This window comes from Bacillus sp. BC05(2025) (assembly GCF_056725905.1).
Map to the genome: position 1 here is coordinate 227399 of NZ_JBWYRA010000003.1, position 115343 is coordinate 342741.

Below are 115343 nucleotides of genomic sequence, written 5' to 3' on the forward strand. Positions count from 1 at the left end.
GAAAGTACTTCGAACGCGTAGGGCGGTACGAGGAATACATATGAAGATTGGACAAAAAAAGCGAGACGTAATTGTAAACGTAGCACCGGTCATTGTGGATGGAATATTAAAAGGAAGCGTTGGTGTAATTCGTGACGTATCAGAAATTCAAAAGTTAACAAATGAATTGAATCGAGCAAGGCAAATTATTCGAACGTTAGAAGCGAAATATTCATTTGATGACATTGTCGGAAATTCAGATGAAACAACGGCTGCTATTGAGCAGGCGAAACTGGGGGCGAATACACCAGCAACAGTATTGCTACGCGGGGAGTCAGGGACAGGTAAAGAATTGTTTGCACATGCTATCCATAATGGAAGTAATCGAAAATATAATAAGTTCGTTCGTGTAAACTGTGCAGCTATTTCGGAGACGTTGTTAGAAAGTGAATTATTTGGTTATGAGGAAGGGGCGTTTTCTGGCGCGAAAAGAGGGGGGAAACGTGGATTCTTTGAGGAAGCGAATAACGGTAGTATCTTTTTAGATGAAATAGGGGAACTATCTGCAAATACACAAGCAAAACTCCTTCGCGTTTTGCAAGAAAAAGAGATTGTAAAAGTTGGTGGAACGAAAGCGATCCCTATTAATGTGCGGGTAATTGCAGCAACACACGTGAATTTAGAAAAGGCCATTCTAGAAGGAGAGTTTAGGGAGGATTTATATTATCGATTAAATAAAATTCCAATCCAAATTCCATCTCTTCGTCAGCGGAAAGGTGATATACCAGCGATTGCAGAAAGATTAATTCAAAAAATTAATCAGGATTATGGCCGGAATATAGAGGGGCTCACCGATTCGGCTATTTCGTATTTACAATCATATGAATGGCCAGGGAATGTGAGGGAACTTGAAAATATTTTGGGGAGAGCTATTATCTTTATGAATTATAACGAGACTTATATTGATGTAAACCATTTACCTCCATTACATAACGAAGAGCAAGTGGAGTCAAAGCAAGCTCATTTATTACCTGAGTTAGAAAAAAAGCCACTTGAACATTTAGTGACGGAGTTTGAAGGGAATATCATTCATGAATATTTAGAGAGATTTGGTGGAAATAAAACACAAACGGCAAGAGCGTTAGGAATTTCGGTTCGAAATTTATATTACAAGCTAGAAAAGTATGAGTGTGCAAAAAATAGCATGCAATAAATTGCGTACCGTGCAATTTGTTGCATGGTATACAAAAAGCGACAAAATAAGACAGAATCTTTTGTTATTTTCCGAAGTATTGATTTTACTGCATTTTGAATGCGTTTTCATTATTGGTAAGACCACTTTTAAAAGTTGGCACGGTATTTGCTTTATAAAAAGACGAGGGACGACGGAAAGGGTTGATTACAAAATATGAAGTTAGAACACTTAATTGATCAAGCGGCAGGCCAGCCTAAAAAAACTGTGGCTGTAGCAGTAGCTGAAGATCATGAAGTAATTGAAGCTGTAGCAAAAGCAATTACATTACAGCTAGCTCAATTTCGTCTATATGGAAACCAAGAAAAAATAATGGGGATGTTACAAGAACATAGTTTACAAACTTCAGAACATATCGAAGTGATTGCAGCACAGTCAAGTGCTGAGGCTGCAGAACTTTCTGTGAAAGCTGTAAGAAATGGCGAAGCAGATGTGCTCATGAAGGGAAACATCCCAACAGCAAATATTTTGAAAGCTGTATTAAATAAAGAGTGGGGACTTCGTAAAGGTAGCGTACTTTCACACGTTGCAGCATTTGAAGTTCCAAATTACGATCGTCTCATTTTTGTTACAGATGCAGCGATGAACATTGCACCTGATGTAACACAGAAAGCTGCTATTATACAGAATACTGTAGAAGTTGCCCGGGCAATAGGAATTGATTTGCCAAAGGTAGCACCAATTGCAGCAGTAGAGGTTGTGAATCCTTCGATGCAAGCGACAATTGATGCAGCGATGTTAACTCAAATGAATCGCCGCGGACAAATTAAAAATTGTGTCGTTGATGGACCACTTGCTTTAGATAATGCAGTATCACAAATTGCAGCAGAACATAAAGGCATAGTAAGTGATGTAGCAGGTAAGGCAGACATTTTACTCGTCCCAACGATTGAAGCTGGAAATGTGCTATATAAATCACTCGTATACTTTGCGGATGCAAAAGTAGGAGCAATGATTGCTGGCGCAAAAGCACCGATTGTTTTAACATCTCGTGCTGATTCAGCAGAAACAAAAGTATATTCATTAGCATTGGCAGTTGCGACTGCTTCAAAATAAACCAAATAGGGTAAAACAATTAGGGGGAAACGACAATGACATTAGAAATCTTCGAATACTTAGAAAAATATGATTATGAGCAAGTAGTATTTTGTCAAGATAAAGAATCTGGTTTAAAAGCAATCATTGCAATTCATGATACAACACTTGGACCAGCTCTTGGTGGAACAAGAATGTGGACATATGATTCTGAAGAAGCGGCGATTGAAGATGCATTGCGTCTTGCAAAAGGGATGACATACAAAAACGCAGCAGCTGGTTTAAACTTAGGTGGTGCGAAAACAGTAATTATCGGTGATCCACGTAAAGATAAGAGCGAAGCGATGTTCCGTGCATTAGGACGTTACATTCAAGGACTAAACGGACGTTACATCACAGCTGAGGATGTTGGTACAACAGTAGATGATATGGATATTATCCACGAAGAAACTGACTTTGTAACAGGTATTTCACCATCATTCGGTTCTTCTGGTAACCCATCTCCAGTAACTGCATACGGTGTGTATCGTGGTATGAAAGCTGCTGCGAAAGAGGCTTTCGGTACTGATAATTTAGAAGGAAAAGTAATTGCTGTTCAAGGTGTTGGTAACGTAGCATATCACCTATGCAAACATTTACACGCTGAAGGAGCAAAACTAATCGTTACAGATATTAATAAAGAAGCTGTACAACGTGCAGTAGAAGAATTCGGTGCAACAGCAGTTGAGCCAAATGAAATTTACGGTGTTGAATGTGATATTTACGCACCATGTGCATTAGGCGCAACAGTTAATGACGAAACTATCCCACAACTTAAAGCAAAAGTAATCGCTGGTTCTGCAAATAACCAATTAAAAGAAGATCGTCACGGCGACATCATTCATGAAATGGGTATCGTATACGCACCAGATTATGTAATTAATGCAGGTGGCGTAATTAACGTAGCAGACGAGTTATATGGATACAATAGAGAACGTGCATTAAAACGCGTTGAGTCAATTTATGACACAATTGCAAAAGTAATCGAAATTTCAAAACGCGATGGCATTGCAACTTATGTAGCAGCTGATCGTCTAGCTGAAGAGCGCATTGCAAGCTTGAAAAACTCTCGTAGCACATACTTACGCAACGGTCACGACATTATTAGCCGTCGCTAATCATTCATATATTACTTTTACAAAAGGTGTGGTTACCTCTTATGAGGTTTCCACCTCCTTTTGAATTTATTAGTGGAGGTAGCAACAGTGTCTTTAAATCGAATTCTTGTTATTAATCCGGGTAGTACATCCACAAAAATCGGTGTTTTTGATAATGAAAGACCCGTTTTAGAAGAAACTATTCGTCATGACGAAGAACAGATTGGAAAATATAAGCGAATTATTGACCAATATGAGTTCCGTAAAGAAACGATCTTAGAAGTTCTACATTCTCACGGTATTAACATTTCAAAGTTAAACGCAGTTTGTGGACGCGGGGGATTACTTCGTCCAATCGAAGGCGGAACATACACAGTAAACGATGCAATGTTAGAAGATTTAAAAAATGGGTTTAGCGGTCATCACGCTTCAAACCTTGGGGGCATTTTAGCATATGAAATTGCTTCTGGATTAAATATTCCGGCATTTATTGTAGACCCTGTCGTTGTAGATGAAATGGAGCCAATTGCTCGTATAAGTGGTATCGCTGGTATGGAACGGAAAAGTATTTTCCATGCATTAAACCAAAAAGCAGTTGCTCGTAAAGTAGCTGAAGAATTAAACCACAAATATGAGGATTTAAATTTATTAGTTACACATATGGGCGGCGGTATTACAGTTGGTGCTCATAAAAAAGGAAAAGTTATCGATGTGAATAATGGTTTAAATGGAGAAGGACCATTTAGCCCAGAACGTGCGGGTACAGTACCAGTAGGACAATTAGTTGAAATGTGCTTCTCGGGTGAGTATTACCGAGACGAAATGGTCAAAAAACTTGTTGGACAAGGTGGACTTGTAAGTCTTATCGGTACAAATGATGCGATTAAAGTAGAACAAATGGTTGAAAAAGGTGATCCTGAAGCAACCCTAATTTATAAGGCAATGGCGTATCAAGTTGCAAAAGAGATTGGCGGAGCTAGCGCTGTACTTCACGGGAAAATCGATGCAATCGTATTAACTGGTGGACTTGCTTACAGTAAAATTCTTGTTGATGAAATAAAAGAACGAGTAGACTGGATTGCAGATGTTATCGTACATCCAGGAGAAGATGAATTACAAGCATTAGCAGAAGGAGCACTTCGTGTACTGCGTGAAGAAGAAGCTCCAAAAGAATATATTGTACGTGAAAAAGAAACGGTAGCTAGGGGTTGAGATAATGGCAAAAGAATATGATTTAGTCATCGTTGGCGGCGGTACTGGTGGATATGTTGCTGCAATTCGTGCATCACAACTAGGTTTAAAAACTGCACTTGTTGAAAAAGAAAATCTTGGTGGTACTTGTTTACACAAAGGATGTATTCCTAGTAAAGCCCTTTTACGTAGTGCGGAAGTATACGCAACTGCTAAAAAAAGCGAAGAGTTCGGGGTTATTGCAAGTAATGTAGAACTAAACTTTGCGAAAGTACAAGAGCGTAAAGAGAAGATTGTAACGCAACTTCATAAAGGTGTTCAACACTTAATGAAACAAGGTAAAATTGATGTGTTTGAAGGTATTGGCCGTATTCTTGGCCCATCTATTTTCTCTCCGATGCCAGGGACAATTTCAGTTGAACTTGCAAGTGGAGAAGAGAATGAAATGTTAATTCCGAAAAATGTACTTATTGCAACAGGTTCTCGTCCAAATTCATTACCAGGTTTAGAATTAGACGGAGAGTATGTAATGTCTTCGGATCATGCTCTAAAAATGGAAACGCTTCCTAGTTCGATTATTATCGTTGGTGGCGGTGTAATCGGTATTGAGTGGGCATCTATGCTTGCTGACTTTGGTGTAGAAGTTACAGTCTTAGAGTATGCGAAAACAATACTACCACTAGAAGATCAAGACGTTTCAAAAGAGATGCAACGTCTATTCAAGAAAAAAGGTATTAAAGTGGTAACTGGTGCAAAAGTATTACCAGAAACATTGGTAAAAGATAATGGAGTAACAATCCAAGCTGAACATAACGGTGAAAATAAAGAATTTAAAGCAGAAAAAATGCTTGTATCTGTAGGACGACAAGCCAATACGCAAAATATTGGTTTAGAGAATACGGATATCGTTGTGGAAAAAGGATACATTCAAACAAATGAGTTTTATCAAACGAAAGAATCTCATATTTACGCAATCGGTGATGTAATCGGCGGTTTACAGCTTGCTCACGTTGCTTCTCATGAAGGAATTGTTGCAGTAGAGCATATTGCTGGTAAAGAAGTTACACCAATTGATTATTCTATGGTATCAAAATGCGTATATAGCAGTCCGGAAGTTGCTTCTGTCGGTTTAACAGAACAAGAAGCGAAAGAAAAAGGCTATAAGTTAAAAGTAGGTAAGTTCTCATTCCGTGCAATCGGAAAAGCGCTTGTATACGGCGAATCAGATGGTTTCGTAAAACTTGTAGTTGATGAAGAAACAAATGACATTCTTGGTGTTCATATGATTGGACCACATGTAACAGATATGATTTCTGAAGCTGGTCTTGCAAGAGTACTTGATGCAACACCTTGGGAAGTAGCACATACAATTCATCCGCATCCATCATTATCTGAGGCGATTGGTGAAGCAGCGTTAGCTGTAGATGGAAAAGCGTTACACGCATAAAAATGTGGATTTAGGAGGTTATGAAAAATGGCAGAAGTAAAAGAAAAGCGCCATGAAGAGCTTGGCTTAAGTGATGAGCAAGTATTAGAAATGTTCCGTACGATGTTACTTGCACGTAAAATCGACGAACGTATGTGGTTATTAAACCGTGCTGGTAAAATTCCATTCGTAATTTCTTGTCAAGGACAAGAGGCAGCACAAGTTGGAGCAGCATTCGCTCTTGATAGAGAGAAAGATTATGCATTACCATACTACCGTGATATGGGTGTTGTACTAGCGTTTGGTATGACAGCGAAAGAGCTTATGCTATCTGGTTTCGCGAAAGCTGGAGATCCAAACTCTGGTGGTCGTCAAATGCCTGGTCACTTTGGTCAAAAGAAAAATCGTATTGTGACAGGTTCATCTCCAGTAACAACGCAAGTACCACATGCAGTTGGTATTGCATTAGCTGGAAAAATGGAAAAGAAAGATTTAGTAACGTTTGTTACATTCGGAGAAGGCTCTTCTAACCAAGGGGATTTCCATGAAGGTGCAAACTTTGCTGGCGTACACAAGTTACCTGTTATTTTCATGTGTGAAAATAATAAATACGCAATCTCTATTCCAGTTGAAAAACAATTAGCATGTAAAAATGTATCAGACCGTGCAATTGGATACGGTATGCCTGGATATACAGTAGACGGAAATGATCCGCTTGCAGTATATAAAGCTGTAAAAGAAGCGGCAGACCGTGGCCGCCGTGGTGAAGGTCCAACATTAATTGAAACAGTATCATATCGTTTAACAGCACATTCAAGTGACGATGATGATCGTGTTTATCGTGATAAAGAAGAAGTAGAAGAAGCGAAGAAAAATGATTCGATCATAACATTTGCTGCTTATTTAAAAGAGGTTGGCGTGTTAACTGAGGAATCTGAAAAACAAATGTTAGACGAAATTATGCATATCGTAAACGAAGCAACAGAATATGCAGAAAATGCTCCGTATGCAGCACCTGAAGATGCATTGAAGCACGTATACGCAGAATAGGGGGGAACGTTTCATGGCTGTAATGTCTTATATTGATGCTATTACATTAGCAATGCGCGAGGAAATGGAACGCGATGAGAAAGTATTCGTTTTAGGTGAAGATGTTGGTAAAAAAGGTGGCGTATTTAAAGCGACACACGGATTATATGATCAATTTGGTGAAGATCGTGCGCTAGATACACCACTTGCAGAATCTGCAATCGCTGGGGTAGCAATTGGTGCAGCAATGTACGGAATGCGTCCAATCGCTGAAATGCAGTTTGCTGATTTCATCATGCCAGCAGTAAACCAAATTGTTTCTGAGGCAGCAAAAATTCGTTACCGTTCTAATAATGATTGGACTTGTCCAATTACAGTTCGTGCGCCATTTGGTGGCGGTGTTCACGGTGCATTGTATCATTCACAATCTGTAGAAGCGATGTTTGCAAACCAACCTGGTTTAAAAATTGTTATCCCTTCTACACCATATGATGCAAAAGGCTTACTAAAAGCTGCAATTCGTGATGAAGATCCAGTATTATTCTTTGAGCATAAACGTGCATATCGCTTAATTAAAGGTGAAGTGCCAGAAGATGATTACGTATTACCAATCGGAAAAGCAGATGTAAAACGTGAAGGTGATGATATTACTGTTATCACATACGGATTATGTGTTCACTTTGCTCTTCAAGCGGCTGAAAAGTTAGCACAGGACGGCATCTCTGCACACATTCTTGATTTACGTACTGTATATCCATTAGATAAAGAAGCAATCATTGAAGCAGCTTCTAAAACAGGTAAAGTTCTTCTTGTAACAGAAGACAATAAAGAAGGAAGTATTATGAGTGAAGTGGCAGCAATTATTGCTGAAAACTGTCTGTTTGATTTAGATGCGCCAATCGCACGTCTTGCAGGTCCAGACGTACCAGCAATGCCATATGCACCAACAATGGAAAAATTCTTTATGGTAAATCCAGATAAAGTTGAAAAAGCAATGCGTGAGCTTGCGGAATTTTAATCGGGGGGACTATACATGGCTGTAGAAAATATTACAATGCCTCAGCTCGGGGAGAGCGTTACAGAGGGTACAATTAGTAAATGGCTCGTGAATGTTGGCGATCACGTAAACAAGTATGATCCGCTTGCAGAAGTAATGACTGATAAAGTAAATGCTGAAGTACCATCTTCTTTCACTGGTATTGTGAAAGAGTTAATCGCTGATGAAGGTGATACGTTAGCTGTAGGTGAAGTAGTTTGTGTGATTCAAGTAGAAGGCGCAGATGAAGTAGCAGCAACAGCTGTTGAGGAAAAAACAAAAGAAGAACCAAAGGCAGAAGTAGCTACGCCTGAAAAAGCACCGAAAGCAAAACAACTAACTGATGGAAAACCTCGTTTTTCACCAGCTGTGTTAAAACTTGCGGGTGAGCATAACGTTGATTTAGATCTAGTGGAAGGTACGGGAGCAAATGGCCGTATCACTCGTAAAGATATTTTAAAGCTAGTGGAATCTGGAAACATTCCGCAAGCAGGTGCAAAAAAAGAGGAAGCGGTAGCGGCAGTAGTAGAAGCGAGTCCAGAAGCACCAAAAGCAGCGCCAGTAGCACAAAAGGTAGAAGCTGCGAAACCAGTTTCTGTACCAACAATGCCTGGCGATATCGAAATTCCAGTAACAGGTGTGCGTAAAGCAATCGCAGCGAACATGTTACGTAGCAAACACGAAGCACCGCACGCTTGGATGATGATTGAAGTAGATGTGACAAACCTTGTGTCATACCGTAATTCAATTAAAGGTGATTTCAAAAAGCGTGAAGGCTTTAACTTAACGTTCTTTGCTTTCTTCGTAAAAGCAGTAGCACAAGCGTTAAAAGAGTATCCTCAAATTAATTCAATGTGGGCTGGCGATAAAATCGTTCAGAAGAAAGATATTAACCTTTCTATCGCTGTTGCAACAGAGGACGAACTCTTTGTACCAGTAATTAAACACGCAGACGAGAAGACAATTAAAGGCATCGCTCGTGAAATTACAGAACTTGCAGGAAAAGTACGTACGAAATCGTTAAAAGCGGACGAAATGCAAGGCGGAACATTTACAATTAATAACACAGGATCATTCGGTTCTGTTCAATCTATGGGTATTATTAATTACCCACAAGCGGCTATTTTACAAGTTGAATCAATTGTAAAACGTCCAGTAATTATGGATAATGGCATGTTTGGTGCTCGTGACATGGTTAACTTATGTTTATCACTTGATCACCGTGTACTAGATGGCTTAATTTGTGGTAAGTTCTTAGGACGTGTAAAAGAAATTTTAGAAAATACGTCAGAAAATAATACATCTGTATATTAATAAAAAGCTCGCTTATGCGAGCTTTTTATCATCCTATTTCTTCATCTACATCCTACTATATGTATAATACCTTTCCAAGTAATCTTACAATGAACGATTATGTATTAGGAATTTATGAAAATACATTGCTGATATATGGTATATGGATATAAAATAAGAAAAGAATAATTTTTTTGGCAAATCTTACTGATGAAACTGTAGTATAATATATTGTATTGTATGAAAAAGAGAGTTATTCTATATAAGTGTTTTATAGATAATGTGTAATCAGTCGTCAAAACATGAAGAATGTTGACTCCTGGTTTTTTATTTTGCTGTAACAATGTTTCAGGAGGATGTCATGAAAAGAAGTACCGAGTTTCTAAAAAGTTTAGATGTAAAATTAATATTAATTTTGTTAGCATTATGTGTTACGAGTATAGCTGCTATATATAGCAGTCAGCAAACTGGTCAATATGGAGAGGCAAACTTTGCGATGAAACAAGGTTTGAACTACATAATTGGGGTTGTATTGTTATTGCTTGTTGCAAGCATTGACTTAGATCAACTACAAAAATTGTCTTGGCCGCTTTATATCGTTGGATTTGCTTCACTTATTCTTTTGAAAATACTACCGGTTTCCACTTTCACGCCTGAAAAATTAGGTGCAAAAAGATGGTTTGTATTTCCGTTACTTGGACAAATTCAACCATCTGAGTTTTTCAAAATTTCATTGCTTCTCGTGGTAGCAAGTATAGCAGTGAAACATAATGCACAGTATATGGCAAGGACATTCCAAACGGACTTAAAATTAGTAGGTAAAATTGTACTAGTATCCCTCCCGCCTATTGCTGTTGTATATAGCCAACCGGATACAGGGATGGTGTTCTTATATGCTGCTGCAATTGCATGTATTTTATTTATGTCAGGTATTCAGAAGAAATTGATAGCGTTATGTACAGTTATTCCAGTCACCATATTATCTGCGTTAATATTTATTTACGTAAGGTATGAGGATTTCTTCTTTAATAAGTTAGTTACGCTACTAAAACCGCACCAACAATCACGTATTTTAGGTTGGTTAGATCCATTTGAACATACAGATCAAGGTTATCAAACACAGCAATCGATTTTAGCTGTAGGTAGTGGCGGTATGGAAGGGAAAGGGTTTGGCGAAGGGAACGTCTATATCCCTGAGAAACATACTGACTTTATTTTCGCTACAATTGCCGAAGAAGGTGGATTTATCGTAGCAGCGTTAGTTGTATTCTTGTTCCTATTACTACTATATAGAACAATTATTATCGGTTATTCTGCTGATAATCTATTCGGTACATTATTATGTGCTGGATCGATTGGGATATTAACGGTTCAAATATTCCAAAACATCGGTATGATCGTTGGATTAATGCCTGTAAAAGGGATTGCATTACCGTTCTTATCATATGGGGGAAGTTCGTTGTTCTCGAATATGATTATGATGGGTCTTATATTATCCGTACGAAAAACGTATAAAAAGTATATGTTTTCTGTTAAGTAAGAAAAGCTGATTCGTTAAAAAACGAATCAGCTTTTTTACATATATGCTCTTAAACGTTGCAAACTAAAACAAAGTAGCAGTTTGAGACGGGTAAGGGGTGCAAGGTGATGCATATGCATATTTTTGAAGGGGCAAGGCATCTTTCTAATAGTGAATGGGTTATTCGGGCTATTATAGCATACATATTTTTAATATTAGTTGCGAAAGCAATGGGACAAAGGTCCATCGCACAACTTCGTTTTTTAGATGTTGTATTAGTATTATTGCTTGGCGGGAATATTTCTAACGCATTATCTGATGAAAAAGTAGGATTACTCGGCTCAATGATTACAACGCTCATACTCGTTGTACTTCACATTATAAGCTCAGTCTTAATGTTGAAATGGGATAGATGGAGGCGCTTTTTAGAGCCAGCACCTATTATTCTTATACACAATGGTTCCATTGATTTTAGCAATTTGAAAAAAGCGAGAATTACGGTGGAATATTTATTTTCGGAACTTCGTATGCGAAATGTGAGCGACATTCAAAAGATTAAATTAGCATTATGGGAAGCGAACGGTGTCGTTTCTATATTTCAGTATCCAGAACATGAAGCAGTTTCGCGGCTTGATCTGAAAGTGGCGGGAAAAAAATCTCCAGTTTCTTTTGTATTAGTAAAGGATGGGAGCATTCAGAAAGATGTTCTTGCTTTATTAGGGAAAACAGAAGAATGGGCGAGAGAATTTCTAGAGAAAAACGCAGAAGTTGAATCCATTCTGTTAGCTACAGTAGATGAAGCACATAAAATAAATATTTTGTTAAAAAAATGAAAAATATACGCATTTTGTCGTTTCATACATATGATACAATAGTGTGGACAACGAAAAAGGAGGGATACGATGGGATATGTAGAAGAATTACGAAAAATAGTTGGTCATCGCCCTTTAATTTTAGTTGGTGCTGTTGTACTCGTTATAAATGAAAATGGATATGTATTATTACAACAAAGAACAGAGCCTTACGGAAAATGGGGGCTGCCTGGCGGATTAATGGAGCTTAGTGAATCACCAGAAGAAACGGCTTGCCGTGAAGTATACGAAGAAACAGGGATAAAAGTGAAGAACCTACAATTAATCAACGTATTTTCTGGAGCGAATTATTTTACAAAATTAGCAAACGGCGATGAATTTCAATCTGTAACGACCGCTTATTATACGGATGAATACGATGGAGATTTTGTTATGAATAAAGAAGAAGCGGTTCAGCTTAAATTCTTCCCGCTAACAGAACTACCTGACTATATTGTGGGATCGCATAAAAAAATGATTGTTGAATATATGAAAATTATGGAAAAAAAGATATAATAATAGTGAAAGAAATACAAAAACACAGTTCTGGTTGGTAGTCCAGACGCATGATTTCATGTTAGTAACCTTCCCCTCCGGGATGTCCCGTATTTCTAATTTTATAAAGGAGGGGCTGTCAATGGAGTTGACAGTATATCATGATGGCCAATTTTTTGTTGGGATCATTACATGTAAAGAAAAAGGAAAATTGTATGGAGCAAGGTATATTTTTGGAACAGAGCCGTCAGACGAAGAAATACTTATATTTGTAAATGGTCCAATGTTAGCGTATTTTCAGCACTTTGCAAAATGTGGCGTAGAAGTGAAAGAAAAAACGCGTCCCAAAAATATAAAGCGTATCATACGACAAGTAGCAAAAGAAGTAAATGTAAACCGTTTTACTAAGGCACAAGAGGCAATTAGCTTATCCTATGAACTGCATAAACAAGAAAAGAAAGTGCAATCTAAGCAGAAGCGTGAAGCTGAAAAACAAAGAAGACGTTTAATCAAAGTAAAAAAAGCAAAGCAAAAACATCGTGGTCATTAAGAAAAGGTGTTAGAGCCCTGCTCTAACACCTTTTCTATGCTGAAATACAAGTAAACTTACTTGTATTTCATAAACATTAACTGGTAAGATACAAATAGGTAGTTTTAGAGGAGGGAAAAGATTGATTAATTTTAACTTTTTTATGAATGATGTTGTCCGCCAAGCGCGTGAAGAGATTGTCTCTGCTGGATATACAGAATTAACGACGCCAGAAGCAGTAGAAGAAGCGTTTAAAAGAAATGGAACAACACTTGTAATGGTAAACTCTGTATGTGGTTGTGCAGGCGGTATTGCTCGTCCTGCTGCTGCGCATTCCGTACATTATGATAAACGACCTAACCATCTTGTAACGGTGTTTGCAGGTCAAGATAAAGAAGCGACAGCAAGAGCTCGTGAATATTTCGAAGGGTACCCACCATCTTCTCCATCATTTGCTTTATTAAAAGATGGAAAAATTGTAACGATGGTAGAGCGTCATGAAATTGAAGGTCATGAACCGATGCAAGTTATTGCAAAACTACAATCTTACTTCGAAGAGAATTGTGAAGAACTATAAATATAAGCGAAAAGGCGGTACGTCCACTTAATTGTGGACATACCGCCTTTTTTTATTTAGCGTCAAGTTTTATGGAGTATGCATATCCTTTGTGTTTTATGCAATGTTTTATACATGGATAATGGTGTTTTTATTGTTATTTTATTTATTTTTATTTTATATATTGCATAAAAATAAAAGTGCTGATACAATACAAACATCGAATAAATATTCTATTAAACTTTTAAATATACATCATTAGGGGGGAGAAAGATGAAGAAGTTATTATCAATATCGTTTGCACTTATTTTAATTGTAAGTATGTTCAGTGCTTGTAGTAATGGGGAAGAAAAGGCTACTGGGAAAAATAAGAAAGTACTGGTTATGGGGACTTCAGCAGATTATAAACCATATGAATACGTAGAAGCTTCAAAAAGTGATGAAATTATCGGCTTTGATGTTGATGTTGCTAAATATATCGGAAAAGAACTTGGTTATGAAGTGAAAGTGAAAGATATGGATTTTGGTGGTTTATTAGCATCTCTTAGCTCGGAAAAAGTTGATTTCGTAATGGCAGGTATGACGCCGACTGCAGAGCGTAAAAATAATGTTGATTTCACAGATATTTATTTCGTTGCGAAAAATATGGTCGTTTCTAAAAAGGATTCTAACATTAAATCTGTAGAGGATTTAAAAGGGAAAAAAGTAGGGGTACAAACAGGATCTATTCAAGAAGAGAAAGCGGCAGAATTTAAAAAACAAGTAGATTTCAAAGTTGAGGGACGTGACCGTATACCAGAAATTGTACAAGAAATTAAAGCAGGTCGTTTTGACGCCGCAATTATAGAAGATACAGTTGCTAAAAATTATGTAGAGAAAATGAAAGATTTACAAGGAATTGAAATTCAAGAAGCGCCAGAAGAAGTTGGAGCAGCAATTGCCCTTCCGAAAAACAGTGACAAAACAGCTGAATTTAATAAAGTAATTAAAAAAATGCAAGAAAATGGAGAAATGGATAAATTAGTGAAGAAATGGTTTGGCAGCGAAAAATAAGCTGCCTTTCACTTTTCTGTGAGGGGAATGAAAAGAATGAACTTAGATTTTTCGGCGATTACGCCTTCAATACCATATATATTAAAAGGATTAGAAGTTACTTTGAAGATTGTAGCAGTATCAGCGCTAGTAGGGTTTATTTTAGGAATGCTATTAGCACTTTGCAAAATTGCTAGAATACGAGCATTAAATATAGCGGCAGATCTTTATACATCAATTTTCCGTGGTACACCACTTGTATTGCAATTAATGATTATTTATTTCGGTGTCCCGCAAATAATTGGTTATGAAATACCGGCATTCGTAGCGGCTGTATTAGCATTTAGTTTGAATTCAGGTGCATATATGTCAGAAGTAATCCGTGCGGGCATTCAAGCGGTTGATAAAGGACAAACAGAAGCAGCGATGGCTTTAGGAGTTCCTTATGGGAAAATGATGCGAAATATCATTTTCCCTCAAGCATTAAAAAACATATTACCAGCGCTTGTGAACGAGTTTGCAACACTTACGAAAGAATCGGCTGTAGTAACAGTAATAGGAGCGACGGATTTAATGCGCCGTGCTTACATCGTAGGTGGCGAGACGTTTAAATATCTTGAACCATTACTTTTTGTTGGACTGATTTATTATATGTTAGTCATTATTCTTACATTAGTCGGGAAGGCAATTGAAGGGAGAATGAAGAAAAGTGATTAAAATTGAAAACCTTCATAAATCATTTGGAAAAAACGAAGTATTAAAAGGAATTACAACAACGATTGAAAAAGGGGAAGTAGTAGCAATTATTGGACCGTCTGGATCAGGGAAATCAACATTTTTACGTTGTATGAATGTGTTAGAAGCGCCGACAAATGGTCACATTTGGATTGGAACGGAAGAAGTAACGAATCCGAAAACGAATATTATGCACGTTCGTGAAAATGTCGGAATGGTATTTCAACATTTTCACCTATTTCCTCATATGACTGTATTAGAAAATATTACGTATGCTCCTATTCATGTAAAAGGAGTAACGAAACAAGAAGCTGAAAAGAAAGCCGAGAAACTTTTAGAGAAGGTCGGTTTATTAGATAAAAAAGATACGTATCCGAATCGCCTTTCGGGCGGACAGAAGCAACGTGTAGCAATTGCGAGAGCGTTAGCGATGGAACCAGAAGTGATGTTATTCGATGAACCAACCTCAGCACTAGATCCAGAGATGGTGAAAGAAGTATTAGAAGTTATGAAATCATTAGTTACGACAGGAATGACAATGGCGATTGTTACACATGAAATGGGATTCGCGAAAGAAGTAGCTGATCGTGTTCTCTTTTTAGACGGTGGAAAGCTTGTAGAAGATAGTGCGCCAGCAGAATTTTTTGCAGCACCGAAAAGTGAACGTGCGCAACAATTTTTACAAAAAATATTGTAATATGTAACGGTTACGTGAATAATAAGTAGAAAAGGATGACATTGTGTCATCCTTTTTTTATACTAGCTGTAAATACGTTTATACATATAGGAGCAATGCTATGTTCAAAATTGGATACCGTACAGTAAAAACAGCAATAGGGACAGGTGCAGCAGTTTTTATTGCTCAGTTATTAGGGTTAGAATTTTATAGTTCAGCGGGTATTTTAGTTATATTATGTGTACAAAATACGAAACGTAAATCACTTCAAGTATCGTTACATCGTTTTTTAGCTTGTGTATTATCAATGGTATTCGCGTTTTGTATTTTTGAAACAATTGGATATACACCGCTAGCAATTAGCGTATTATTACTTACATTTATTCCGACTGCAGTAATGCTTAAAATTCAAGAAGGTATTGTCACGAGCTCGGTTATTGTGATGCATCTATATTCATTGAAACAAATTACATGGCTTATTGTTGGAAATGAAATTGCCATATTAACGATAGGGATTAGTGTCGCTTTATTAGTGAATATGTATATGCCAAGTAGTGAAAATAAGCTAAAAGAGTATCAGGATAAAATAGAAAAAAATTTTAAAACGATTTTGTTTGAAATGGTCGTGTATTTACGAAACCGAGAAAGTAGTTGGAGCGGGGCAGAACTTATTGAAACTGAAAATATGCTAAATGAAGCAAGGGATTTATCGTTTAAGAAGCTTGAGAATGCATTTATGCGAGAAGATGATTATTACTATCGCTATTTCAATATGCGCATGCAACAATTCGAAATTTTAGAGCGAATGATTCCGTTAGCAGCTTCTTTATCATGGACATACGAACAAGCTGACATGATTGCGGATGTGGTTGAAAACATTGGAAATGCCATTAGTCCTGAGAGTACTGGGGTTATCTCCTTAAGACAGCTTCAAGAAATGAGAGAATTATTTAGGGACATGCCACTGCCAGTTACACGCGAAGAATTTGAGATACGTGCGAAACTTGTTCAACTTGTATATGAAATGGAACAATATTTACTCATTAAAAGTCGTTTTAAGGGAAAGAATAATATAAAAGAACTTATATAGAAGGTAGGAATTATTTATGCCGTATCTTCTCTCTTTCATATTATGTCTTTCTTTATCACCTATTTGGCCTCTTGGTGATAATCCACGTGCCGGGGATCCTTTTATTATTGTAAATAAAGCGACGAATAAATTAGCTTATATTGACGATGGAAAGATTCAAAAAGTTTTTCCAGTCGCGACAGGGAAAACAAATGAATTAACTCCAGAGGGAAATTTTGATATTGTCATGAAAGCAAAGGACCCATATTATATTGCGAAGAATATTCCAGGGGGATCACCGAAAAATCCACTTGGATCTAGGTGGATGGGATTTAACGCAAGAGGAACTGATGGGAGTAAGTATGGAATACATGGAACAAACCAACCGAGTTCAATTGGAAAGTATATTTCACAAGGGTGTATAAGAATGAAGAAAAATGATGTGGAATATTTATTTGATCGCATTCCAATTGGAACGAAAGTATGGATTGTAAAATCGAAAAAGTCATTTCAGCAATTGGCAAAAGAAAAAGGAGCCCTTGCATATGAAAAAGTCAACGAAAAGGTTGGCTTTTTCTATTGTAATAAGTTGTCTTGACATGTGTACATAACCATGAGTTAATGAGAGTATAGAAAGATAAAATTAGATAAAGGGGTTGCTCATATGTACTTGAATCCAAAAATTTCGTATATGCAATTTTTAATGGGATTTCTATTTGTTATTACATTCATGTTGGCAACTTTTAATATATGTTCTTATCTTGTAGCGATTGTATGTATGGCATTACTCAATCTTACTTTTGTTATTGGAGCATTTCAGCAAAAACAATATACAAGTTTTGTAATAGCACTTGTAATGTCATTTTCCTTTAGTATTGTAGCGATTGTGCTTTATATAAAATAAACCATCTCGATATCGAGATGGTTTATTTTGTTATATGTAAAAAGTAAAAAAAGGACGAACACATCGTCCTTTTTACCAAAACATACTCGCGCCAGCAAGTAATGTTGTTACAAGCATAGAAATTAGCATTACATAAACCATAACTTTTTGAGCTTTTTTATGCATCGTTATACCTCCTTGCAAATCAGTACAATATCATTGTAACGAGAAATGATATTGTGGACAAGGGGAGAGAAATGACAAAATTCGAGAAGTACGTGTAAAGTATAACAGGAAATTTGTATGTATGTAGAGAATATATAAAATGATGGAGTGTAAGTTTTTTGTTATGCAAGCTGAAGAATGGAGATACGATGATGAAAATATATGAAACAAATCGTTTACATTTAAGGGAAATTGATGAGTCGTATGCTGAAAAAGTTCTTCAATATTACGACAGAAATCGTGAATTTTTAAAAGCTTGGGAAGAGTATAGACCGGATGATTTTTTTACGTTAGATTATCAAAAGAAAAAGTTGCAAAAGGATAGAAAAGAGATCGCAGAAGGTAAAATCATCAGGCTTTGGATTTTTAAAAAGGGTGATGATACGAAAATAATTGGATGTATTTCATTTAATTTAATTGTTCGCGGAATTTATCAATCTTGTGTACTCGGCTATAAATTAGATAAGGCAGAGTTAAACAAAGGTTATACGACGGAAGCGCTTAGAAAAGCGATTCAAGTTGCTTTTGAGGAATTTCAATTACATCGTATAGAAGCACCGATTATGCCACGAAATTTAGCATCTATACAAGTCGTGACGAAGATAGGTTTTCAATATGAAGGTGTGTCTAGGAAGATGCTAATGGTTAACGGAGTGTGGGAAGATCATATGCGCTGGGTATTGTTAAATGAGTAATAGAAAGCAGATGGTTATCTAGACATATAAACCGTCTGTTTTTTGTCTTGTATTTCGAAACTTTTGCGAAATTCTGTTATAATTAATAGTGTTACATACATAATGGTAGTGCAGGAGGCGCAGTCTTATGATTAATCAAGAACGTTTAGTAAATGAATTTATGGAATTAGTACAAGTAGATTCTGAAACGAAATTTGAAGCAGAAATTTGCAAAGTATTAACAAAGAAATTCACAGATTTAGGTGTAGAGGTATTTGAAGATGACACAATGGCTGTTACTGGGCATGGTGCAGGTAACTTAATTTGTACATTACCAGCAACAAAAGATGGTGTTGATACAATTTACTTTACTTCTCATATGGATACAGTAGTTCCTGGTAATGGAATTAAGCCTTCTATTAAAGATGGATATATCGTATCAGATGGTACTACAATTTTAGGTGCGGATGATAAAGCAGGATTAGCATCCATGTTCGAAGCAATCCGTGTTTTAAAAGAGAAAAATATTCCTCACGGTAAAATTGAATTTATTATTACAGTTGGAGAAGAATCTGGTCTTGTTGGTGCAAAAGCATTAGATCGTGAGCGCATTACAGCGAAATACGGTTATGCATTAGATAGCGATGGAAAAGTTGGTGAAATCGTTGTTGCAGCTCCAACACAAGCGAAAGTGAATGCGATTATTCGCGGGAAAACAGCTCACGCTGGTGTAGCACCAGAAAAAGGTGTATCTGCAATTACGATCGCAGCGAAAGCAATTGCGAAGATGCCACTTGGACGTATTGATTCTGAAACAACTGCAAATATTGGACGTTTTGAAGGTGGTACACAAACGAATATCGTTTGCGATCACGTGCAAATCTTTGCAGAAGCGCGCTCTTTAATCAATGAAAAAATGGAAGCACAAGTTGCAAAAATGAAAGAAGCATTTGAAACAACTGCAAAAGAAATGGGCGGTCACGCAGACGTTGAAGTAAACGTTATGTACCCAGGATTTAAATTTGCTGATGGCGATCACGTTGTAGAAGTTGCAAAACGTGCAGCTGAAAAAATTGGTCGTACACCTTCTCTTCACCAAAGTGGTGGCGGAAGTGATGCAAACGTAATTGCAGGACACGGGATTCCAACAGTTAACTTAGCGGTTGGTTATGAAGAAATTCATACAACAAACGAAAAGATTCCTGTTGAAGAATTAGCGAAAACAGCAGAATTAGTTGTTGCAATTATTGAAGAAGTAGCGAAGTAATGTAATAGAAAAAGCGTGTAAATCACAAGGGATTTACACGCTTTTTATTTTGATTCGATGGCTTTTACAAGACGGATAAGCCAATACAAGAAAATCCATGGCAGTATGTCCTTTGTTATAATGCCTAGTAGACTTGGAAGAATCCCTGCTACGTTAATATCAAAAATAGGAAGTAATAAATAATTAATTAAGATGATTAATATAATAACGAGAAATGTATAATTGAGGTTACTGTTTGATTTCATAATAGATCACTCCTTTTACAAAAATATCCATATTCATATTAAGTATAGCAAAAATAAGGATAAAAAGAATAAGTAATTATTATATTGTGCATGAATTTGGTATAATAAAGGAACAAATGTTCTTTGGAGGGAGTGAGTACTATGCGAGAAATGTATCCGAAAAAGGGTCGTGTTATTTTACATGTAGATATGAATTGTTTTTTCGCATCTGTTGAAATTGCTCATGATCCATCATTACAAGGAAAGCCGTTAGCGGTTGCTGGAAATGAAAAAGAAAGAAAAGGAATTATCATAACATGTAGTTATGAGGCGAGAGAATATGGAATACGTACAACGATGCCTCTTTGGGAAGCAAAAAGGTTATGCCCGCAATTAGTTGTAAGGCATCCTAATTTTATATTATATCGTGAAGCTTCATTTCAAATGTTTCAAATCCTTTCCCGCTTTACGGAAAAAATACAACCAGTCTCTATAGATGAGGGATATTTAGATATTACAGATTGCTACGCACTCGGTTCGCCTCTTGAAATTGCAAAGATGATTCAACAAGCATTATTAACAGAGTTACAGCTACCCTGTAGCATTGGGATTGCTCCGAACCTTTTCCTAGCAAAAACAGCTTCTGATATGAAAAAGCCTCTCGGTATTACTGTGCTTCGAAAACGAGATATTCCAGAAATGATTTGGCCACTTCCAGTTGGAGCGATGCATGGAATTGGAGAAAAAACAGCTGAAAAATTAAATGATATTCATATACAAACAATTGAGCAGTTAGCAAAAGGAAATGAACATATCATTCGCGCTAAAATTGGAAAGCACGGTGTTGATTTACAAAAGCGTGCAAAAGGTGTGGATGATAGAGAAGTTGATCCGAGTCAAATGGGACAACATAAAAGTGTTGGTAACTCGATGACTTTTTCAAAGGATATGGATGAAGAGAAAGAATTACTTGATATGTTAGAACGACTATCAAAATCAGTGAGTAAAAGATTAAAAAAGCGAACTCTTGTCAGCTATAATATTCAAATTATGATTAAATATCATGATAGGCGGACAGTAACGCGGAGTAAGCAATTGAAAAATGCCATTTGGGAAGAACGAGATATTTTCCAGGCAGCCTCTCGTTTATGGAAGCAACATTGGGATGGTGATTCCGTTCGCTTACTAGGTGTTACAGCTACTGAAATAGAGTGGAAGACAGAATCGGTGAAACAATTAGATTTATTTTCATTTGAAGAAGATGCAAAAGAAGAGCCGCTACTAGCTGTCATCGATCAAATTAATAATAAATATGGAATGCCGATTTTACAACGAGGTAGTCAACTATTACGTAAGCAAGAAAAGTCTTTTCAACAAAAATTAGAAAATAAATTTATGTAGAAGGTGTCATGGAGTAGTGAATATCATGACACCTTTCATATTTAACTCGCTTCTAAATCTAAAGAAGTCTTCCAGCCAGCTCCAGTAACGCCAGATTCTAATAGCATTCTACTCACTATTTTTTCAATTAAGATAGCAGCATTTGTCTTGCAATGTAATGTAGCCTGTATACACACCTTTTGATTAGAATCTACGTCTTCACTATACAACTCTTTTAAACCGAGTCCTTCTGTACTTACCATATGCATAAGTAAAAAACGAATATGTGCTTCATTTTCTTCTGAACAAGTAAGGGAAAGTAAGTAGTTCGTTTGTTCTGGTGATTCTTCTTTTGATTTTTTATTCATAAAAAGAGCTATTGGGCGAAGGAGTATATTTGCAAGTAACACGCCGGTTGCACCTAATATAGCTGCAACGAGGAAACCGGCGCCTGTAAGAGTACCGACAGCAGCTGCACACCATAAAGTAGCTGCCGTATTTAGCCCTCTAATACTAAAACCATCGCGAATAATAACGCCACCCCCTAAAAAGCCAATGCCACTAACGACTTGAGCAGCAATGCGGGATGGGCTAGCATCATGATCAAGCATGACGGATAATAAAACAAATATACAGGCACCAAGTGATACGAGAGCATTTGTCCGTAAACCAGCCATCCTGTGTCTCCATTGTCGTTCCATTCCGATGCAAGCACCTACAATAATTGCGATACATAATCTTAATAAAATGTCATACCATACCATCATGGTCACCTCCATATATAAATATGTGTTATGTTTTTTAGAATGAGCGGGGAATACCCACTCATTCTTATTTTTACAACCAGCTATGAAACTTTTTAATATAAAGCTTTTTCAGGAATTGTGTTAAAAAAGCGTAGCCTAATAGTATTCCTACTAACCAAGGGAAGTAGTTAAGTGGCAATGCTTGTAAACCAACGGCTGCACCAAGTGGTGAGAATGGAATATAAATTCCGATTGCCATAATAAGAGCGGTTAATAAAACGACTGGTGTTGATGCAGTACTTTGAATGAACGGAATCTTCTGTGTTCTTATCATGTGAACAATTAAAGTTTGTGTTAGCAATCCAACGACAAACCAACCAGATTGGAATAATGATTGTTCGCTAGCTGTATTCGCACCGAAGACGTTCCACATAACTACATATGTGATGATATCAAATATGGAACTAATAGGACCGATGCAAATAATGAAGTTCCGTAAGTTTGCAGTATCCCATTTTCTTGGTTTTTCTAAAAACTCTTTATCCATTTTGTCCCATGGAATAGACAATTGTGAAATATCATAAAGTAAGTTTTGAATTAAAAGGTGAATGGCAAGCATAGGCAAGAAGGGGATGAAAGCACTTGCTACTAACACACTAAATACATTTCCAAAGTTAGAACTAGCTGTCATTTTAATATATTTTAAAATATTTCCGAATGTAGTGCGTCCTTCTAGAATACCAGCTTCTAATATTGTCAAACTTTTCTCAAGTAAAATTATGTCGGAAGACTCTTTTGCAATATCGGTAGCAGTATCAACAGAAATGCTAACGTCAGCTTCACGTAACGCTACGGCATCGTTAATGCCATCTCCCATATAACCTACAGTGTGTCCGTTTTCTTGTAATACTCGTATAATGCGTGATTTTTGCATTGGATTTAGTTTAGCAAATACAGTTGTTTCTTCGGCTAATTTCGCTAATGCTTTATCAGGTAAAGAATCGATTTCGTAACCAAGGACAGGTTCACCGATATTCAATCCAACTTCTTTGCAAACTTTTCTTGTCACAATTTCGTTATCACCAGTTAAAATTTTCACTTGTACACCATGTTTTTGTAATGCTTGAATGGCGGTAGCCGCAGATGGTTTCGGTGGATCTAAAAAGCTAATATATCCAGCGAGAATCATATCGTTTTCATCTTGTACCGCGTACTCTTTATCATTTATTGGTCTATCTTTTTTATAAGCTACAGCAATGACACGCATACCTTCACTATTGAATGTCTCACTTAGTTGTTTTACATTTGAGCGCATGTCATCGGTAAGAGAAACAACTTTTCCATCTACTTCAGTGTAGTTACAAATAGATAAAATTTCTTCTACTGCTCCTTTACAAACCATTGTATGTTCACCTGAAATATCTTTCACGATGACAGACATACGCCGGCGAGCAAAATCAAATGGAATTTCATCTAGTTTTTGAAAAATGGATGGATTAAACTTTTGGTTTTCTTCTGTATACTCCATAACAGCTTTATCTATTAAATTTTTCAATCCTGTTTGATAGAAACTATTTAAATAGGCAAAGTGTAATACACGATTACATGTATTACCGTTAGGATCTGAATGGTGAACAAGTACAACTTTATCTTCTGTTAAAGTTCCCGTTTTATCGGTACAAAGAATGTTCATAGCACCTAAGTTTTGAATAGAATTTAGTTGTTTTACAATTACTTTCTGTTTAGACATGTTAACGGCACCTTTTGCTAAATTAGCAGTTACAATCATTGGTAACATTTCAGGTGTGAGACCAACAGCAATTGCGATAGCGAAGAAGAAAGCCTCTTGCCAATCACCTTTTGTAAAGCCGTTAATGAGAAGTACGATAGGTGCCATAATCAGCATGAATGTAATTAAGAGCCAGCTTACTTTATTTACCCCTTTATCAAAGCTTGTTTCTATGCGCTGCTTACCGATTACCTGTTTTGCTAACGAGCCAAAATACGTATTCGTACTTGTGGAGATGACAACAGCTTTTGCGCTACCACTTACAATAGTTGTACCCATAAAACAAAGATTTTCCATATCGAGTGGATTGTAATTTTTTTTCGTATTTTTCGGTAAGATATGCTTATTCTCTGTATGATAGCAGTTTTCGTACTTTTCTACAGGAAGTGCTTCCCCAGTTAAAGAGGATTGATTCACAAATAAATCTTTAGCTGATAAAATACGCACATCAGCCGGGACGATATCACCGGCTGAAAGTGAAATAATATCGCCAGGTACAAGTTCTTCAATGGGAATTTCCGTTGTATCATTTCGCTTTAGATACATTACGTTTTTTGTTTCGTGTACAAATCCATCTATTCTAAAGACGCTTGCCGTTGTTCGAACCATAGCTTTTAACTGATCCGCAGCTTTTTGAGAACGAAATTCTTGTAAAAAGCGAACCGTTGCACTTAGTATTACCATTACAGATACAACAAGGGTTCCTTGTATGTCATCTGTGAAAAAAGAGAGTGCGCCGAGAGCTAATAAAACAAAAATAAATGGATTTTTAAATGCTAATAGAAATTGAACGTACCACGGCGATGTTTTATTATGAGCGATTTCATTCGGGCCATATAAAGAAAGTCTATGAGACGCTTCTTCTTTAGAGAGTCCATTTTCTGTTGTTTCTAAAAGTCGTAACGCTTTGTTTGCATCCTGCGTTGCGACTTCCACTAATAATTTGTTATTTGTTTTCATACAATCTTGATCGTATGAATGTTTTGTTTCTTGTCTTTGTAAATTTAACATTGATAGTTCCTCCTTTTTCATGAAGGAGGAAACAAGCTGTTACTCGACTATTTAAAATGGGGAGGAACAGTTTCTTTCCTACCTACATGATGAAATATTAACGTAAAACATATGGGTATCTGGGCCGAATCATCAATTGCCAACTGTTCCTCACCTCCGTACAATTTAGTAGTTTCCGAATATGCTATGTTTGTTTCATAGTAAGGTGCATATATACGTAAAAAGACCTTTACTCAAAACGAGTAAAGGTCTGAATTCGCAGTTAAAAGAGTCCGTAACAAATACTGTTAGTAAACATAGATAAAAACAGTTTTTGTGTATGACAAAATATGTGCACCTCTCCCTCGTTGAGTTTTAGCACTGTATAGCATAGGTACTGAAACCAGCTACGTTAAAAAAGGCCTTCATTCCGACCTTTCCTGTTGACCCATTGGCGTCTCTCGACATTTTTGGGCAGCAGCGTTTCTCTATACAGGAGCCTCACCTAACAGAGACCATATTCAATTACATGTTGAATGTTAGCACTGTAAAATTGTAGTGTCAATATCTTTTTTTGAAAAATCAAATAGGTTTATGATGGCTATATAGTAGGAAAAAAGAGGAAAAATAAATACTTTAATGACATAAAAAAAGCACTGATTGCAGTGCTTTTTTTATAGATTATGAGATTGTAGCATTTTCAAAAATAACAATTTCTGAACTGTTTGTTGTTGAAACGCGTTGAGCGTAATATGTTAAAGCTGAAGAAATATATGTTGGTAACGAATCATTTGTGTGTGTTGTTGTATATTCATGGATTAATTCTTTCAAAGTCGTCCATTCTAATTGTGCTGGGTGATCAGACACGAAAGAACTTACCCAGCGATCAAATGAAGATGAAAAATCAGTTTGTAAACGAAATGCTTCTTTCATAATAAAACGCTCCCTTAAAATGTAGTATAATCATTTTAACACAAAACACGAACAATTGCTAAGTTTTTTGAGTATAACGTTCGTGATATATAGTTGTCTAGATGATTGGTTATGTAAATTCGATTTGCCATTTGAAATAACATTCCGTAAGATGAAAGGTAGATTATATAAAGAGCTGGAGGAAAGAAAGTGGAATTTGTATTTTTAGGAACTGGTGCAGGTGTTCCTTCGAAAGGAAGGAATGTTTCAGCAATTGCTTTGCAATTGTTAGAAGAACGAGGACAGACTTGGTTATTTGATTGTGGCGAGGCGACGCAACATCAAATATTACATACATCAGTACGTCCACGCCGCATTGAAAAAATATTTATTACGCATCTACATGGTGATCATATTTTTGGATTGCCCGGTTTATTAGGAAGCCGTTCGTTTCAAGGAGGGAATACACCTTTAACCGTGTATGGACCAAAGGGAATTAAACAATTTATTGAAGTGGCATTATCAGTAAGTACGACACATGTAAAATACCCACTTGAAATTATTGAGATAACAGAAGAAGGTACTGTGTTTGAGGATAATGAATTTCATGTGGAAACGAAAAGGTTGTCACATGGTATTGAATGCTTTGGATATCGTATTATAGAGAAAGATATACAAGGCGCCCTTTTAGTCGATAAATTGCTGGAGATGGGTGTGAAACCAGGTCCACTCTTTAAACGTTTAAAAGATGGAGAAGTAGTTGAATTAGAAAATGGTACAATATTAAATGGAAAAGATTTTATCGGCCCACCTCAAAAGGGAAGAATTATTACCATTTTAGGTGATACAAGATATTGTGAAGCGAGTAGAGAGTTGGCGCAAGACGCTGATGTACTTGTTCATGAAGCAACTTTCGCAGCAGAAGATGAACAACAAGCGTATGATTATTTTCACTCCACCTCTAAACAAGCTGCGAGTATTGCACTTCAAGCAAATGCAAAACGATTAATATTGACCCATATTAGTTCTCGTTATCAAGGTGATACGTATAAGGAATTATTGAAAGAGGCAAGGGAACTATTTTCTAATACAGAAATAGCTACGGATTTAAAATCATTTCCAGTAGAAAGATAATAATGGTATAAAAAAATGGTGACGAGAGGTTGCCATTTTTTTATTTCTAAAAAAAATTAAAATAAAACTGTTATCATTTTATGCTTATATTAGATGAAACAGAAAGTTTTAATGATGGGAAGATATAGGATAAAAATACATAGTATCGATTATTTAGAAAAACTGTTATATAAGTCAGACGACATACGAGTGATACAAATAGCAAAAATGGATTTTTATTCAGAACTTTTAAAATTCATTAAAAGTAAGCGTTTTATTAAAAACAAGTTATAATGAGGGCAGATTATAATTTATCCCACTTTAATGGACAGTGAGACTCTACCTCAAAATTCGCGAATGCGAGGAATGTAGGCGAGAGATAACTGCCCGTAAAAGCACGATTGTTGTGGGTTAATAATCATTGGGAATGGACAAAACTCCCACTGATTATAGTTTCACTTGTTTATGCTATCCTTGTAAGTGGTTCTGTGTTAAACTTTGGATTGCTACCAGACTTTATTGTGGATTAGCTTATATTATTTTTAAATGAAGGTAATGCTAAGTTTCTTATTTATTATTACAACTAGTATTATTTCAGGATAGATTGTTTCACTGTTATTCAAAAACGATCCAATTCGTATAGCGAAACAAATTTGTAGTACAACTGGAAAAGCAACCGATTTGGTAGCTTAATAGAATAGTAAAAAATTTTTTCATAGAGGTTTAGGGGGAGTTATGATGAAGTATCGCTCAGTATTTGATATTATTGGTCCAGTTATGATTGGTCCATCAAGTTCACATACAGCAGGCGCAGCAAGAATGGGGCAAGTTGCTCGCCAGCTGTTTCGTCATGAACCAGAAAGAGTAAGCATTTCATTATATGGATCATTTGCAAAGACGTATCGTGGGCATGGTACAGATGTAGCGCTAATAGGTGGGATATTAGGGTTTGAAACAGATGACTTACGTATTCCAGAGGCGCTAGACATAGCAAAAGAGCGCGAAATTGAAGTGGAATTCATTGAAGAAGATGCAAATGCACCTCACCCAAATACAGCGAGAATTCGTTTGTATAAAGGTGAAGAAGAAATTGAAGTTGTTGCTTGCTCAATTGGTGGCGGTAAAATTGAAGTTGTAGAATTAAATGGATTCGATCTTCAATTATCAGGCACGAGTCCAGCACTACTTATTGTAAATAACGATCGCTTCGGTGCTATTGCAGCAGTAGCTTCAATCCTTGCGAAACACGAGATTAACATTAGTACAATGAGTGTTTCTCGTAAAGAAAAAGGAAGAAGAGCGCTTATGGTCATCGAAACAGATGAAATATTAGCAGATGAAGTGATTGAAGAAATAAAAGCGCAACAAAATATTTGTCAAGTAACTATTATGGAATAATTGCAGGGGGGACACACCATGTTTCGGAACGCAGCGGAACTAGTGGCGCAAGCTAAAGAACAAAATGTAAAAATCGCAGAAATTATGATTCAATGTGAAATGGAAACAAGAAGTATTTCACGTGAAGAAGTAATTGCTGGTATGGAAAAGAACTTAGTCGTGATGGAGCAAGCAGTAGAACGTGGTATTCGCGGTGTGAAATCACCAACTGGTTTAACTGGTGGAGATGCTGTAAAAGTCCAGGCGTATATGAAGAGTGGAAAAGGCTTATCTGGAGATACGATTTTGGACGCAGTGAGTAAAGCTGTTGCAACAAATGAAGTAAACGCAGCGATGGGAATTATTTGTGCAACACCAACAGCAGGGTCTGCTGGAACAGTGCCAGGTGTACTATTTGCACTAAGAGAAAAATTGCAGCCTACACGTGAAGAAATGATTGAATTCTTATTTACAGCGGGAGCTTTCGGTATGGTTGTTGCCAATAACGCTTGTATTTCTGGTGCAGCGGGAGGATGCCAAGCTGAAGTTGGTTCAGCAAGTGGAATGGCAGCTGCAGCTGCAGTTGAAATGGCTGGTGGAACACAAGAGCAAGCAGCTACAGCGATGGCAATTTCATTAAAGAACATGCTTGGTTTAGTATGTGATCCTGTTGCAGGACTTGTAGAAGTACCTTGCGTAAAACGTAATGCAGCAGGAGCTGCAAATGCGATGATTTCAGCTGATTTAGCATTAGCTGGTGTAACGAGTACCATCCCATGTGATGAAGTAATTGAGGCGATGTTTAGAATTGGACAAACGATGCCAGTAGCACTTCGTGAAACAGCTGAAGGTGGACTTGCAGCAACACCGACTGGTCGCCGTCTGCAAGAAGAGATTTTTGGGAAGACTAATAACTAAACAATATATATTTATAAAAAATGGAGCTCAAGTAAGATTGAGCTCCATTTTTTATTTTTCTTTTGCTAGTTGTTCTAATGTTTTCCCAAGATTATGCGATCGTTGTGTAGCCTGTGTAATACAAGAAATAAGCGCTTGTTGAAATTGGTGTTCTTGTAATACTTCAATACCTGCTTCGGTCGTTCCACCAGGAGAGGTAATTTCCTTTCGCAAAATAGACGGGTGTTTTTCACTTGCTTTTAGCATTTCAGCAGCACCAATCATCGTTTGAAGAATAAGTGACTTTGCAACATCTTCTTTTAAACCGATTTTTTTTGCAGCTTCTTCCATCGCTTCCACTACGTAATAAATATAAGCAGGCCCACTTCCAGATAATGCAGTGACAGCATGCATATCTTCTTCCTCTACAACAGAGACGAGACCGATCGTTTCAAATAAAGCGATGGCAGTTTGAATATGTTCCGCTGTTGCATGTTTTGAAGGTGAGATAGCAGTAGCTGATTTTAAAATAGCTGCAGATGTATTTGGCATGGCACGAATAATCGGAACGTCCTTTTGCAGTAGATTTCTAATTGAATGAGTAGAAACACCTGCTAATAACGAAATAATGAGCAGGTTATTATGTATGTCTTCTTTAAAAGTGGTAAGGGCTTCTGCAACATCTTTTGGCTTCATTGCTAGAAAAAGAATATTTGTATTAGTAAGTAGTTCTTTTTTATTATGTGTACCTTTGACACCGTATTTGTTATGTAGTTCCTGTAATCTTGTCTCGTTAGAACGATTACTTACAGTAATTTGTTCGCCTTTCACAACATTTGCATGTAATAAGCCACCAATAATCGCTTCAGCAATAGAGCCCGCACCGAGAAAGGAAATGTTTTGAATAGACATGATGTTCCTCCTTTAATTTTGGTTAGAAATTCTTATAAATGTACATACATTCGTTTTTTTTTAGGAAACACCTCTTTTTATCTGAAAATAATGACAAATATATAAGGAAGTTGTAAACTGAAGAAGTATTCATTTTTGAACCGGAAAGAGACAGGGGGGCTAAGCATGACGGCGATTCACCGAATGGAGATTCCTGTACCATTTGCAGTTGAAACTGTGAATGTGTTTTTAGTTGAGGGGGAGACATTAACATTAATTGATACAGGGACCAATACAGAAGAGGCAAGAAATGCGTTAGAAAGTCAATTAAGTACATTAGGATATACGATAGAAGATATTGAAACAGTAGTCATTACGCACCATCATGCGGATCATTGTGGGCTTTTAAATATATTTTCTGAGAAGACGAACATTATTGGACACCCTTGGAATGAGCCTTGGATCACACAAAATCCAGAATTTTTAAAGCGATATCATGAATTTTTTAGAGAGACAGCTTTACAATTTGGTGTTCCAGCAGCATTTTTGAAAGACGAGGCGTTGTTGACGACAAGGACACTGAAATATTCTTGTAATAGATCGTTAACGCATACTGTGAGAGAGGGAGATCGTATTGATTCAATGCCTGGTTTTACAGTGATTGAAACACCAGGTCATGCTTCCACTCATATTTCATTATATAGAGAATCTGATGGAATACTAATTGGCGGGGATGCTCTCATTAGTCATATTTCTTCGAATCCAATATTAGAACCACCATATGAGGGACAAACAGAAAGGGCACGCCCGTTATTACAATATAATCAAACGTTAAAGCGTTTAAGTGAAATGAATATTTCGCGCATTTTATCGGGACATGGAGAAGATGTTCTAAATGTGAAACAACTTATTGAAACGAGATTACAAAAGCAAGAAACACGTGCGTTTAAAGTGCTTGAGTTATTAAAGGAAAAACCAATGACAGCCTTTGAAGTATGTGTAAAACTATTTCCAGTATTATATAAGGAGCAATTGCCACTTACTATTTCAGAAACGGTTGGACAATTAGACTTTTTAGCATATAATCAACAAGTGATGATTGATGAATCTTCGCAACAATTGATTTATTATGCAAAGTAGGTGACAGCAATGACGGGACGTTTACAAAATAAAGTAATCGTCATTACAGGTGCTTCTAGTGGAATTGGGGAGCAAGTTGCAATGCAAGTTGCAGAACAAGGGGCAACGCCAGTATTAATGGCTAGAACAGAAGAGAAATTAAAAGCATTAGCAGAAAAAATTAAAGAAACTTATAATACGCCTTGCTATTATTATGTATTAGATGTAAGTGAAGAGACGGAAGTACACTCTGTTTTTTCAAAGGTATTACAGGAAGTGGGACGTATTGATATATTAGTAAACAATGCGGGATTTGGTATTTTTAAAACGTTTGAAGATGCGTCAATGGATGAAGTGAAAGATATGTTCCAAGTAAATGTATTTGGGTTAGTAGCTTGTACGAAAGCAGTACTACCTTATATGGTGAAAAGAAACGAAGGTCATATTATTAATATTGCTTCACTTGCTGGGAAAATTGCAACTCCGAAATCGAGTGCGTATGCAGCGACGAAACACGCAGTATTAGGATTTACGAATAGTTTACGCATGGAGTTATCTAGTACAAATATTTTCGTAACAGCAATTAATCCAGGTCCAATCGATACGAACTTTTTTGAAATAGCTGATCAATCCGGTACATATGTGAAAAATATGGGACGATACATGTTAAAACCAACATATGTAGCAGGGCAAATCGTAAAATCGATGCAAACGAAAAAGCGTGAAGTAAACTTACCGAAGTGGATGGGCATTGGTCCGAAGCTGTATGCTTTATTCCCAGGTTTATTTGAGCGTATTGCAGGCAAATCATTAAGTAAAAAATAGGAGATTTCCATTTGGAAATCTCCTATTTTTTATTTTCCCGTCACATAATCGTAAACGATATCCTCAACTGCCTCGTATACATCAATTTCAGTATTTGAATGAATTATCGTTTGAATATGTTTAATAAGCATTTCCTGATCCTCATTTGACATAGGATTACATTGATATTGCTGAAAACTTTTTATAATCATTTTCTCAATTAATTTCTCATTCATGTTTTTCCCCGCCTGTATGTATACATGTATTGTTTTATTGTACTTGAAGTGAAATAAAAAAACTACTATACACTATTTATGTATAAAAATTCTGCTCTGTATATTGTTTTTCTAGTAAAATTAAGTTTTTAAAGTTTATTAAATTTATAAATATTTAATTGACTCTATAAATATACAATATTATAATCATACTTAATTTAAAGAATTGATATGAGGAGGAGCATATGAAAGTCGCGATCATTGGAGCAACTGGGTATGGAGGTATTGAGTTAATTCGGTTATTAGAGCAACATCCATATTTTTCGATAGCATCTCTTCATTCTTTTTCGCAAGTTGGTGAGTGTATAACAAATGTATATCCGCATTTTCAAAATGTTCTTGTTCATACGTTACAAGAAATTGATGCAGAGGAAATAGTGAAAGAAGCAGAAATTGTATTTTTGGCAACCCCGGCAGGAGTATCAGCAGAGCTAACTCCAAAATTATTAGCAGTAGGTTTAAAAGTAATTGACCTATCTGGAGACTTTCGTATGAAAGACCCTTTTATATATGAACAGTGGTACAAAAGGACATCTGCAAAAGAAGAAGTTCTTAGTAAAGCTGTATATGGGTTAAGTGAATGGAAAAGGTCTGAGATTCAAAATGCAGATTTAATTGCAAACCCAGGATGCTTTGCTACAGCTGCATTATTAGCGGTATTGCCGTTAGTTCGTAGCGGCATAATTGAAGAAGATTCCATTATCATTGATGCGAAATCAGGAGTATCTGGAGCAGGCAAAACGCCAACGACAATGACTCATTTTCCTGAGTTATACGATAACCTGCGTATTTATAAAGTAAATGAGCATCAACACGTTCCTGAGATCGAGCAAATGCTCGCGGAGTGGAATAGGGAAACGAAGCCAATCACGTTTAGTACACATTTAATACCGATATCACGGGGGATTATGGTTACACTTTATGCGAAAGTAAAACGAGAAATGGAAATAGAACAACTTCAAAAATTATATGAAGAAACGTATACGCAATCGCCTTTCATTCGAATTCGTACGCAAGGAGAGTTTCCAAGTCCGAAAGAAGTAAGGGGCTCAAATTATTGTGATATGGGGATAGCTTATGATGAAAGAACCGGAAGAGTGACAGTCGTTTCTGTTATAGACAATATGATGAAAGGTGCGGCTGGGCAAGCGATTCAAAATGCAAATATAGTAGCGGGACTAGAAGAAACAACAGGTTTACAACATATGCCGCTTTATTTATAAGGGGGACATGATGATTAAAGTAGCGTCTATTACAAAATTAGATAATGGTTCAATTGTAACGCCAAAAGGCTTTTCGGCAATCGGTACTGCAAATGGTTTGAAAAAAGACAAAAAGGATTTAGGTGTAATCATTTGTGAAGTACCAGCATCATGTGCTGCCGTTTATACAACGAATCAAATACAAGCAGCTCCCCTGCAAGTAACGAAAGACAGTATAACAGCTGAGGGGAAATTGCAGGCAATTATCGTCAATAGTGGAAATGCAAATGCTTGTACAGGAATGAAAGGGTTACAAGATGCTTACGAGATGCGTGCATTAGGAGCGGAACATTTTGGAGTGAAAGAAAATTACGTTGCAGTTGCTTCAACAGGTGTAATTGGTGTTCCTTTACCGATGGATATCATCCGAAAGGGAATTGCAACTCTTATCCCGACGAAGGAAGAAAGTGAAGCTCATTCTTTTTCTGAAGCAATCTTAACGACGGATCTTATAACGAAAGAAACTTGCTATGAGATGATGATTGATGGGAAGAAAGTGACGATTGCTGGTGTTGCAAAAGGTTCAGGGATGATTCATCCAAATATGGCAACGATGCTAAGTTTTATTACGACAGACGCTCATATAGAGCATGACGTATTACAAACAGCATTATCACAAATCACGAATCATACATTCAATCAAATTACGGTAGATGGAGATACTTCTACGAATGATATGGTCATCGTTATGGCAAGTGGATTATCAGAAACGAAACCAATTAATATGGAACATGCAGATTGGGAAACTTTCATATTTGCTTTACAGAAGGTATGTGAAGATTTAGCGAAAAAAATCGCACAAGATGGTGAGGGCGCTACGAAGTTAATAGAAGTAAATGTGTTAGGAGCTCGAACGAATGAAGAAGCAAAGAAAATTGCAAAGCAAATAGTTGGTTCGAGTCTTGTGAAAACAGCAATACATGGTGAAGATCCAAACTGGGGGCGAATTATTAGCAGTATTGGACAAAGTGAAGTCGCGATTAACCCAAATACAATTGATATTACTCTTCAATCTATTGCAGTGCTGAAAAATAGCGAACCTCAAATGTTTTCTGAAGAGGAAATGAAAATGAAATTAAAAGAGCATGAAATTATGATTAATGTGTATTTACATTTAGGAGAAGAGACAGGATCAGCTTGGGGCTGTGACCTAAGCTATGAATATGTGAAAATAAACGCTTGTTATCGTACATAAGGAGAGGGAAGATGAGCGATTATATTGTAGTGAAATGCGGCGGTAGTATGTTGGATCAATTAAATGATGTGTTTTTTGATTGCATAAAGAAATTGCAACAGAAGTATAAAGTAGTGATTGTCCATGGCGGTGGCCCAGAAATTGATGCCCAATTAAAAGATTGTAATATCAAAGTAGAAAAAAGAGATGGATTACGAGTAACACCAAAAGAAGTTATGGATATTGTTCAAATGGTGCTATGCGGAAGTACGAATAAAAAGTTTGTAATGAAATTGCAAAGGCATAATTTACTTGCGGTAGGTTGCTCAGGGTGTGATGGCAAGTTACTTCAAGTTCAACCTGTCAGTGAGGAGATAGGGTATGTGGGAGAAGTAAGGTATGTCGAAACGGCCTTACTAAAAGGATTAATAAATATGAATTATATTCCTGTTATTGCTCCGATCGGCATAAATGATAATGAGATTTATAACATAAATGCAGATACCGCGGCAGCTGGAATTGCGGCCGCATTATCTGCAAAAGAACTCATTTTTATTACAGATGTAGATGGGGTATTACATGAAGGGAAGTTAGTAAAGAAAACCAACGAATTTGAGATTGTTAATTTTATAGAAAACGGTGTTATTACAGGTGGGATGATTCCGAAAGTACAGGCGGCACTAGCATCATTAAAAATGGGAGTGCAAAAGGTTAGTATCGTAAATGGGACGAAGGATTTTACCGAGGTTACAGGTGAGTGTATCGGAACGACGGTAACGAGGGGCGTGAGTATTGCATGACCAGTCATCTTTTTCAAACGTATGGGAGAAGAAAGGTTGAGTTTGTAAAGGGAAAAGGAACGAAAGTTATTGATAATAACAGTAAGCAATATTTAGATTTCACATCAGGAATCGGTGTATGTAATTTAGGACATTGTCATCCTACGGTTATGAAAGCTGTACAAGAGCAACTGCATGAAATATGGCATACATCTAACCTGTTTACAAACAGCTTACAAGAAGAAGTAGCGTCATTATTAACAGAAAATATAGCATTAGATTATGTGTTTTTCTGTAATAGCGGGGCAGAGGCGAATGAAGCAGCTTTGAAGTTAGCCCGTAAGCATACTGGAAAATCTCTCGTCGTAACATGCGAGCAGTCTTTTCACGGTAGAACATTCGGAACGATGAGTGCGACGGGACAAAATAAAGTGAAAGAGGGATTTGGTCCATTACTTCCATCTTTTTTACATATTCCTTTTAACGATATTAAGGCATTGGAAGAGGTAATGAATGAAGAAGTTGCGGCAGTAATGGTAGAAGTTGTTCAAGGTGAGGGAGGAGTAGTACCTGCTAATCTAGCCTTTTTGAAAGAGATTGAAACATTATGTAAGAAGTCCGGTTCCCTATTTATTATAGATGAAGTACAAACTGGAATTGGAAGAACTGGGACATTATTTGCTTACGAACAAATGGGAATACATCCTCATATCGTTACTACCGCTAAGGCACTTGGAAATGGCATTCCAGTTGGAGCAATGATTGGCCGGAAAGAACTTGGAACATCGTTTCCTGCAGGATCACACGGTTCAACGTTTGGTGGAAATTATATTGCAATGGCTGCAGCAAAAGAAGTATTGCAAATAACTAAGAAACCATCGTTTTTAAAAGAAGTAAAGGAAAAGGGCGAGTACGTATTACAGAAGTTGCAAGAGGAATTACGACATGTCGAATGTATTCAAAATATACGTGGTAAGGGGCTTATGATTGGAATTGAGTGTACGCATGAGGTTTCAAGTTTTATAGAACAGCTAGAGAAAGAAGGGCTTCTCGTATTACAAGCAGGACCTACTGTTATAAGACTATTACCACCACTTATTGTGACGAATGAAGAATTAGAACAGGCAGTATATATGATAAAAAAAGTAGTTTGTACAAAAAACGTATCAATTATATAAGGGGGAAGTTTCATGTCAACTGTACAAGTACCGAAATTAAATACGAAGGATCTTTTAACATTAGAAGAACTGACGCAAGAAGAAATTATTTCTTTAATTGAGTTCGCTATCTATTTAAAAAAGAATAAGCAGGAGCCTTTATTACAGGGCAAGATATTAGGGCTTATCTTTGATAAACATTCAACTCGTACTCGCGTATCTTTTGAAGCAGGAATGGTACAACTCGGAGGACATGGTATGTTTTTAAGTGGGAAAGAGATGCAAATTGGAAGAGGGGAGAGCGTTTCAGATACTGCGAAAGTATTATCTCATTATATTGACGGGATCATGATACGTACATTCTCACATGCGGATGTAGAAGAGCTTGCGAAAGAGTCGAGCATACCTGTAATTAACGGTTTAACGGACGATCATCATCCTTGTCAAGCATTGGCAGACTTAATGACAATATATGAAGAAAAAAATACATTTAAAGGAATAAAATTGGCTTACGTAGGTGACGGAAATAATGTATGTCATTCATTGTTGTTAGCGAGTGCGAAAGTCGGAATGCATATGACTGTTGCAACGCCTGTAGGATATGAACCGAATGAAGAGATTGTAAAAAAAGCGTTAGCGATTGCCGAGCAAACAGGAGCTGAAATTGAAATTTTGCATAACCCTGAACTAGCGGTGAATGAAGCAGATTTCATTTATACTGACGTTTGGATGAGCATGGGGCAAGAGGGCGAAGAAGAGAAATATACGTTATTTCAACCATACCAAATCAATACCGAACTTGTTAAGCATGCGAAGCAAACATATCGTTTCTTACACTGTTTACCTGCCCATCGCGAAGAGGAAGTAACAGGAGAAATTATAGATGGACCACAGTCTATCGTCTTTGAGCAAGCTGGTAATCGATTGCATGCGCAAAAAGCATTATTAGTAAGTTTATTTAAAAATGTAGAAGAGCTTTCTTAAATGATGTGCACCTCAAATTGTTAGACACGAATAACAATTTGAGGTGCACTTTTTATATTGGAATGTCATATGTATATTTAGTTAACCATTTCGATATCATTTATAATAAAAGAGAAAGTGAAATTTGTTTTTCAGAGTATGTAAGGGCATACTACATATAAAATATAGTTAAAGAGATGATGAGAGTGAAAACAACTAAGAAAACATATTCGTTTTTTCAGCGGATGTGGAGAATATTAAAGTTTCAATATTATAAGTTACTTCGATCACCAGAAGGTGCAAAGAAAGTATCGTTAGGTTTTGCGATTGGTTTTGGCTTAGAGATGTTAGTTATATATACGGCATCGCTCGTATATATAATATTTTATCCAATCGTTCGATTAGCGAAGGGATCCTTTCCTGCTGCGGTTATTGGTAATATTATTGGGAAAATATCATTTTTACCGGTATTGTTATTTCCATTTGCTTATGCGTTAGGAAAAATGATTTATCCATTTCATGTACAAAAAATACATCATGAACCCTTTACGATATCGGACTTGTTTTCAAGTCACATTTTTACGATGTTAAAGAGCTTGTTACAGAGTGAAGTGTATGTATTAATTGGAATGACGATTTTAGGAGTTGTGTTTGGTGTAGTTTCATATTTCGTGGTGCATTATTTATATGAAAAGAACCGTAAGTTACGTTTGAAGAACAGAAAGAAACGAGTGAGAGAACCACTTGTGCAAATATAAAGAGAGTCACACTCATTTTCTCCTTTGAATATGTTTAAGAAAAAGGGGGAGAGAATGAATGTATTATTACGTACCGCAAGTATATCCATATGTAAATTACTATCCGGTTTATGATATGAATAGACAATACGAATTATATCGGCAACAACAAGTACAGCAATTATCACAAATACCACAACAACAGCCTACGCAAGAACAAAAACCATATTTAACGACATGGCCATATTCAAATGTATACTACGGTAATTATTACGAATCATAAAGCTGCTTCGATTTAGAAGCAGCTTTATGCGTTCGTTTTCAAAATTAAATTTTGAATGGTTTGAAGAGAGTGAATGAGTTTTTCACGTTCTTCCTCAGATAACGTTTGGAAATTTTCCTTTAATTTGTCTAAAATGAATTGTTGATATTGATTTACTAACAATTTCCCTTCAGTTGTTAGGGAAATTAAAATGACCCGTCGATCTTTTTCGCTATAATGACGCTCTATTAATTCTTCTTGAATCAGTTTGTTTAATAGAGGTGTCATGTTGGGCCTTGAAATCGCTAGCCGCTTGCCGATTTCGGAAACTGCTAATGTGCCATTTTCATGCAGAAGTAGTAATACTTGTGTATGTGATGGCGGCATATGTCTTTGGGAAGAAAATTCTCCAGGAAGCATAAATTTGCGATAAAAAAGAGGCACTAGCGAAAGAAGATGATCAACAATACGTTCCCACTCGCGTGATTCCATATAAAGGCCCCCTTCCACTCTCATTGTAACAAAAAAGACATGTTATAAAAATAGAATTGTTTCATGGAAATTTTAATATTTGTAGGCCAACACTTTTTTTGTAAATGAATCGGCAATAATCGTATACCCTTTGTCATTCGGGTGTACTTGGTCAAAGAGTAATTCTTTCTTATCATTCGATATTAATTTGCGAATTGGTAAAACGATAGACGGTTGATTTGCTTTTGCAATGGAATAAACAGATTCATTCCAGCCATCTAAAAACATATCTGCATAACTTGCGATGGAGTCATCGAGTTGTAAAGGATTATAGAGTTCAGAAAGAATGAGTAAAGCATCCGGATTTTGATCTCGAACTGTCTTTACAATACTTTTTACATCCGCTTCAAAATGAGCCTTTTCTTTATTTAACATTTTAATACCATCTATAACACCGACATCTCGATTTAAACGAAATAAATTATTTCCGCCAATATTAATTGTAATGATATTTGCTGATCTAATTTTTTGCTTTACATCTTCTGATTGAACTTTTTTAGCGAGACGATCTGTTGTAAGGCCGTTTATCCCAAGGTTTTCTACTGTAATGGGTTTATGAATTTGTGCTTCTATTTGTTTAGAGGCTAATTCAGCAAATCCACCTTGTGTTGAACCATATCCTTTGGCGAGCGAATCACCTAGTACGAGATGATAAAAAGAATCGTTTGTTTGCTTATCAATCCAACTTGGAGTAGATGTTTTTTCTGTTTTTTCTTCGGGTTCATTTTGTTTTGTCTCATCGTTCTTTTCGAAATAAGAATAAGAAATGATTAGAAGGAGGAGACAAACAATTGTTAAGATGACTTTTTTCATAAATTCATCCTCCTTGTAATTGGTAATTGTATCATATTCAGCAGTATTAACAATGTAAGGGCATATTATATGTTTATGAAAAGTTTACAACAACTTTACAGAAAATTTGTAGAAGTATGTCAAAAAATATTGACGATATGAAAGTACATTATATATGATAATGTCAGATAAGGTGAAATTTTAATTAGTAGGGCTTTATTTCCCGATGAGTAAAATCTCACCAATCGAGCGTTTAAGAGGACTACTCATTAGCGCAGGATGAAATGAAAATCTTATCTCCAATAGAAGAAAAAAGGTATGTGATTAGAGACAGATTCATTTCATTATTTTTGGTAATTGTATAAGGGGGATTTTTTGTGAAAAAGTCAAAAAAAATGCTAGCTGGAGCAACTCTTGCTATTGGTGTTATAGCGCCGCAAGTATTGCCAGCAACAGCTCATGCGGATGAGCAAACTGGGGAGAGTACGGTTAACTTACGAATTCTAGAAACATCAGATATTCACGTTAACTTAATGAATTACGATTATTATCAAACAAAAACCGATAATAAAGTAGGTCTCGTACAAACGGCAACACTTGTTAATAAAGCACGTGAAGAAGCGAAGAACTCTGTCCTATTGGATGATGGGGATGCATTACAAGGGACACCGCTTGGAGATTATGTAGCCAATAAAATAAATGATCCGAAGAAGCCTGTGGATCCTAGTTATACACATCCATTGTATCGTTTAATGAATTTAATGAAGTATGACGTCATCTCTCTTGGGAATCATGAATTTAACTACGGTTTAGACTATTTAAACAAAGTAATTAGTAAAACAGAGTTCCCGGTTATTAACTCGAACGTCTATAAAGATGATAAAGATAATAATGAAGAGAACGATCAAAATTACTTTAAACCATATCATGTTTTTGAAAAAGAAGTAGAAGATGAATCAGGTCAAAAGCAAAAAGTGAAAATTGGCGTAATGGGATTTGTTCCACCTCAAGTTATGAACTGGGATAAAGCAAATTTAGAAGGAAAAGTGAAAGCAAAAGATATAGTTGAAACAGCGAAAAAAATGGTGCCAAAAATGAAAGCAGAAGGTGCAGATGTTATCGTTGCACTAGCACATTCCGGTGTTGATAAGAGTGGATACAACGTTGGCATGGAAAATGCGTCGTATTATTTAACAGAAGTTCCTGGTGTAGATGCAGTATTAATGGGACATTCACATACTGAAGTGAAGGATGTATTTAATGGTGTTCCAGTTGTAATGCCTGGCGTCTTTGGAAGTAACTTAGGTATTATTGATATGCAATTGAAAAAGGTAAATGGAAAATGGGAAGTACAAAAAGAGCAATCGAAGCCGCAACTTCGTCCGATTGCTGATAGTAAAGGAAACCCACTCGTACAATCTGATCAAAAATTAGTTAATGAAATTAAAGATGAGCATCAAGCGACAATTGATTATGTGAATACAGCTGTAGGAAAAACGACAGCGCCAATTAATAGTTATTTCTCATTAGTACAAGATGATCCTTCCGTACAACTTGTGACAAATGCGCAAAAATGGTATGTAGAAGAGGAATTTAAAAAACCAGAGTACGAAAAATATAAAGGAATTCCAGTTTTATCTGCAGGAGCACCATTTAAAGCAGGTGGCCGAAACGGTGCTACATATTATACGGATATTCCAGCTGGAACGTTAGCAATTAAAAACGTGGCAGATTTATATGTATATCCAAATACGCTATATGCTGTAAAAGTAAATGGGGCACAAGTGAAAGAATGGCTTGAAATGTCTGCAGGTCAGTTTAATCAAATCGATCCAAAGAAAACAGAAGAACAGCCGTTAGTAAATATAGGCTATCCTACATATAACTTCGATATTTTAGATGGCTTAAAATACGAAATTGATGTAACACAACCAGCGAAATACGATAAAGATGGAAAAGTTGTAAATGCAAATACGAATCGTATTGTAAATATGACATATGAAGGGAAGCCAGTAGCTGACAATCAAGAGTTCATCGTCGCTACAAATAACTATCGAGGAAGTAGCCAAACGTTCCCGGGTGTAAGCAAAGGGGAAGTTGTATACCAATCACAAGATGAAACGCGTCAAATCATTGTGAAGTATATGCAAGAAACACCAGTTATTGATCCAGCAGCAGATAAAAATTGGACGTTTAAACCGATTGTTGCCGATAAATTACATACAACATTCGATTCTTCACCAAATGCACAAAAGTATATAAAGAAAGATGGAAAAATATCATATGTTGGACCATCTGAAAATGAATTTGCTAAATATGCAATTGATATAACGAAGAAGAACGATGATGATAAGGAAACTGGTGGGGAGAACCCAACAACACCACCAACAGGTGAAGGAAATAATGGAGGAAATCCGACGACACCACCAACAGGTGAAGGAAATAATGGAGGAAATCCGACGACACCACCAACAGGTGAAGGGAATAACGGAGAGAACCCAACGACACCACCAACAGGTGAAGGGAATAATGTAGAAAATCCAACGACACCACCAACAGATGAAGGGAATAATGCAGAATCTGGACAAACTACAACGGATAATCAAAACGCAAAAGAAACAACAACTGTAAGCGAAAAGAAAGAAGAACGTGATTTACCGAAAACAGGTACAAGTGTTGTTTCTACAATTGGAGCAGGTTTGGCGTTTGTTGGAGCAGGATTACTTCTGTTATTTAGAAGAAAGAAAGCAAATAGATAGTCAAGAAATATAAAAAGGATTACCGATTCAGGTAATCCTTTTTAGTATATTATGAAAGTGTTACAGCTTTTTCTTTCTTCCATGAAAGGCCAAATCCAGTGAAACCAACAATAATTGTTAAGACTGGGCAAGCTAAACAGAAAATTGCGAATGGAAGGTAATCAAATGTCGGAACGCCAAGGACGTTCGATAAGAATACACCACTTACACCCCATGGTACGAGCGGATTAATAACTGTACCTGCATCTTCTAATACTCGTGATAAATTACGACGTTCTAAACCGACTTCATCGTATTTATTAGCAAATGCTTGTCCTGTTAAAACGATGGATAAGTATTGCTCACCAAGTAAGAAGTTTACACCAATTGCAGTTGAAGCAGTAGAAATAATTAAGCGTGTACTATTTTTTACGAAGCTAGAGATGATATTCATCAGCTGCGCGATAATACCCATTCCTTGTAATAATCCTCCCATACAAAGAGCTAGGAAAATAAGCGCAATCGACATCATCATACTTTGTAGACCACCGCGAGATAGTAAGCTATCAATGTCTTTAATACCAGTTTTAGAAACATAGCCGTCTTGCATAATTTTCATTAAATCAGCTAAAGAAGTGCTAGGTTTAAAAATAAAGAGAATAATAATTCCTACCACGATTCCTGCAAGTAATGTTGGAACTGCTGGAACTTTTTTAAATGCGAATAGGAACAGTAATAAAATTGGGATTAGTGTAACGATAGAAATCGTTGTATTTTTCTCTAATGTACTAATAAAGTTTGTGAAGTCAACGTCTCCGCTAGTGCCGCCTCCTAAAATGAAAAATGCGATAAAAGCAATAATGAAGGCTGGAACTGTTGTCCAAAGCATGTTACGAATGTGCTCAAATAAATCTACACCTGTTACAGCAGGAGCTAAGTTTGTTGTATCAGATAAAGGAGACATTTTATCTCCAAAGAACGCACCAGAAATAATTGCACCAGCAATTAGAGCCGGATCGTATCCGAGAGCACTACCCATGCCCATAAAGGCAAGTCCTACAGTTGCGGCAGTTGTAAAGGCACTACCGATACTCGTTCCAACAATTGCACAAACAACGAAAACAGTTGGAATGAAAATTTTAGGAGATACAAGTTGGAAGCCGTATACCATTAAAGTTGGGATTGTTCCAGCGGCGATCCAAACACTAATTAATACGCCTACAAGTAAGAAAATAAAAATAGATGGAATACCAGCTGAAATACTACTAATCATCCCTTTTTCCATCGTAGACCAATCAATTTTTTTCATAAATCCAAATGCTAATAAAAGAACGATGCCAAATAAAATTGGGATGTGTGGTGAAACTTCTAGTTGAATAACACTAAAGCCAATACAGAAAAAGATAAATACTGTTAAAAGAACAGATTCAATTTTTGAAACCATTGTTTTCCCCTCCTAAGTAATCTAAAATAGCTCTTTTTTATATAAAATTCGCCAATATTGTTTATTTCCTTCTAAAATTTAGAATTTTGTGACAAATTACCGGTAATTATTGGTTTTTCAATATGATACGGAAATGATTGGATAAAAAAACGCCCCTGCATATAATTATGCAGGGACGAAGAAATCGCGGTACCACCCTAGCTTGTGAAATGAATGTATCACAAAATAAAGGGTCGTATGATATGCGCTAATAAAATAAAAACGCCCCTGCAATATATGCAGGGACGAAAAATTCGCGGTACCACCCTAAATTGTGAAACAGTGTCGTTTCACCACTCTTTAGATATAACGGTCTATAACCGTCTTTCACTACTCCTTACGTTTCGCAAAAGAAGCTCCAGGGGGTAATTCATAATTCGCTCTGTACTGGTTCGCACCGACCACCAGCTCTCTGAAATCAGAAATCGAAATACTACTAAATCCTATCAATGCCGATTCATATGATGTTAGTTAAATTTTTATCATATATTCGTCTTACATGTCAATAAAAATATTCAATAATTTTTTAGGGACATAAAGGAGAACAATTTTAATCCTGTGAAAATGTGCGTTATAATGAATTTGAAAGGGGAGGAAAGAGTGAAGAAAAAAATAATTCTTTTTACCACTTTACTAGTCATTGGCGGAAGTGCTGGAATTTACACAGCTTTTGCAGCTGAATCAGAGCAGGCGAAGCAAAAGCAAGTACAGCAGTTAGAAATGAAGAAATCGAAAGAAGCTGAAGAGAAGAAATCGATGGAAAAAGCAGCTGAGAAACTAGGGGTTTCTAAGGAAGGGAAAACAAAAGAAGAGGTTGCGAAAGAAGTAAATACCGCAAGATTTGAGAAGCGCCATGATCTATTGATTGAACATGCAAAACAACTTGGAATTGAAACAGAAGGAAAAAAAGATGAAGAGATTATTTTAGAAATCGGAAAGATACAACATGGAAAGTAGAACAACTTATCTTATGATAAGTTGTTCTTTTTTAAGAACTACTTGATTTAAAAATAATTGACAGTCATTTAGATTTAATGTTAACTATATTTATAAACAAGTTAACATTAGGGGTGACAATTGTGACTTTTAGTAAGAGTACGACTGACAAACCATCATATACATATGAAGAGTTATCGGAGAAAAATAAAGCTTATGTATGGCATCCGTTTACACAAATGAAGGATTATTTAGAAGAAGATCCTGTCATTATTGAACGGGGAGAGGGAAGAAAGCTATACGATGTGAATGGAAATGAATATTGGGACGGTGTTTCGTCTATTTGGTTAAATGTTCATGGACATCAAGTACCGGAACTAGATGAGGCAATTCGTAAACAATTAAATAAAATTGCCCACTCTACTATGTTAGGACTTGCTAACGTTCCATCTATTTTATTAGCAGAAAAAATAATTGAAGTTGTACCAGAAGGTTTGAAGAAAGTATTTTATTCAGACTCTGGTTCTAGCGCCGTTGAAATTGCAATTAAGATGGCTTTTCAATATTGGCAGCATAAGGGGAAACCGAAGAAACAAAGATTTGTTACATTAAAAGAAGCGTATCATGGCGACACAATTGGAGCTGTTTCAGTAGGAGCAATAGACTTGTTTCACCAAGTGTATAGTTCACTTTTATTTGAGGCAATTAAAATGCCTTATCCATATACATATCGTTCTCCTTATGGAAATAATAAGGAGGGAATTGTAAAAAAACATTTAGAAGAAATGGAAGAGTTGTTGAAAGATAAACATGAAGAAATTGCGGCGATTATTGTAGAACCTTTAATGCAAGGTGCTGGCGGTATGATTACAATGCCAAAAGGATACTTAAAAGGGCTACGTAATTTATGTACAAAATATAATGTTTTATTTATTACAGATGAGGTAGCAACTGGATTTGGGCGTACTGGAAAAATGTTTGCATGTGAACATGAAAATGTAACGCCGGACATTTTAACAGCCGGGAAAGGTTTAACGGGCGGATATTTACCAGTTGCAATTACTGTAACGACAGATGAAGTTTATAATGCCTTTTTAGGAGGCTATGAAGAACAAAAAACGTTTTTCCACGGACATAGTTATACAGGGAATCCATTAGGGTGTGCGGTAGCAATTGCGAATCTAGAACTATATGAAAAAACAAATTTAATAGAAGAAGTAGCACGTAAAACAGAATATGTGGCTACGCAATTAGAGGAACTCTTTGCATATAAACATGTAGGGGATATTCGTCAGTGCGGGTTAATGGTTGGAATTGAACTTGTGAAGAATAAGGAAACGAAAGAAGAGTTTGAATGGACAGAGAGAATTGGGGTTCAAGTATGTAAACGCTCGAGAGAACTAGGCATGATCTTGCGACCGCTCGGTAATACGATTGTATTTATGCCTCCACTTGCTTCTACAATTGAGGAGATTGATGATATGTTACGTATTTTGTATAAAGCAATCTCGGATGTTACGGAGGGAGAATAATGAGTGGTTTTTTTATAACAGCAACGGATACTGAAGTGGGGAAAACAGTAGTCGCCGGTGCATTAGCAGGTGTATTTAGAGAATTGGGATATAATATCGGGGTATATAAACCGTTGCAAAGTGGACATGTTGCATCAAATCCAGAGGGAGATGCAGCAAGGCTAAAGGCATTATCAGGTGTACCGACAAAAGAAGATGAAATTTGTCCTTATTCTATTGAAGAGCCGCTTGCCCCGAGACTTGCCATGAAAAGAGCTGGAAGAGTAGTACATGTAAAAGACATTATTCATCACTATAATGAACGATTGAAAGAGTTTAATAGTTTATTTGTAGAAGGAGCAGGTGGATTAGCTGTTCCATATACAGAGGACGCTTTAGTAATTGATTTCGCAAAAGAATTACAGCTTCCACTTATTGTAGTGGCACGCCCTACATTAGGAACAGTAAATCATACAGTTTTAACGATTGCTTATGCAAAGGCACATGGTTTAACAGTAGCAGGTGTAATTTTATCTGGCTGCAAAGAATGCGAAATGGAAAGAGTGCAAGAAAATAAAGAAATGATTGAAGAGCTAAGTGGGGTACCGGTTTTAGGTTTATTACCATTCTTTGAAGGTGAGTTTACAAAAGAAGAAGTCTTGGAATCTGCTAAAGAATATATAATGATTTCAAAATTAGAGGAGCTTATCCGAAATGAATCAAACGTGGCGCACACATCTTCAATCTAAATTGCAACAATTAAATGAGCGAGGGCAGTATCGCAGTTTGCATGTAACAGAACAAGCAGAAGAGACATGGCTTATTCGAGATGAGAAAAGGATGCTAAATTTAGCGTCAAATAATTATTTAGGATTAGCTGGTGATGAAAGGTTAAAAGAAGCTGCTATTGCATACACAAGAAAATATGGAGCTGGGGCGACGGCATCAAGGCTTGTTGTAGGAAATTATTCACTGTATGAAGAGGTTGAGAGAAGTATATGCGATTGGAAAGGCACTGAAAAAGCCTTAGTTGTAAGTAGTGGATATACCGCAAATGTTGGAGTGATTTCTTCATTAGCGAGTCGTCACGATATTGTGTTTAGTGACAAATTAAATCATGCAAGTATCGTTGATGGAATTATATTGAGCGGGGCAGAGCATAAAAGGTATCGTCATAATGATTTAAATCATCTGGAGACGTTGTTAAAAACAGCATCTCCTGAAAAGCGGAAATTGATCGTAACAGATACTGTTTTTAGTATGGATGGTGATACTGCGTATTTGAGGGAGTTAGTGGAGTTGAAAGAGAAATACGGGGCAATCATTATAGTTGATGAAGCACATGCGAGTGGAATATATGGAATCGGCGGAGCTGGATTATCTCATATAGAAGAAGATCTTGCTCAAAAAATAGATATACATATGGGGACGTTTAGTAAGGCTTTAGGGTGTTATGGTGCGTATTTGACAGGCGATGCAATTTATATAGAGTATTTACACAATATGATGAGAAGTTTTATTTTTACTACTGCATTACCGCCAGGAACATTAGGAGCGGTACAAAAAGCAATTGAAATTGTAAAAGAAGATAATGAAAGAAGAGAGAGGCTTATAGAGAATGGAGCATATTTCAGAAACCATTTACGAGAAGCTGGTTTTGATATAGGAAATAGCTCAACTCATATTGTACCGATCGTAGTCGGTTCAAATGAAACAGCTTTACGGTTTAGTAAAAGGTTGCAACAGATAGGAATTGCTGCAATTGCAATTCGTCCACCAACGGTTCCAGTTAATAGTTCACGGATCCGTTTTGCAGTTACGTCCCAACATACAATAGCTGATTTGAACTGGGCTATTCAGCATATTATACGCATTGGTAAAGAAGAGGGGTTTTTAGTATGAAAGAGCTAAAGATTATTTTTATTCCTGGGTGGGGAATGGAAGAAAATATTTGGACTTTAGTTCTGCCGTATTTTAAAGGATATTTTGTTCAATGTATCAATTGGCGTAATGTGAAAGAACAAAGTGAATTTGCAGGGCGAATAATAGATGTAGCAACGGATGAAAATGTAATTTTAGTGGGATGGTCACTAGGGGCGTTAGCGGCAGTTCAAGCTTATAAAAAGGTTAATGCAAAAGGTATCGTATTAATTGGTGGTACTGCCAAATTTACAAATACGTGCGACTATACGAGTGGATGGAATGCTTTGCATGTAGAACGGCTGAAAAAGAATTTGGCGCGAAAGAAAGAAGACACGCTCAAGCGGTTTTATGAAAATATGTTTACGAAAGATGAGCTGAAAGAGAATAAAAGGTTTGAAGATATGATAAAACACTTTAAAGGTGATTCTATTCAGTCTTTACAATTAGGTTTAGATTATTTAATAGAAACAGATGTGAGAGAAGAATTGAAAGAAATAAAAGTACCTATACTGCTTATTCATGGAGAGCAGGATGTAATATGTCCGTTGTCTGCAGCGCGTAGTATGGCTGAGAATGAGGCTGCTACGCTCAAGGTAGTAAACGAGGCTGGGCACGCATTATGTGTAACGAATTTTGAATGTTGTGTAAATGAGATAATTCAATTTGTAGAGGGGATACGACATGATCAACAAAACGTTACTACAAAAACGGTTTAATGTGGCAGCTGTATCCTACGATCAATATGCAAATGTACAAAAAAAGATGGCACATTCATTACTTTCTACATTGAATCGGCGATATAGTGTAAATGCATCGATACGTATTTTAGAACTTGGATGCGGGACAGGATATGTTACAGAGCAACTATCAAACTTATTTCCGAAAGCACATATTACAGCTATTGATTTTGCTGAAAGTATGATTGCAGTTGCGAAAACTAGACAAAATGTAAACACTGTAACATTTTACTGTGAGGATATCGAAAGACTACGACTAGAAGAAACGTATGATGTCATTATTTCAAATGCCACATTTCAATGGCTAAATGATTTAAAACAAGTGATAGGAAATTTATTTCATCATTTGTCTATAGATGGAATATTACTTTTTTCAACGTTTGGACAGGAAACATTTCAAGAATTGCATGCTTCGTTCCAGCGAGCGAAAGAGGAAAAAAATATACAAAATGAAACATCGATTGGGCAACGTTTTTATTCAAAAAATCAGTTGCGCCATATATGTGAGATAGAAACAGGGGATGTACATGTTTCTGAAACATGTTACATAGAGAGATTTACAGAAGTTAGAGAGTTTCTACATTCTATTCGTAAAGTAGGAGCGACCAATAGTAATGAAGAATCATATTGTCAAAGTCCCTCACTCTTTCGTGCGATGCTTCGTATATACGAAAGGGACTTCACGGAAAATGAAGGGATAATGGCAACGTATCATGCTTTATTTGTGCATATAACAAAAGAGGGGAAGAGATGAAATGAAACAAGTACAAACAAAAAGGGATTGGAAAAAACTTGCATACGACGTAGTAGAAGAGAAAATGATTACAAAAGAAGAGGCAATAGCGATATTAGAGGCTGACGATACAGAGATTTTAGAAATTATGAATGCAGCTTACATCATTCGCCATCATCACTTTGGTAAGAAAGTAAAATTAAATATGATTATTAATACGAAGTCTGGATTATGCCCTGAAGATTGCGGATATTGTTCACAGTCTATTATTTCAGAAGCGCCGATTGATAAATATGCATGGCTAACGCAGGAAAAGATTGTAGAAGGAGCACACGAAGCGATTCGCCGTAAAGCGGGTACATATTGTATTGTAGCATCTGGTCGTCGTCCGACGGATAAAGAGGTGAATCACGTAATTGGAGCAGTTAAGGAGATTCGTGAAACGACAGATTTAAAGATTTGTTGTTGTTTAGGTTTCTTAAACGAAGATCAAGCAGGACGTTTAGCGGAGGCGGGTGTACATCGTTATAACCACAACTTAAATACACATGCGAATAATTACGAAAGCATTTGCTCCACTCATACGTATGATGATCGTGTTGATACAGTTCAAAAAGCGAAACAAGCGGGTATTTCGCCATGCTCAGGAGCGATTTTTGGAATGGGAGAGACAATAGAAGAGCGTGCTGATATTGCATTCGAATTACAACGTATAGATGCAGATTCAATTCCATGTAATTTCCTTGTTGCTGTAAAGGGTACGCCGCTTGAAGGGCAAAAGGAGTTAACACCAGTAGAATGTTTAAAAGTGCTGGCGATGATGCGCTTTGTAAACCCAACGAAAGAAATTCGCATTTCAGGAGGGCGTGAAATTAATTTACGTTCTGTACAGCCAATCGGTTTATTTGCAGCGAACTCTATTTTTGTTGGAGACTACTTAACGACAGCTGGACAAGAACCAACTGCAGACTGGGATATGATTGAAGATTTAGGGTTTGAGATTGAGGAATGTGCATTATAAGATAGAAAAAAGCAAACTTGTAAAAGAGTTTGCTTTTTTTGTAAATAAAATGTAATAAATAATTGTGAACGCTTGGTACTATTGGATTTTGAGCGAAAAAAAGAATTTTGGTGGACGAATTTTCCAAGCCTCAATTGTACATAGTAAATATGTAATTTATATTGGGTTGGAGGATTTTACATGCACAAATATATATTAGCGATTATGACTTGTCTAATTTTACTAAAAGCGATAAGTACTGATCCAGTTAAGGCCGCCGAAAATCCTGAGCAAAAAGAGATGCAACAACGAATTGAACAACATTTTCGAACGAAAGCTGAACATTTTGGATTGAAAACAGAAGGGAAAGATTTAAAGGAAGTACGAAAAGAAATTACTATTATAGAAGAAGCGAAGAAAAGAGAGGATGCGTGGAAAACAGCACAAACGCTTCGTATACAAACAGAAGGAAAAACAATGGATGAATTAATAAAAGATGTACGGAAAAAAGTAAAGAAATAAAAAAAGAGGCCGTAGCCTCTTTTTTTATGCCCATTGTTTTGATAAGTGAGCCATTTCAATTGCAGCAACGGCGGATTCATAGCCTTTATTACCAGCTTTCGTGCCTGCGCGTTCAATCGCTTGCTCGATTGTTTCAGTCGTTAATACACCGAAAATAACGGGAATGTCTGTTTGTAATGATAAAGATGCAACACCTTTTGCCACTTCATTACAAACGTAATCGTAATGTGTTGTAGCACCACGAATGACAGTGCCTAACGTAATAACAGCATCATACTTCCCGCTATTAGCCATCTTTTTAGCGATTAAAGGAATTTCAAATGCACCAGGAACCCAAGCAACATCGATATCAGCTTCTTCTACACCGTGACGCTTTAACCCATCTAAAGCTCCGCCAAGTAACTTACTTGTAATAAACTCATTAAAACGTCCAACAACAACCCCAACTTTTAATCCTGTACCAACTAAATGACCTTCAAATACCATAATAAATCTCTCCTTTAATTATAAGTTTAGTAAATGTCCTAATTTGTTTACTTTCGTTTGTAAATACGTTTTATTCTCTTCTTTTGTTGGCATTTGTAACGGGACACGCTCAATCACTTCTAAATCGTACCCTTGTAAGCCAGCAATTTTTCGCGGGTTATTCGTTAATAATCGTAAATGTTGTAAACCTAAATCTTTTAAAATTTGAGCGCCAATACCGTAATCACGCAAATCAGCTGGGAAGCCAAGCTTTTCATTTGCTTCTACAGTATCGAAGCCTTCTTCTTGTAACTTATAGGCGCGAAGCTTATTCAGAAGTCCAATGCCTCGCCCTTCTTGTCTCATATAAAGAAGAACACCTTTTCCTTCACGCTCAATTTGAGCAAGCGCAGCATGGAGTTGTGGTCCGCAGTCACAGCGGCACGAGCCAAATACATCTCCTGTTAAGCACTCTGAATGAACGCGTACAAGTACAGGCTCTCCTGTTGAAATATCACCTTTTACGAGTGCAATATGCTCTTTCGAATCTAATGAATTAGAATAGCCAATCGCATGGAAAGTACCGAAATCTGTAGGTAATGTAATTTCCACTTCTCGCGTTACTAATGTTTCATGGTGGCGGCGATAAGCAATTAAATCTTCTATTGTAATCATTTTTATATCAAATTGTTTTGCGCACTGTAGTAAATCAGGTACGCGTGCCATCGTACCGTCCTCATTAATAATTTCACAAATGACGCCAGCTGGTTCTGCTCCGCAAAGCTGTGCTAAATCGACAGCAGCTTCTGTATGACCAGCACGGCGCAGGACACCGCCTTCTTTCGCAATTAATGGAAAGATATGTCCAGGACGATTGAAATCAGCACCTTTTGATGCAGGATTTAACAATTCTTTTATTGTAGTTGCACGTTCGTGGGCACTAATCCCAGTTGTTGTAGAAACATGATCAATGCTTACTGTAAATGCAGTATGATGCGAATCTGTATTATGAGCTACCATTGGTTCTAATTGTAGACGTTCTGCGTATCCTTCCGTAATCGGTACACAAACGAGGCCGCGCCCATGTGTAATCATAAAGTTAATTGTTTCTGGGGTAATATACTCTGCTAAAGCGATAAAGTCGCCTTCATTTTCGCGGTTTTCATCATCACATACGATAACGACTTTTCCTTGTTTTAAATCTTCTAGAGCTTCTTCAATACGATGAAACATCATGCTTCCCCCTTATAGAAATCCGTTTTCTTGTAAAAAGCTTTCGGTCATTGAATTTGTTCGTTTTACAGGTTTAGAAATAAAGCGTTCGATATATTTACCAATCATGTCGCACTCAATGTTTACGATGTCACCGGCGTTCTTTTCTCCAATAACAGATTCGCTTACTGTGTGCGGGATGAGTGAAATGGTAATGGAAGATTCGTCTATATCAAATATTGTTAAACTCGTTCCATCAATAGCAACGGAACCTTTATGCAAACAATAGCGCAGCAATTCATCAGCAATAGTTATTTTGTAATAGACGGCATTATAGTGTTGTTTTTTGCTTGAAATCGTCCCGATGCCATCGATATGCCCTGAAACGAAGTGTCCACCAAATCGTCCGTTTGCCGCCATTGCACGTTCTAAATTTACTTTGCATTGCGGTTTAAGCATGCGAAGTGATGTTGATTGCATCGTTTCAGGCATTGCGTCTACTGTGAATGAAGTTGTTGTGAAACTCGTTACAGTTAAGCAAATACCGTTCACCGCGATACTATCACCTAAGTGAACATCTGATAAAATTTTATTTGCATGGATCGTTAACTTCATCGCTTCTCCGCTTTGTTGCATGTTTGCAATCGTTCCTAATTCTTCTACAATTCCTGTAAACATTCCGTCACCTCACTTCGGGCATGCGCAACAATTTTTATATCGTCGCCAATTTGTTTCATCTCTTGAATTTTCAAGGAAAGTGCATCTTGTAATGTTGAAAAACCATTGCCGCCAAATAAAGTAGGCGCATCTTTCCCACCAATTAATTTTGGGCTTATATAAGTTACAATTTCATTGAAATTGTTTGTTTGTAAGAAGCTCGCATGGACGGTTTGCCCACCCTCAACGAAAAGAGATAGAATTTGTTTTTCGCCGAGTAGGTCTAAAACATCTTGAATTTCAATTTGCTTCGTTTTCATTTGGAATATCACTATATTTTCAGATTCATAAGAAGCTATTTTCTCTTTATTTACATCCTTACCGACAAAAATCCATGTCGGTGCTAAACCATCTGTTATGACATGAGAAGATGGTGGCGTTCGTAAATGAGTATCTAAAATAACGCGTATAGGATGTTTACCTCCGTTAGGAATTCTTGTTGTTAAATGCGGATTATCAGCTATAACTGTATTCACTCCAACGAGAATCGCATCATGTGTATGGCGGTATTGGTGAACATCAGCTCGTGCTTCTTCACCTGTAATCCACTTACTTTCACCCGTAACAGTTGCTGTTTTTCCGTCTAAGCTCATCGCTGTTTTTATTGTTACAAATGGACGTTTCGTTTTCATGTAGTGAAAAAAGTAGCGATTTAACAAAGCTGCTTCTGCTTCCAGAACACCGGTAGTTACTTCGATGCCAGCTTCCTCTAATTTTCTTTTTCCATTACCAGAAACGAGCGGGTTGCAATCAAGAGTGGCAATTACAACCCGTTTGACTCCTTTTTTGATGAGCAATTCACAGCAGGGGGGTGTTTTTCCAAAATGGCTACACGGTTCAAGTGTTACATAAACAGTAGCTCCTTTTGCTTTTTCACCAGCCATATGAAGAGCATAAACTTCTGCGTGTTCTTCACCAGCACGCAAATGAGCTCCCATACCGACGATGTTTCCATCTTTTACAACAACAGCACCAACCATAGGATTTGGACTTGTTTGTCCGGATGTTCCTTCTGCTAACTGCAGGGCAATCCTCATATATTCTTGATCTGTCATTCTCTTCACCTCTCCTGAAAAAATCAAAAAACCCCAAGGATTTTATATCCTTGGGGTTTGGGAGACGTGATTTCTAGAAATATAGTTCGAATACGAAAGTATAGGAAAGAAACCTAACGATGATTGATATTTTGGCATAAGGAAAAAACCTAGCAAAATATCGAATTTTTCAAACGCTAGTCGTATCTTTTTATTCCAGTATAGAAACATAAGTATACAAAATAAAACATATATAAAGATTCAAAATGAAACTTTAAAAATATGCATACTGAAATAAAAGTGTATTCGCTATATAAAATTACTAGAAAACATATCCTTCTCCCATCCAGACTATACTGTCGGCCCTAGAGTTTCACTAGATCCACCGTTTTCGAGTTGAAAACGGGTCACGGACTTAGAAGTTTGCACTTCATCACCGCCGGTTGGGAATTTCACCCGACCCCGAAGGATGTTGTTTGCTCAAATTATAGCACAAAAAAGAAAAAAGGCTAGTAAAAAATATTCGAATGTGAAGAATTGTGTGAAAATATATGTATGCTGGCATGAAGACAGAAGTATTAGAAATGTTGTAAGGAGAAGGGATGTAATGGAGTTGATCAAAAGAAAAAAACATGCACAAAAAAATGTGCATGTCACATGTGAAATTATTCTGCCTCTGGTGCTCTAACAACAGATTCGAATTTTCCTTTATGCGAAGCATCGCAATAAGGCATATTTTTTGATAAACCACAACGGCATAAAGAAAATGCCGGTTTTGCTGGGAATACATTCCCTTGTGAATCAACTAATTCCACGTCCCCTGTAACGCGAAAAGAGCCATTATCATTTACTTTAATTTGTACTTTAGCCAACGCTATCCCTCCTTCCCAAACGCTTAATTTCATCATATAATCAAGAGAAGTACTTGACAATATCAAATGAGCACTTTCTTTGGGAGAGAAGAGAGTGTTATAATGTTTTTTATAACTGACTAGAGTAAGGTGACGAAAGATGGATAAACAATTACGTACATTACGAAATATTGCAAATGAGCGCACGTGGGCATCATTTTTGAATGATAATCATCCATATAGTTTGTTACACTGGTCCATTGCTGGTGTAGGACAAGAGTCAAAGGATGTTTGGCTACTTCAAGATGAAGTAACATTTCAAACGACAGAATTTCCAACGTTAGATGATGCAATGCAATGGATTTCTGAAAATATGGAACAAGTTACAGACGTTTTAGCGCAATAAAAAAACAGGCTTATGCAAGCCTGTTTTTTGTTTCTTTTACAAATGAGTTTAAAAATTGATCAACGGCTGCTTCATACTCTTCTTTATTTTCATTATAAGAGCAAGCGTGTGCGCCGTGTTCTGCAATATAAAGTTGTTTATTGTTTTCCTTCGCGTCATATAGTGCTTTCGTCATATCAGCTAAAATATAATCATCATCTTTACTATGAATAAAGAGGACGGGATTGTTAATGTTTTTTATACAATCGATTGGTGAAACTTCACGAATCGTATAACCGTCACGCACTTTTAAAAAAGCATTTGCTAAAGGTAATAAAGGCCATTTAGGTAAATGGAATTCAACCTTTAAACGGTGCTGTAATTGTCCGTAGAAATCAGAAAAAGGACAATCTGCAATATAGAAATCAGCGCCATCTTCTACAAGTCCTGCATACTGAAGAAGTGTTGCAGCTCCCATTGATTCACCATGAATACCGAGTGTTATATTTGTTCCAAAACGATTTTTTAGCCAGTCAACTACAGATTTTAAATCATGTTTCTCATAGTATCCATAGCTTGTTGTTTTTCCACCAGTTTTACCATGACGACGATGATCGTAAATAACGACATTATATCCTCTGTTTAAAAATAAGTTTGCATATTTTACAGAGTTCATTTTATTTACAGTTACGCCGTGACAGAAAATCATAAATTTGTTGGAATGACCAGCAGGAATGTAATATCCGTGAAGATCATATCCGAATTGCGAAGGGATATGAATTTCTTCTTTATGAAGAGCATCAAAATCTTCTATACGAAAATGTTTTTTCGTTTCTCTTTCGAGTACTTCTTCCTCTGTTTTTTTCTTTAAGTACATCACTTTATTTGTAAAGAAAATCCCAAGGGCAGTTATCGCACCTAGTACAGTAAACAATGCTGCAAAAAAACGTTTCATACTTTACCTCATCCTCCAAATACCGTTACATGTGATACACTTATATTGTATCACAATGATAGAAAAGGGGAGAAATAGGAAATGGTGCATATACAAAAAATTACGCCAGAGATGAAAGAAACAATCAGAATGTTCATGTGTGAGAACTGGGGGAGCTCATTAATGGTTTCACGTGGGAAGGGGCATCAATTAGAAGAGTTACCAGGATTTGTTGCGCTCTCTAATGACAGAATAATCGGAATTATAACATATGAAGTGATTGGAAATACGTGCGAAATTGTATCGTTAGATAGCTTTGAAGAAAGAAAAGGAATAGGGACGAAACTTGTAGATTGTGTATTACAAATTGCAGAAGAAGAGCGGTGCGGTCGGGTGTGGCTCATTACAACAAATGATAATATGAATGCGTTACGTTTTTACCAAAAACGTAATTTTTTGATGACGAATTTATATGTGAATGCGGTTGATGAGGCGCGAAAAATAAAGAAAGAGATTCCACTTAATGGGTATGATAATATCCCAATTTTACATGAAATTCAATTAGAATATCGTTTAGTGTAATGATGTAACAATTTTCAGAAATATAAGTTATTAACCTTGACGAATATTGTAATTTAAGTTACCGTAAAATTGTAATCTATTACCATATTAAGGGGTGACGATGTGGCAACTATACGTGATGTTGCAAAATTGGCAGGTGTTTCAGTCGCAACCGTTTCACGAGTTATGAATGAAAAAGGATACGTTCATGAGGACACAGTAAAACAAGTAAAGGAAGCAATTGAGGAATTACGTTATAGGCCAAATAGTGCAGCAAAGCCATTATTTAAAGAGAATTCAACGATAATTGCATTACTTGTAGATAATCTATATGACCCATCAAACATCACTTTGCTACATTGTATGGAGGAAATAGCATATAAAGAAGGATATCAAACCATTGTTTGTAATATAGAAAATAAAGATAGATACATACATATGTTGAAGGAAAATAACGTTGCAGGTGTTATTTTGACAAAATCTGTTTTTAAAAGTATAGGAGAAATACCACTTCCGTTTGTTGTGATTAATGAAAAAAAATCCCATGCAAATTATTATGAAAGTGGCCAAAGAGCGGTGTCTTTATTAAAAGAAAAAGGTTGTCACTTTATTGCTTATTTCGGTGAGGGCGAAGATAGTGAAGAAATGGAAGAGTACATATCAGGATTTTTAGACGTTGTTTGGGAGGAAGGAATCTCTTATCGAGAAGTATGTGTACAAGGGTATACGAATAAACAGTTTATTACATTATTGCAAACTTATCCGTATATAGATGGAATTGTAACTTCAAGTGATAAGATTACTTTTGAGTTAATTCGAGCAGCAAAAAAATTAAATATCCGTATACCGGATAAATTGAGAATGATTGGACTGAACGGGAGTATAGACAGTGAATGGACAGGTCCGTCATTTATACAAATGGAAAGTTGTATCGAAGAAAATGGGAAAATAGCGATGCAACAATTAAAAGGAAAAATAAAAAAGTAAAAGGTGCGTATAAAACGCACCTTTTTATAATGTAATGGCGGCAATAAAGCCGAATATAAGTAACGGTATATTATAATGCAGAAAAGTTGGTACACATGTATCCCATATATGATGGTGTTGACCATCAGCATTTAAACCGGATGTTGGTCCAAGTGTACTATCTGATGCTGGAGACCCTGCATCGCCTAGCGCTCCAGCTGTACCGATAATTGCAATGGTGGCCATTGGACTAAATCCAAGCTGTATGCAAAGAGGTACAAAAATTGTTGTTAAAATAGGGATGGTTGAAAAAGATGAACCAATTCCCATCGTAACAAGAAGTCCAATCACAAGCATAAGAAAGGCTGCGAGTGGTTTATTATTTCCAATTATATGTGCACTTGTTTGTACAAGAGATTCAACATGTCCTGTTTTTCGAAGAACAGCACCAAATCCAGCGGCTGCAATCATAACAAAACCGATAAAGGACATCATGCGCATTCCGCTTGTTAATATTGCATCTGCTTCTTTAAGGGGTAGACTACCACTTACTGATAAGACGATAATCCCTGCTAAAGCACCGAAAATCATGGATTCTGTTGCTAATTGAACAGTTAATGTGGCAATGATAGATAATAATCCGAAAGTAATGCTACGCTTTGTATAGGGAACGATTTCATTTTCGGTAGTATGAATTTGTTCTGTTTCATACGTACGAGGCTTTCGGTATGTAATGAAAACCGCTACACATAATCCGATAATCATACCGATTGCTGGAATAGTCATTGCTTTTGGAATAAGCGCGACATCAAATGTAAGACCGCTTTGCGCAGCATTTGTTTGCAATACGTCATGATAAATTTTTCCGAACCCTGCTGGAATCCACATATAAGGAGTAATCAATCCGAATGTAATAATACATGTAACAAGTCTGCGATCCACTTTCAATTCATTTAATACTTTTAAAAGTGCTGGAATTAAGATAGGGATGAAAGCGATATGAACAGGAATCACATTTTGTGAGAAACAAGCCATCGTTAAAATGATGAATAGAATAAGTATTTTAGAATAAACTTGTTTTTTCGTGTCTTGTTCATTGCCAATCCATTTTAATGCAGTTTGAATCATGGCATCAGGAAGCCCTGTTTTGGAAAGCGAAATAGCGAAACCGCCGAGCATTGCATAACTTAAAGCGATTGGAGCGCTGTTTCCAAGACCAGTTGTAAAAGTGTTAATCGTTTCTGAAATACCGAGTCCGCCGATAATTCCGCCTGTTAAAGCTCCAACAATGATGGCGACAATGACCTGGACACGTAACAAACTAAGCAATAGCATAACTGCTACTGCGACGAGTACAGCATTCATAATAAATGTAATCTCCCCAAAATTTTATTGTGTTAAGGCAAGTAAATATAAAGCACCTTGCTATATTTATACATAGTTGCGACATATTATTATAAATTGTTTTTTATGAAATGTAAAAGAGCCTTTTATTACTAATGCTGAAAAGCTAGCTCTTGTTTAATGGATTGTAAAGATTGAGCGAATAATTTTGGTTCTTCTAAATCAGGAGAATGTGCTGAATTTGGGAACCAAATCATCTTTTTTATGGGCGCTTCTATCACATCACAATACTCCTGAACGAGTGCGTAAGGAGTTTGATAATCGTAGCGACCAGAACAAAAATAAACCGGAATAGATAAACTTGAAATAGAAGAAAAGAAATCGATTGTTAGCATTTCTTCCCATAAAACGCTAGATTTTAAATTTCCTGCGAGAAATTTGAACCAATCTAATAGCGTATATTCAGGAGAAAAGAAGCCTTTTCGTATGAAAGAAAAGGAAGATCCGTTTTGGATTGCTCCTCCGAATGTACCGAGCCATTTTCTTTGAATAATAAGGCGTCTCGTATCTAAAAATGGTGGTTTTCCTAATTTTAAAAGAGACGCTAACGCTTTTTTATGATCATGTTTTTTGGCAGAACGAATTAAATGCTGATATAGCAATTCTTCGTTTTGTTTCATATGTACAATCTGACCAATACCGATGTAAGCCTCGATATACTGTGGATATTGATGTGCTATGTTAAGCCCAATAATGCTTCCCCAAGAATGACCAGCGAGAAATAGTTTCTGTTTATTGAACTTTTTAAGTACATATTGAATTACTTCTTTTGCATCGGACACGAATTGTTCAATTGTAAAATTTGCTCCGAAATCTTTTATTGAAAAGGATTTACCTGCCCCGCGCTGATCCCAATTAATTACAATGAAGTGTTTCTCTAATTCTTTTTGAAAATGACGAATAAATCCAATTTGTGCCATGCCCGGTCCACCATGACAGCATAATAAAATAGGCTGCTCTACGTTTTGCCCGCGCATAAGGAGAGTTTGTTTTCGATTATGAATCATAACGCTTTCCATCGTAGCGATACTATTAGGAATGATTTGTTTATTTTCATTATAAAACTGAGGGGTATAGCTACGGAAAAGCATATTGAAAACCTCCTTTTCTGAAATCGTATGAATCGCACAGGCTATTCGTTTTGCATATACTGTTAGAAAATCATTGTAACATACCATACTAGTGTCATTTCAACACGGGAGGAGGGAAATTGTGACGATTGGAGAAATTATAGATTGTTTAAATAGACGTGAACCCATCGCTATTATAGCAAAACGTCTTGAAATAAGCCCGTATACATTATCGAAGAAATTAAGATTAATTGGATACGAATATGATGGAGAACAGAAGAAACGTATTTTTGTAGGAGATGGAGAAGAACCTCGTCACTTACAACTCCAAGAAGCGACAGCCCTTCAATATGAGAAAACGGATTATCAATTATTAATTTATGAACAATTACAAAGTATTTATGAGTTATTAAGAAAGAGAGAAGAAGTAATCACGCCAATTATGAGTATAAGTACAGAAAAAAAGAAACGTACTTTTTCTATTAATAAAGAAATATTAGCAAAATTAGACGTTATATCAGAATCGAAAGGAATTCAAAAATCTAAACTTGTAGAAGAGGCGTTACAACAATTTTTACAACAATATGATTTCAACAAAATATCCCATTTTGATAAATAAAGAAAAGGATACTATGTTCATTATAAGAACGAGTATCCTTTTTAGGTTTTCCTAATATTGTGAATCAAGTATAAATACGTATCCTTTATAATAAAAATTGGGATCGCATATTAAGGAAATGCTTAATTTACCTTTTGAATTCTTCCATCAATAACTGGCTGAATTGGTTCTTTTAATTGTTTTACGTAATCGACTAGCGCTTCAAAGTCGTTTGGGCCAGTTTCTGCATTCGTACCATTTTTAAATGATACAAATCCGTCACCGCCAGAAGCTAAGAAAGCATTTGCAACTACGCTATACGTTTTAGATGGAGATAATTCTTCTCCGTTTGTCAAACGTATATTTGTAACTTTTTCACCATTTGGTTTATTGGCATCCCACGTATATTGAATACCTGAAATTTGAAGCATGCGCGTCGTACCTTTTTGCCATTGCTGATTTAAAATGTCGCGAATATCTTGGCCTGTTAAATCTACTTTAATTAATTGGTTTCCAAAAGGTTGAATGCCGTATAATTCGCCCCATGTAATATCGCCAGCATCTAAGTCATTACGAATACCACCAGGATTCATAAGTGCGATTTGCGCTTGCATCGTTTGACGTTGTGCATCCGCAATTACATTCCCAAGAGTAGATTCACCAGCATCATTTTGTTTACGGTCAATAGCTGCTGTAGATTTTCCTACTACTTCATTTACAAGTGGTGCGATTTTTTCTTTATATTGATCTATTTTTTGTTTTACTTGTTTATCAGGTTCTACACCTTCATGATATGTTGTAATCACTTCAGCTTTTTTCTTTACAATATCTTTTGTTTTACGATCAATTGTTACATCTACGTCTGAGAATGCTGTTCCGTAAGAGTTCGCTTGGACAATTAGTTTATTATTTACAGTACCATTTACATACGTGTGACTATGTCCACCAAAAATAACGTCAACTTCTGAATCTGTTTCGTTTGCAATTCGAGTAAGGTCTCCGTTGGTCAAGCCAGACTCATCAGTTGTTCCGCCAACATGGGCAAGGACGACGATGGATTTAACACCGAGACGCTTTAATTGTTGCGCTGATTTATTAATTGCTTCTACCTCGTCAGTGATCTGTACATTTTTAAGCATAGTAGGCATCACGACATTTGGTGTATCAGTTGTAACTACGCCGATGAATCCTACAGGAACACCATTTACCATTTTTACAGTAAATGGTGGTAAAAATAAGCGACCAGTTGATTTATTATAGAAGTTTGCAGCGACATAAGGGAAATTTGCGCCTTTGAAATTACCTGTTTTCTCATGATATCCACCGTAAATGAGACGTTGCATTTCATTGATACCTTCATCAAATTCGTGGTTGCCGATTGTACCAACATCAAATTTTAAGTCATTTAAAAATTCAATCGTCGGTTCGTCTTGTAACAATGCTGAAACTGGTGGACTAGCTCCGACAATATCGCCAGCATGTACGAGAAGTGTATTCGGATTTTGCTTTTTACGTTCTTTTAAATAAGTAGCTAAGTAATCAGCGCCACCAGCTTCTTTGTTATTAATTTTTTTAACAGTATCTAGTTGTCCATGGAAATCATTAATACCAAGCATCTGTACGTCTATGTAGCGGTTTTGTTCAGCTGGAGTCTGGGATGGGGGAGCGGCAAATACGGTTGAAAAGGTAATGGTGCTTAAAACGGCAACAGCAGGAATGATTTTTTTCCACATAATATAATTCTCCTTTTTTATAATCTGACATCATACGACATAATTTTAATAGATTCATAGGATTATATCTATATAAAAATTTAGTTTTTTCGAAAAATTAACATATTTACAAAAGGTGAATAATAGAGTAAAGAACCTTTTTTATTGGCGCGTTCATTGTGTATCTACTATAATGGAGAAAAAAGTAAAAGGTGAGTAGTATGAAGAAAAAGAAACAAAGACAAATACAAAGACAATCGCAAGTGAATCAACCAAAGAAAGAGTCGCTTACATTAGGTGATCAATTAAATGATTCACTCATGCAGCAATTAAAGAATAAGAAGAAAGAATTACAAGTGAGAGAAGAGGAAAAAGTGGCAGCTGAACAGGAAAGAAAGCGCCAAGAACAAAAAGAACGTGAAAAGAATAAATCATTTGAAGAACTGTTAAGTGAAAGTAGCCTTACTTGGAAAGACTTTAAATAATACAAAAAATGATCAGTGAATACCACTGATCATTTTTTTTGACGAGCTTGTAAGAAAAGGGGAGTTTACATGAGGAAAATTGTAGTCGTTCCGCATGACAATCATTGGAACGAAAAATTTCAAATGGAGGCTGAAAGATTAAAAGCGGCGATGCCAGAAAAGGTGAAGGTTCATCATATTGGAAGTACGTCGGTGCCAGGATTGGCAGCGAAACCAATTATAGATATGATTATGGAAGTAGAGAGTATCGACAGAGTAGATAGTTGGAATGAACGTTTTGACGAGCTTGGCTATATCGTAAAAGGGGAGAATGGTATTTCAAGACGTCGTTATTTTATTCATGGAACGGAGGAAAAACGCTCGTATCACTTACACGTGTTTGAAAAAGGAAATCCTGAAATAGTAAGGCATTTAGCCTTTCGTGATTACATGATGGCTCATTGTGAAGAAGCTGAGGCATACGCAACTTTAAAGAGAGAATTAGCTGAAAAATATACATATGATGGCACGTTATATTCGGAAGGGAAAACTGAGTTTGTACGTAATGTTGATGAAAAAGCGAAGAAATGGAGAGAAAATAACGTGAATGAATGAGTTCACGTTATTATGTAAGGTGTATAAATTTATCCCGTAAAAGCCCGATTGGTGAGGGCTGATAATCAATGGGGGATGAACAAAACCCCTACTGATTAAAGTTTCACTTTATTATGTAAACTGTACACATGTTTTGACTTTTGGGTTGAATCTTGTTCAAATAAAGTGGTGGCTTATAAAAAAAACGTAATAATGAAAGGGAGACGACTGTGCACATTCCAACAACTACACTTCATAATGGCGTAAAAATGCCAATGATTGGTCTAGGCGTTTATAAAGCGAAAGAAGGCGACGAAGTAAAACAAGCAGTAAAAACAGCGTTAGAGGTTGGATACCGTTCGATTGATACAGCGACTGTATATGAAAATGAAAGCGGTGTCGGAGAAGCGGTTCGTGAATCAGGGATTCCGAGAGAAGACATATTTATTACAACAAAAGTTTGGAACGACGATCAAGGGTACGAGGAAACACTTGAGGCGTTTGAAAAAAGCTTAAAGAAATTACAGATGGACTATGTAGATTTATATTTAATACATTGGCCAATAAGAGGAAAGTATGTTGATACGTACCGAGCGTTAGAAAAACTGTATGAAGAAGGTAAAGTGCGAGCGATTGGTGTTTCTAATTTTCATAAACATCATTTAGAGCTGTTATTGCCAAATTGTAAGGTGAAGCCGATGGTAAACCAAGTGGAACTTCATCCGATGTTAGCACAATTTGAATTGCGTGATTTCTGCCAAGATGAGCAAATTCAAATGGAAGCATGGAGCCCATTAATGAGAGGCGGGGAAGTATTTGAGCACCCGATTATTCAGGCCATTGCGACCAAATATAATAAAACCCCTGCGCAAGTTATATTAAGATGGGATATTCAAAGCGGGGTAGTGACGATTCCTAAATCTGTTACACCATCTCGCATTAAGGAGAATTTTACTATCTTTGATTTTTCACTAACAGAAGAAGAGATGACTCAAATTAATACGTTAAATCGTAATTTACACGTAGGAACGAATCCTGATAAATATGATACGCTATAAAAAGACGCTACCATACTGGTAGCGTCTTTTTAACGATGTAAAGCGTATGTATCACATTTAGCAATTTGCTGAAGTTGCATATATTCTGCTGTTGTTAACTCTATTTGTTTACTAGACTGTACATTTTCTTGCAATTGCCCAATAGAGCTTGCGCCAGGTATAACAGCTGCAACAGTTTCGTTATGTAAGCAATATTGAATAGCTGTTCCAGTTAAGGCGTTTTCCCCAATTATTTCTTTTACATTCGTAAGCGTCGCATATAATTCATCGTAAGAATAAGAAAGGTAATCTTTTTCTTTTACTCTTTCTATTTTTCTTGCATTATTGTCAGTTAAAATTCCTTTTGCAAGTGGCCCACGAGCAATGACGCTAATTTGATGTTCATTTAGAAGTGGGAACCATTCTTCAGGGCGACGATTTAAAAGGCTATATTCCATTAGTACACTAACGATATTTGAACGTTTTGCATACTCACGGATGACATTTGGACGTATTGAAGAAATACCATATTGGCGAATGATACCTTCTTTTTTTAATTCTTCAAAGGCTTCAATTGTTTCATCTATAGGGTCTTCAATCGTCCCGCCATGAAGTTGATATAAATCAATATAATCAGTTTGAAGTCTACGTAAACTTTCTTTCACTTCAGCCTTTATGTAATTTTTAGAAGGATCCCAAGACCAGCCGTTTTTTTCTTCTGTCCATCGATTTCCAACCTTCGTTGTAAGAATAATTTGGTCTCGTTTTCCTTTTAAGGCTTTTCCAACAAATTCTTCGTTTAATCCATAATCATATAAATCCGCTGTATCAAAAAAATTGATTCCTAAATCGATTGCTTCATCGATAATACGCATAGCTTCTGTTTCAGATGTACCGAGAGACATACAGCCAAGTCCCATTTCTGTCACAAATAAATCTGAGTTTCCTAATTGACGTTTTTTCATAAGTCAACCTCCTTATCCTTATTCTTATTGTACGCAAGGGAAAAGAGGTTGACAAACGTTTACTTTTTAGTTGATGTAATCCACTCTTGTACAGTTGTATACTCTTTGCCATATTGTTTTAGCTTATGGCGAATTTGCCACGCTTTTCCGACTAAAGTGACGCGATTTGGTAAAATATAAACTTTCATTTCTATCACGCTCCTTTCAATGTGGTAAAATGTATGAGGAAAGAATAGGAAATAGAACAGGGAGATGAAGTAGTATGAGTAATCTTGCAGAGAGAACAGTAAAAACTGAACCGATTTTTGATGGTAGAGTTATAAAAGTTCGTGTTGATGATGTAGTATTACCAAATGGAGCAATGAGTAAACGTGAAATTGTAAATCACCCTGGTGCAGTTGCTATTATTGCTATTACTGATGAGGGGAAAATCGTGCTTGTTGAGCAGTATCGTAAAGCGCTTGAAAAGGCGATTATAGAAATTCCGGCGGGCAAGTTAGAACCTGGTGAAAAACCTGAGGTGACAGCAGTCCGTGAATTAGAAGAGGAAACAGGATATGTATGTGAAAATATGGAGCTTATTACTTCTTTCTATACATCTCCAGGATTTGCAGATGAAATTTTATATGTATATAAAGCGACAGGTTTGACGAAAAAAGAAAATAAAGCTGCGTTAGATGAAGATGAGTTTGTGGAATTGATGGAAGTATCGTTAGAAGAAGCGATTACCCTTATGAAAGATCTTCGTATTCATGATGCGAAGACGATGTTTGCAGTACAATATTTACAACTACAAAAATAAACACTCGCCAAAGGCGAGTGTTTTTTAATTGATTTTTGCGTATACGCGTGCATCACGTAAGCTACCATCTGGTGCTATGAAATCATTTTCCATTGTACCTTCTAGAATGAATTCTAAACGTTCTGCTAGGTTACATGCATTTGTATTTGTTGCATCAACACGAATTTCAACTCTTCTAGCACTTAGCTTATCAAAGGCAAATTGAATAGCACCTTTAATCGCTTCAGTCATATAGCCTTGTTTCGTATAAGCACTATGCAACCAGAAGTGAAGTGAAAACTTTGGAATATCCCAGTTTTCAGGCTTGAGCGTTATAGCTCCGATGAATGTACCTGATACTTTATCGTATAAGTGAAAATCAAGTGTTTCACGAAGTAAAAACTGTCCGTGAGCGTTACGAACGATTTCTTCAGCACTTTCTTCTGTTTCAGCTTTAATTGGCATCCACGGTACTAAGTCTTCTAGAGAAGCTTGGATTGCTTCGTATACTTCTGCACCATCACCTGGAAATGGCTTACGAACTTGTAAGCGTTCAGTTTGAAATAATGTTGGAAAATCTAATAATAATGGTTTCAAGAGAAATCCCTCCTATTCTCTACTTTTTAGTTTAGCAAAGTAGAGCGGAATTTCAATGTTAATTCGTCATACTTTTTTCTTTCTTTCATACATTTTTAGTAAGAGTGTGAACGGAGGGAAGAAAAATGTGGCGAAAAACTTGGCAAGACCGTGTAATGTCTCACATACAGGAAAACTCTTCATTATATATATTTAACGCTGTTTTATTATTGATGGGAGTCATATTTGGAGCGATTCTTGTAAATAGTTTACAATTAAATCAAAAACAAGATTTATCATTTTATTTACAACGTTTTTTTGGACAAGTTTCTAAAGGAGAATTTGCTATTGCAAGCGAAATGTTTCGAGAAAGTTACTTTTCACAATTAAAATACATTGGATTTATTTGGATTTTAGGGATTTCAATTATTGGATTGCCACTTATTTTTATTTTATTGTTTGTAAAAGGAGTAGTTGTCGGATTTACAGTAGGTTTTTTAGTAAGTCAGCATGGATGGAATGGATTATTATTAGCATTCGTTTCTGTATTGCCGCAAAATCTCATTATTATTCCAGTATTTCTCGTTATGACAACAATTGCTGCAAGCTTTTCCTTACGAATGATTAGGCATCAATTTATACGGAAAATAACCGAGCCGCTATTACCATTATTAATTCGTTATACATGCTTCTTTCTTATCATTGGAGCGGTGCTAGCTCTTGCTTCTAGTGTAGAAGCTTATGCATCACCAGTTTTAATGAAAGAAGTCGTTGAGGCTATTAATAAACAATAAATACTTTGTGAGAATAATTATCAATTTGTTTTTATTGTTTTTCTTTTGACAGAAGCCCTTCTTCTGATATAATGGTGTAAGAGTGGCGAGGAGGGAGTAGTACCGAATGGAAGAAAGAATTGAACGAATTAAGAAGCAATTACATGCAGCGAGCTACAAATTAACACCGCAACGTGAAGCAACAGTTCGTGTGCTGCTAGAAAATGAAGAAGATCATTTAAGCGCAGAAGATGTTTACCTCCTTGTAAAAGAAAAGTCGCCAGAGATCGGATTAGCAACCGTCTATCGAACTTTAGAACTATTATCTGAGTTAAAAGTTGTCGATAAGATTAACTTCGGAGACGGTGTTTCACGCTATGACTTACGCCAAGAAGGTGCGCAGCGTTTCCACCATCATTTGATTTGTACACAATGTGGTGCTGTACAAGAAATACAAGAAGATTTACTTGGTGAAGTGGAAAGGAAAGTAGAACATGACTGGAGCTTTAAGGTGAAGGATCATCGTTTAACATTCCATGGGATTTGTAAAAATTGTCAAGAAAATGAAACGGATGAAAAATAACCTTTTCCTATTTAACTAGGAAGAGGTTTTTTATTTGAATAAGGTATAAATTGGTGAAAGCTTGGCATATGTTGTAATAACTTATATTTTGGAGGAATTTACAATGCGCCGAGCTTTAAAATTAACTTTTGATGGGATAAAAGTATTTTTATTATTTACAAGTTGTACGATTTTGTTTTATTTCGCTATACTATGGATAAATGAAGAATATGAAAGCTATCATCGTTATGAAAAGCCAAAAGAAGAGACTGTAGAAAAAGTATCAGGGAATGAAGAGCCGGCAAAGGATGCTTTCGTAAATAGAATGATGTTTTTCTATGAAAATGGGGAGTAGTGTAGATTGGAAGATCAATTAAAAGATTTTATTCATTATATGGTTGTCGAAAAAGGGCTAGCGAAAAACACAGTAGTATCTTATGAACGTGATTTAAAAAGTTATGTAAAGTATTTGCAAAATGTAGAACAAGCAAAAAGCTTTCATGAAGTGACACGCTTGCACATTGTTAACTTTCTGCAGCACTTAAAAGAAAACGGAAAATCTTCGAAAACATTAGCACGTCATATTGCATCGATTCGTTCGTTCCACCAATTCTTACTTCGTGAACGAGCGGTAGAGCACGATCCATCCGTACATATTGAGACGCCACAAGGAGAACGGAAATTACCGAAAGTATTATCAGTCGATGAAGTAGAGGCGTTACTTCAGACACCAAAAATGACGAGTACTTTTGGGGTTCGTGATAAAGCGATGCTAGAGTTACTGTATGCGACAGGGCTTCGTGTTTCGGAATTAATTGCCTTAAATTTAGAAGATGTACATTTAACAATGGGGTTCGTTCGTTGCATAGGGAAAGGGAATAAAGAAAGAATTATTCCACTAGGAAGTTTAGCAACGGAAGCGATTCAAAAGTATATTGAAAAGGGAAGAAGAGAATTGATGGGTAAAAAAGTAGTAGATGCACTCTTTTTAAACCATCATGGGAATCGATTATCAAGACAAGGTTTTTGGAAAATTTTAAAACGATTAGCGAAAGAAGCAAATATTGAAAAAGAACTTACACCTCATACATTGCGCCATTCTTTTGCTACGCATTTATTAGAAAATGGAGCAGACTTGCGCGCTGTGCAAGAAATGCTTGGACATGCAGATATTTCAACGACACAAATTTATACGCATGTTTCAAAAACTAGATTAAAAGATGTATATAAACAGTTTCATCCGAGAGCATAGGTACTATGCTCTTTTTTCATAGATTCAAAAGGTTATAGTATTTCACAGAAACTTCACAAACATTTCGTACATTGTTTTCAGCAGAAGACTAGAATATTACAATGTATTTCCTCTATACTAAATAAGGTATGAAGGAGGAAATGATGATGAAAAAACTTATTATGACTTTATTTATCGCGATGCTAGCATTGGCTGGCTGTAATACAAACAAAGAAGAACCGAAAAAAGAACAGAAACTAGAAGCTGTAAAAGTAGCAGTTCAAACAAATCCGAAGGAAATTAAACCTGGTGAAAAAACAGAAGTACAAGCACTTGTTACACAAGGAAAAGAAAAGGTAACGGATGCTGATGATGTAAAGTTTGAAATTTGGAAAGCTGGCGACGAAAAGCATGAAATGTTAGATGGTAAGCATAAAGGAAAAGGTGTTTATGCTGTAGAGAAAACGTTTGAGACGGATGGAGTATACCACATTATCGCTCACACAAATGCACGTGAAATGCATGTTATGCCAGAAGTAAAAGTGGCTGTAGGGAATGCGAAAGTAGAAGATGCGAAAAAAGAAAATAGTGATCACGGTGCAGGACATGGCGATCATAAAAGCGATACAATGATTCACCTTATGGCTGGTGACATAAAAGCAAATGCTGAATCAACAATGAAAGTTCACTTAAAACAAAAAGAAGAAGCATTAACTGGTGCTGAAGTCCAACTTGAGATTTGGAAAGATGGTGTTGAAAAACACGAATTTATTCCAGCGAAAGAAGGGAATAAAGGAGAGTATGAAACGAAACATACTTTTAAAGAAAAAGGTTCTTACAAAGTGAAAGTTCATGTTAAAAAAGGCGAATTACATGAACATAAAGAAGAAACAGTAGAAGTAAAATAAAGTGAAACTTTAATCAGTGGGGGTTTTCTTCATCCCCCACTGATTATTAGTTGAACCAATCGGACTTTAATGGGCAGTTGATCCCCCACCTAACTTCTTTGCTTTTGCTGCATTTTGAGGTGGGGGTCTTACTGCCCATTAAAGCGGGATAAAAAGTAGCTCATTAGAGCTGCTTTTTATTTTTATCTGAAGAAATAAATCATAAAATCATTAGCACTTCTTTGTATAATGGATTACAATAGAAGTGTGAAGAAAATGAGAAATTCTACGAAAATGTATTAAAAAGAAAGCGTAAACATGTTATGATATCAGTATCAGATGTCTGACATCTGACTTAGAAAAAACTAGAAATGTTTTTGAGTCGTTTTAAAGTAAACGAAATAGGTTAGAGAATCATTTAAAGAAGTACTGTTTGACAATGAGAACGAAAGATAATTCTTATGGAGAACAGTTTCACTTTATAGCGTTTTGAACATACTACAAGAAGTAGAACTGAACTTATAGGAGGTCGCAGTTATGAATAAATATAAACGTATATTCCTAGTCGTAATGGACTCTGTTGGAATCGGTGAAGCACCAGATGCTGAACAATTTGGTGATGTAGGATCTGACACAATTGGTCACATTGCTGAACATATGAATGGGTTACAAATGCCTAACATGGTGAAATTAGGTCTTGGTAACATTCGTGAAATGAAAGGCATCTCTAAAGTAGAAAAACCACTTGGATATTATACAAAAATGCAAGAGAAATCTACTGGTAAAGATACAATGACAGGTCACTGGGAAATCATGGGTCTTTACATTGATACACCATTCCAAGTGTTCCCAGAAGGATTCCCAAAAGAATTACTTGATGAATTAGAAGAAAAAACAGGCCGTAAAATCATCGGTAATAAACCAGCTTCTGGAACTGAGATTCTTGATGAACTTGGTCAAGAACAAATGGAAACAGGTTCTTTAATCGTTTACACTTCTGCTGATAGCGTTCTGCAAATCGCAGCACACGAAGAAGTAGTGCCGCTTGATGAGTTATATAAAATTTGTAAAATTGCACGTGAATTAACATTAGACGAGAAGTACATGGTAGGCCGCGTTATCGCTCGTCCATTCGTTGGTGAGCCTGGAAACTTTACTCGTACACCGAACCGTCATGACTATGCATTAAAACCATTCGGCCGTACAGTAATGAATGAATTAAAAGATAGTGATTATGATGTGATTGCTATCGGTAAAATCTCTGACATCTATGATGGTGAAGGGGTAACTGAATCACTTCGTACGAAGTCTAATATGGATGGAATGGATAAGCTTGTAGATACATTAAATATGGACTTTACAGGTCTTAGCTTCTTAAACTTAGTTGACTTTGATGCATTATTCGGTCACCGCCGTGATCCACAAGGATACGGAGAAGCATTGCAAGAATATGATGCACGTCTTCCAGAAGTATTCGAAAAACTAAAAGAAGATGATCTATTATTAATTACAGCAGACCACGGGAATGACCCAGTTCACCACGGAACTGACCATACACGTGAATATGTACCGTTATTAGCATATAGCCCAAGCATGAAAGAAGGCGGACAAGAGTTACCACTTCGTCAAACATTTGCTGATATTGGTGCAACTGTAGCAGAAAACTTCGGTGTGAAAATGCCAGAATACGGAACAAGCTTCTTAAATGAGCTAAAGAAATAGGGGGATAAACAAATGAATCGTGAACTTATTACAAAATCAGCTTCATACTTAAAAGAGAAATTTCAAGAGACACCACAAGTAGGACTAATCCTTGGATCTGGACTGGGTGTATTAGCAGACGAAATCGAGAACGCAGTAACAGTACCTTACAGTGAAATTCCTGAATTCCCAGTATCAACTGTAGAAGGTCATGCAGGCCAACTCGTATTCGGTACACTTCAAGGTGTAACAGTAGTAGCAATGCAAGGACGTTTCCACTTCTATGAAGGATACGACATGCAAAAAGTAACATTCCCAGTTCGTGTTATGAAGGAACTAGGTGTAGAAACAGTTGTTGTAACAAATGCAGCTGGTGGTGTAAATACATCATTCGAACCAGGTGATCTTATGTTAATTTCAGATCACATTAACTTCATGGGTACAAATCCATTAATCGGACCAAATGATTCTGAAATGGGTGTGCGTTTCCCTGATATGTCTACATCATACACAGTAGAGCTTCGCGAAATGGCGAAACAAGTTGCAGCAGACTTAAATATTAAAGTACAAGAAGGTGTATACGTTGGAATGACAGGTCCTGTATATGAAACACCTGCTGAAATTCGTATGCTTCGTACACTTGGCGGAGATGCAGTTGGTATGTCAACAGTACCTGAAGTAATTGTAGCGCGTCATGCTGGTATGAAAGTACTTGGTATTTCTTGTATTTCAAATATGGCAGCTGGTATTTTAGATCAGCCACTTCACCACGATGAAGTAATCGAAACGACAGAACGTGTTAAAGCTAACTTCTTAGCATTAGTAAAAGCAATCGTAAAACAAATGAAGGGGTGACCTCACAATGAGAATGGTGGACCTAATTGCAAAAAAACGTGACGGACATGCATTAACGACAGAAGAAATTAACTTTATTGTTGAAGGATATACGAATGGTGATATTCCTGATTATCAAGTAAGTTCACTTGCAATGGCAATTTTCTTCCAAGATATGAACGATCAAGAACGTGCTGATTTAACAATGGCAATGGTAAATAGCGGTGATACAATCGACTTATCAGCTATTGAAGGAGTAAAAGTAGATAAGCACTCAACAGGTGGCGTTGGTGATACAACAACACTTGTATTAGGTCCATTAGTAGCCGCTTTAGGTGTACCCGTTGCAAAAATGTCTGGACGTGGTCTAGGACATACTGGTGGTACAATCGATAAATTAGAAGCAGTTCCAGGATTCCATGTTGAAATCGAAAATGATGAATTTATGCGTCTTGTGAATGAAAACAAAATCGCAGTTATTGGTCAAAGTGGCAACTTAACACCTGCGGATAAAAAATTGTATGCACTTCGCGATGTAACAGCAACAGTAAACTCAATTCCGCTTATTGCAAGCTCAATTATGAGTAAAAAAATTGCTGCTGGTGCAGATGCAATTGTTCTTGATGTAAAAACTGGAGCAGGTGCATTTATGAAAACAGATGAAGATGCAAAACGTTTAGCAGAAGCGATGGTGCGCATTGGTAATAACGTTGGTCGTAATACGATGGCTGTTATTTCTGATATGAGTCAACCACTTGGTGAGGCTATTGGTAACGCACTTGAAGTACAAGAAGCAATTGATACATTACAAGGTAAAGGACCAAAAGATTTAGAAGAGTTATGTTTAACGCTTGGAAGTCAAATGGTATACCTTGCTGGACAAGCTTCATCTTTAGAAGATGCACGTGAGAAATTAATTGAAGTAATGAACAACGGTAAAGCGTTAGAATCATTTAAAACATTCTTATCAGCGCAAGGCGGCGATGCATCTGTTGTTGATGATCCTTCTAAATTACCACAAGCACAGTTTAAAATTGAAGTAGAAGCGAAGGAAGACGGTTATGTATCAGAAATCGTTGCAGATGAAATCGGAACGGCAGCAATGCTTTTAGGAGCAGGACGTGCGACGAAGGAATCTGAAATTGATTTAGCAGTTGGCTTAATGCTTCGTAAAAAAGTAGGGGACAGCGTGAAAAAAGGTGAATCTCTTGTTACCATTTACGCAAACCGTGAAAATGTGGAAGATGTGAAAGCAAAAATTTATGAGAACATGAAGATCTCTAAAGAGCATGTAGATGCACCAACATTAGTGCACGGCATCGTTACTGAATAATAAAGAAAGGCCAGGGAGTATTTCTCCTTGGCTTTTTTTGCTATTTTTTGTTTATAATAATAATGGGTGAAATTATGATTAGAATTTGTGCAATAACAAAAGCAGATGAAGTATTATATGATGTTTCGTTAGAGGAAACAAAGAAAGACCATATTGTATGGTATTGGCTAGATCTATATAAGCCAACGAAAGAAGAGTATACATACATTTTGCAAGATCATTTTAAGTTCCATCCCCTTGCAATTGAAGACTGTATAGAATATGTACAGAGGCCAAAAGTTGATTTTTATGATGGATATAACTTTTTAGTTCTTCATGCATTTGGTGAGGATGGATTAGAGCCACACGAGATCGATTTATTTATAAGTGATCGTTATATTGTTTCTTTCCACTTTTCTCATAACAATGCAATCGAAAGAGTATGGAAAACACTTGGAGAAAAGAAGCGCATTAAAAATAGTCCTTTGCATGTAGCACATACTATTATCGACCAAATTGTAGATGACTATTTTGCACCTGTATATTACATTGAGGATCATTTGAATGCAATTGATGATAATTTAACGGGTGAGACAGCAGGAAGTGTGCTAGAAGAAGTATTTGATATACGTGCAGATTTATCGAAGCTAAGGCGTACAATTATTCCGATGCGTGATTTATTGTATCGTATTTTAAATTCGACTCGTTTTTACGGTATAAGTGATCATGAAATTTACTTTAAAGATATACATGATCATTTGCTTAAACTGACAGAAATGATTGAAGCAAGCCGGGAGTTAACGGCAGATATTCGAGATAGCTATTTTTCATTAAACTCGCATCATATGAATAACATTATGAAAACATTAACTGTATTCTCGACTATTTTCATGCCATTAACATTTATTGCGGGTGTATACGGAATGAACTTTACGCATATGCCTGAGCTTGGTGGACAATATAGTTATTTTATTTGTCTACTGATCATGGCGCTAATTGGCGGTGGTATGATGGCTTGGTTTTATAAAAAAGGATGGTTTAAGTAAAAAAACACCGAGGAAAATTCCTCGGTGTTTTTACTTAACCAATAGCATGTAATACGAACATGGCTAAGAATAAGCATGTAATGATATACATGGACGGTGCGACTTCTTTACGCTTTCCAAGAGCAACTTTTAAGATAGGATAAGCGATAAATCCGAACGCAATGCCATCAGCGATACTATATGTGAGCGGGATCATGACGATAATTAAGAACGCTGGAAATCCTTCTGAAAAATCGTTCAGAGGAATTTGTTGAATGCTTGTAATCATCAGGCCGCCAATAATAATTAAGATTGGTGCAATGGCACTATCAGGAATTAGTTTGACAAACGGAAGTGCGAACAGTGACGCGAAGAATAACAAACCTGTAATGATAGACGTCAGACCTGTCTTTCCGCCTGCAGTAATACCTGCGGCACTCTCTACTGTTGATACGGTAGGGCTTGTGCCAAATAGACCACATGTCATTGCTGAAATTGCATTGGCTTGGTAAGCACGTGGGAATTTACGGTCATCTTCTAATAAACCGTGCAGAAGTCCCATGTTCTCAAAAATAAGCACCATGCTTAAGGAGAATGTTGCAATCCAAAATGGTAAGGAAGAAAGTTTGCCAAATGACATAGCTCCAAACACATCGCCGTAACTCGCGAATGAGAATGAACTATTTCCGATTTGACTTGTATCAACAAGACCAAATAGCCATGCAATACCAGTTCCTATTGCAATCGTCCATAAAAAGTTTCCACGTACGTTACGAATAAATAATACAAGTGCAACGATAAGAGTAAGTAGTGTCGCAAGAACGACAGGGTTACTTAATTTACCCATTGCAACAGCCGTATTTGGATTCGAAACGACTAAACCACCTTTTTGCAATCCGATAAATGCTAAAAATAATCCGATACCGACAGTAATAGCTTCCTTTAATGACTTTGGAATCGATACTGAAAGCACGCGAGCGATTGGTGTAAACGCAGCAATTGCAAAAATAATACCAGAGATGAAGACAGCTGCTAATGCTTCCTGCCAAGATAATCCGAGCGTATGCACAGCAGTGTACGTGAAGAATGCATTTACACCCATACCAGGGACAAGAATAGCAGGTGCATTTGCCCAAAATGCCATGAGTAGACATCCGACAAATGAACTGAAAACAGTTGCTAAAATTCCAGCTTCAAGAGGAATGCCAGCATCGGATAAAATGGATGCATTTACAATCATAATATATACGATCGTGAAAAATGACGTAACTCCAGCTAAAACTTCTTGTTTTGGTGATGTTTCGTGTAAACCTAATTTAAATGTTCTTTCAAGTATTCCTTTCATGTTAAACCTTCTTTTTCATATCCCTCTCCCACCCGTGATATCTCTTTCGTAAGAGCTCACCGTCCTTTATTATATCAGAACATCATGTTTTTACAACAAGGAAAATGATAACGTTTACTTATAAATAAGATTATTTATAAATACGTAAAAATCGCTCGTATTGTTGAAATGATTTCTAATTCTCCCGATTGAATGGGAGGAGCTGCTTGTGCGTGTAAAGTAGCAAAGGACGCAACTTCTCGTGGTAATTGAGCAGATTCTTCAACGAATGAGAGTGGAACAGGATTAATGTTTAAATTGTATGTACTCGCAATAGCACGAGCTTTTTCTACCGCTTGTTGCAGAGCTTGAATGAGAGCTTGCTCGTAATATTTATTTGGATGAGATATTCGAAAACGTAAACCTTTTGCTAAGTTTGCTCCATTTGAAACGGCTATATCATATACTTCCCCTGCTTTTTGTACATTTAAAACGGTAATTTCATACAAATGTTCCACGCGGTATCCTTGTAGTAATGCTTTATCATTTACGTATTCGTACTGAGGCGTAATCGTATATGAAATGGTTTCTATATCTTTATCAGCAATACCAAGCTGTTTAAGTGCATCCAGCAATTGTTTTGATTGCACTGCATTTTCTTCTTGTGCTTGTTTCACATTTTTACTATCAGTTCGAATACCAATTGTTAATATAACGACATTTGGTTTTGCTTTGACAATGCCTTCACCTTGTACAGTAATAGTCGCTTCTTTACCAGTATTAGCTGGGCGTACGTTGTGTAAATAAGGATTCATTCCACCCTGCATTTTCCATCACCATCCTTTTTATATGTATATGTGTGAACAAAAAAGAAATTTATATGAAAAAAGTTACATAAATGAGAATGTTGAGGAAAGAAAGCATATACAACATGGGTATTTATAGATTATAATATGTGTAAATATGATAAAAAAGGGACGAGGCTAGTGAACGAAAAAAGAGAAACACTGATTTTAGAGTTATCCGGATCATTTCGAAAGATGATACGTTTATTACAAAATGATATTAATACACGTTTTGCAGAACATATGCCATACAATGAATTTTCTGTATTACGCGCGTTATTTTTAAAAAGTCCACAGATGGCTTCGCAAATTGCGAGTGAAGTAAACGTAACCTCCAGTCATATTACAGCTGTTACTGATCGTCTCGTAAGAAAAGGCTTTGTAGAAAGAAAGCGTTCGAATTCAGACCGTCGTATCGTGTACTTAGAAATTACAGAACACGGAAGAGAAGTAACTGAAAAACTTGAAGCTGTGCGTAAAGAATATTATAAAGATAAATTTAAAGGTTGGAGCGACCAAGAAATCGAAATGGTGTTAGAGCTATTTGGCCGCGTATTATAATAAATGAGGATAGGAAGCTAAAGCTTTCCTATCCTTTTTCTTTTGAATAAAAACATTTTGAAACTCCAATACTTTAATTAAAAAGAATCGGAGTGGAAAATTATGAAACGTATCTGTACGCTTTTCATTATGATGGGAAGCTTTTTCGGCTTTCATCAATTCGTAGATGCGGCTACGCCCCTTCAAGTCGTTCAAAAAGAATTACAACATATTTCAAATAAGCAACCTGTTTTATATTCAAAACTATGGATTCGTTCAATGCAGAATGCTATTTTATTTCATCATAGTGATAACATTCGGCACGAAGATACGATCAGTAACATAAAGAAGTCTTCTCTTGTAAAAGTAAAACAGCTTCCACTTCAGAAAGCATCACAATACATTCCAAGATTATCACAATATATTTCTAAGTTTGAAGCAAGGAATGTGCAAGTGTATTATGTAGCAGCTCGTTATGAAGTGAAAAAAGAAAATCCGTATCAGTTAAATGGAATGAATTATTTTATGCAAGTATTTATTCAACGAGGGGGAGAATGGAGAATTGCTGAAAGTATAGTTGCTCCGACAGATCAAATTGTCGCAAATGGTGACGGGTTTGGAATGAAGCAAGAAAAAGAGTATGGGAAAAGAAGAGAGAATGTGAAATAACCTCCTCATGAAGAGGAGGTTATTTTATTTAAAATTCCAAGAGACTTTCCATTTTAATATTTTAGGTAGGAGGAAATACGTAATGAAACTAGTCACTAAAAATCCGATGTAAAAGCTAGACAATGACTGCTCATGACTTAGTATTAAACCTCCGATGATTCCACCAAAGAAAATCGCACAAGCTAAAACTACTTTTTGTAGTTTTGGATATAATAAGTAGTTACCATTTCGCTCATTGACTGAACGGGCATATAAATATATACCGAGTGGTAATAAAATAAGGATATGTGCAATAGGTCCAATCAATGTTTTGACCGGTGGAATCTTTGTAAAGTTTGGCTCGTTATGACGCACTCCATTTTGATCAGTATAAGCGCTTTGTGGATCATAATTAAAGTAAATATTAAAATCTTCTGCTGGACTAGAAATACGTATATTTTCCATAACATCATGTATAATGCCATTGTTCTCATGAAAGTCGGCATTCGAGTGAACAGCAATGACGCCTGAAATCAGTGCTGGAAGTAATAATGGAAACATGAATAAAGCGGCAGTGAGAACTCCTTGCGATATAACATTTCCAGCGATTGTTCCTATACATAAGGCAAGTGTATAAATAGCAATTAATACAATTAACATGTATATAAAGTAACTATGAAAGGGGGAGAATACTTGATATTTATTATGAAAAGTCAACTTTTTCATAATAGCAAATAGTCCCCAGTTTAAAACGACAACAGCCGCGATATTACAGATTCCAAACAACCACTTTGTTATATAGAGGTGCGAACGTTTAAAGGGCATAGACCATAACAAGTCGCTAGTGTTATTTTGTCTTTCCCATCCAATTAACGTACAAGCTAGAACGATTAGCAAACTACCTAACAGCATGATAGAATCTAGAAGTGTTAAATCAAAACTGTAATGATATATAGCTTTCCATTTTTTATTCATATTTAGAAAATATTGCTGTTGAATAGAAGTCATATAGTATTTATATGATAAAGTACAGAAGCTGACGAGCCAAAATAACCATATAACATATTTACTTTGTTGATACGTTCTTAGCCACAGTGCTTTTTGAAACATAGGATCTCTCCTTTAAAAAACTTTATAATTTGTTAAGCGTGATAATACAACATAAGTAATGATTCCAGCGAGAAACAAACTGATATAGTAGTTAGGTAAGAAAAAAAATTGATTGATTTTATAGCCACCTAGTAATGCAAAGTAAATGGTTGTTCCCCATATCCATATTTTTAAATGTTTTTGGAAAATAAATATCTTTTGACTATTTTCATTTGGTGACCACATATATAAATATGTTCCAAGTAGTAAATAAAATATCGTATAGAAAATAGGGATTAACATCGATTTAGCCGAATAATATTGATGAGATGCTGGATCTCTTAAAGTAGTTGAATCGTTGTCCTGCTTTCGGTATTCTGGATCATAATTATAATCAATAGAAAAACGATATATTGGTGCAACTATATTTGTTTTTTGATTGAATTCATAAAGTTGTTGATCTAATTTATTACTTTTAGTATTGGTAGCATCTAAATGGTTTAGCGTAAAAGTGTACATTAGCGGAATAAATGTAAGTCCCATTAGTAGCCACGGAATACAAAAAACAACTTGGGAAACAATGCTTCCAGTAAAAGTACCGATACATAAAGCGGCTGTATAGACTGCGACATAAGAAACAATCGCATAAAGAAAGTATCGATGAAATGGACTAAAAGATTGATAATCAAAATGAATCGTTGTTTTATAAATAACATACATAAGGATCCAATTGATAAGTAACGAGACTAAAATATAAAATGAACCAAAAGCCCATTTAGATAAGAAAACATCTTTTCTTTTAAACGGCATCGTCATAAGTAGTGTATTAGATTGGCTGCTACGTTCCCATCCTATCAATAAGCAGGCTAAAGCAATGATAAGAACAGTTAACCAAAAACTATTACCTTCTCCTGAAGAAAAGGTATAAAAATAATAATACTGTTTCCCTTTTTCTTGTAATTCGTAATATTTATCGAGTTCCATCTGAGCACTTCTATAGTAGCCAAAAGGTAACAAGTAAAGCGAACTAAAGAAGAATAACAACACAGCATATTTCCCGCGCTTCCAATTCCACATCCACAACGCCTTATGAAACATACCCATCCTCCTCCAGTGTCGTAACGAAGACATCTTCAAGTGACATTGTTAATTCTTCAATAAGTATAGGTTGCTCTTTATAAAACTTCTCCAGTGTTGTAGCCACATTTCCTTCGATTAAGATTGTATATACTTTTCCTGTTTGATTTAATATTTTAATATTGCTCAAGTTTTCTAGTTTTTGAGGTAGTGAACGTTCATAAGCAACTTGTATTTTAGCAAATCGTGATTTTGCATCGTCTAGTGATGTAATAGACGAGATAGTATGGCCTTTTAATATAATAATTGTATCTGCAATTTGTTCCACCTCATCTAAATGGTGAGTTGAGATGAAAATGGTAATCTCTTTTTCTGCAACTTCTCCAACGAGAAACTGTAAAATTTGCCTTTTCACGATAGGATCAAGTCCATTTGTCGGTTCATCTAAAATGATATATTCTGCTTTTGTAGAAACAGCTAAAATGATGGCAAGCAGTGCTTTCATTCCTTTTGAATAACTACGAATTCGTTTGTTTGGTAAGTTAAAACGTTCCAACAGTTCATAGAAATATGCTTCATCAAATGCGGTATAAACTTCTTTATAAAACTTTACAATTTCTTTTACCGTATAGCCGTTCAGTATGTTAGTAGAATCCGGAACATATACAATTTTTTGCTTTATTTCAGGACACTGGTGAATGTTTGTATCTTCGTATGTAACAGTCCCTGCATCAGGGGCTAAAATGCCGACCATCGTTCGTAATAAAGTTGTTTTCCCCGCGCCGTTTCTTCCGAGTAATCCGATGATACTTCCTCTTTGTAGTGTGAAAGAAACATTGTCTAAAATTGTTTGATTATCAATTGTCTTCTTCAAGTTTGTCACTTTCAGCATCCACATTTCCTCCAATCTCTTTGTAATATGAATCTATCCAATCATGAATTTTATCTTTCGTAACACCAAGATAAGAGGCTTCTAATAGTAATTGATGAAATTGCTTTTCAACCATAGCGATTTTCCTTTCGTCTAATGTTGGGGTAATCGATTGGGATACAAATGTTCCTTTTCCTCGTAATGTTTCAATAATCCCTTGTCGTTCTAATTCTTGATACGCTTTACTCACTGTATTTGGATTTATAACGAGTAAAGAAGCGAGTTCGCGTACAGAAGGTAGTTTGTCACTTGGAGCTAACATGTTTTTCAATACGAGTTCTTTTATATTTTGAACAATTTGTTCCCATATCGGAGTGTTGCTTCTTGGATCAAGTTGAATATGCAAGAGCAATGTCTCCTTTCTGACTTGTATTAAGTGTACTACTGTATGTAATACACTTAATACAATATAGTTGACGAATGTATTTGTCAACTGAAAATAGTAGAAAAATATGGTATTAAAAAATAGTAAATTGGAAAAAATAGGTCTGATATAGAATGGAGGGTTAGTCATGAAGCGAGTTTTTGGAATACTTGTTTGTTTCATGTTATTGCTTTCTGGTACTTCAGTTAGTTTTGCACAATCTGAAAAGACGAAGCAGGAGAAAACAGAAGAAACAACGCCGAAGTTAGCGGAACAAGCGTCATCAGCAATTGTAATTGAACAAGATACAGGTAAAGTTTTGTTTGATAAAAATCCAAATGAGAAGTTACCACCTGCTAGTATGACGAAGATTATGACAATGCTATTAATTATGGAACAAGTTGAAAAAGGAAAACTAAAACTGACCGATAAAGTGAGAGCAAGTGAGCATGCAGCTTCAATGGGTGGATCACAAATCTTTTTAGAGCCTGGGGAAGAGATGACTGTAAATGAAATGCTAAAAGGTATTGCAATTGCATCTGGAAATGATGCGTCTGTTGCAGTAGCGGAGCATATCGCTGGTTCAGAAGAAGGTTTTGTAAATATGATGAACAAAAAAGCGAAAGATTTAGGACTGAAAAATACTCATTTTCAAAATCCAACAGGTCTTCCGGCTAAAGACCATTATTCCACAGCAAATGATATGGCTATAATGGCGAAAGAATTGATGAAGTACCCACTTATCCGCAAATACACAGGTAAATACGAAGACTATTTACGTGAAGATACGGATAAGAAGTTTTGGCTTGTGAATACGAACAAGTTAGTCCGTTTTTATCCTGGAGTAGATGGTGTGAAAACGGGCTTTACGACAGAAGCAAAATATTGTTTAACAGCATCGGCTGAAAAGAATGGGATGCGTATTATTTCAGTTGTTATGGGAGCACCTACATCGAAAGAACGGAACAATCAAGTAACGAAGCTTCTTGACTACGCATTTGGTCAATATATGACAAAAAAATTGTATACACGAGGCGAAAAAATTAAGACTGTCCAAGTAGGAAAAGGGAAAAAAGAAAAAGTAGATTTAGTTGCATCAGACAATGTGTCTCTTCTTATGAAAAAGGGCGAAAATATGGACAAAGTAAAGCAAGAAGTAATTGCTGAAAAGAAAGTGAAAGCGCCGATTAAAAAGGGCGATGCACTTGGTACACTTGTTATTAAAAAAGATAAAGACGTTTTACTAAAACAAACAATTGTAGCGAAAGAAGATGTTGCTGCAGCGAGCTGGTGGGAGTTATTTAAAAGAAGTTTTGGGATGTTTTCAACATCAAAATAGCGGCAAACATTTTGCCGCTTTTCTATTCGTATGTAAGTAAATAATTGCTGAATGGTTTCACTTTATGGCGAAATAGTTCTTCTTTTGTCAGTAGGAAGGATTCTTGTGTTGTATCACGAAAATCTTTATGTATGTAAATGAGTAAAGTTTGAGCATAAGGAGGAAATCGTGTGAGTCTTTCCATGCAATTAGAAGTAAAACGTGACGTCCTATGTGTGAGATTAGCGGGTGAATTAGATCATCATACTGCTGAAGAGTTGCGAACGAAAGTAACAGATATGATTGAGACACGTGGTGTTCATCATATTGTTTTGAGCCTAGAGAATTTATCCTTTATGGATAGTTCTGGTTTAGGTGTTATATTAGGCCGATATAAGCATGTAAAGGGATTAGGTGGAGAAATGGTTGTTTGTGCAATTTCACCGCCTGTTAAACGTTTATTTGAAATGTCGGGCTTATTTAAAATTGTTCGTTTAGAAGAAAGTGAAGCGCATGCGCTCGCGACGTTGGGGGTGGCATAAATGAGAAATGAAATGAACCTTCAATTTTCAGCATTAAGTCAAAATGAATCGTTCGCTCGCGTTACAGTAGCTGCTTTCATTGCGCAATTAGACCCAACGATGGAAGAACTTACGGAGATTAAAACAGTTGTGTCAGAAGCAGTTACAAATGCAATTATTCATGGGTACGAAGGAAATGCAGAAGGTGTTGTTTATATTTCTGTAATTTTGGAAGAAGCAATGGTGAAACTCACGATTCGAGATGAAGGGATTGGCATCTTTGATTTAGATGAAGCAAGGCAACCCCTTTTTACAACTAAACCTGAATTAGAGCGTTCCGGAATGGGATTTACTATCATGGAAAATTTTATGGATGAAGTAGAAGTTATTTCAAACGAATCTTTCGGGACAACAATCCATTTGACAAAATACTTATCAAATAGTAACGCTCTATGCAATTAAGGAGAATAGCCTATGGACATAGAGGTCAAAAATGAGAAGAAGAAACCTCAGTTAAAGGACCACGAGCTAAAAGCGTTAATTCAACAAAGTCAAGATGGAGATCAACAAGCGAGAGATACAATCGTTCAAAGTAATATGCGTCTCGTATGGTCGGTTGTGCAGCGTTTTCTTAATCGAGGATACGAACCGGACGATTTATTTCAAATTGGATGTATTGGGCTCTTAAAATCGGTAGATAAATTTGATTTATCTTTCGACGTGAAATTTTCAACATATGCAGTTCCAATGATTATTGGGGAAATACAGCGGTTTTTACGTGACGATGGATCGGTGAAAGTAAGTAGATCTTTAAAAGAAACAGGAAATAAAATTCGAAAGATGAGAGACGAGCTTTCGAAAGAATTCGGAAGGGCCCCAACGATTAATGAAGTAGCCGAAGCGTTAGAACTAACGCCAGAGGAAGTGGTTCTGGCGCAAGAAGCGAGTCGAGCTCCTTCATCCATACATGAAACGGTGTATGAAAACGACGGGGATCCGATTACTATTTTAGATCAAATTGCAGATCAATCTGAAACGAAATGGTTTGATAAAATTGCTTTAAAAGAAGCAATTAGAGAATTAGATGAGCGAGAACGTTTAATTGTGTATTTACGCTACTATAAAGATCAAACCCAATCAGAAGTAGCAGAACGTATAGGCATTTCGCAAGTGCAAGTTTCAAGACTTGAAAAGAAAATATTAAAACAGATGAAAGATCGAATAGATGAATAGCTATTCGATCTTTTTTTATGTCTTTAATAGGAGGAGATTGTAAACTTTCGTAAAAATTAACAGAATTTATTGATAATTTAGTAAATTTAAAATATAATCCAAGTATGAACTTGTCACAAAGGGGGAAGGAAATATGGAAACGAGGCAACAATGGGGAACGAGGGCTGGATTTATTTTCGCAGCGGTCGGCTCTGCCGTTGGATTAGGAAACATATGGCGTTTTCCTTATACAGCGTATGAAAATGGGGGAGGCGCGTTCTTTTTACCGTACTTATTCGCATTATTAACGACTGGTATTTCATTATTGGCGTTTGAATTTGCTCTTGGGCATCGTCATCGTGGTTCCGCGCCACTTACGTTCTTCCGTATTAGTCCGCGTGCTGAATTCATCGGATGGTGGCAAATGTGTGTAACGTTTATCGTTTCAACATATTATGCAGTAATTATTGCTTGGTCTATTTCGTATACGTATTTTTCAATTACTGGAGCGTGGGGGAAAGACACGCAAACATTTTTATTTAAAGAGTATTTGCATGTTGCTGATAAGCCGGGGCAGTTTGGAGGGCTCGTACCGGAAGTATTAATTCCGTTAGCTCTCGTTTGGATTATTGTACTCGGTGTAGCATTTAAAGGAGTTAAAAAAGGAATTGAAGTGGTTAACCGCATTTTCATTCCTTTACTAGTTGTTATGTTCCTTATTATCGTAGTTCGTGCAGTGACGATGGAAGGTGCAATGCAAGGATTAGATGCATTCTTTAAACCAGATTGGAGTCGTATTTTTGATGGGAAAGTATGGCTTGCTGCTTATGGTCAAATTTTCTTTAGTTTATCTTTAGCATTTGGAATTATGATTACGTATTCTAGTTATTTACCAAAAAATTCGGATACAACAAATAACGCTTTTATTACTGGTTTTGCAAACTCAGGTTTTGAATTATTAGCAGGGATTGGGGTCTTTGCAGCTCTTGGATTTATGGCAAACAATATGGGAGTACCGGTTGATAAAGTAGCAAGTGCTGGTGTAGGGCTTGCGTTCGTAGTATTCCCGCAAATTATTAATGAATTACCGATGTCACCGTTATTTGGCGTATTATTTTTCTTATCATTAACGGTTGCAGGGATTACATCTCTCATTTCACTTGCGGAAGTATGTTTTGCTGCCGTATCTGAAAAGTTTAGCTTAAGCCGCCAAAAAACAATTGGAATTATGGGGACGCTTCTCGTGCTAGTTTCTCTTGTTTTTGCAACACGTGGCGGGCTTATGTTCCTAGATGTTGTTGATTATTTCGCTAATAACTTCGGGTTAATTACAATTGCATTAGCGGAAGTAGTTACAATAGGGCTCATTTTACGCCGTTTACCAGTTTATCAAAATCACGCAAACTTCGTATCTGATATTAAGTTGGGCACGTTTTGGAGAGTAAGTTTACTCGTTATTACTCCGCTTATGTTAGGATACATGTTAATTGACGGTACAATCCAAAATATTAAAAAGAACTACGGAGATTATCCAACAGAGTTTGTCGTAACGTATGGTTGGTCAATTGCAGCAGCGTTCCTTATCGTTGCGCTAATCATTAGTCTAAAGAAATGGGATGCACAAATACATTCAGATTCTGCTAAGCTTGAAAAAGAATGGAAAGATCGGGGTGTTTCATAATGAGTGGATCAGCGATTATGATGATGGTTATTGGTATTGTAGTCATTTGGGGAGGACTCGCATTAAGTATTGCAAATTTATTTAAGAAAAAGGCATAAACTAAAAAAACATCTGTACCGAAATGGTACAGATGTTTTTTTATGAAAAAATTGTATTAGAAAAAAATTCAATAACCATACTACAACTACGAGGAAGAGTGAAGAGGTGAATGAAAATTGGAACAAACAATTTATATTAAAATGCGTAATCGATTAAAAGTTTCTCCTACATATGAAGTAAAGCTGAGTGATGTTGCTCAACTTGCAGGAGATGCTCTTGTAGTTCAGTCGTTACAGGATGAGATAGTTTACAAAATAACAGCGCATGATAAGACGCACGTTGTAATTGATGTGATGAAAATAATTGAAATTATTCAAAGGAAAGCAGCCGATATACAAATTAATTTACTCGGTTCTGGACAAACTCTTGTTGAAATTATATATGAAAAAAAGAAAGTACATCCGATTTTCTTCGGACTTGTATGGTTGTTACTTTTCATTGGAGCCGCTCTTGCGATCATTTATTTTCATGAAGATGTAAGTATGCAACAAGTACACCAACGTTTATATTACATGATTACGGGAGAATTTAAGGCGCAACCACTTTTATTTCAAATTCCATATTCGTTAGGTCTTGGGTTAGGTATGGTCTTATTTTTTAATCATGTATTTCAAAAGCGAATTAATGAAGAGCCGAGTCCGTTAGAAGTGGAGATGTTCCAATACCAGCAATCACTTGACCAATATGTAATTGTTCATGAAAACAAGGACAATATGAAACAACTTGCCGATGATTGAGTCTGGATTTGTTGTTCTAATTGGTTTAGCGGGAGGAATTGCAGTAGGTAGCGGATATGTCGCATTTTTAGCTGTACTTGGTATAATCCCTCGGCTAGCTCAATTAACGAGAAGTGGAAAGCACATTCAATATTTTGAGTGGGCAGTTATTGCAGGTACGTTAACAGGGGCTTGGTGTAGTTTGAAAAACATTACATTTCAAACATCGCAATATTGGCTTGTTATATTAGGTATATTTTGTGGCACATTTATTGGAATGCTGGCAGCAGCATTAACAGAAGTATTAAATGTTTTACCTATTTTAGCGAAACGAGTAGGAGTAGAGGGGAAGATTGTTGTTTTACTCGTTGCTCTTGTACTTGGGAAAGTAATAGGCTCGTTGTTTCACTGGATTTATTTCGTAAAGTAGGAGGCGATATATAAATGACAGGGCGAAAACTAAAGGATGATTACGTAAATAAAGTGAAGGAGTACCATCCGAAACCAAATTATTTCATAAATTGTGTGAAGGCATTTTTTGTAGGTGGACTCATTTGTACAATCGGGGAAGTATTGATGAAATTTTATATACATTATTTTCATTTCAGTGAACAAGAGGCAGGAAACCCGACGGTTGCAACTCTTGTATTAGTATCGGCGATTTTAACAGGTTGTGGTGTATATGATAAAATCGGTCAATTTGCTGGAGCTGGATCGGCCGTACCTGTTACGGGATTTGCGAATTCTATGGCGAGCGCTGCGCTAGAACATAAGAGTGAAGGCATTGTGCTAGGGATTGCTACAAACATGTTTAAGCTAGCGGGAAGCGTTATCGTTTTTGGGGTCGTTGGGGCATACGTTATTGGGTTAATAAGATATACGTTTAAAATTTTTATGTCTTAAAGGAGGGGCTAATATGAGGTTGACAGGAAAACAAACGTGGGTATTTCAAAATGATATTTATGTGAATGCAACCGGTACTGCTGTTGGTCCAAAAGAAGCTGAAGGCCCTCTTGGAAAGGATTTTGATATTTCATATGATGATTTACATTGCGGAGAGGAAAACTGGGAGCTTGCTGAACGAAGATTAATGTCAGATTCGATTCAACAAGTTTTGGAAAAAGGAAATGTCAAAACATCACAAATTGATTTCTTTTTAGCGGGTGATTTATTAAATCAAACAGTGACAGCAAATTATGTTGCGCGTAAGTGGGAGATTCCCTTTTTAGGGATGTTTAGCGCTTGTGCGACTTCGATGGAGACTTTAGCGGTCGGAGCAGCCTTTATTGACGGTGGATTTGCAAATCGTGTTTTAGCGACGGTAAGTAGTCATAATGCAACGGCTGAAAGACAGTTCCGTTATCCAACCGAGTATGGAGGACAAAAACCAGGAACAGCAAATTCGACTGTTACAGGTGCGGGATCCATATTAATTAGTAAAGAAAAAAGTGCCATTAAGATTACGGCAGCTACGATTGGAAAAGTGCAAGATTTAGGAATTGCGAATCCTTTAGATATGGGGTCGGCGATGGCGCCGGCCGCTGCTCATACAATTCAGCAACATTTTGAAGATTTGAAGAGAAGTGCCAATGATTATGATTTGATTGTTACCGGTGATTTATCAGCTATTGGGACACCAATCGCGAAACAACTGTTGCTAGAAGAAGGTTATGATATTGGGCATATATATAATGATTGCGGATTAATGATTTATGATTCCGGTCAAGAAGAAGTATTTGCCGGAGGTAGTGGTTGTGCTTGTTCAGCTGTTGTCACATATGGTTATTTATTAAGAGAGATGCAAAAAGGGAACTTACAACGAATTTTTGTTGTTGCTACTGGCGCGTTATTAAGTCCGATGATGATGCAGCAGAAAGAAACAATTCCAACGATTGCGCATGGTGTCGTATTTGAGAGAGTGAAGGGAGAGTGAATTGTGGATTTTATATATGCATTTCTTGTAGGAGGCGCTATTTGTGTCATTGGACAAATATTATTAGATTTCGCAAAGTTAACACCAGCCCATTTGATGGCTACCTTTGTAGTCATAGGAGCAGTGTTAGATGGATTCGGATTGTACGATAAGCTTATAAAGTTTGCTGGTGCTGGTGCGACAGTTCCTATTACAAGTTTTGGACATTCCCTATTACACGGAGCAATGCATGCGGCAGAAAAACACGGATATATAGGGATTGGTATAGGTATGTTTAGTTTAACGTCTGCAGGCATTTCTGCAGCGATATTATTTTCGTTTTTTGTAGCAATTATATGTAAACCGAAAGGATAAATCAAATGAGACGAAGGGTTATTTTGGTCACAGATGGAGATGAATATGCAAAGCGAACAATTGAGCTTTTAACGAAGGAATTTGGGGGAAGGTGTATTTCGGCGTCACAAAGTAATCCAACCAAATTGACAGGGAAGAAAGTTGTTGAGCTTATTATGCAAACGCCATATGACCCTGTATTTGTCATGTTTGACGACAGTGGATTTATTGGAGAAGGATCTGGTGAAAAAGCTTTAAAATATGTAGCTACGCATAAACAAATTGATGTACTTGGGATTTTGGCAGTAGCGTCTAATACACATCATTGGGAATGGGCACGCGTAGATGTAAATGTAGATCGGAATGGGAATTTAACGGAATATGGTGTTGATAAATTTGGACTTCCAGATGGTGAAATTGGCAGAATTAGCGGAGATACAATTTATTGTTTAGACGATTTGAATGTGCCTGTTATCGTTGGAATTGGTGATATTGGGAAGATGTGTGGAAACGATGAATGGGAGAGAGGATCACCAATTACGAAAAAAGCAATTCAGTTAATTTTGGAAAGGAGTGGATTCTATGACGAAGCCTAAAAAAATAGATATCCCTATTTCAACTTTCATAAGTGACAATGAAAATTATTTAAAACAAACGGTTGGATTAGGCGTTACATTTGATGTTGGTATTCGTAAATTTCAAATTTTGAATAAAGAAATTGCCGTGTTATTCGTAAATGGACTTTGTGATACAAATTATATCATTCCTATTTTAGAAGAAGCTGTGGATACAAATGAAATTCGGGATGTTGAAGAAGATACAGTAAAGCTCTTAGAGAATCGTTTAATTCATCAGCAAGTAAGTAAAGTGAAAACGATGGATGAGGTAATGGTTCAAGCACTATCAGGGCTTATTATTATATTCGTGGAAGGCGAAACAGAAGCATTTGCGATAGATGTTCGTAGTTATCCAGGGCGAACACCGACAGAGCCAGATACTGAAAAAGTAGTACGCGGTGCGAGGGATGGATTTGTTGAAAATATCGTTGTAAATACGGCATTAATTCGTAGGAGAATTCGAGATCCACGTCTTCGAAATGAAATTATTCGAGTAGGGGATAGATCACAAACGGATATTTGTATTACATATGTACAAGATGTTGCAAATCCAGATTTAGTAAAGATTATAAAACAAGAATTAAATAACATCGATGTCGATGGCATTACGATGGCGGATAAAACAGTGGAAGAATTTGTTGTAAAGCAAAGCTATAACCCATTCCCGCTTATTCGGTATACAGAAAGACCGGATGTAGCGGCAAACCATCTATTGGAAGGGCATGTGCTAGTACTAGTTGATACATCACCGAGTGCTATGATTACGCCAACAACATATTTCCATCATTTACAGCATGCAGAAGAGTTTAGACAAAATCCAGCTGTTGGGACATTTTTACGCTGGGTACGCTTTTTAGGTGTTTTATTCTCCTTGTTTTTACTACCATTTTGGTTAGTGTTTGTATTTGACCCAACTCTTTTACCAGAAAATCTTGCTTTTATTGGACCGACTAAGATGACACATTTACCAATTTTATTACAGGTGATAATGGCAGAGGTCGGACTTGAGTTTTTAAGGATGGCAGCCATTCATACTCCAACGCCGTTATCGTCTGCAGCAGGGTTGATTTCCGCCATATTAATTGGTCAAATAGCAATCGATGTAGGTTTGTTTGTACCAGAAGTTATTTTGTATGTTGCGGTTTCTATGATCGGGGCATATGCAACACCGAGTTATGAATTGGGACTCGGAAATAAGGTTGGAAAATTGTTTGTTATTATTTTGACAGGTCTCTTCCATGAGATGGGATTTGTAATTGGTATGACGATATTGATTTTATTTTTAACGTCTATAAAAAGTTTACAAACACCTTATTTATGGCCGTTTTTACCATTTGATTGGGGCGCATTAACAAAAATTCTACTCCGTCCAACGATGTCTAGTTTAAAAGTACGACCAAGTATCGTAAGACCTCAAAATGTAAAAAGACAAAAATAAACGGGAGTATACACCCGTTTATTTTTTTTAGCGAAAATTTATTGTTTTTTAACAAAAATCAAACATTTTTCATGTAAACTTAGAGTAGATATTGTGTATGGAAGGGGAAGAGGACATGATTAAATTATTTGTAAGTGATTTAGATGACACGCTCGTTTACAATGTGAATCATATGCAAAAAGAAGATGAACGTGCACTTTGTTGGTTAGCTGAAAAAGGGACAAATATTTGTTTTGCCTCTGGCCGTTTTACTCATCGAATTGATGAAGTCGTAAATAGGTTTGCATTCCCATATTACACAACGAGTTTAAATGGAGCGACGATGTTGCTGCCGGATGGAAAAATATTTTATGAATCAAGTTTTGAAGATGGCATTGCCCAGGAAATATATCGATATATTCATAAAAAGGGACTAGCAGATATTGTTTGTGCAAATGAGCAACGGTATACAAAAAGAAAGAATGAACATCATCATAATTTTGAAACGTATATGGGCGTGCATATTGCTGAGATTGAAGCATTAGAAGAGGAATTTGGTAAGACTGTACATCCTGCGAAATTGTTTGTTTTTGGGGAAGAAGAGACAATTGCAGCGTTAGATCAAGAATTACGAGATACATTTCAGAGTGAAGCGGAAGTTTTTATGTCTGGTAAACGTTATGTTGACATTATGCCAAGGGGAGTAAGTAAAGGGAATGCTTTAAGGCGACTAATGGAACATTTGCAAATTGAAGCAAATGAGGTTGCATGCATTGGAGATTCTTTCAATGATATTTCTATGTTTGAAGTAACCCCGCATTCATTTACTTTGCACCATGCTCATCCATATGTGAAGGAGAAGGCAAATCATATTGTTCGTTCAGTTGAAGAAGCTATTATGAAATTACCGTTACTTGTATAAAAAAGAAGCTCGTCAGTGACGAGCTTCTTTTTACTTGAATAACGATTTAACAAAATCAATGATACTTGAGAAGAAATCTTTCACTTTATCTAGGAAACTTTGCCCTTCTTCAGATCCTAAAAAGGCAGAAACGTGTTCTTTTGCTTTATTTAACTGACTGCCAACTTGATTCCAATCGATATTAAGATTTTTCATTTTATCAAATAGCGCAACTAAGTTATCTAACTGTTCATCCGTTAATGTAATACCAAGTTGGTCCGCAATTTTTTTTATTAATGAACGTAAATCTTCAGTCGTTTTTGGTTGCTCTTTGGCAATTTCTTCTTTGATTTTTGCAACAAGTTGAACTGCTTTTTCTTCACCAATTTTATCGCCGAGCTGGGATGTTTGCACCATTTCTTCATTGGCTACTTTTTTTACTTCCTCAGGAATTGCTTTGTTCGATGTTGTCTCATAGGCTTTCATTAAACCGGTTAAAGCAGCAGTTCCTGAAACTTTAAATGGTGCAGTAATTTGAATTTCTGCATCTTTCACACCTGCTGTAATAAGTGCGTTTGTGTACATCGCATCTGTTATTGAATTAATATTTTTTGAACGTACAATAAGGCCAGATCCTGGCTTTGTGTATGTGATCATAGAAGAGGAAATTGCTCTTGTACCAATTTGCGCTTTTGGAACAATCCCTTCTAGAAATTTATGTTCTTCCGCATTAGACACAGTAATGATTGTAGCATCTTTTGGTGCTTTCATTTCTTTTAACAGATCTTGTTTTTGTTGTTCAGACAAGTTTTCTCCTAGTGTAACAATTGATTCTCCCTCGATGATGTCTGCAAACGAAGCTGTTGGCATAATAAATACAGCTACAGCTAATAGCAGAGCTAGTAATTTCGTTTTCACGAAAAATCGCTCCCTTTCTCTTTCTAAAATTTTCGGGCAACACAGTTATTATAGTATATATTTCTTATTTGTCACCTAGCTTTTTCCACATTTCAAAAAAGAAGTATGTAGATTGTCGGATTCTTTTTGTTTCTAGTCATGAATGTGGTAATATAGTGCTGAGATAGTTGAAAGGAGACATATACATATGAAAACTTTAGGATACATATTAATGGAAAATGGTGAAAAAATCGATTTAGAATTTTTCCCAGAAGAGGCACCAAAAACAGTAGAAAACTTTAAAAAACTAGCAGAGCAAGGATTTTATGATGGTGTGACATTCCACCGCGTTATTCCTGGCTTCGTAAGCCAAGGTGGAGATCCAACAGGAACAGGTGCAGGTGGCCCAGGTTACTCTATCCCATGTGAAACTGATGGAAATCCTCATAGACACCTTGTAGGATCACTTTCTATGGCTCATGCTGGCCGTAACACAGGTGGTAGCCAATTCTTTATCGTTCATGAGCCACAACCGCATTTAGATGGTGTACATACTGTATTCGGTAAAGCAACAAGCGGTATTGAAACGGTATTAAACATGCGTCAAGGTGATGTAATGAAAGAAGTTAAAGTTTGGGAAGAATAAGTTAATGAGGAAAGAGAGCTATTGCTCTCTTTTTTGTTTTTTTGATAGGAATGGTATTTTGTTTGCAGTGCATGATACAAGTAATACTGTTATTGTAGTGAAAATATGTCGCTTATGAGAACAAAATTTTACCAAATTACATAGAATACATTAGATTACATGTTTCAATAAATATTTTTTACATTAATGTTGCTAGAATTCATTTGCTCTAAGGTGATGAATTGTGAAGTGATAATGAGCGGTGGATGTGTCTTTTCACTTTTATATAACAGCGTTTCTTCTTTTATCTACTTAGAAAAAATAGTACTGAAACATATATTTGACTTTCTTCTTTTCGCTTTGTATGATTATCAAGTTGCTTTAAGCCCTTCTCACTCTGTTGAAAATATTGTAAAATGAATGTGATATGAAAAGAGAGGTTGAGGGGATTAATAGTTTGTAACTTTTGTAAGAAGGGATAAGGGTTATGTTAATTCGTTTTAAAAAAAGTTATGAAAAGATTGCAATGGGGCTTCTTTCATTTATGCCAACAGAAAAAGATGTGAAAACATTACAATTGACTATGAAAGATTATGAAGCAAAGGATGATTGGCAATTGTATTTGTGGAAACAAAACGAAGATTTTGTTGGGATAATGGGGATTGTAAAAAAAGAAAATCAAGTTTTAGAAATTCAACATTTGAGTGTGAACCCGTCTCACCGTCATATGGGTATTGGGACGAAGATGGTTCAAGAGTTAAAGAGTAAATTTCTTGAGTTTACAATTTGCGGAAATGAGCAAACAGCAAGTTTTTGCAAAAAGTGTAAAGGGCTTGAACAAAATATACATTCGTGAAAGCAGAGATAAGTAGTTTATTATCTCTGCTTTCTTTTTTGTAATTGTTCGTTTCGTTCAGCGATGACTTCTGTTCGATCACGTAATGTGTGCTTATGTATTATAAATTCATTAGAAGTAGCATTCACGTCTTTCCAAGGGAGATTTTGTTTCTGACATAATTCCATGCAGTGCTTTTCTAATGCAGTATCTGATAATGGTAAAAATAATGGTGTAAACCCTACTTCTTTCTGTATAGATTGTAATCTATCCTTAAGTAAAGATAGAAGTTGTGCCTGATTGATTCCTAAATGTAGTAAAGGTTCATTGTTTTTTTCTAAAATCGTTATGGCGCTTTTCATCATCTTCTCTGCGCCATTCCAGTTAGAGCGTCTTTGGTGGTATAAAGAAACTGCAATTTGAATGAGACCGACTAAGTAATTGTCACGATTTCCTCTTGGTTTCGTTTTCCAATATTCTTCTAGTATTTCGTGACATTCAAAATAATCATAATCTCCGTGAAAATGAATTAAAAATTGTATGTATTCGGTAGGATACATTCTCTTCACCCCTGTTTAACGGTTATAAATACAAGTGTATCATAGAAACATGAACAATAAACGACTAGGGAGTTTTCCCTAGTCGTTATTGTTCATATTAGCAGAAGCAAGCTGCCCCTACAATAATTAGTAAAATAAACAATACAACAAGTAATGCGAACCCACCGCTAAAACCGCAATCAACGTGACCCATAGTTTTTTGACCTCCTACATTGTTCTTACTACACTGTTATCATATGAAGTCGTGGGCATGATGACATAGGCATCGGTCTATTTTTAATTAAATTTCTTAAAAAGGTTGGATAGAACATGAGTATGCTCTATACTTATGTTGTTATAGAAAAAATGTGGTGGGATGCTTTGTGCAGTATAATTTTAAAGTAGAGGCTTTTGAAGGGCCTTTAGATTTATTGTTACATTTAATACATCGTTATGAGATTGACATATATAATATTCCTGTAGCGGAAATTACAGAGCAATATTTATCTTATGTTCATACGATGAAAGAATTACAATTAGATGTTGCAAGTGAGTATTTAGTAATGGCTGCAACGTTATTACAAATTAAAAGTAAAATGTTGTTGCCGAAACATGAAGAAGATGTACTTGATAACGGTGATGACTTTATAGATGATCCTCGTCAAGAATTGATGGAGAGGTTAATTGAATATAAGAAATATAAGCAAGTTGCTACTGAGCTAAAAGAAAGAGAACAAGAAAGAGCACAGCTATATACACGTCCGCCAATTGATTTTACATCGTTGCAACAAGAAGAGGAGACGAATTTGCCTCTTGATGTTACGTTATATGATATGCTAGCGGCATTTCAAAAATTAATGCGCCGAAAAAAAGCAAAGAAACCTGTAACAACACGTATTACTCGTCAAGAAATACCAATTGAACAGCGCATGACTGATATTTTAAAGCAGTTAGAAATACAAGGTGGTCGTCAAAGTTTTTATGATTTGTTTGTTGATGATGAACGGGAAATAATGGTTGTAACATTTTTAGCGGTTCTTGAGCTTATGAAGAATCAACAAATCATAATTGAACAAGAACATAATTTTGATGAGATTTTCGTATCAAGCTATACTAAATCAGCATAGAGTTAGTATGGAAAATGAGATAGAAATATGATATCTCATGCTAGGTTTGAATGTATCGTTTGGAACAAGAGAAAAAATATTGAACCGAACGCATTGATTGTGATTCGGTTTTTTGATGTGTATTTTTATGGAGAAAATAGGAGGAAGGAGCTCGTAAAATGGATAGAACAGAACAGAAATCAATCATTGAAGGGCTTTTATTTGTTTCTGGTGATGAAGGGATTTATCCAGAACAAATAGCGAAAGTCCTTGAAATTGAAGGAAACGAAGTAATCGATATTTTAGAAGAAATGCAAAAAGAATGTGAAGGTGCACACCGCGGTTTGCAAATTGTACAGTATGCAAAAGTATATCGTTTTGCTACCAAGAAAGAACATGCGTCTTACTATCAAAAACTAATAGAGATCCCAACAGCTGCTTCACTCTCTCAGGCTGCTCTAGAAACGTTAGCGATTGTTGCATATCGCCAACCGATTACAAGAACTGAAATGGAAGAGATTAGAGGAGTAAAAACTGATAAGGCGTTACAAACGTTAGTATCACACTTACTTATAAAAGAAATGGGAAGAGCAGAAGGGCCAGGGCGTCCTATTTTATATGGAACAACGAAAGAATTTTTGGACACGTTTGGATTAAAAACATTAGATGATTTGCCTCCGCTTTCTGAAGAAAACGAACAAATGAATGAAGCGGATTTATTCTTCGGTTCTTTGCAAGAGATATCGAAATAAAAGCTTAGCATTTTGCTAAGCTTTTTTTGTATATCAATCATATACCGTGCCATACTAATTGAAAAAAGGAGACGAGTTATGAGAGGGATGCGAAGTGTTTTAATATTAGTTTCTGTTTTGTTATGCTTTTCTTTAAATAGTGCATCAGCCAAAAGGTATATGATGTCTATTCATACTGCGTCTCCTTTACATATGCAGCGGCAACATTTTGGTAAAATGAAAGTGAGTTTCTTAAAAGTAGGACAAGGTGATGCAACACTTATTACATTGCCAAATGGACAAACGATGTTAATAGATGGGGGACCTTATGAAGCTGGTGAGGTTATTATCCAAAAATTAATTGAAAAAGGGATTAATCATTTAGATGCTATCGTCAGTACTCATCCTGATATGGATCATATAGGAGGGCTCATTCCGATTGTAGAGCAAATGCCGGTATCACTTATATTAGATAGTGGAAAAACATATAGTTCTCTTACTTATCATACGTATCGAAATAATATAAAGAAAAGGGGAATCCCTTTCATTTCAGTAAAAGAGGGCCAACACATACCGCTAGATCCGCATGTTTCCATACAAGTATTAAACAACGGGAAGTCCAAAGATGAAAATAATGAATCTTCAATTGTATTAAAGATTCGGTATGGTAAGGCAGATTTTTTACTAATGGGTGATGCTGATGTGCGGACGGAAACTGAAATATTAAAGCAATTTGATGTACATGCAGATGTGTTAAAGGTAGGACATCATGGCTCATATACTTCAACAAGTGAAAGGTTTATAAAGAAGGTAGAACCGCAGTTCGCAATTCTTTCTTACGGTAGCAGAAATCCGTATGGACATCCACACCAAAGTGTTGTGAGACGGTTAAAACGACACGGTATAATGATGTATGGAACGAATAAACGTACAGTAGAAATGGAAACAGACGGTGAACATATTACAATAGGCTCTAGTGGATTAATGCCATTACTTAAGTGATTCATACGATAGATGATATTGTTCCTTTTTGGAAAAAATGAATAACATATATTATAATTACGAGAGACGTATTAAGCTTCCTTTTTGTTAAACAAAGAGGAAATTTCATTAGAATGTATAGACAACTACTCGTGCATATATTAAGATGGAATTAGGCGAATAAGGTAATAATAACAAGTAGGTATTTCATGGGAAAGGATCGATGAAAATGAAAACGCAAGTTGTCATCAATGCCAAAATTTATACAGGTCAAGAAGTAGTGGAAAACGGATTTATTCGTTACGCAGAAACAATTAAAGAAATTGGTTTGATGGCTCAATATGTATCACAAGAAAATGAAGCAGTTTTAGATGCGGCAGGGAAGATTGTGATTCCAGGTATGATTGATGTTCATATTCATGGTGGATACGATATTGATGCGATGGATGCAAATAGCGATGGGTTAGTAACTCTAGGTAAAGAAATGTTAAAAGAAGGAGTTACAACTTACTTCCCAACAACAATGACACAAGCTCCAGAAGCAATCGAAGCAGCACTACATGCTGCGAAAGAAGCGAAAGAAAAAGGAGCGCATTTCGAATACATTCACTTAGAAGGACCGTATGTTTCAAAAAAACGTGCAGGTGCACAACCACTTGAACACATTGTTCCTGCGAATATTGAACAATTTAAACAATGGCAGGAAGCGAGCGGGAATTTAATCAAATTAGTAACATATGCACCTGAAGAAGAAGGTGCGTTAGAGTTTGAGCAGTATCTTGCTGAAACTGGTGTTGTTGGCACAATGGGGCATACAGATGCGATTGATGCACAACTAAAAAATAGAAACATTACACATGCAACGCATTTATACAACCAAATGCGTGGATTACATCACCGTGAACCAGGAGTTGTTGGTCATGTGTTATTAAATCCAGATGTAATGGTTGAAGTAATTACAGATGGTATTCACATTCACCCTGATATGGTGAAATTAGCATATAAATTAAAAGGACCGAAAAAAGTAAGTGTTATTACTGACGCAATGCGTGCAAAAGGTCTTGAAGATGGATTATATGAGCTTGGCGGACAGCCCGTACATGTAAAAGATGGTAGTGCCCGATTAGAAGATGGAACGTTAGCTGGTAGTATTCTAAAAATGGATCAAGCATTCCGAAATGTAATTGAATTTACAGGCTGTTCAATCGAAGAAGCAGTACTAATGACATCAGTGAACCAAGCAGAAGAGTTTGGATTAAATAATAAAGGTGCGTTAGCGGTAGGAAAAGATGCAGACTTTGTTGTGATGAATGAAGATTTACATGTATATGATACGGTTCGTTTAGGAATTCATATGAAGGAAGGGAAGTAATGAAATGAATATTCTTGTTGTAAAAACTCCAGAAGAACTAGCAGAAGCAGGTTATAAATTAATTGAAGAAGTTGTAAAAACAAAAGAAAATCCAACATTAGGAATGGCTACAGGAAGCTCTCCATTAGGTATTTATGCAGAAATGCGAAAAAATAAACTTGATACAAGCCGTGTAACCACTGTAAACTTAGATGAGTACGTAAATTTACCACATGAAGATAAAAACAGCTATCATTATTTCATGCAAGAACAGTTGTTTGATCATCTTCCATTTAAACAAACTTATGTACCAAACGGGATGGCAAGTGATTTAGAGGAAGAGTGCAAACGTTATGAGGGCATTCTAGCTGCTAACCCAGTTGACCTACAGATTCTTGGAATCGGTGAAAACGGTCACATCGGATTTAACGAGCCAGGAACACCGTTTAATTCTCCAACAAACATTGTTGAATTAACAGAATCTACACGCCAAGCAAACCTTCGCTTCTTCGAAAAAGAAGAAGATGTGCCAACTCATGCAATTACAATGGGAATTGGAAGCATTATGAAAGCGAAACAAATTCTACTTGTTGCTATGGGTGCTAAAAAGGCAGAAGCTGTTAAAGAATTATTGCAAGGTGATTATAGTGAAGCGTGTCCTGCTACAGTTTTACAACGTCATCCGAATGTAACCGTAATCGCTGATCAAGAAGCTCTATCTTTATGCAGTGAGGCGATTGCTGATGAACATCGACAAGTATTCACCATTTCCGATCTATTATCAGATTCAAGAGTGGGTGAAACAGCTAATTGAGGACGGCGAATGGAAGCCGGGAGATAAAATCCCATCTGAGAATGAACTTTGTGATAAGTTCGAAGTGAGTCGTATGACAATCAGACAGGCGATTAATAATTTAGTGGAACAAGGTTATTTATATCGGAAACGTGGAATCGGTACGTTTGTCCAACTTCCGAAAGTGGAACAAAAGTTGCAAGGAATGACGGGATTCACAGAAGATATGATTTCTCGCGGGATGAACCCGAGTAGTCAATTACTAAGTTTCCGCCTCGTTCCAGCTACTGCGAAAATAGCAGATCGGCTGAGAATACAGGAGGGAGAGTCGGTTTATGAAGTGAGGCGTATTCGCTTAGCTGATGATGAACCGATTGCTTTTGAGACGACATATTTGTCGCCAGCTCTTGTAAAAGATATTAACGAAGAAATATTGCAACAATCTTTATATGAACATTTAGAGAAAAAACTGGGCTTTAAACTTGTTAGCGCTACTCAATCAATTGAAGCTTCAATTGCAACCGATAATGAAGCGGAACATCTGCATATTCCTAAAAAGGCGCCAGTGCTTGTAATGCGTCAATGGTCATATTCAGAAGGTGAAGTACCGTTAGAGTATGTGAAATGTATTTATCGTGGGGATCGTTATAAGTTTATTACAAACATCGCACGTAACAAATAATATATTTCAGTTTGTGAAGTACAGTAAATGTCAAATTGTTTAACATGTAAAGAAAAAATACGACTCATCCTTACAAGGAGTGAGTCGTATTTTTATTATGAGCAATTACGTGGTTAACAGCATCTTTAACTGTATTTACTACATAGTGAGCGTGTTCTTTTACTGCGTCATCAGCTTGAGACATAGCAAAACTGTGAGGAGTTAAAGAAAACATTGGAATATCATTATAAGAATCCCCTATGCAAGCAATTTCTTCTGGTTGTAATTGAAACTCTTTTAATAAAACAGAAATAGCAGAACCTTTACTAATATTAGGTGGCATTACATCTAAACATTGTTCGGCTGAAATGAAGGTACTCACTTTTCCGTGGAATTTTTCAACAATTTTTTTCTGGAGAAGTTGTAAACTTTCCTTTGTTCCGCCGACAGAGATTTTATTTGGGAAAATAGTATCATCAATTTTTTCTAATAGATGCGGTTCTTCAACGGAAGTCATCGTTACTTGTTGTTCAAGTTCATGAATAAACGGTGTTTTTTCTTCAATGTAATAATTATGCTCATCACTTACATAACGAAAATAAGGATCTTCATTTGTCATTGCTAATAAATCAGGTAGAATACTCGAATCGAATGTTGCGGATAATAGTTGCTTGTTTTCGTGCGTATATACGAAAACACCATTTACGCTAATACGATGGAAATTTGTATTTACAGCTTTCATTAAGTCTGCAATTTCATTATCAAGTCGGCCAGAAGCGAAACAAAGAATAACATTTTGCTCAGCGAGACTACGAAGTGCTACAATATCCTGTTCGTCAATTAACCCTCCGTGTTGCATCATTGTACCATCGATATCACTTACAAACATTTTAATCATGTTGTTAACCCCTTTCTATGTACAGTTGCTCTTACATTATACGCATCATCTATATACATGTCTAAAAAATGAATTTTTATGAAATGGTAGATGTTTTACATTGACGACAAAGAAGAATATTCTGTAACATAAAAGCAGGCTATTTAAGGACGAGGGTGGTGTTATATGAGTAATTATCTAGAAATTAAAAAAGTTTTAAATAATAATGTCATCATTGCTAGCCATCCTGAACACGAGGAAGTAGTAGTGATTGGTAAAGGGATTGGCTTTGGAAAAAAAGTAAAAGACGTGTTGGAGCAAGAACAAATTGAAAAAATGTTTGTTTTAAAAAATGAACGTGACCGTGAACAATACAAACTGTTAGTGCCGCATGTGAGTGAAAAATTAATTGAATTAATGAACGATATTATGTTTTATATTCAAGAAAAAGCGAAATCACCATTAAATGAACATATTCATATCGCTTTAACAGATCATATTTCTTTTGCGATTAAGCGATTAAAACAAGGACTTACCATTGATAATCCTTTTTTAGTTGAAACGAAAATGCTCTATCCAGAAGAATATGAAATTGCTGAAGGTGTTGTAGACCTTTTAAATTCTCGTTTGCAAATTACATTGCCAGAAGGAGAAATTGGTTTTATTGCACTTCATATTTATAGTTCACTTACAAATTCAGATTTATCTTCAGTTAATCAAAACTCTCGTCTCATTGCACAGCTTGTATCTTTAATTGAGACAAACTTACAAATTACATTAGACCAAGAAAGTATCCACTATTTACGCCTTATCCGTCATTTACAATATGCGATTGAACGGGTGAAAAAAGGAGAGAAAGTAGAGGAATCACAAAGTTTTGCTGATTTATTGAAGGCAGAATATCCTGTCTGTTATAATTTAGCTTGGAAGCTAGTTAAGGTCATGCAAAAAGAATTACAACTTCCTGTTTATGAAGCAGAGAGCATATATTTAACGATGCATCTGCAGCGCTTAGTAAAGGCAGAGCATGTGTAAAAAGACATATAGTTTTGTCTAAAATGAAAACGTTAAAAAAAATCATTGAATCGCTTACAATAGTTATGTATAATAACTATTGCAAAGTTATACAAATTTCGACAAACACATTAAGGTAAATAAAGAAAACGTTTGCCTTAATTATAGTGAACTTATACGTAAACCTATTTTTGACACGTGTTACTGATTCGATCAGGCATGAGTGGAGAAAAGTAAGGAATGTAAGCTAGAGAAAGGGATATACTACCCTTTGTATAGCTATCGTTCTATCTTTTTTTCCTCATGCCTTTTTGGCGTTTGTCGGAAGGTATCAATATAGATAAGAGAGGAAGGGTTTCCATGTTTAAGAAGATCTTTGGTGTTCTTCAAAAAGTCGGAAAAGCGCTTATGCTTCCAGTAGCGATTTTACCGGCAGCAGGTATTTTACTTGGATTTGGTAATGCATTTCAGAATCCACAGTTAACAAATGTTATTCCTGCTTTAAAAGCCGATTGGTTCGTAATGGTAGCAAAAATTATGGAACAATCTGGTGATATTATTTTCGCTAACCTTGCATTATTATTCGCAGTTGGGGTAGCAATTGGTTTAGCTGGTGGAGATGGAGTAGCTGGTTTAGCAGCATTCGTCGGCTACTTAATTATGAACAAAACGATGAGTGTGTTCTTAGAAGTAGACAAGCTAGTGAAAGTAACAAGTTCTGGAGCAGATCCAGTGAAAATTGGATTTACTGATCCAGCATATGCAAACGTATTAGGAATTCCAACACTACAAACGGGAGTATTTGGTGGTATTATCGTCGGTATAGTGGCGGCATATTGCTATAATAAATACTTCAATATTGAATTACCATCATACTTAGGTTTCTTCGCAGGTAAGCGTTTCGTACCGATCGCAACTGCAACATTCTCTTTAGTAGTAGGTATTATCATGTGCTTCATTTGGCCATACATTCAAGGTGGCTTAAATACGTTCTCACATCAAATGATTGATGCGAATAGAACGTTAGCAGCATTTATATTCGGTTTAATTGAACGTTCATTAATTCCATTTGGATTACATCACATTTTCTATTCACCATTCTGGTTCGAATTCGGTCAGTATACAAATGCAGCTGGCGAATTAATCCGTGGTGACCAAAAAATCTTTATGGCACAGTTAAAAGACGGTGTAGAATTAACAGCAGGTACATTTACAACTGGTAAGTATCCGTTCATGATGTTCGGTCTTCCAGCAGCAGCATTAGCAATGTACCATGAAGCACGTCCAGAAAATAAAAAATTAGCAGCTGGTATTTTAGGTTCTGCTGCATTAACATCATTCTTAACAGGTATTACAGAACCACTTGAATTTTCATTCTTATTCGTAGCACCAGTATTATTCGGAATTCACGCAGTATTCGCTGGTCTATCATTTATGACAATGCAAATTTTAGGTGTTAAAATTGGTATGACATTCTCTGGTGGTTTAATCGACTTCCTACTATTCGGTGTACTACCAGGCCGTACAGCATGGTGGTGGGTAATTGTTGTTGGTCTTGTACTAGCAGTTATTTACTACTTCGGATTCCGCTTTGCAATCCGTAAATGGGATTTAAAAACACCTGGCCGTGAAGTAGCAAATGCGAATGACGGCGCAGGAAAAACAGAAGCTGGTGAACTTCCTCGTGAAGTATTAGTAGCACTTGGTGGTAAAGAAAACATTGCCTCTTTAGACGCTTGTATTACTCGTTTACGTGTTCAAGTTAATGAACAAAAGAATGTAAACAAAGATCGCTTAAAAGAGCTTGGAGCAGCTGGTGTACTTGAAGTTGGAAATAACATTCAAGCTATTTTCGGACCGAAATCTGACACATTAAAATCACAAATTCATGATATTATGTCAGGTCGTACACCTCATGTTGAAAAAGAAGAGCCTGTAAAAGTAGAAGAAGCTCCTCAAAAAGTTGATGAAAATGAAACAATTGTTTCACCAATTGAAGGGAAAATCTTACCGATTACAGAAGTACCTGATCAAGTATTCTCAGGAAAAATGATGGGAGACGGATTTGCAATCGAGCCAACAGAAGGAACAGTAGTTTCTCCAGTTAATGGTGAAATCGTTAACGTATTCCCTACAAAGCATGCGATTGGTATTCAATCTGAAGGCGGAAAAGAAATTTTAATCCACTTCGGTATTGATACAGTAAAATTAAATGGTGAAGGTTTTGAAGCGCTTGTAGCACAAGGCGACAAAGTGAAACAAGGACAACCATTATTAAAAGTAGATCTTGCATTTGTAAAAGAAAATGCACCATCTATCATTACACCAATTGTCTTTACGAATTTACAACAAGGGCAACAAGTTGAATTGAAAAAAGATGGAAATGTTAAAAAGGGCGAAAACGCTATTATTGACATTCAGTAGGAATTTGACGCAAAATGTTTATAATTATAATAGGCGATGTGGTTGACCGAACATCGCCTATTATATACAATAGATGATGTAGTACTCACGTCTATACAACTAAAAAAAACTGTAATTTAAAGGAGATAAATTATCATGGAAAAAATCTTTAAAGTAACTAGCGACTCAGGAATTCATGCTCGTCCAGCAACTCTACTTGTAAACACTGCAAGCAAATTTGGTTCTGACATTAACTTAGAGTATAACGGAAAAAACGTTAACTTAAAATCAATCATGGGCGTTATGTCTTTAGGCATTCAACAAAACGCAGAAATTAAAATCACTGCAAATGGTGATGATGCAGCTCAAGCACTAGCAGCTATCGAAGAAACTATGAAAAACGAAGGATTAGGAGAATAATGACTCTTAACATTCAAGGGATCGCTGCATCAAGTGGGATTGCTATTGCAAAGGCTTTCAGACTTGAGAATCCTGAATTTAACATCGAAAAGAAATCAATTACAAACGAAGCTGCAGAAATTGCACGCTTAGACGCTGCGCTTGAGAAAGCAAAAACTGAATTAGAAGCTATTAAGGACCACGCTTTTGCTGAGCTAGGTGCTGACAAAGCTGCGATCTTTGAAGCACATTTATTAGTGTTAAATGATCCAGAACTAGTAAACCCAGTAAAAGATAAAGTAAATAGCGAAAAAGTAAATGCTGAATTTGCAATGGATGAAGTTGCATCAATGTTTATTTCTATGTTTGAAAACATGGATAACGAATATATGAAAGAACGCGCTGCGGACATTCGTGACGTAACAAAACGCGTTCTTGCACATTTACTAGGCATTAACTTCTCAAATCCAGGTACAATTTCTGAAGAAGTAATCATCATTGCTGAAGATTTAACACCATCTGATACAGCTCAGTTAAACCGTAAGTATGCAAAAGGTTTTACAACTGATATCGGTGGACGTACATCTCACTCTGCAATTATGGCTCGTTCTATGGAAATTCCAGCTGTTGTTGGTACGAAAGTTGTTATGGAGAAAATCCAAAACGGCGATATCGTAATCATCGATGGTTTAGATGGAGAAGTAATTGTAAATCCATCAGAAGAAACTCTTCGCTCGTTTGAAGAAAAGAAAGCGAAATTTGAAGAGCAAAAAGCTGAATGGGCAAAATTAAAAGACCAAGCTACTGTAACAAGTGATGGACATCACGTTGAGCTTGTTGCAAATATCGGAACACCAAATGATGTACAAGGTATTATCGATAATGGCGGAGAAGGCGTTGGTTTATACCGTACAGAATTCTTATACATGGGCCGTGACAATCTTCCAACAGAAGAAGAGCAGTTCGAAGCGTATAAAGCAGTTCTTGAAGGTGTAAAAGAAGGTCAACCTGTTGTTGTTCGTACACTTGACATCGGTGGAGATAAAGAGCTTCCATACTTACATTTACCAAAAGAAATGAACCCATTCTTAGGATACCGTGCAATTCGCTTATGTCTTGATGAGCAAGATGTGTTCCGTACACAACTTCGTGCATTACTTCGTGCTAGCGTATACGGTAACTTAAAAATTATGTTCCCAATGATCGCAACTCTTGATGAGTTCCGTCAAGCAAAAGCAATCTTATTAGAAGAGAAAGCGAAGCTTGAAGAAGCGGGTACAACTGTTTCTGATTCTATTGAAGTTGGTATGATGGTTGAAATCCCAGCTTCAGCAGTATTAGCAGATCAATTCGCAAAAGAAGTTGATTTCTTCTCTATCGGAACAAACGACTTAATTCAATACACAATGGCTGCAGACCGTATGAACGAACAAGTATCTTACTTATACCAACCATATAACCCATCAATTTTACGTCTTGTAAAAATGGTTATCGATGCTGCTCATAAAGAAGGCAAATGGGCTGGTATGTGTGGTGAGATGGCGGGCGATTCACTTGCTATTCCATTATTATTAGGATTAGGTTTAGATGAGTTCAGTATGAGTGCAACATCTATTCTTCCTGCAAGAACACAACTAAGCAAGTTGTCAAAAGCAGAAATGGAAACATTAGCAGAAAAAGCATTAATGATGTCAACTGCTGAAGAAGTTGTTGAACTAGTTAAAAGCATATAAGTAATAAAAAAACCTGAGTCGATTTGAAATCGGTCTCAGGTTTTTTCTATGAGAAAAGTAAATCTTATTTTCTTACTATAGAGGATAAGGAACAGAATTAGATAGCGATAGCAACGATATCAGTTGGGCATACACGTAAAATACCAGTAAAAGTATTTCGGTTTTGATTGTTCTTATCGTCTTTATTGTTATCTTTGTCGTCTTTGTTATTACGAGCTAAAGCAGAGAAAAGAGCAACGCCATTAGCGAAACCTTCAAAAATTACATTGTTGAATGTGCCGTTACCTCTAATGCTTAAAAGAGAAAGCTCTGTTCCAACTGAAATGTTAGCAAGTACGTTACATACAGCTGGTTGTTGTGGTCTAACCTCTCTCTCTTTCTCGCGATGGTCGCGATGGTCGCGATGGTCACACTCTCTTTCACGATGATGACAGTCTCTAAAGTTATCACAGCATCCAAATGATCCAAACATAATCCTCATCACCCCCTTCACACTTATAATCTATGTAAGTTCGGTAGTGAGTGACTGGACAGAGAGTGGAATTTTTTCTAGGTGATTTTCTCATTTTAAAAGACTAGCTGGGTGTTTATTACGGGATGATATTTAAAATAGGATAGATATCACAAAAAAGTGTAAGGACCACCGAAATGAATGAAATAGGTAGCCTTTACACTTTTTTGCTTTTATATAAAACGATAATATATACAGGAAGAGCTAGGAGTAGTGGTACGATGGATCTTGCAGTATGTTTTTCTGATTCTAATTGGAACGCTTCTTCTTTAGGAAATTGTAATACTGAAATGTTTGCAGCATCCCCAATAAAATATAGAAGCAGTACAGTTACTATGTAACATAAAAGTGCAATAAAGCTTCCGTATGAACTCAATGAAAATCCCTCTCTTGTTATCTATTTGTTATTATTGTATCATAATTGTAACAAAAACACACGGTTATATTTCGATGATTTAACAAGATTCGACACGAAACGCCATTTGTGTATATGGAAATAGCATAAAATTTACTGTTTTTTTATGTGTAGATGTCGAATTATACATTGTAATATTACGGATGTGTGACAGAATAAAAAAGAAACGAAGGTAATAAAATTACCTTCGTTTCTTTTTTTATTCGTATGAAAGTGTAGTAAAACCTTCACATTGATTCCAGTTTCACTTTATTATTTTGCCCATTCACTCACTTGCTCTACGCTCATTCGTGGTGCAGGATGGCCTTTCAAAGTTGATTCACCAATTGTAATAAGCATAATTGGTACGTAGCGAGATGAAACGTTGAATTCTTCTGTAAGTGCTTGTGGATTGAAGCCACCAATAGCGCAAGTATCCCAGCCAGTTGCTTTAGCAGTAAGCATAAGTTGCATTGCTGCTAAAGATGCATTTGAAAAGGCTGCATCTCTTGGGAATTGCTCACGAGCATATGCAGACTCAATATTTTTAGCTAAGCGCTCTTTTGCTTCTTCTTTCATAAATCCTTGTTCTACAATCGGACCATAAACTGGTTCAACATTTTTATAAGCTTCTAAATCACCTAAAATAGCGACTACAGCAGAAGCATCAAGAATTTGTTGTTGGTTATAAGCAATTGGATGTAATCGTTTCTGTACATCTTCACCTTGGAATACAAGGAATTTCCAGTGCTGCAAGTTCCAAGCAGAAGGTGCTTGAGCAGCTCCCTTTAAAATCTCGTGTAACTCTGTAGATGAAATTTCTTTCTCTGGGTTGAATGCACGTGTAGATGTGCGTTCATATAGGACATTAAAAAAGTTATCGTTTGTCATTATATATCCTCCAAATTACATATTAAATAATGAAAAAATATATGTAAAATATTCTACTTACATTTTGTAAGTTATCGAATTTAAGAATATAATATCTTTATTTTAATTGTCAAGTTTTAAAGCGGAAGCTAGGGCATTCATACAAACGATACAATTCCTATAATCATACACTAAAAAAGGAATTTATAGAGTGAAAAAGCGAAGATAACATTCTCAATTAGCTTGTTAACATGTATTCCTCACTCATTAAAGTTTTTAGAGAACAGCCTTTTATAAAATGTTTGTGAGGAATTCAGTAGAACAAGATATATGAAGTGAGTGAAGACTAGTGATGAACATACTACATTTTTTATTAGAGAATACGGTTTTCCAAAATGTATTACAAGATCTTCAGTTAAATGTCCTTTATATAGAAAATGGATGTACACATCAACAAACGATAGAAAATATCCATCCAAAATGTATGTTTATAGCAAATAGTTTTGAAGAAGGGGAAGTATTGTTTCAGAGGACTCAACCACATATTGTAATTATGTATGTAACAGATTTTTCTCAAATAAAATATATAAAGAATATGTATAATCGACAGAGTACATTTATTGTCATTTGGGATCAACAAATAACAAGCGAGTTTGCAGAGGTGCTTACGTTAGGAATACGTAATATTGTGATAGCACCTGTGACTCCACAAATGGTGTTAGAGGAAGTGAATAAAAGTTTATATCAGCTTTCTTTAGTGCGACAAGTAAGTTTGCAACAAGAACTTCTTCAAACGATGTTTGATTTTCGCAATGATCTATTATTCATAGTAGAAGACGATGAGATTGTTGATTGTAATACAAATTTCTTAGAGTTTTTCGGATATGAAAATTTGTTTGCCTATCGTGAGCAACATTTAGTATTTGCTGAACATTTTATTAGAGAAAATGGATACTATTCAACAACCCATGATATAACATGGTTAGATGATACACTATCATATGATAGAAGAATTAAGATGTCCAACTATGAAGGAGAAGTGTCAACTTTTTTATTGCGTGCGACACCATTGCCAGAAGATTTATCAAGATTTATTGTGAAGTGTACAGAGATTACAGAATTAGATGAAATCTATCAAGAACAAGAAAGGCTCGCTATGATAGATTCATTAACAGAGATTTATAATCGTTTGAAGTTCCAACAAATACTAGAGTCAGAATGGGACAATGCGATGCGTAATAATGAAAACATAGCACTTATTTTATTTGATATAGATAATTTTAAAGCAGTAAATGACACGTATGGCCATGATTTTGGTGACTTAGCGTTAATTCAGCTTGCAGAGCTTATGAAATCTAAAGTGGAGGAGCAACATGTATTTGCTAGGTGGGGCGGAGAAGAATTTATTATTTTAGTAACGAATACAGTAGAAAAAGAAGCATTTCAGGTTGCGGAATCATTACGCTTTTTCATTGAAACAAAGCAATTCTCAGGAATTTCGAAATTAACAGCGAGTTTTGGAGTTGCATTATATGAAAAAGGGATTACAAGAGAAGAATTAATGCAACGAGCGGATATTGCATTATATGAAGCGAAAAAAAATGGAAAGAATCAAGTATGTGTGTATAGAAAAGAAAAAATGTAATTTTTCGCAACAAATTGTTGCGATTTTTTTTTATTGTTTGATAATAGAATAGGGGGACAATTTTTAGCGAAGGAATGATGGAGGATTAATATGATAAAAAAAGTAATGGTCATGGCTGCACTGTCTGCTATAGTTGGCGGCGGAGTATACTATTTTCTTGTTAACCCCAATATAAAGGAAAACACTGTATTAACAACTAAAGTGAATCCTACTATTGAATCGGAAGTACAAGGGAATATAGAAGAAAAAGAAGAGCAACAAATTGATTATGCTAGCATATCTCAAAAATTAGATCAATATTTAGTCGGAAAGCAATTCAATGGAACAGTTTTGGTAACAGATAAAGAGCATGTTATATTGAATAAAGGGTATGGATATGCTGATGTTCAAAATAAAATAGAAAATACGCCTCACACAAAATATCGTATCGGTTCCATTACGAAAACAGTTGTTGCCACATCTATTTTACAACTGCAGGATCAAGGGAAGCTAAATATTCAAGATAATGTAAATAAATATATTCCTTCATTTCCGGAGAATAAAAATATTACGCTATATCATTTATTAACGCATACCTCTGGTTTACCTGAACACGCAAAAGGCAATGTTAATGCTGCTTCCCGTTTACAATTAATGAATTGGATTGGACGTCAAAATTTAGAATTTCCTGCAGGAACAGGTTGGAGGTATACAGATTATAATTATATGGTGCTTGCTTATATAATAGAACATATATCGAAAAAACCTTTAGGAGATTACATAAAAGAAAACATATTTGTAAAAGCAGATATGCATGAATCTGGTATGGGAAATATGGTACCTGGAGATAAAAATTTTACAAAGGGTTATGTAAAAAAAAATCAAGAGCTTGTACCAGCGCAGAAGTTAGGCATGGATTGGCTATATGGTTGTGGTGAGATGTATACGACAGTTGGAGATATGAAGAAATTAGACGAAGCAATTATAAATGGAAAACTTCTTTCTGAACAAAGTATACAAGCAATGTTTTCACCTTCAGCAGAACGAAAATATGCATTTAGTTTTTACATATATCCGGATTATTTTCATAATCATGGTGTACTATCTGGTTGGAACACTTTCAATAATTTTAATAAAGAAAAAGGCACTTTTGTTATTTTATTTTCAAATGTGAAAAATAGTATGGATGATGACTTTAATAAAGAGTTCCGAAAGATGGTAAGTGATTTATTAGAACAAAGGGGATGAGAAAATGGAACATAAAAATGTATCAATTGGTTTCATCGGTATTGGTGTAATGGGAAAAAGTATGGTGCGTCATTTAATGCAAGACGGTCATACAGTATATGTATATAATAGAACAAAATCGAAAACAGACTCTTTAGTGCAAGATGGTGCAAATTGGTGTGATACACCGAAAGAGTTAGTAAAGCAAGTTGATGTTGTAATGACTATGGTTGGGTATCCACATGATGTAGAAGACGTGTACTTTGGGATAGATGGAATTTTGGAGAATGCAAATGAAGGCACGATAGCAATTGATTTCACGACATCTACACCAACATTGGCAAAACGTATTAATGAAACTGGTAAAAGTAAGAATGTATATACGTTAGATGCACCTGTATCTGGAGGAGACGTTGGTGCGAAAGAAGCAAGACTCGCAATTATGGTCGGTGGAGAGAAAGAAATATATGAAAAATGTGTACCGTTATTTGAAAAACTAGGAACAAATATTCAGTTGCAAGGGCCGGCTGGAAGTGGACAACATACAAAAATGTGCAATCAAATTGCGATTGCTTCTAATATGATTGGAGTATGTGAAGCTGTTGCTTATGCGAAAAAGGCTGGATTAGATCCTGATAAAGTATTAGAGAGTATTTCAACGGGAGCAGCAGGTAGCTGGTCATTAAGTAATTTAGCTCCTCGAATGTTAAAGGGAGATTTTGAACCAGGTTTTTATGTAAAGCATTTTATGAAAGATATGAAGATTGCTTTAGATGAGGCTGAAAAATTGCAATTACCAGTACCAGGTTTAAGTTTGGCGAAGGAATTGTATGAAGAGCTAATAAAAGATGGGGAAGAAAATAGCGGAACACAAGTGTTATACAAAAAATACATAAGGGGGTAAATGAAATGGATCTTCAAAAATTTGATGAGATGATTGATGCTGTGCAACGAGCAACTTGTATACAAATTAATGAAAAACAAAAAGAAGCGTTTAAACAAAAATATGATTTTGAACCGGAATTCGAATATGGAAAAGATGAAAAAGGGCATTACGTCATTCGAACTTCAAAAAAGATGCTAGAAGAAATGGAATTTTATTTGGCATTGAAATATGATCGAGATGGAGTGGACCTTTATATGCAAGCAGAGATCGACGGTATAAGCCACGTATCTGTTAGCTATAGTGAAGATGCTCTGCATTTACAAGAATTATTTCAATTTCTAGAAGAGAATAAATAAAAGTCCTCATGTGAGGACTTTTATTTATTTAGGTATATTAAAACTGATAATTATAAGCTAGAAGCCCGGCGGCAACGTTCAATTGGGAATGGAATCACTTGCGCGGTGTGATTAGGACCAAATTGTTTTGTACGAGCATGGCGTATTATATAAAATGCACAGAGAATTGAAACAGGAATAGCACCGAATAAACCGAAAAATAAAGCGCTTACACAAGATGCGACAAAACCTAAAACACCAACCTCTAACTCTTCCATAATAGCTCCTAAAATAACAGGAAGTGCTCCACATGTAACCCCTAGTATAAGTGCGATAAGTAAACTCATGATTCTCCCCCTCTGTTTGCCATATTCTTTTCCTTCTTAGTTAATTGTAGTATATCATATACAAAACAGAATTTTCAGAAAAAATTCAAAAAAAGTTCAATAAATGTTCAAAAAGTGTTGAAAATTCACTTGAAAAATAGAAGGACTCATATGTTTGAGATAATAAAAAATCAGGCTTATTTCATTTTTTGAAATAAGCCTGTTCCATAGGAGGATGTATATATGTAGAGTGAATAAAAGGTTGGAAAAGGGGGTCCAAGACCTTTTATTCAACTGACTACCTTAATAGATTGGAACCCAGCCTTCAGTTGTAACAAAAATACGAATAGCTACAACTTGACG

At 36.2% G+C, this 115343-nt stretch carries 130 protein-coding genes, 1 pseudogene, 2 riboswitches and 1 other annotated feature (2 of these 134 running past the window's edge); of the genes and pseudogenes, 94 read left to right on the forward strand and 37 right to left on the reverse strand.

Annotated elements, in window-relative coordinates:
• The 19 genes from ACZ76X_RS11905 to ACZ76X_RS11995 form a co-directional block, all read left to right on the forward strand.
• A protein-coding gene (locus ACZ76X_RS11905; RefSeq protein ID WP_479850550.1) for a sigma-54 interaction domain-containing protein crosses the window boundary here: on the forward strand, positions 1–1192 show its 3' portion. The gene continues 881 nt to the left of window position 1, outside the view; only the last 1192 of its 2073 coding nucleotides appear in the window; its start codon lies beyond the left edge, outside the window; its stop codon occupies positions 1190–1192.
• Between the two features lie 195 nt (positions 1193–1387).
• Entirely contained in the window at positions 1388–2287 is a 900-nt protein-coding gene (yqiS, locus tag ACZ76X_RS11910) for a phosphate butyryltransferase (protein ID WP_479850551.1), read from the forward strand.
• Positions 2288–2322: 35 nt separating this feature from the next.
• On the forward strand, positions 2323–3423 hold the full coding sequence (locus ACZ76X_RS11915) for a leucine dehydrogenase (protein ID WP_000171362.1): 1101 nt from the start codon (positions 2323–2325) through the stop codon (positions 3421–3423).
• Positions 3424–3510: 87 nt separating this feature from the next.
• Positions 3511–4614, forward strand: a complete 1104-nt coding sequence (gene buk, locus ACZ76X_RS11920; protein WP_098667353.1) for a butyrate kinase — start codon at positions 3511–3513, stop codon at positions 4612–4614.
• 4 nt (positions 4615–4618) lie between these two features.
• Positions 4619–6040: a dihydrolipoyl dehydrogenase gene (lpdA, locus tag ACZ76X_RS11925; RefSeq protein WP_001051291.1), complete on the forward strand. Its 1422-nt coding sequence runs from the start codon at positions 4619–4621 to the stop codon at positions 6038–6040.
• Between the two features lie 27 nt (positions 6041–6067).
• A complete protein-coding gene (bfmBAA, locus tag ACZ76X_RS11930) occupies positions 6068–7069 on the forward strand; it encodes a 3-methyl-2-oxobutanoate dehydrogenase subunit alpha (RefSeq protein WP_000852554.1) in 1002 nt (333 codons plus the stop codon).
• Between the two features lie 13 nt (positions 7070–7082).
• Positions 7083–8066, forward strand: coding sequence for a 3-methyl-2-oxobutanoate dehydrogenase subunit beta (bfmBAB, locus tag ACZ76X_RS11935; RefSeq protein ID WP_000290076.1), 984 nt, complete (start codon positions 7083–7085; stop codon positions 8064–8066).
• Positions 8067–8081: 15 nt separating this feature from the next.
• Positions 8082–9398: a dihydrolipoamide acetyltransferase family protein gene (locus ACZ76X_RS11940; RefSeq protein WP_479850552.1), complete on the forward strand. Its 1317-nt coding sequence runs from the start codon at positions 8082–8084 to the stop codon at positions 9396–9398.
• Between the two features lie 340 nt (positions 9399–9738).
• The gene (locus ACZ76X_RS11945; protein ID WP_098667355.1) at positions 9739–10917 is read left to right on the forward strand and encodes an FtsW/RodA/SpoVE family cell cycle protein; all 1179 of its coding nucleotides are present in this window, start codon (positions 9739–9741) and stop codon (positions 10915–10917) included.
• A 107-nt stretch (positions 10918–11024) separates the two neighbouring features.
• The gene (locus ACZ76X_RS11950) at positions 11025–11729 is read left to right on the forward strand and encodes a DUF421 domain-containing protein (RefSeq protein ID WP_098667356.1); all 705 of its coding nucleotides are present in this window, start codon (positions 11025–11027) and stop codon (positions 11727–11729) included.
• A 69-nt stretch (positions 11730–11798) separates the two neighbouring features.
• The gene (locus ACZ76X_RS11955; protein ID WP_098667357.1) at positions 11799–12263 is read left to right on the forward strand and encodes an NUDIX hydrolase; all 465 of its coding nucleotides are present in this window, start codon (positions 11799–11801) and stop codon (positions 12261–12263) included.
• A 121-nt stretch (positions 12264–12384) separates the two neighbouring features.
• Positions 12385–12792, forward strand: a complete 408-nt coding sequence (locus tag ACZ76X_RS11960; protein WP_479850553.1) for a YjdF family protein — start codon at positions 12385–12387, stop codon at positions 12790–12792.
• A 142-nt stretch (positions 12793–12934) separates the two neighbouring features.
• Entirely contained in the window at positions 12935–13348 is a 414-nt protein-coding gene (locus ACZ76X_RS11965) for a BrxA/BrxB family bacilliredoxin (protein ID WP_001979317.1), read from the forward strand.
• Between the two features lie 252 nt (positions 13349–13600).
• A complete protein-coding gene (locus ACZ76X_RS11970) occupies positions 13601–14380 on the forward strand; it encodes a transporter substrate-binding domain-containing protein (protein WP_479850554.1) in 780 nt (259 codons plus the stop codon).
• 36 nt (positions 14381–14416) lie between these two features.
• The gene (locus ACZ76X_RS11975; protein WP_306183812.1) at positions 14417–15076 is read left to right on the forward strand and encodes an amino acid ABC transporter permease; all 660 of its coding nucleotides are present in this window, start codon (positions 14417–14419) and stop codon (positions 15074–15076) included.
• Positions 15069–15791, forward strand: coding sequence for an amino acid ABC transporter ATP-binding protein (locus ACZ76X_RS11980; protein WP_042512209.1), 723 nt, complete (start codon positions 15069–15071; stop codon positions 15789–15791). Before ACZ76X_RS11975 ends, ACZ76X_RS11980 begins: the two co-directional genes overlap by 8 nt.
• A 100-nt stretch (positions 15792–15891) precedes the next feature.
• Complete coding sequence (locus tag ACZ76X_RS11985) at positions 15892–16860, forward strand: aromatic acid exporter family protein (RefSeq protein WP_479850555.1); 969 nt, start codon at positions 15892–15894, stop codon at positions 16858–16860.
• A 16-nt stretch (positions 16861–16876) separates the two neighbouring features.
• Positions 16877–17437, forward strand: coding sequence for a L,D-transpeptidase (locus ACZ76X_RS11990; protein WP_479850556.1), 561 nt, complete (start codon positions 16877–16879; stop codon positions 17435–17437).
• A 66-nt stretch (positions 17438–17503) separates the two neighbouring features.
• Entirely contained in the window at positions 17504–17743 is a 240-nt protein-coding gene (locus ACZ76X_RS11995; protein WP_479850557.1) for a DUF3894 domain-containing protein, read from the forward strand.
• A 72-nt stretch (positions 17744–17815) separates the two neighbouring features.
• On the opposite strand, the gene prli42 is transcribed toward ACZ76X_RS11995, so the two are convergent.
• Complete coding sequence (gene prli42, locus ACZ76X_RS12000; RefSeq protein ID WP_000549040.1) at positions 17816–17908, reverse strand: stressosome-associated protein Prli42; 93 nt, start codon at positions 17906–17908, stop codon at positions 17816–17818.
• A 188-nt stretch (positions 17909–18096) separates the two neighbouring features.
• Between prli42 and ACZ76X_RS12005 the strand changes: the two genes are divergently transcribed.
• Positions 18097–18642: a GNAT family N-acetyltransferase gene (locus tag ACZ76X_RS12005; RefSeq protein WP_142337313.1), complete on the forward strand. Its 546-nt coding sequence runs from the start codon at positions 18097–18099 to the stop codon at positions 18640–18642.
• Positions 18643–18769: 127 nt separating this feature from the next.
• Positions 18770–19888: a tripeptidase T gene (locus ACZ76X_RS12010; protein ID WP_000609803.1), complete on the forward strand. Its 1119-nt coding sequence runs from the start codon at positions 18770–18772 to the stop codon at positions 19886–19888.
• A gap of 44 nt (positions 19889–19932) precedes the next feature.
• Here ACZ76X_RS12010 and ACZ76X_RS12015 read toward each other — a convergent pair whose 3' ends face one another.
• Positions 19933–20133: a hypothetical protein gene (locus ACZ76X_RS12015; RefSeq protein WP_048550730.1), complete on the reverse strand. Its 201-nt coding sequence runs from the start codon at positions 20131–20133 to the stop codon at positions 19933–19935.
• A 141-nt stretch (positions 20134–20274) separates the two neighbouring features.
• Here ACZ76X_RS12015 and ACZ76X_RS12020 point away from each other — a divergent pair, with 141 nt between their 5' ends.
• Positions 20275–21513 carry a DNA polymerase IV gene (locus tag ACZ76X_RS12020; RefSeq protein WP_479850558.1) on the forward strand — a complete coding sequence of 413 codons (1239 nt, stop codon included), beginning with the start codon at positions 20275–20277 and terminating at the stop codon, positions 21511–21513.
• A 41-nt stretch (positions 21514–21554) separates the two neighbouring features.
• Here ACZ76X_RS12020 and ACZ76X_RS12025 read toward each other — a convergent pair whose 3' ends face one another.
• From ACZ76X_RS12025 to ACZ76X_RS12035, 3 genes are all read right to left on the reverse strand, one after another.
• Positions 21555–22256, reverse strand: coding sequence for an MgtC/SapB family protein (locus tag ACZ76X_RS12025; protein ID WP_479850559.1), 702 nt, complete (start codon positions 22254–22256; stop codon positions 21555–21557).
• Positions 22257–22329: 73 nt separating this feature from the next.
• Positions 22330–25038, reverse strand: a complete 2709-nt coding sequence (gene mgtA, locus ACZ76X_RS12030) for a magnesium-translocating P-type ATPase (protein WP_479850560.1) — start codon at positions 25036–25038, stop codon at positions 22330–22332.
• Between the two features lie 333 nt (positions 25039–25371).
• Positions 25372–25537: riboswitch (M-box (ykoK) riboswitch) on the reverse strand.
• Positions 25538–25698: 161 nt separating this feature from the next.
• Positions 25699–25950, reverse strand: a complete 252-nt coding sequence (locus ACZ76X_RS12035) for a DUF3932 family protein (RefSeq protein ID WP_000656495.1) — start codon at positions 25948–25950, stop codon at positions 25699–25701.
• Between the two features lie 189 nt (positions 25951–26139).
• Here ACZ76X_RS12035 and rnz point away from each other — a divergent pair, with 189 nt between their 5' ends.
• The 4 genes and pseudogenes from rnz to sdaAA all read left to right on the forward strand — a co-directional run bounded on the left by rnz (position 26140) and on the right by sdaAA (position 29337).
• On the forward strand, positions 26140–27063 hold the full coding sequence (gene rnz, locus ACZ76X_RS12040) for a ribonuclease Z (RefSeq protein WP_098667368.1): 924 nt from the start codon (positions 26140–26142) through the stop codon (positions 27061–27063).
• 380 nt (positions 27064–27443) lie between these two features.
• Positions 27444–27701, forward strand: a pseudogene (locus ACZ76X_RS12045) (hypothetical protein).
• 79 nt (positions 27702–27780) lie between these two features.
• Positions 27781–28440, forward strand: coding sequence for an L-serine ammonia-lyase, iron-sulfur-dependent subunit beta (gene sdaAB / locus ACZ76X_RS12050; RefSeq protein ID WP_306183787.1), 660 nt, complete (start codon positions 27781–27783; stop codon positions 28438–28440).
• 18 nt (positions 28441–28458) lie between these two features.
• On the forward strand, positions 28459–29337 hold the full coding sequence (gene sdaAA, locus ACZ76X_RS12055; protein ID WP_000489463.1) for an L-serine ammonia-lyase, iron-sulfur-dependent, subunit alpha: 879 nt from the start codon (positions 28459–28461) through the stop codon (positions 29335–29337).
• A 51-nt stretch (positions 29338–29388) separates the two neighbouring features.
• Here sdaAA and proI read toward each other — a convergent pair whose 3' ends face one another.
• On the reverse strand, positions 29389–30228 hold the full coding sequence (gene proI / locus ACZ76X_RS12060; protein WP_479850561.1) for a pyrroline-5-carboxylate reductase ProI: 840 nt from the start codon (positions 30226–30228) through the stop codon (positions 29389–29391).
• Positions 30229–30393: 165 nt separating this feature from the next.
• Here proI and ACZ76X_RS12065 point away from each other — a divergent pair, with 165 nt between their 5' ends.
• On the forward strand, positions 30394–31347 hold the full coding sequence (locus ACZ76X_RS12065; RefSeq protein ID WP_098667372.1) for an MBL fold metallo-hydrolase: 954 nt from the start codon (positions 30394–30396) through the stop codon (positions 31345–31347).
• A gap of 9 nt (positions 31348–31356) precedes the next feature.
• The gene (locus tag ACZ76X_RS12070) at positions 31357–32151 is read left to right on the forward strand and encodes an SDR family oxidoreductase (protein WP_479850562.1); all 795 of its coding nucleotides are present in this window, start codon (positions 31357–31359) and stop codon (positions 32149–32151) included.
• A gap of 29 nt (positions 32152–32180) precedes the next feature.
• Here the strand turns inward: ACZ76X_RS12070 and ACZ76X_RS12075 are convergent, their stop codons facing one another.
• Entirely contained in the window at positions 32181–32366 is a 186-nt protein-coding gene (locus tag ACZ76X_RS12075) for a YqzH family protein (protein ID WP_001003210.1), read from the reverse strand.
• Positions 32367–32590: 224 nt separating this feature from the next.
• On the opposite strand from ACZ76X_RS12075, the gene argC reads away from it, so the two are divergent.
• The 7 genes from argC to ACZ76X_RS12110 all read left to right on the forward strand — a co-directional run bounded on the left by argC (position 32591) and on the right by ACZ76X_RS12110 (position 38760).
• Positions 32591–33628: an N-acetyl-gamma-glutamyl-phosphate reductase gene (gene argC, locus ACZ76X_RS12080; protein WP_479850563.1), complete on the forward strand. Its 1038-nt coding sequence runs from the start codon at positions 32591–32593 to the stop codon at positions 33626–33628.
• Between the two features lie 10 nt (positions 33629–33638).
• Positions 33639–34862 (forward strand): bifunctional glutamate N-acetyltransferase/amino-acid acetyltransferase ArgJ, encoded by a 1224-nt coding sequence (gene argJ, locus ACZ76X_RS12085; RefSeq protein ID WP_479850564.1) that lies wholly within the window; start codon positions 33639–33641, stop codon positions 34860–34862.
• 11 nt (positions 34863–34873) lie between these two features.
• Positions 34874–35641 carry an acetylglutamate kinase gene (argB, locus tag ACZ76X_RS12090; RefSeq protein ID WP_479850565.1) on the forward strand — a complete coding sequence of 256 codons (768 nt, stop codon included), beginning with the start codon at positions 34874–34876 and terminating at the stop codon, positions 35639–35641.
• A complete protein-coding gene (locus tag ACZ76X_RS12095) occupies positions 35638–36798 on the forward strand; it encodes an acetylornithine transaminase (RefSeq protein WP_479850566.1) in 1161 nt (386 codons plus the stop codon). Before argB ends, ACZ76X_RS12095 begins: the two co-directional genes overlap by 4 nt.
• 12 nt (positions 36799–36810) lie before the next feature.
• Positions 36811–37761 (forward strand): ornithine carbamoyltransferase, encoded by a 951-nt coding sequence (gene argF, locus ACZ76X_RS12100; RefSeq protein WP_479850567.1) that lies wholly within the window; start codon positions 36811–36813, stop codon positions 37759–37761.
• Between the two features lie 176 nt (positions 37762–37937).
• The gene (locus ACZ76X_RS12105) at positions 37938–38498 is read left to right on the forward strand and encodes a DUF2062 domain-containing protein (RefSeq protein ID WP_479850568.1); all 561 of its coding nucleotides are present in this window, start codon (positions 37938–37940) and stop codon (positions 38496–38498) included.
• A gap of 58 nt (positions 38499–38556) precedes the next feature.
• On the forward strand, positions 38557–38760 hold the full coding sequence (locus ACZ76X_RS12110) for a hypothetical protein (protein WP_048530977.1): 204 nt from the start codon (positions 38557–38559) through the stop codon (positions 38758–38760).
• Positions 38761–38784: 24 nt separating this feature from the next.
• Here ACZ76X_RS12110 and ACZ76X_RS12115 read toward each other — a convergent pair whose 3' ends face one another.
• Positions 38785–39231 (reverse strand): MarR family winged helix-turn-helix transcriptional regulator, encoded by a 447-nt coding sequence (locus tag ACZ76X_RS12115; protein WP_000445823.1) that lies wholly within the window; start codon positions 39229–39231, stop codon positions 38785–38787.
• Positions 39232–39303: 72 nt separating this feature from the next.
• Positions 39304–40083, reverse strand: a complete 780-nt coding sequence (locus ACZ76X_RS12120) for a GDSL-type esterase/lipase family protein (RefSeq protein ID WP_479850569.1) — start codon at positions 40081–40083, stop codon at positions 39304–39306.
• Between the two features lie 356 nt (positions 40084–40439).
• Between ACZ76X_RS12120 and cpdB the strand changes: the two genes are divergently transcribed.
• Positions 40440–42821 (forward strand): bifunctional 2',3'-cyclic-nucleotide 2'-phosphodiesterase/3'-nucleotidase, encoded by a 2382-nt coding sequence (gene cpdB / locus ACZ76X_RS12125; protein WP_479850570.1) that lies wholly within the window; start codon positions 40440–40442, stop codon positions 42819–42821.
• A 49-nt stretch (positions 42822–42870) separates the two neighbouring features.
• On the opposite strand, the gene nhaC is transcribed toward cpdB, so the two are convergent.
• Positions 42871–44244, reverse strand: coding sequence for a Na+/H+ antiporter NhaC (gene nhaC / locus ACZ76X_RS12130; protein WP_098667383.1), 1374 nt, complete (start codon positions 44242–44244; stop codon positions 42871–42873).
• 277 nt (positions 44245–44521) lie between these two features.
• Positions 44522–44742, reverse strand: a binding site (T-box leader).
• Between the two features lie 141 nt (positions 44743–44883).
• On the opposite strand from nhaC, the gene ACZ76X_RS12135 reads away from it, so the two are divergent.
• The 8 genes from ACZ76X_RS12135 to ACZ76X_RS12170 all read left to right on the forward strand — a co-directional run bounded on the left by ACZ76X_RS12135 (position 44884) and on the right by ACZ76X_RS12170 (position 51645).
• Entirely contained in the window at positions 44884–45240 is a 357-nt protein-coding gene (locus ACZ76X_RS12135; protein ID WP_474397717.1) for a hypothetical protein, read from the forward strand.
• A gap of 77 nt (positions 45241–45317) precedes the next feature.
• Positions 45318–46751: an adenosylmethionine--8-amino-7-oxononanoate transaminase gene (bioA, locus tag ACZ76X_RS12140; protein WP_479850571.1), complete on the forward strand. Its 1434-nt coding sequence runs from the start codon at positions 45318–45320 to the stop codon at positions 46749–46751.
• Positions 46751–47479: an ATP-dependent dethiobiotin synthetase BioD gene (bioD, locus tag ACZ76X_RS12145; protein ID WP_479850572.1), complete on the forward strand. Its 729-nt coding sequence runs from the start codon at positions 46751–46753 to the stop codon at positions 47477–47479. The genes bioA and bioD overlap by 1 nt, the downstream gene beginning before the upstream one ends.
• Positions 47445–48632: an 8-amino-7-oxononanoate synthase gene (gene bioF, locus ACZ76X_RS12150; protein WP_479850573.1), complete on the forward strand. Its 1188-nt coding sequence runs from the start codon at positions 47445–47447 to the stop codon at positions 48630–48632. Before bioD ends, bioF begins: the two co-directional genes overlap by 35 nt.
• A complete protein-coding gene (locus ACZ76X_RS12155) occupies positions 48629–49369 on the forward strand; it encodes an alpha/beta fold hydrolase (protein ID WP_479850574.1) in 741 nt (246 codons plus the stop codon). The genes bioF and ACZ76X_RS12155 overlap by 4 nt, the downstream gene beginning before the upstream one ends.
• A complete protein-coding gene (bioC, locus tag ACZ76X_RS12160) occupies positions 49335–50144 on the forward strand; it encodes a malonyl-ACP O-methyltransferase BioC (protein WP_474397723.1) in 810 nt (269 codons plus the stop codon). Before ACZ76X_RS12155 ends, bioC begins: the two co-directional genes overlap by 35 nt.
• Before the next feature lies 1 nt (position 50145).
• Entirely contained in the window at positions 50146–51144 is a 999-nt protein-coding gene (gene bioB / locus ACZ76X_RS12165; RefSeq protein ID WP_479850575.1) for a biotin synthase, read from the forward strand.
• 180 nt (positions 51145–51324) lie between these two features.
• On the forward strand, positions 51325–51645 hold the full coding sequence (locus tag ACZ76X_RS12170) for a hypothetical protein (protein WP_474397727.1): 321 nt from the start codon (positions 51325–51327) through the stop codon (positions 51643–51645).
• A 24-nt stretch (positions 51646–51669) separates the two neighbouring features.
• On the opposite strand, the gene ribH is transcribed toward ACZ76X_RS12170, so the two are convergent.
• The 5 genes from ribH to ACZ76X_RS12195 all read right to left on the reverse strand — a co-directional run bounded on the left by ribH (position 51670) and on the right by ACZ76X_RS12195 (position 55945).
• Entirely contained in the window at positions 51670–52131 is a 462-nt protein-coding gene (gene ribH, locus ACZ76X_RS12175) for a 6,7-dimethyl-8-ribityllumazine synthase (RefSeq protein WP_000230889.1), read from the reverse strand.
• An 18-nt stretch (positions 52132–52149) separates the two neighbouring features.
• Positions 52150–53343, reverse strand: coding sequence for a bifunctional 3,4-dihydroxy-2-butanone 4-phosphate synthase/GTP cyclohydrolase II (ribBA, locus tag ACZ76X_RS12180; protein ID WP_479850576.1), 1194 nt, complete (start codon positions 53341–53343; stop codon positions 52150–52152).
• 12 nt (positions 53344–53355) lie between these two features.
• Entirely contained in the window at positions 53356–54000 is a 645-nt protein-coding gene (gene ribE / locus ACZ76X_RS12185) for a riboflavin synthase (RefSeq protein WP_474397729.1), read from the reverse strand.
• Entirely contained in the window at positions 53982–55094 is a 1113-nt protein-coding gene (gene ribD / locus ACZ76X_RS12190) for a bifunctional diaminohydroxyphosphoribosylaminopyrimidine deaminase/5-amino-6-(5-phosphoribosylamino)uracil reductase RibD (protein ID WP_479850577.1), read from the reverse strand. The genes ribE and ribD overlap by 19 nt, the downstream gene beginning before the upstream one ends.
• 309 nt (positions 55095–55403) lie before the next feature.
• A riboswitch (FMN riboswitch) is annotated at positions 55404–55547 on the reverse strand.
• A gap of 191 nt (positions 55548–55738) precedes the next feature.
• Positions 55739–55945 (reverse strand): CDGSH iron-sulfur domain-containing protein, encoded by a 207-nt coding sequence (locus ACZ76X_RS12195; RefSeq protein ID WP_001151582.1) that lies wholly within the window; start codon positions 55943–55945, stop codon positions 55739–55741.
• Positions 55946–56084: 139 nt separating this feature from the next.
• Here ACZ76X_RS12195 and ACZ76X_RS12200 point away from each other — a divergent pair, with 139 nt between their 5' ends.
• Entirely contained in the window at positions 56085–56330 is a 246-nt protein-coding gene (locus ACZ76X_RS12200) for a DUF2552 family protein (protein WP_000360810.1), read from the forward strand.
• 10 nt (positions 56331–56340) lie between these two features.
• On the opposite strand, the gene ACZ76X_RS12205 is transcribed toward ACZ76X_RS12200, so the two are convergent.
• Positions 56341–57264: an alpha/beta fold hydrolase gene (locus ACZ76X_RS12205; RefSeq protein WP_474397731.1), complete on the reverse strand. Its 924-nt coding sequence runs from the start codon at positions 57262–57264 to the stop codon at positions 56341–56343.
• An 81-nt stretch (positions 57265–57345) separates the two neighbouring features.
• On the opposite strand from ACZ76X_RS12205, the gene ACZ76X_RS12210 reads away from it, so the two are divergent.
• On the forward strand, positions 57346–57825 hold the full coding sequence (locus tag ACZ76X_RS12210) for a GNAT family N-acetyltransferase (protein ID WP_479850578.1): 480 nt from the start codon (positions 57346–57348) through the stop codon (positions 57823–57825).
• Between the two features lie 102 nt (positions 57826–57927).
• Positions 57928–58791, forward strand: a complete 864-nt coding sequence (locus ACZ76X_RS12215; protein ID WP_479850579.1) for a LacI family DNA-binding transcriptional regulator — start codon at positions 57928–57930, stop codon at positions 58789–58791.
• Between the two features lie 24 nt (positions 58792–58815).
• On the opposite strand, the gene ACZ76X_RS12220 is transcribed toward ACZ76X_RS12215, so the two are convergent.
• Positions 58816–60135, reverse strand: coding sequence for a Na+/H+ antiporter family protein (locus ACZ76X_RS12220; RefSeq protein WP_427229275.1), 1320 nt, complete (start codon positions 60133–60135; stop codon positions 58816–58818).
• 131 nt (positions 60136–60266) lie between these two features.
• Entirely contained in the window at positions 60267–61265 is a 999-nt protein-coding gene (locus ACZ76X_RS12225) for an alpha/beta fold hydrolase (RefSeq protein ID WP_479850580.1), read from the reverse strand.
• 121 nt (positions 61266–61386) lie between these two features.
• Here ACZ76X_RS12225 and ACZ76X_RS12230 point away from each other — a divergent pair, with 121 nt between their 5' ends.
• Entirely contained in the window at positions 61387–61863 is a 477-nt protein-coding gene (locus ACZ76X_RS12230) for a ribbon-helix-helix domain-containing protein (protein ID WP_098076583.1), read from the forward strand.
• 122 nt (positions 61864–61985) lie between these two features.
• Here the strand turns inward: ACZ76X_RS12230 and ACZ76X_RS12235 are convergent, their stop codons facing one another.
• Complete coding sequence (locus tag ACZ76X_RS12235) at positions 61986–63575, reverse strand: bifunctional metallophosphatase/5'-nucleotidase (RefSeq protein ID WP_479850581.1); 1590 nt, start codon at positions 63573–63575, stop codon at positions 61986–61988.
• A 200-nt stretch (positions 63576–63775) separates the two neighbouring features.
• On the opposite strand from ACZ76X_RS12235, the gene ACZ76X_RS12240 reads away from it, so the two are divergent.
• From ACZ76X_RS12240 to ACZ76X_RS12250, 3 genes are all read left to right on the forward strand, one after another.
• Positions 63776–64039 (forward strand): YqkE family protein, encoded by a 264-nt coding sequence (locus ACZ76X_RS12240; RefSeq protein WP_479850582.1) that lies wholly within the window; start codon positions 63776–63778, stop codon positions 64037–64039.
• 69 nt (positions 64040–64108) lie between these two features.
• Complete coding sequence (locus ACZ76X_RS12245) at positions 64109–64633, forward strand: GrpB family protein (RefSeq protein WP_479850583.1); 525 nt, start codon at positions 64109–64111, stop codon at positions 64631–64633.
• A 209-nt stretch (positions 64634–64842) separates the two neighbouring features.
• Positions 64843–65670 (forward strand): aldo/keto reductase, encoded by an 828-nt coding sequence (locus ACZ76X_RS12250; RefSeq protein WP_479850584.1) that lies wholly within the window; start codon positions 64843–64845, stop codon positions 65668–65670.
• A 29-nt stretch (positions 65671–65699) separates the two neighbouring features.
• Here the strand turns inward: ACZ76X_RS12250 and lolS are convergent, their stop codons facing one another.
• Positions 65700–66614, reverse strand: a complete 915-nt coding sequence (gene lolS, locus ACZ76X_RS12255) for an aldo/keto reductase (RefSeq protein ID WP_479850585.1) — start codon at positions 66612–66614, stop codon at positions 65700–65702.
• A gap of 59 nt (positions 66615–66673) precedes the next feature.
• Complete coding sequence (gene mciZ / locus ACZ76X_RS12260) at positions 66674–66802, reverse strand: Z-ring formation inhibitor MciZ (RefSeq protein ID WP_479850586.1); 129 nt, start codon at positions 66800–66802, stop codon at positions 66674–66676.
• Between the two features lie 74 nt (positions 66803–66876).
• Between mciZ and ACZ76X_RS12265 the strand changes: the two genes are divergently transcribed.
• Positions 66877–67416 (forward strand): NUDIX hydrolase, encoded by a 540-nt coding sequence (locus ACZ76X_RS12265; RefSeq protein WP_048530920.1) that lies wholly within the window; start codon positions 66877–66879, stop codon positions 67414–67416.
• Between the two features lie 24 nt (positions 67417–67440).
• Here ACZ76X_RS12265 and ACZ76X_RS12270 read toward each other — a convergent pair whose 3' ends face one another.
• Positions 67441–67992 carry a GNAT family N-acetyltransferase gene (locus tag ACZ76X_RS12270; protein ID WP_098667405.1) on the reverse strand — a complete coding sequence of 184 codons (552 nt, stop codon included), beginning with the start codon at positions 67990–67992 and terminating at the stop codon, positions 67441–67443.
• A 155-nt stretch (positions 67993–68147) separates the two neighbouring features.
• Between ACZ76X_RS12270 and spoIIM the strand changes: the two genes are divergently transcribed.
• The 9 genes from spoIIM to corA all read left to right on the forward strand — a co-directional run bounded on the left by spoIIM (position 68148) and on the right by corA (position 76317).
• Positions 68148–68765 carry a stage II sporulation protein M gene (gene spoIIM / locus ACZ76X_RS12275; RefSeq protein ID WP_229200852.1) on the forward strand — a complete coding sequence of 206 codons (618 nt, stop codon included), beginning with the start codon at positions 68148–68150 and terminating at the stop codon, positions 68763–68765.
• Between the two features lie 106 nt (positions 68766–68871).
• Complete coding sequence (fur, locus tag ACZ76X_RS12280; protein WP_000392655.1) at positions 68872–69327, forward strand: ferric iron uptake transcriptional regulator; 456 nt, start codon at positions 68872–68874, stop codon at positions 69325–69327.
• Positions 69328–69430: 103 nt separating this feature from the next.
• Entirely contained in the window at positions 69431–69661 is a 231-nt protein-coding gene (locus ACZ76X_RS12285; protein WP_001250432.1) for a YqzK family protein, read from the forward strand.
• Positions 69662–69667: 6 nt separating this feature from the next.
• Positions 69668–70558: a site-specific tyrosine recombinase XerD gene (gene xerD, locus ACZ76X_RS12290; RefSeq protein ID WP_479850587.1), complete on the forward strand. Its 891-nt coding sequence runs from the start codon at positions 69668–69670 to the stop codon at positions 70556–70558.
• A gap of 143 nt (positions 70559–70701) precedes the next feature.
• Positions 70702–71445: a FixH family protein gene (locus ACZ76X_RS12295; RefSeq protein ID WP_142337319.1), complete on the forward strand. Its 744-nt coding sequence runs from the start codon at positions 70702–70704 to the stop codon at positions 71443–71445.
• Positions 71446–71961: 516 nt separating this feature from the next.
• On the forward strand, positions 71962–73146 hold the full coding sequence (deoB, locus tag ACZ76X_RS12300) for a phosphopentomutase (RefSeq protein ID WP_098667407.1): 1185 nt from the start codon (positions 71962–71964) through the stop codon (positions 73144–73146).
• Positions 73147–73158: 12 nt separating this feature from the next.
• The gene (locus ACZ76X_RS12305; RefSeq protein ID WP_001078446.1) at positions 73159–73980 is read left to right on the forward strand and encodes a purine-nucleoside phosphorylase; all 822 of its coding nucleotides are present in this window, start codon (positions 73159–73161) and stop codon (positions 73978–73980) included.
• A 7-nt stretch (positions 73981–73987) separates the two neighbouring features.
• The gene (locus ACZ76X_RS12310; protein ID WP_001243079.1) at positions 73988–75292 is read left to right on the forward strand and encodes a pyrimidine-nucleoside phosphorylase; all 1305 of its coding nucleotides are present in this window, start codon (positions 73988–73990) and stop codon (positions 75290–75292) included.
• Between the two features lie 62 nt (positions 75293–75354).
• A complete protein-coding gene (gene corA / locus ACZ76X_RS12315) occupies positions 75355–76317 on the forward strand; it encodes a magnesium/cobalt transporter CorA (protein ID WP_048531869.1) in 963 nt (320 codons plus the stop codon).
• Positions 76318–76351: 34 nt separating this feature from the next.
• On the opposite strand, the gene ACZ76X_RS12320 is transcribed toward corA, so the two are convergent.
• The gene (locus ACZ76X_RS12320; protein WP_479850588.1) at positions 76352–77641 is read right to left on the reverse strand and encodes an NCS2 family permease; all 1290 of its coding nucleotides are present in this window, start codon (positions 77639–77641) and stop codon (positions 76352–76354) included.
• Positions 77642–77775: 134 nt separating this feature from the next.
• Complete coding sequence (locus ACZ76X_RS12325; RefSeq protein WP_098667410.1) at positions 77776–78447, reverse strand: SIMPL domain-containing protein; 672 nt, start codon at positions 78445–78447, stop codon at positions 77776–77778.
• Positions 78448–78606: 159 nt separating this feature from the next.
• Between ACZ76X_RS12325 and ACZ76X_RS12330 the strand changes: the two genes are divergently transcribed.
• Positions 78607–79026 (forward strand): MarR family winged helix-turn-helix transcriptional regulator, encoded by a 420-nt coding sequence (locus tag ACZ76X_RS12330; protein WP_016718421.1) that lies wholly within the window; start codon positions 78607–78609, stop codon positions 79024–79026.
• A gap of 102 nt (positions 79027–79128) precedes the next feature.
• Entirely contained in the window at positions 79129–79674 is a 546-nt protein-coding gene (locus ACZ76X_RS12335; protein WP_479850589.1) for a hypothetical protein, read from the forward strand.
• A 24-nt stretch (positions 79675–79698) separates the two neighbouring features.
• On the opposite strand, the gene ACZ76X_RS12340 is transcribed toward ACZ76X_RS12335, so the two are convergent.
• From ACZ76X_RS12340 to ACZ76X_RS12355, 4 genes are read right to left on the reverse strand one after another with little or no spacing between them, the layout of a single operon-like run.
• On the reverse strand, positions 79699–80763 hold the full coding sequence (locus ACZ76X_RS12340) for an ABC transporter permease (RefSeq protein WP_479850590.1): 1065 nt from the start codon (positions 80761–80763) through the stop codon (positions 79699–79701).
• A gap of 12 nt (positions 80764–80775) precedes the next feature.
• The gene (locus ACZ76X_RS12345; protein WP_479850591.1) at positions 80776–81840 is read right to left on the reverse strand and encodes an ABC transporter permease; all 1065 of its coding nucleotides are present in this window, start codon (positions 81838–81840) and stop codon (positions 80776–80778) included.
• Positions 81830–82711, reverse strand: coding sequence for an ABC transporter ATP-binding protein (locus ACZ76X_RS12350; RefSeq protein ID WP_479850592.1), 882 nt, complete (start codon positions 82709–82711; stop codon positions 81830–81832). Before ACZ76X_RS12350 ends, ACZ76X_RS12345 begins: the two co-directional genes overlap by 11 nt.
• The gene (locus tag ACZ76X_RS12355; RefSeq protein WP_078418958.1) at positions 82677–83096 is read right to left on the reverse strand and encodes a GntR family transcriptional regulator; all 420 of its coding nucleotides are present in this window, start codon (positions 83094–83096) and stop codon (positions 82677–82679) included. The genes ACZ76X_RS12350 and ACZ76X_RS12355 overlap by 35 nt, the downstream gene beginning before the upstream one ends.
• Positions 83097–83262: 166 nt before the next feature.
• Here ACZ76X_RS12355 and dacF point away from each other — a divergent pair, with 166 nt between their 5' ends.
• The 14 genes from dacF to ACZ76X_RS12425 all read left to right on the forward strand — a co-directional run bounded on the left by dacF (position 83263) and on the right by ACZ76X_RS12425 (position 93883).
• Positions 83263–84453, forward strand: coding sequence for a serine-type D-Ala-D-Ala carboxypeptidase DacF (gene dacF / locus ACZ76X_RS12360; RefSeq protein WP_078418959.1), 1191 nt, complete (start codon positions 83263–83265; stop codon positions 84451–84453).
• 170 nt (positions 84454–84623) lie between these two features.
• Positions 84624–84974 carry an anti-sigma F factor antagonist gene (spoIIAA, locus tag ACZ76X_RS12365; RefSeq protein WP_048530890.1) on the forward strand — a complete coding sequence of 117 codons (351 nt, stop codon included), beginning with the start codon at positions 84624–84626 and terminating at the stop codon, positions 84972–84974.
• Positions 84975–85415 carry an anti-sigma F factor gene (spoIIAB, locus tag ACZ76X_RS12370; protein ID WP_001243399.1) on the forward strand — a complete coding sequence of 147 codons (441 nt, stop codon included), beginning with the start codon at positions 84975–84977 and terminating at the stop codon, positions 85413–85415.
• Positions 85416–85427: 12 nt separating this feature from the next.
• On the forward strand, positions 85428–86186 hold the full coding sequence (gene sigF, locus ACZ76X_RS12375) for an RNA polymerase sporulation sigma factor SigF (RefSeq protein ID WP_000350734.1): 759 nt from the start codon (positions 85428–85430) through the stop codon (positions 86184–86186).
• Positions 86187–86319: 133 nt separating this feature from the next.
• Positions 86320–87846, forward strand: coding sequence for a sodium-dependent transporter (locus ACZ76X_RS12380; protein ID WP_071757340.1), 1527 nt, complete (start codon positions 86320–86322; stop codon positions 87844–87846).
• A complete protein-coding gene (locus tag ACZ76X_RS12385; RefSeq protein WP_000016826.1) occupies positions 87846–87944 on the forward strand; it encodes a methionine/alanine import family NSS transporter small subunit in 99 nt (32 codons plus the stop codon). Before ACZ76X_RS12380 ends, ACZ76X_RS12385 begins: the two co-directional genes overlap by 1 nt.
• A gap of 117 nt (positions 87945–88061) precedes the next feature.
• Complete coding sequence (spoVAA, locus tag ACZ76X_RS12390) at positions 88062–88682, forward strand: stage V sporulation protein SpoVAA (protein ID WP_098667417.1); 621 nt, start codon at positions 88062–88064, stop codon at positions 88680–88682.
• Positions 88675–89091, forward strand: coding sequence for a stage V sporulation protein SpoVAB (gene spoVAB / locus ACZ76X_RS12395; RefSeq protein WP_479850744.1), 417 nt, complete (start codon positions 88675–88677; stop codon positions 89089–89091). The genes spoVAA and spoVAB overlap by 8 nt, the downstream gene beginning before the upstream one ends.
• Positions 89092–89105: 14 nt before the next feature.
• Entirely contained in the window at positions 89106–89564 is a 459-nt protein-coding gene (spoVAC, locus tag ACZ76X_RS12400) for a stage V sporulation protein AC (RefSeq protein WP_479850593.1), read from the forward strand.
• A gap of 13 nt (positions 89565–89577) precedes the next feature.
• On the forward strand, positions 89578–90594 hold the full coding sequence (spoVAD, locus tag ACZ76X_RS12405; protein WP_479850594.1) for a stage V sporulation protein AD: 1017 nt from the start codon (positions 89578–89580) through the stop codon (positions 90592–90594).
• A gap of 3 nt (positions 90595–90597) precedes the next feature.
• Complete coding sequence (spoVAE, locus tag ACZ76X_RS12410) at positions 90598–90948, forward strand: stage V sporulation protein AE (protein WP_101164696.1); 351 nt, start codon at positions 90598–90600, stop codon at positions 90946–90948.
• Positions 90949–90953: 5 nt separating this feature from the next.
• Positions 90954–91523 (forward strand): stage V sporulation protein SpoVABEA, encoded by a 570-nt coding sequence (gene spoVAEA / locus ACZ76X_RS12415; protein ID WP_048530877.1) that lies wholly within the window; start codon positions 90954–90956, stop codon positions 91521–91523.
• Entirely contained in the window at positions 91510–92982 is a 1473-nt protein-coding gene (gene spoVAF, locus ACZ76X_RS12420; protein WP_000165587.1) for a spore germination protein SpoVAF, read from the forward strand. Before spoVAEA ends, spoVAF begins: the two co-directional genes overlap by 14 nt.
• 97 nt (positions 92983–93079) lie before the next feature.
• A complete protein-coding gene (locus ACZ76X_RS12425) occupies positions 93080–93883 on the forward strand; it encodes a Cof-type HAD-IIB family hydrolase (protein ID WP_479850595.1) in 804 nt (267 codons plus the stop codon).
• A 30-nt stretch (positions 93884–93913) separates the two neighbouring features.
• On the opposite strand, the gene ACZ76X_RS12430 is transcribed toward ACZ76X_RS12425, so the two are convergent.
• Positions 93914–94780 carry a DUF1002 domain-containing protein gene (locus ACZ76X_RS12430; RefSeq protein ID WP_000850502.1) on the reverse strand — a complete coding sequence of 289 codons (867 nt, stop codon included), beginning with the start codon at positions 94778–94780 and terminating at the stop codon, positions 93914–93916.
• Positions 94781–94967: 187 nt separating this feature from the next.
• Here ACZ76X_RS12430 and ACZ76X_RS12435 point away from each other — a divergent pair, with 187 nt between their 5' ends.
• From ACZ76X_RS12435 to ribT, 3 genes are all read left to right on the forward strand, one after another.
• Complete coding sequence (locus ACZ76X_RS12435) at positions 94968–95405, forward strand: peptidylprolyl isomerase (RefSeq protein ID WP_000853783.1); 438 nt, start codon at positions 94968–94970, stop codon at positions 95403–95405.
• A gap of 216 nt (positions 95406–95621) precedes the next feature.
• On the forward strand, positions 95622–95804 hold the full coding sequence (locus ACZ76X_RS12440) for a hypothetical protein (RefSeq protein ID WP_479850596.1): 183 nt from the start codon (positions 95622–95624) through the stop codon (positions 95802–95804).
• A 67-nt stretch (positions 95805–95871) separates the two neighbouring features.
• Positions 95872–96240, forward strand: a complete 369-nt coding sequence (ribT, locus tag ACZ76X_RS12445; RefSeq protein ID WP_000908397.1) for a GNAT family N-acetyltransferase RibT — start codon at positions 95872–95874, stop codon at positions 96238–96240.
• A 20-nt stretch (positions 96241–96260) separates the two neighbouring features.
• Here the strand turns inward: ribT and ACZ76X_RS12450 are convergent, their stop codons facing one another.
• Together ACZ76X_RS12450 and ACZ76X_RS12455 are read right to left on the reverse strand one after the other, a co-directional pair.
• On the reverse strand, positions 96261–96779 hold the full coding sequence (locus ACZ76X_RS12450) for a DUF309 domain-containing protein (RefSeq protein WP_479850597.1): 519 nt from the start codon (positions 96777–96779) through the stop codon (positions 96261–96263).
• Between the two features lie 97 nt (positions 96780–96876).
• Entirely contained in the window at positions 96877–96972 is a 96-nt protein-coding gene (locus ACZ76X_RS12455) for a YjcZ family sporulation protein (RefSeq protein ID WP_000510194.1), read from the reverse strand.
• Between the two features lie 169 nt (positions 96973–97141).
• On the opposite strand from ACZ76X_RS12455, the gene scpA reads away from it, so the two are divergent.
• The 6 genes from scpA to phnF all read left to right on the forward strand — a co-directional run bounded on the left by scpA (position 97142) and on the right by phnF (position 102402).
• On the forward strand, positions 97142–97885 hold the full coding sequence (gene scpA / locus ACZ76X_RS12460) for a segregation/condensation protein A (RefSeq protein WP_001199758.1): 744 nt from the start codon (positions 97142–97144) through the stop codon (positions 97883–97885).
• Between the two features lie 158 nt (positions 97886–98043).
• Positions 98044–98616 (forward strand): segregation/condensation protein ScpB, encoded by a 573-nt coding sequence (scpB, locus tag ACZ76X_RS12465; protein ID WP_000376225.1) that lies wholly within the window; start codon positions 98044–98046, stop codon positions 98614–98616.
• A gap of 78 nt (positions 98617–98694) precedes the next feature.
• Positions 98695–99597, forward strand: coding sequence for a ComEC/Rec2 family competence protein (locus ACZ76X_RS12470; protein ID WP_098667426.1), 903 nt, complete (start codon positions 98695–98697; stop codon positions 99595–99597).
• A 208-nt stretch (positions 99598–99805) separates the two neighbouring features.
• On the forward strand, positions 99806–100948 hold the full coding sequence (gene nagA, locus ACZ76X_RS12475) for an N-acetylglucosamine-6-phosphate deacetylase (RefSeq protein WP_011040636.1): 1143 nt from the start codon (positions 99806–99808) through the stop codon (positions 100946–100948).
• Positions 100949–100952: 4 nt separating this feature from the next.
• Complete coding sequence (gene nagB / locus ACZ76X_RS12480) at positions 100953–101741, forward strand: glucosamine-6-phosphate deaminase (RefSeq protein WP_098667427.1); 789 nt, start codon at positions 100953–100955, stop codon at positions 101739–101741.
• Positions 101671–102402: a phosphonate metabolism transcriptional regulator PhnF gene (gene phnF, locus ACZ76X_RS12485; protein WP_002194085.1), complete on the forward strand. Its 732-nt coding sequence runs from the start codon at positions 101671–101673 to the stop codon at positions 102400–102402. Before nagB ends, phnF begins: the two co-directional genes overlap by 71 nt.
• Before the next feature lie 70 nt (positions 102403–102472).
• Here phnF and ACZ76X_RS12490 read toward each other — a convergent pair whose 3' ends face one another.
• Positions 102473–103279, reverse strand: a complete 807-nt coding sequence (locus ACZ76X_RS12490) for an HAD family hydrolase (RefSeq protein ID WP_479850598.1) — start codon at positions 103277–103279, stop codon at positions 102473–102475.
• Between the two features lie 165 nt (positions 103280–103444).
• Here ACZ76X_RS12490 and glcT point away from each other — a divergent pair, with 165 nt between their 5' ends.
• From glcT to ptsP, 4 genes are all read left to right on the forward strand, one after another.
• Positions 103445–104293: a glucose PTS transporter transcription antiterminator GlcT gene (gene glcT, locus ACZ76X_RS12495; RefSeq protein WP_479850599.1), complete on the forward strand. Its 849-nt coding sequence runs from the start codon at positions 103445–103447 to the stop codon at positions 104291–104293.
• 339 nt (positions 104294–104632) lie between these two features.
• Positions 104633–106696, forward strand: a complete 2064-nt coding sequence (gene ptsG / locus ACZ76X_RS12500) for a PTS glucose transporter subunit IIABC (protein WP_479850600.1) — start codon at positions 104633–104635, stop codon at positions 106694–106696.
• Positions 106697–106831: 135 nt separating this feature from the next.
• Positions 106832–107095: a phosphocarrier protein HPr gene (ptsH, locus tag ACZ76X_RS12505; RefSeq protein WP_000411080.1), complete on the forward strand. Its 264-nt coding sequence runs from the start codon at positions 106832–106834 to the stop codon at positions 107093–107095.
• Positions 107095–108807, forward strand: coding sequence for a phosphoenolpyruvate--protein phosphotransferase (ptsP, locus tag ACZ76X_RS12510; protein WP_098667431.1), 1713 nt, complete (start codon positions 107095–107097; stop codon positions 108805–108807). The genes ptsH and ptsP overlap by 1 nt, the downstream gene beginning before the upstream one ends.
• Before the next feature lie 97 nt (positions 108808–108904).
• On the opposite strand, the gene ACZ76X_RS12515 is transcribed toward ptsP, so the two are convergent.
• The 3 genes from ACZ76X_RS12515 to ACZ76X_RS12525 form a co-directional block, all read right to left on the reverse strand.
• Complete coding sequence (locus ACZ76X_RS12515) at positions 108905–109279, reverse strand: DUF3915 domain-containing protein (RefSeq protein ID WP_479850601.1); 375 nt, start codon at positions 109277–109279, stop codon at positions 108905–108907.
• A 196-nt stretch (positions 109280–109475) separates the two neighbouring features.
• Positions 109476–109694, reverse strand: a complete 219-nt coding sequence (locus ACZ76X_RS12520; RefSeq protein WP_000100487.1) for a hypothetical protein — start codon at positions 109692–109694, stop codon at positions 109476–109478.
• A 291-nt stretch (positions 109695–109985) separates the two neighbouring features.
• Positions 109986–110603, reverse strand: coding sequence for a nitroreductase family protein (locus ACZ76X_RS12525; protein ID WP_098667433.1), 618 nt, complete (start codon positions 110601–110603; stop codon positions 109986–109988).
• Between the two features lie 331 nt (positions 110604–110934).
• Here ACZ76X_RS12525 and ACZ76X_RS12530 point away from each other — a divergent pair, with 331 nt between their 5' ends.
• From ACZ76X_RS12530 to ACZ76X_RS12545, 4 genes are all read left to right on the forward strand, one after another.
• The gene (locus ACZ76X_RS12530; RefSeq protein WP_142337322.1) at positions 110935–112227 is read left to right on the forward strand and encodes a GGDEF domain-containing protein; all 1293 of its coding nucleotides are present in this window, start codon (positions 110935–110937) and stop codon (positions 112225–112227) included.
• A 90-nt stretch (positions 112228–112317) separates the two neighbouring features.
• Positions 112318–113454, forward strand: coding sequence for a serine hydrolase domain-containing protein (locus ACZ76X_RS12535; protein ID WP_479850602.1), 1137 nt, complete (start codon positions 112318–112320; stop codon positions 113452–113454).
• A gap of 4 nt (positions 113455–113458) precedes the next feature.
• Positions 113459–114337 carry an NAD(P)-dependent oxidoreductase gene (locus ACZ76X_RS12540; protein WP_479850603.1) on the forward strand — a complete coding sequence of 293 codons (879 nt, stop codon included), beginning with the start codon at positions 113459–113461 and terminating at the stop codon, positions 114335–114337.
• A 5-nt stretch (positions 114338–114342) separates the two neighbouring features.
• The gene (locus ACZ76X_RS12545) at positions 114343–114675 is read left to right on the forward strand and encodes a DUF3909 family protein (protein ID WP_098667436.1); all 333 of its coding nucleotides are present in this window, start codon (positions 114343–114345) and stop codon (positions 114673–114675) included.
• 50 nt (positions 114676–114725) lie between these two features.
• On the opposite strand, the gene ACZ76X_RS12550 is transcribed toward ACZ76X_RS12545, so the two are convergent.
• Positions 114726–115001 (reverse strand): hypothetical protein, encoded by a 276-nt coding sequence (locus tag ACZ76X_RS12550; protein ID WP_048530837.1) that lies wholly within the window; start codon positions 114999–115001, stop codon positions 114726–114728.
• A gap of 282 nt (positions 115002–115283) precedes the next feature.
• On the reverse strand, positions 115284–115343 hold the 3' portion of the coding sequence (locus ACZ76X_RS12555; protein ID WP_479850604.1) for a 1,2-dihydroxy-3-keto-5-methylthiopentene dioxygenase. It continues 453 nt past the right edge of the window; the window shows 60 of its 513 coding nt (coding positions 454–513); the start codon falls outside the window, past its right edge; the stop codon is at positions 115284–115286.

Coding starts and splice junctions, on each gene's coding strand:
- ACZ76X_RS12335 (WP_479850589.1), top strand. CDS start 79,129: ATGAAACGTATCTGTACGCTTTTCATTATGATGGGAAGCTTTTTCGGC.
- ACZ76X_RS12200 (WP_000360810.1), top strand. CDS start 56,085: ATGGATAAACAATTACGTACATTACGAAATATTGCAAATGAGCGCACG.
- ACZ76X_RS11975 (WP_306183812.1), top strand. CDS start 14,417: ATGAACTTAGATTTTTCGGCGATTACGCCTTCAATACCATATATATTA.
- bfmBAB (WP_000290076.1), top strand. CDS start 7,083: ATGGCTGTAATGTCTTATATTGATGCTATTACATTAGCAATGCGCGAG.
- ACZ76X_RS12210 (WP_479850578.1), top strand. CDS start 57,346: ATGGTGCATATACAAAAAATTACGCCAGAGATGAAAGAAACAATCAGA.
- ACZ76X_RS12310 (WP_001243079.1), top strand. CDS start 73,988: ATGAGAATGGTGGACCTAATTGCAAAAAAACGTGACGGACATGCATTA.
- ACZ76X_RS12235 (WP_479850581.1), bottom strand. CDS start 63,575: ATGTGGAAAAAAATCATTCCTGCTGTTGCCGTTTTAAGCACCATTACC.
- ACZ76X_RS12525 (WP_098667433.1), bottom strand. CDS start 110,603: ATGACAAACGATAACTTTTTTAATGTCCTATATGAACGCACATCTACA.
- ACZ76X_RS12325 (WP_098667410.1), bottom strand. CDS start 78,447: ATGCAGGGTGGAATGAATCCTTATTTACACAACGTACGCCCAGCTAAT.
- ACZ76X_RS12220 (WP_427229275.1), bottom strand. CDS start 60,135: ATGAATGCTGTACTCGTCGCAGTAGCAGTTATGCTATTGCTTAGTTTG.
- ACZ76X_RS11960 (WP_479850553.1), top strand. CDS start 12,385: ATGGAGTTGACAGTATATCATGATGGCCAATTTTTTGTTGGGATCATT.
- ACZ76X_RS12095 (WP_479850566.1), top strand. CDS start 35,638: ATGACCAGTCATCTTTTTCAAACGTATGGGAGAAGAAAGGTTGAGTTT.
- ACZ76X_RS12015 (WP_048550730.1), bottom strand. CDS start 20,133: ATGAAATCAAACAGTAACCTCAATTATACATTTCTCGTTATTATATTA.
- spoIIAB (WP_001243399.1), top strand. CDS start 84,975: ATGAGAAATGAAATGAACCTTCAATTTTCAGCATTAAGTCAAAATGAA.
- argB (WP_479850565.1), top strand. CDS start 34,874: ATGAGCGATTATATTGTAGTGAAATGCGGCGGTAGTATGTTGGATCAA.
- sigF (WP_000350734.1), top strand. CDS start 85,428: ATGGACATAGAGGTCAAAAATGAGAAGAAGAAACCTCAGTTAAAGGAC.
- ACZ76X_RS12320 (WP_479850588.1), bottom strand. CDS start 77,641: ATGAAAGGAATACTTGAAAGAACATTTAAATTAGGTTTACACGAAACA.
- ribE (WP_474397729.1), bottom strand. CDS start 54,000: ATGTTTACAGGAATTGTAGAAGAATTAGGAACGATTGCAAACATGCAA.
- ACZ76X_RS12440 (WP_479850596.1), top strand. CDS start 95,622: ATGAATTGTGAAGTGATAATGAGCGGTGGATGTGTCTTTTCACTTTTA.
- ACZ76X_RS12305 (WP_001078446.1), top strand. CDS start 73,159: ATGAATCGTGAACTTATTACAAAATCAGCTTCATACTTAAAAGAGAAA.
- ptsH (WP_000411080.1), top strand. CDS start 106,832: ATGGAAAAAATCTTTAAAGTAACTAGCGACTCAGGAATTCATGCTCGT.
- ACZ76X_RS12340 (WP_479850590.1), bottom strand. CDS start 80,763: ATGTTTCAAAAAGCACTGTGGCTAAGAACGTATCAACAAAGTAAATAT.
- argF (WP_479850567.1), top strand. CDS start 36,811: ATGTCAACTGTACAAGTACCGAAATTAAATACGAAGGATCTTTTAACA.
- ACZ76X_RS12435 (WP_000853783.1), top strand. CDS start 94,968: ATGAAAACTTTAGGATACATATTAATGGAAAATGGTGAAAAAATCGAT.
- scpB (WP_000376225.1), top strand. CDS start 98,044: ATGGATAGAACAGAACAGAAATCAATCATTGAAGGGCTTTTATTTGTT.
- nagA (WP_011040636.1), top strand. CDS start 99,806: ATGAAAACGCAAGTTGTCATCAATGCCAAAATTTATACAGGTCAAGAA.
- lpdA (WP_001051291.1), top strand. CDS start 4,619: ATGGCAAAAGAATATGATTTAGTCATCGTTGGCGGCGGTACTGGTGGA.
- spoVAF (WP_000165587.1), top strand. CDS start 91,510: ATGACGAAGCCTAAAAAAATAGATATCCCTATTTCAACTTTCATAAGT.
- bioA (WP_479850571.1), top strand. CDS start 45,318: ATGTTAACTATATTTATAAACAAGTTAACATTAGGGGTGACAATTGTG.
- ACZ76X_RS12490 (WP_479850598.1), bottom strand. CDS start 103,279: ATGATTAAAATGTTTGTAAGTGATATCGATGGTACAATGATGCAACAC.
- ACZ76X_RS12225 (WP_479850580.1), bottom strand. CDS start 61,265: ATGCTTTTCCGTAGCTATACCCCTCAGTTTTATAATGAAAATAAACAA.
- ACZ76X_RS11990 (WP_479850556.1), top strand. CDS start 16,877: ATGCCGTATCTTCTCTCTTTCATATTATGTCTTTCTTTATCACCTATT.
- spoVAC (WP_479850593.1), top strand. CDS start 89,106: ATGACAGGGCGAAAACTAAAGGATGATTACGTAAATAAAGTGAAGGAG.
- ptsP (WP_098667431.1), top strand. CDS start 107,095: ATGACTCTTAACATTCAAGGGATCGCTGCATCAAGTGGGATTGCTATT.
- ACZ76X_RS12455 (WP_000510194.1), bottom strand. CDS start 96,972: ATGGGTCACGTTGATTGCGGTTTTAGCGGTGGGTTCGCATTACTTGTT.
- ACZ76X_RS12345 (WP_479850591.1), bottom strand. CDS start 81,840: ATGTTTCATAAGGCGTTGTGGATGTGGAATTGGAAGCGCGGGAAATAT.
- ribBA (WP_479850576.1), bottom strand. CDS start 53,343: ATGTTTCATCGTATTGAAGAAGCTCTAGAAGATTTAAAACAAGGAAAA.
- sdaAB (WP_306183787.1), top strand. CDS start 27,781: ATGAAGTATCGCTCAGTATTTGATATTATTGGTCCAGTTATGATTGGT.
- bfmBAA (WP_000852554.1), top strand. CDS start 6,068: ATGGCAGAAGTAAAAGAAAAGCGCCATGAAGAGCTTGGCTTAAGTGAT.
- ACZ76X_RS11940 (WP_479850552.1), top strand. CDS start 8,082: ATGGCTGTAGAAAATATTACAATGCCTCAGCTCGGGGAGAGCGTTACA.
- ACZ76X_RS12070 (WP_479850562.1), top strand. CDS start 31,357: ATGACGGGACGTTTACAAAATAAAGTAATCGTCATTACAGGTGCTTCT.
- ACZ76X_RS11915 (WP_000171362.1), top strand. CDS start 2,323: ATGACATTAGAAATCTTCGAATACTTAGAAAAATATGATTATGAGCAA.
- yqiS (WP_479850551.1), top strand. CDS start 1,388: ATGAAGTTAGAACACTTAATTGATCAAGCGGCAGGCCAGCCTAAAAAA.
- ACZ76X_RS12075 (WP_001003210.1), bottom strand. CDS start 32,366: ATGAATGAGAAATTAATTGAGAAAATGATTATAAAAAGTTTTCAGCAA.
- nhaC (WP_098667383.1), bottom strand. CDS start 44,244: ATGGTTTCAAAAATTGAATCTGTTCTTTTAACAGTATTTATCTTTTTC.
- ACZ76X_RS11985 (WP_479850555.1), top strand. CDS start 15,892: ATGTTCAAAATTGGATACCGTACAGTAAAAACAGCAATAGGGACAGGT.
- ACZ76X_RS12530 (WP_142337322.1), top strand. CDS start 110,935: ATGAACATACTACATTTTTTATTAGAGAATACGGTTTTCCAAAATGTA.
- sdaAA (WP_000489463.1), top strand. CDS start 28,459: ATGTTTCGGAACGCAGCGGAACTAGTGGCGCAAGCTAAAGAACAAAAT.
- phnF (WP_002194085.1), top strand. CDS start 101,671: ATGAACATCGACAAGTATTCACCATTTCCGATCTATTATCAGATTCAA.
- mciZ (WP_479850586.1), bottom strand. CDS start 66,802: ATGAAAGTTTATATTTTACCAAATCGCGTCACTTTAGTCGGAAAAGCG.
- glcT (WP_479850599.1), top strand. CDS start 103,445: ATGAGTAATTATCTAGAAATTAAAAAAGTTTTAAATAATAATGTCATC.
- nagB (WP_098667427.1), top strand. CDS start 100,953: ATGAATATTCTTGTTGTAAAAACTCCAGAAGAACTAGCAGAAGCAGGT.
- ptsG (WP_479850600.1), top strand. CDS start 104,633: ATGTTTAAGAAGATCTTTGGTGTTCTTCAAAAAGTCGGAAAAGCGCTT.
- spoVAB (WP_479850744.1), top strand. CDS start 88,675: ATGATTGAGTCTGGATTTGTTGTTCTAATTGGTTTAGCGGGAGGAATT.
- ACZ76X_RS11970 (WP_479850554.1), top strand. CDS start 13,601: ATGAAGAAGTTATTATCAATATCGTTTGCACTTATTTTAATTGTAAGT.
- ACZ76X_RS12010 (WP_000609803.1), top strand. CDS start 18,770: ATGATTAATCAAGAACGTTTAGTAAATGAATTTATGGAATTAGTACAA.
- ACZ76X_RS12265 (WP_048530920.1), top strand. CDS start 66,877: ATGAGTAATCTTGCAGAGAGAACAGTAAAAACTGAACCGATTTTTGAT.
- lolS (WP_479850585.1), bottom strand. CDS start 66,614: ATGAAAAAACGTCAATTAGGAAACTCAGATTTATTTGTGACAGAAATG.
- corA (WP_048531869.1), top strand. CDS start 75,355: ATGGGTGAAATTATGATTAGAATTTGTGCAATAACAAAAGCAGATGAA.
- ACZ76X_RS11995 (WP_479850557.1), top strand. CDS start 17,504: ATGTACTTGAATCCAAAAATTTCGTATATGCAATTTTTAATGGGATTT.
- ACZ76X_RS11945 (WP_098667355.1), top strand. CDS start 9,739: ATGAAAAGAAGTACCGAGTTTCTAAAAAGTTTAGATGTAAAATTAATA.
- ACZ76X_RS12380 (WP_071757340.1), top strand. CDS start 86,320: ATGGAAACGAGGCAACAATGGGGAACGAGGGCTGGATTTATTTTCGCA.
- ACZ76X_RS12115 (WP_000445823.1), bottom strand. CDS start 39,231: ATGGAATCACGCGAGTGGGAACGTATTGTTGATCATCTTCTTTCGCTA.
- ACZ76X_RS11955 (WP_098667357.1), top strand. CDS start 11,799: ATGGGATATGTAGAAGAATTACGAAAAATAGTTGGTCATCGCCCTTTA.
- ACZ76X_RS11965 (WP_001979317.1), top strand. CDS start 12,935: ATGAATGATGTTGTCCGCCAAGCGCGTGAAGAGATTGTCTCTGCTGGA.
- bioC (WP_474397723.1), top strand. CDS start 49,335: ATGATCAACAAAACGTTACTACAAAAACGGTTTAATGTGGCAGCTGTA.
- ACZ76X_RS12350 (WP_479850592.1), bottom strand. CDS start 82,711: ATGCTGAAAGTGACAAACTTGAAGAAGACAATTGATAATCAAACAATT.
- ACZ76X_RS12295 (WP_142337319.1), top strand. CDS start 70,702: ATGATGAAAAAACTTATTATGACTTTATTTATCGCGATGCTAGCATTG.
- bioB (WP_479850575.1), top strand. CDS start 50,146: ATGAAACAAGTACAAACAAAAAGGGATTGGAAAAAACTTGCATACGAC.
- ACZ76X_RS12515 (WP_479850601.1), bottom strand. CDS start 109,279: ATGTTTGGATCATTTGGATGCTGTGATAACTTTAGAGACTGTCATCAT.
- argJ (WP_479850564.1), top strand. CDS start 33,639: ATGATTAAAGTAGCGTCTATTACAAAATTAGATAATGGTTCAATTGTA.
- ACZ76X_RS12020 (WP_479850558.1), top strand. CDS start 20,275: ATGCGAGAAATGTATCCGAAAAAGGGTCGTGTTATTTTACATGTAGAT.
- ACZ76X_RS12240 (WP_479850582.1), top strand. CDS start 63,776: ATGAAGAAAAAGAAACAAAGACAAATACAAAGACAATCGCAAGTGAAT.
- ACZ76X_RS12170 (WP_474397727.1), top strand. CDS start 51,325: ATGCACAAATATATATTAGCGATTATGACTTGTCTAATTTTACTAAAA.
- ACZ76X_RS12550 (WP_048530837.1), bottom strand. CDS start 115,001: ATGAGTTTACTTATCGCACTTATACTAGGGGTTACATGTGGAGCACTT.
- ACZ76X_RS12005 (WP_142337313.1), top strand. CDS start 18,097: ATGATGAAAATATATGAAACAAATCGTTTACATTTAAGGGAAATTGAT.
- proI (WP_479850561.1), bottom strand. CDS start 30,228: ATGTCTATTCAAAACATTTCCTTTCTCGGTGCGGGCTCTATTGCTGAA.
- ACZ76X_RS12065 (WP_098667372.1), top strand. CDS start 30,394: ATGACGGCGATTCACCGAATGGAGATTCCTGTACCATTTGCAGTTGAA.
- fur (WP_000392655.1), top strand. CDS start 68,872: ATGGAAGAAAGAATTGAACGAATTAAGAAGCAATTACATGCAGCGAGC.
- deoB (WP_098667407.1), top strand. CDS start 71,962: ATGAATAAATATAAACGTATATTCCTAGTCGTAATGGACTCTGTTGGA.
- ACZ76X_RS12545 (WP_098667436.1), top strand. CDS start 114,343: ATGGATCTTCAAAAATTTGATGAGATGATTGATGCTGTGCAACGAGCA.
- ACZ76X_RS12540 (WP_479850603.1), top strand. CDS start 113,459: ATGGAACATAAAAATGTATCAATTGGTTTCATCGGTATTGGTGTAATG.
- ACZ76X_RS12155 (WP_479850574.1), top strand. CDS start 48,629: ATGAAAGAGCTAAAGATTATTTTTATTCCTGGGTGGGGAATGGAAGAA.
- ACZ76X_RS12285 (WP_001250432.1), top strand. CDS start 69,431: ATGCGCCGAGCTTTAAAATTAACTTTTGATGGGATAAAAGTATTTTTA.
- argC (WP_479850563.1), top strand. CDS start 32,591: ATGAAAGTCGCGATCATTGGAGCAACTGGGTATGGAGGTATTGAGTTA.
- ACZ76X_RS12110 (WP_048530977.1), top strand. CDS start 38,557: ATGTATTATTACGTACCGCAAGTATATCCATATGTAAATTACTATCCG.
- ACZ76X_RS11950 (WP_098667356.1), top strand. CDS start 11,025: ATGCATATGCATATTTTTGAAGGGGCAAGGCATCTTTCTAATAGTGAA.
- spoIIM (WP_229200852.1), top strand. CDS start 68,148: ATGTCTCACATACAGGAAAACTCTTCATTATATATATTTAACGCTGTT.
- bioF (WP_479850573.1), top strand. CDS start 47,445: ATGAATCAAACGTGGCGCACACATCTTCAATCTAAATTGCAACAATTA.
- ribH (WP_000230889.1), bottom strand. CDS start 52,131: ATGGTATTTGAAGGTCATTTAGTTGGTACAGGATTAAAAGTTGGGGTT.
- ACZ76X_RS12245 (WP_479850583.1), top strand. CDS start 64,109: ATGAGGAAAATTGTAGTCGTTCCGCATGACAATCATTGGAACGAAAAA.
- ACZ76X_RS12205 (WP_474397731.1), bottom strand. CDS start 57,264: ATGAAACGTTTTTTTGCAGCATTGTTTACTGTACTAGGTGCGATAACT.
- ACZ76X_RS12120 (WP_479850569.1), bottom strand. CDS start 40,083: ATGAAAAAAGTCATCTTAACAATTGTTTGTCTCCTCCTTCTAATCATT.
- dacF (WP_078418959.1), top strand. CDS start 83,263: ATGAAGCGAGTTTTTGGAATACTTGTTTGTTTCATGTTATTGCTTTCT.
- ACZ76X_RS12105 (WP_479850568.1), top strand. CDS start 37,938: ATGATGAGAGTGAAAACAACTAAGAAAACATATTCGTTTTTTCAGCGG.
- prli42 (WP_000549040.1), bottom strand. CDS start 17,908: ATGCATAAAAAAGCTCAAAAAGTTATGGTTTATGTAATGCTAATTTCT.
- ACZ76X_RS12470 (WP_098667426.1), top strand. CDS start 98,695: ATGAGAGGGATGCGAAGTGTTTTAATATTAGTTTCTGTTTTGTTATGC.
- spoVAEA (WP_048530877.1), top strand. CDS start 90,954: ATGAGACGAAGGGTTATTTTGGTCACAGATGGAGATGAATATGCAAAG.
- ACZ76X_RS12450 (WP_479850597.1), bottom strand. CDS start 96,779: ATGTATCCTACCGAATACATACAATTTTTAATTCATTTTCACGGAGAT.
- ACZ76X_RS12535 (WP_479850602.1), top strand. CDS start 112,318: ATGATAAAAAAAGTAATGGTCATGGCTGCACTGTCTGCTATAGTTGGC.
- ACZ76X_RS12025 (WP_479850559.1), bottom strand. CDS start 22,256: ATGGTATGGTATGACATTTTATTAAGATTATGTATCGCAATTATTGTA.
- ACZ76X_RS12425 (WP_479850595.1), top strand. CDS start 93,080: ATGGAAGGGGAAGAGGACATGATTAAATTATTTGTAAGTGATTTAGAT.
- ribD (WP_479850577.1), bottom strand. CDS start 55,094: ATGACAGATCAAGAATATATGAGGATTGCCCTGCAGTTAGCAGAAGGA.
- ACZ76X_RS12385 (WP_000016826.1), top strand. CDS start 87,846: ATGAGTGGATCAGCGATTATGATGATGGTTATTGGTATTGTAGTCATT.
- ribT (WP_000908397.1), top strand. CDS start 95,872: ATGTTAATTCGTTTTAAAAAAAGTTATGAAAAGATTGCAATGGGGCTT.
- spoVAD (WP_479850594.1), top strand. CDS start 89,578: ATGAGGTTGACAGGAAAACAAACGTGGGTATTTCAAAATGATATTTAT.
- mgtA (WP_479850560.1), bottom strand. CDS start 25,038: ATGTTAAATTTACAAAGACAAGAAACAAAACATTCATACGATCAAGAT.
- ACZ76X_RS12035 (WP_000656495.1), bottom strand. CDS start 25,950: ATGAAAGAAGCATTTCGTTTACAAACTGATTTTTCATCTTCATTTGAT.
- bioD (WP_479850572.1), top strand. CDS start 46,751: ATGAGTGGTTTTTTTATAACAGCAACGGATACTGAAGTGGGGAAAACA.